101 protein-coding genes, 3 rRNA genes and 3 pseudogenes (1 of these 107 cut by a window edge) are annotated in these 115,033 nt (G+C 72.3%); 88 read left to right on the top strand and 19 right to left on the bottom strand.

Annotation, left to right across the window (positions count from 1 at the left end):
• Window positions 1-71 carry the 3' portion of a PAC2 family protein gene (locus ACWPXV_RS08205; protein WP_454084777.1) on the top strand. 880 nt of this gene lie to the left of the window's left edge, so only the last 71 of its 951 coding nucleotides appear in the window; its start codon lies beyond the left edge, outside the window; its stop codon occupies window positions 69-71.
• A gap of 206 nt (window positions 72-277) precedes the next feature.
• A complete protein-coding gene (locus ACWPXV_RS08200; protein WP_110852282.1) occupies window positions 278-481 on the top strand; it encodes a cold-shock protein in 204 nt (67 codons plus the stop codon).
• A gap of 55 nt (window positions 482-536) precedes the next feature.
• Here ACWPXV_RS08200 and ACWPXV_RS08195 read toward each other — a convergent pair whose 3' ends face one another.
• Window positions 537-1,415, bottom strand: coding sequence for a spermidine synthase (locus ACWPXV_RS08195; RefSeq protein WP_454084776.1), 879 nt, complete (start codon window positions 1,413-1,415; stop codon window positions 537-539).
• A gap of 27 nt (window positions 1,416-1,442) precedes the next feature.
• Between ACWPXV_RS08195 and dinB the strand changes: the two genes are divergently transcribed.
• The 25 genes from dinB (at window position 1,443) to dnaE (ending at window position 30,258) form a co-directional block, all read left to right on the top strand.
• Complete coding sequence (gene dinB / locus ACWPXV_RS08190) at window positions 1,443-2,717, top strand: DNA polymerase IV (protein ID WP_454084775.1); 1,275 nt, start codon at window positions 1,443-1,445, stop codon at window positions 2,715-2,717.
• Between the two features lie 100 nt (window positions 2,718-2,817).
• The gene (locus ACWPXV_RS08185; RefSeq protein ID WP_454084774.1) at window positions 2,818-3,198 is read left to right on the top strand and encodes a DUF3040 domain-containing protein; all 381 of its coding nucleotides are present in this window, start codon (window positions 2,818-2,820) and stop codon (window positions 3,196-3,198) included.
• A gap of 384 nt (window positions 3,199-3,582) precedes the next feature.
• Window positions 3,583-4,014 carry a division/cell wall cluster transcriptional repressor MraZ gene (gene mraZ, locus ACWPXV_RS08180; protein ID WP_454084773.1) on the top strand — a complete coding sequence of 144 codons (432 nt, stop codon included), beginning with the start codon at window positions 3,583-3,585 and terminating at the stop codon, window positions 4,012-4,014.
• Between the two features lie 159 nt (window positions 4,015-4,173).
• Complete coding sequence (rsmH, locus tag ACWPXV_RS08175) at window positions 4,174-5,175, top strand: 16S rRNA (cytosine(1402)-N(4))-methyltransferase RsmH (protein ID WP_454084772.1); 1,002 nt, start codon at window positions 4,174-4,176, stop codon at window positions 5,173-5,175.
• Window positions 5,172-5,555, top strand: a complete 384-nt coding sequence (locus tag ACWPXV_RS08170) for a hypothetical protein (protein WP_251305058.1) — start codon at window positions 5,172-5,174, stop codon at window positions 5,553-5,555. Before rsmH ends, ACWPXV_RS08170 begins: the two co-directional genes overlap by 4 nt.
• Window positions 5,552-7,303, top strand: coding sequence for a peptidoglycan D,D-transpeptidase FtsI family protein (locus tag ACWPXV_RS08165; RefSeq protein WP_454084771.1), 1,752 nt, complete (start codon window positions 5,552-5,554; stop codon window positions 7,301-7,303). The genes ACWPXV_RS08170 and ACWPXV_RS08165 overlap by 4 nt, the downstream gene beginning before the upstream one ends.
• A gap of 61 nt (window positions 7,304-7,364) precedes the next feature.
• Entirely contained in the window at window positions 7,365-8,762 is a 1,398-nt protein-coding gene (locus ACWPXV_RS08160; RefSeq protein WP_454084770.1) for a UDP-N-acetylmuramoyl-tripeptide--D-alanyl-D-alanine ligase, read from the top strand.
• Window positions 8,756-9,847, top strand: a complete 1,092-nt coding sequence (mraY, locus tag ACWPXV_RS08155) for a phospho-N-acetylmuramoyl-pentapeptide-transferase (protein ID WP_454084769.1) — start codon at window positions 8,756-8,758, stop codon at window positions 9,845-9,847. Before ACWPXV_RS08160 ends, mraY begins: the two co-directional genes overlap by 7 nt.
• Entirely contained in the window at window positions 9,844-11,301 is a 1,458-nt protein-coding gene (murD, locus tag ACWPXV_RS08150) for a UDP-N-acetylmuramoyl-L-alanine--D-glutamate ligase (protein WP_454084768.1), read from the top strand. The genes mraY and murD overlap by 4 nt, the downstream gene beginning before the upstream one ends.
• Window positions 11,298-12,566, top strand: coding sequence for a putative lipid II flippase FtsW (ftsW, locus tag ACWPXV_RS08145; protein ID WP_454084767.1), 1,269 nt, complete (start codon window positions 11,298-11,300; stop codon window positions 12,564-12,566). The genes murD and ftsW overlap by 4 nt, the downstream gene beginning before the upstream one ends.
• A 1-nt stretch (window position 12,567) precedes the next feature.
• The gene (gene murG / locus ACWPXV_RS08140; RefSeq protein ID WP_454084823.1) at window positions 12,568-13,674 is read left to right on the top strand and encodes an undecaprenyldiphospho-muramoylpentapeptide beta-N-acetylglucosaminyltransferase; all 1,107 of its coding nucleotides are present in this window, start codon (window positions 12,568-12,570) and stop codon (window positions 13,672-13,674) included.
• Between the two features lie 35 nt (window positions 13,675-13,709).
• Window positions 13,710-15,032: a UDP-N-acetylmuramate--L-alanine ligase gene (gene murC, locus ACWPXV_RS08135; RefSeq protein WP_454084822.1), complete on the top strand. Its 1,323-nt coding sequence runs from the start codon at window positions 13,710-13,712 to the stop codon at window positions 15,030-15,032.
• The gene (locus ACWPXV_RS08130; RefSeq protein WP_454084766.1) at window positions 15,029-15,823 is read left to right on the top strand and encodes a cell division protein FtsQ/DivIB; all 795 of its coding nucleotides are present in this window, start codon (window positions 15,029-15,031) and stop codon (window positions 15,821-15,823) included. Before murC ends, ACWPXV_RS08130 begins: the two co-directional genes overlap by 4 nt.
• 586 nt (window positions 15,824-16,409) lie before the next feature.
• Window positions 16,410-17,609 carry a cell division protein FtsZ gene (gene ftsZ, locus ACWPXV_RS08125; RefSeq protein ID WP_454084765.1) on the top strand — a complete coding sequence of 400 codons (1,200 nt, stop codon included), beginning with the start codon at window positions 16,410-16,412 and terminating at the stop codon, window positions 17,607-17,609.
• 6 nt (window positions 17,610-17,615) lie between these two features.
• Window positions 17,616-18,368 (top strand): polyphenol oxidase family protein, encoded by a 753-nt coding sequence (locus ACWPXV_RS08120; RefSeq protein WP_454084764.1) that lies wholly within the window; start codon window positions 17,616-17,618, stop codon window positions 18,366-18,368.
• A gap of 123 nt (window positions 18,369-18,491) precedes the next feature.
• Window positions 18,492-18,965 (top strand): cell division protein SepF, encoded by a 474-nt coding sequence (locus tag ACWPXV_RS08115; protein ID WP_251305123.1) that lies wholly within the window; start codon window positions 18,492-18,494, stop codon window positions 18,963-18,965.
• Between the two features lie 3 nt (window positions 18,966-18,968).
• Complete coding sequence (locus ACWPXV_RS08110) at window positions 18,969-19,262, top strand: YggT family protein (protein ID WP_454084763.1); 294 nt, start codon at window positions 18,969-18,971, stop codon at window positions 19,260-19,262.
• A 107-nt stretch (window positions 19,263-19,369) separates the two neighbouring features.
• Complete coding sequence (locus tag ACWPXV_RS08105) at window positions 19,370-20,071, top strand: DivIVA domain-containing protein (RefSeq protein ID WP_454084762.1); 702 nt, start codon at window positions 19,370-19,372, stop codon at window positions 20,069-20,071.
• A 64-nt stretch (window positions 20,072-20,135) separates the two neighbouring features.
• The gene (lspA, locus tag ACWPXV_RS08100; RefSeq protein WP_454084761.1) at window positions 20,136-20,996 is read left to right on the top strand and encodes a signal peptidase II; all 861 of its coding nucleotides are present in this window, start codon (window positions 20,136-20,138) and stop codon (window positions 20,994-20,996) included.
• Window positions 20,989-21,915, top strand: a complete 927-nt coding sequence (locus ACWPXV_RS08095) for an RluA family pseudouridine synthase (RefSeq protein WP_454084760.1) — start codon at window positions 20,989-20,991, stop codon at window positions 21,913-21,915. Before lspA ends, ACWPXV_RS08095 begins: the two co-directional genes overlap by 8 nt.
• On the top strand, window positions 21,912-22,385 hold the full coding sequence (locus tag ACWPXV_RS08090) for a GNAT family N-acetyltransferase (protein ID WP_454084759.1): 474 nt from the start codon (window positions 21,912-21,914) through the stop codon (window positions 22,383-22,385). The genes ACWPXV_RS08095 and ACWPXV_RS08090 overlap by 4 nt, the downstream gene beginning before the upstream one ends.
• A 41-nt stretch (window positions 22,386-22,426) precedes the next feature.
• A complete protein-coding gene (locus ACWPXV_RS08085) occupies window positions 22,427-24,025 on the top strand; it encodes a LuxR C-terminal-related transcriptional regulator (RefSeq protein ID WP_454084758.1) in 1,599 nt (532 codons plus the stop codon).
• A gap of 127 nt (window positions 24,026-24,152) precedes the next feature.
• Entirely contained in the window at window positions 24,153-25,235 is a 1,083-nt protein-coding gene (locus ACWPXV_RS08080) for a flavin-containing monooxygenase (RefSeq protein ID WP_454084757.1), read from the top strand.
• A 122-nt stretch (window positions 25,236-25,357) separates the two neighbouring features.
• A complete protein-coding gene (locus ACWPXV_RS08075; RefSeq protein WP_454084756.1) occupies window positions 25,358-26,539 on the top strand; it encodes an FAD-dependent monooxygenase in 1,182 nt (393 codons plus the stop codon).
• Window positions 26,540-26,691: 152 nt separating this feature from the next.
• Window positions 26,692-30,258, top strand: a complete 3,567-nt coding sequence (gene dnaE, locus ACWPXV_RS08070; protein WP_454084755.1) for a DNA polymerase III subunit alpha — start codon at window positions 26,692-26,694, stop codon at window positions 30,256-30,258.
• A gap of 17 nt (window positions 30,259-30,275) precedes the next feature.
• On the opposite strand, the gene ACWPXV_RS08065 is transcribed toward dnaE, so the two are convergent.
• The 4 genes from ACWPXV_RS08065 to ACWPXV_RS08050 form a co-directional block, all read right to left on the bottom strand.
• Window positions 30,276-31,136: an amino acid-binding protein gene (locus tag ACWPXV_RS08065; protein WP_454084754.1), complete on the bottom strand. Its 861-nt coding sequence runs from the start codon at window positions 31,134-31,136 to the stop codon at window positions 30,276-30,278.
• An 83-nt stretch (window positions 31,137-31,219) separates the two neighbouring features.
• Window positions 31,220-31,891, bottom strand: coding sequence for a hypothetical protein (locus ACWPXV_RS08060; protein WP_454084753.1), 672 nt, complete (start codon window positions 31,889-31,891; stop codon window positions 31,220-31,222).
• 16 nt (window positions 31,892-31,907) lie between these two features.
• Entirely contained in the window at window positions 31,908-32,480 is a 573-nt protein-coding gene (locus ACWPXV_RS08055) for a biotin transporter BioY (protein WP_454084752.1), read from the bottom strand.
• Between the two features lie 98 nt (window positions 32,481-32,578).
• Window positions 32,579-32,803 (bottom strand): RNA-binding S4 domain-containing protein, encoded by a 225-nt coding sequence (locus tag ACWPXV_RS08050; protein WP_454084751.1) that lies wholly within the window; start codon window positions 32,801-32,803, stop codon window positions 32,579-32,581.
• A gap of 71 nt (window positions 32,804-32,874) precedes the next feature.
• Between ACWPXV_RS08050 and hisD the strand changes: the two genes are divergently transcribed.
• Both hisD and ACWPXV_RS08040 read left to right on the top strand, forming a co-directional pair.
• Window positions 32,875-34,203 carry a histidinol dehydrogenase gene (gene hisD / locus ACWPXV_RS08045; RefSeq protein WP_454084750.1) on the top strand — a complete coding sequence of 443 codons (1,329 nt, stop codon included), beginning with the start codon at window positions 32,875-32,877 and terminating at the stop codon, window positions 34,201-34,203.
• Window positions 34,204-34,358: 155 nt separating this feature from the next.
• On the top strand, window positions 34,359-35,105 hold the full coding sequence (locus ACWPXV_RS08040) for a SurA N-terminal domain-containing protein (protein ID WP_454084749.1): 747 nt from the start codon (window positions 34,359-34,361) through the stop codon (window positions 35,103-35,105).
• Between the two features lie 4 nt (window positions 35,106-35,109).
• On the opposite strand, the gene ACWPXV_RS08035 is transcribed toward ACWPXV_RS08040, so the two are convergent.
• Both ACWPXV_RS08035 and ACWPXV_RS08030 read right to left on the bottom strand, forming a co-directional pair.
• Window positions 35,110-36,579 (bottom strand): gluconokinase, encoded by a 1,470-nt coding sequence (locus ACWPXV_RS08035; RefSeq protein ID WP_454084748.1) that lies wholly within the window; start codon window positions 36,577-36,579, stop codon window positions 35,110-35,112.
• 44 nt (window positions 36,580-36,623) lie between these two features.
• The gene (locus tag ACWPXV_RS08030; protein WP_454084747.1) at window positions 36,624-38,810 is read right to left on the bottom strand and encodes a RecQ family ATP-dependent DNA helicase; all 2,187 of its coding nucleotides are present in this window, start codon (window positions 38,808-38,810) and stop codon (window positions 36,624-36,626) included.
• Between the two features lie 443 nt (window positions 38,811-39,253).
• On the opposite strand from ACWPXV_RS08030, the gene ACWPXV_RS08025 reads away from it, so the two are divergent.
• From ACWPXV_RS08025 to ACWPXV_RS07975, 11 genes are all read left to right on the top strand, one after another.
• Complete coding sequence (locus tag ACWPXV_RS08025; RefSeq protein WP_454084746.1) at window positions 39,254-40,261, top strand: siderophore ABC transporter substrate-binding protein; 1,008 nt, start codon at window positions 39,254-39,256, stop codon at window positions 40,259-40,261.
• 50 nt (window positions 40,262-40,311) lie between these two features.
• Window positions 40,312-41,304, top strand: coding sequence for an ABC transporter permease (locus ACWPXV_RS08020; RefSeq protein WP_454084745.1), 993 nt, complete (start codon window positions 40,312-40,314; stop codon window positions 41,302-41,304).
• On the top strand, window positions 41,297-42,382 hold the full coding sequence (locus ACWPXV_RS08015) for an iron chelate uptake ABC transporter family permease subunit (protein ID WP_454084744.1): 1,086 nt from the start codon (window positions 41,297-41,299) through the stop codon (window positions 42,380-42,382). Before ACWPXV_RS08020 ends, ACWPXV_RS08015 begins: the two co-directional genes overlap by 8 nt.
• Window positions 42,379-43,134, top strand: a complete 756-nt coding sequence (locus tag ACWPXV_RS08010; protein WP_454084743.1) for an iron ABC transporter ATP-binding protein — start codon at window positions 42,379-42,381, stop codon at window positions 43,132-43,134. The genes ACWPXV_RS08015 and ACWPXV_RS08010 overlap by 4 nt, the downstream gene beginning before the upstream one ends.
• Before the next feature lie 62 nt (window positions 43,135-43,196).
• The gene (locus ACWPXV_RS08005) at window positions 43,197-44,327 is read left to right on the top strand and encodes a histidinol-phosphate transaminase (RefSeq protein WP_454084742.1); all 1,131 of its coding nucleotides are present in this window, start codon (window positions 43,197-43,199) and stop codon (window positions 44,325-44,327) included.
• Window positions 44,324-44,929, top strand: coding sequence for an imidazoleglycerol-phosphate dehydratase HisB (gene hisB, locus ACWPXV_RS08000; protein WP_454084741.1), 606 nt, complete (start codon window positions 44,324-44,326; stop codon window positions 44,927-44,929). Before ACWPXV_RS08005 ends, hisB begins: the two co-directional genes overlap by 4 nt.
• Window positions 44,926-45,462, top strand: a complete 537-nt coding sequence (locus ACWPXV_RS07995) for a hypothetical protein (RefSeq protein WP_454084740.1) — start codon at window positions 44,926-44,928, stop codon at window positions 45,460-45,462. Before hisB ends, ACWPXV_RS07995 begins: the two co-directional genes overlap by 4 nt.
• Window positions 45,463-45,479: 17 nt before the next feature.
• Window positions 45,480-46,127, top strand: a complete 648-nt coding sequence (hisH, locus tag ACWPXV_RS07990) for an imidazole glycerol phosphate synthase subunit HisH (protein ID WP_251840929.1) — start codon at window positions 45,480-45,482, stop codon at window positions 46,125-46,127.
• A 35-nt stretch (window positions 46,128-46,162) separates the two neighbouring features.
• Window positions 46,163-46,894, top strand: coding sequence for a bifunctional 1-(5-phosphoribosyl)-5-((5-phosphoribosylamino)methylideneamino)imidazole-4-carboxamide isomerase/phosphoribosylanthranilate isomerase PriA (priA, locus tag ACWPXV_RS07985; RefSeq protein ID WP_454084739.1), 732 nt, complete (start codon window positions 46,163-46,165; stop codon window positions 46,892-46,894).
• The gene (locus ACWPXV_RS07980; RefSeq protein ID WP_454084738.1) at window positions 46,891-47,691 is read left to right on the top strand and encodes an SseB family protein; all 801 of its coding nucleotides are present in this window, start codon (window positions 46,891-46,893) and stop codon (window positions 47,689-47,691) included. The genes priA and ACWPXV_RS07980 overlap by 4 nt, the downstream gene beginning before the upstream one ends.
• A 38-nt stretch (window positions 47,692-47,729) precedes the next feature.
• Window positions 47,730-48,299, top strand: coding sequence for a carboxymuconolactone decarboxylase family protein (locus ACWPXV_RS07975; RefSeq protein ID WP_454084737.1), 570 nt, complete (start codon window positions 47,730-47,732; stop codon window positions 48,297-48,299).
• A 3-nt stretch (window positions 48,300-48,302) separates the two neighbouring features.
• On the opposite strand, the gene ACWPXV_RS07970 is transcribed toward ACWPXV_RS07975, so the two are convergent.
• A complete protein-coding gene (locus ACWPXV_RS07970; protein ID WP_454084736.1) occupies window positions 48,303-49,040 on the bottom strand; it encodes a trypsin-like peptidase domain-containing protein in 738 nt (245 codons plus the stop codon).
• A complete protein-coding gene (locus tag ACWPXV_RS07965; RefSeq protein ID WP_454084735.1) occupies window positions 49,037-49,657 on the bottom strand; it encodes a hypothetical protein in 621 nt (206 codons plus the stop codon). The genes ACWPXV_RS07970 and ACWPXV_RS07965 overlap by 4 nt, the downstream gene beginning before the upstream one ends.
• A gap of 310 nt (window positions 49,658-49,967) precedes the next feature.
• On the opposite strand from ACWPXV_RS07965, the gene infC reads away from it, so the two are divergent.
• From infC to ACWPXV_RS07925, 8 genes and pseudogenes are all read left to right on the top strand, one after another.
• A complete protein-coding gene (gene infC, locus ACWPXV_RS07960) occupies window positions 49,968-50,630 on the top strand; it encodes a translation initiation factor IF-3 (RefSeq protein ID WP_454084821.1) in 663 nt (220 codons plus the stop codon).
• A gap of 80 nt (window positions 50,631-50,710) precedes the next feature.
• Window positions 50,711-50,905 (top strand): 50S ribosomal protein L35, encoded by a 195-nt coding sequence (rpmI, locus tag ACWPXV_RS07955; protein ID WP_454084734.1) that lies wholly within the window; start codon window positions 50,711-50,713, stop codon window positions 50,903-50,905.
• Between the two features lie 30 nt (window positions 50,906-50,935).
• Window positions 50,936-51,316 (top strand): 50S ribosomal protein L20, encoded by a 381-nt coding sequence (gene rplT, locus ACWPXV_RS07950; RefSeq protein WP_251305092.1) that lies wholly within the window; start codon window positions 50,936-50,938, stop codon window positions 51,314-51,316.
• Window positions 51,317-51,324: 8 nt separating this feature from the next.
• Window positions 51,325-52,273: pseudogene (locus ACWPXV_RS07945) on the top strand (TrmH family RNA methyltransferase).
• Window positions 52,274-52,309: 36 nt separating this feature from the next.
• Window positions 52,310-52,945, top strand: coding sequence for an RNA 2',3'-cyclic phosphodiesterase (gene thpR / locus ACWPXV_RS07940; RefSeq protein WP_454084733.1), 636 nt, complete (start codon window positions 52,310-52,312; stop codon window positions 52,943-52,945).
• A 305-nt stretch (window positions 52,946-53,250) separates the two neighbouring features.
• Window positions 53,251-54,318, top strand: a complete 1,068-nt coding sequence (gene pheS / locus ACWPXV_RS07935) for a phenylalanine--tRNA ligase subunit alpha (RefSeq protein ID WP_454084732.1) — start codon at window positions 53,251-53,253, stop codon at window positions 54,316-54,318.
• Window position 54,319: 1 nt separating this feature from the next.
• Window positions 54,320-56,905 (top strand): phenylalanine--tRNA ligase subunit beta, encoded by a 2,586-nt coding sequence (gene pheT, locus ACWPXV_RS07930; RefSeq protein ID WP_454084731.1) that lies wholly within the window; start codon window positions 54,320-54,322, stop codon window positions 56,903-56,905.
• Window positions 56,898-57,683, top strand: coding sequence for an SDR family NAD(P)-dependent oxidoreductase (locus tag ACWPXV_RS07925; RefSeq protein WP_454084730.1), 786 nt, complete (start codon window positions 56,898-56,900; stop codon window positions 57,681-57,683). The genes pheT and ACWPXV_RS07925 overlap by 8 nt, the downstream gene beginning before the upstream one ends.
• A 67-nt stretch (window positions 57,684-57,750) precedes the next feature.
• On the opposite strand, the gene ACWPXV_RS07920 is transcribed toward ACWPXV_RS07925, so the two are convergent.
• The gene (locus tag ACWPXV_RS07920; protein WP_454084729.1) at window positions 57,751-58,206 is read right to left on the bottom strand and encodes a hypothetical protein; all 456 of its coding nucleotides are present in this window, start codon (window positions 58,204-58,206) and stop codon (window positions 57,751-57,753) included.
• 254 nt (window positions 58,207-58,460) lie between these two features.
• Here ACWPXV_RS07920 and ACWPXV_RS07915 point away from each other — a divergent pair, with 254 nt between their 5' ends.
• From ACWPXV_RS07915 to ACWPXV_RS07860, 12 genes are all read left to right on the top strand, one after another.
• Window positions 58,461-59,723, top strand: coding sequence for a sensor histidine kinase (locus tag ACWPXV_RS07915; protein ID WP_454084728.1), 1,263 nt, complete (start codon window positions 58,461-58,463; stop codon window positions 59,721-59,723).
• Window positions 59,724-59,733: 10 nt separating this feature from the next.
• Window positions 59,734-60,387 (top strand): response regulator transcription factor, encoded by a 654-nt coding sequence (locus ACWPXV_RS07910; protein WP_454084727.1) that lies wholly within the window; start codon window positions 59,734-59,736, stop codon window positions 60,385-60,387.
• Between the two features lie 25 nt (window positions 60,388-60,412).
• Window positions 60,413-61,489, top strand: coding sequence for a DNA glycosylase AlkZ-like family protein (locus tag ACWPXV_RS07905; RefSeq protein ID WP_454084726.1), 1,077 nt, complete (start codon window positions 60,413-60,415; stop codon window positions 61,487-61,489).
• 52 nt (window positions 61,490-61,541) lie between these two features.
• Window positions 61,542-62,039 (top strand): flavodoxin domain-containing protein, encoded by a 498-nt coding sequence (locus ACWPXV_RS07900; RefSeq protein WP_454084725.1) that lies wholly within the window; start codon window positions 61,542-61,544, stop codon window positions 62,037-62,039.
• 155 nt (window positions 62,040-62,194) lie between these two features.
• Window positions 62,195-63,610, top strand: coding sequence for an MFS transporter (locus tag ACWPXV_RS07895; protein WP_454084724.1), 1,416 nt, complete (start codon window positions 62,195-62,197; stop codon window positions 63,608-63,610).
• A gap of 13 nt (window positions 63,611-63,623) precedes the next feature.
• Window positions 63,624-65,873, top strand: coding sequence for a molybdopterin oxidoreductase family protein (locus ACWPXV_RS07890; RefSeq protein ID WP_454084723.1), 2,250 nt, complete (start codon window positions 63,624-63,626; stop codon window positions 65,871-65,873).
• A complete protein-coding gene (locus ACWPXV_RS07885; RefSeq protein ID WP_454084722.1) occupies window positions 65,870-67,594 on the top strand; it encodes an FAD-dependent oxidoreductase in 1,725 nt (574 codons plus the stop codon). The genes ACWPXV_RS07890 and ACWPXV_RS07885 overlap by 4 nt, the downstream gene beginning before the upstream one ends.
• A 292-nt stretch (window positions 67,595-67,886) precedes the next feature.
• Entirely contained in the window at window positions 67,887-70,457 is a 2,571-nt protein-coding gene (gene nirB / locus ACWPXV_RS07880) for a nitrite reductase large subunit NirB (protein ID WP_454084820.1), read from the top strand.
• The gene (gene nirD, locus ACWPXV_RS07875) at window positions 70,454-70,870 is read left to right on the top strand and encodes a nitrite reductase small subunit NirD (RefSeq protein WP_454084721.1); all 417 of its coding nucleotides are present in this window, start codon (window positions 70,454-70,456) and stop codon (window positions 70,868-70,870) included. The genes nirB and nirD overlap by 4 nt, the downstream gene beginning before the upstream one ends.
• Window positions 70,870-72,003, top strand: coding sequence for a uroporphyrinogen-III C-methyltransferase (gene cobA, locus ACWPXV_RS07870; protein ID WP_454084720.1), 1,134 nt, complete (start codon window positions 70,870-70,872; stop codon window positions 72,001-72,003). Before nirD ends, cobA begins: the two co-directional genes overlap by 1 nt.
• A complete protein-coding gene (locus ACWPXV_RS07865; protein WP_454084719.1) occupies window positions 72,000-73,148 on the top strand; it encodes a uroporphyrinogen-III synthase in 1,149 nt (382 codons plus the stop codon). Before cobA ends, ACWPXV_RS07865 begins: the two co-directional genes overlap by 4 nt.
• Window positions 73,145-73,954 (top strand): sirohydrochlorin chelatase, encoded by an 810-nt coding sequence (locus tag ACWPXV_RS07860; protein WP_454084718.1) that lies wholly within the window; start codon window positions 73,145-73,147, stop codon window positions 73,952-73,954. Before ACWPXV_RS07865 ends, ACWPXV_RS07860 begins: the two co-directional genes overlap by 4 nt.
• A gap of 290 nt (window positions 73,955-74,244) precedes the next feature.
• Here the strand turns inward: ACWPXV_RS07860 and trxB are convergent, their stop codons facing one another.
• The 5 genes from trxB to ACWPXV_RS07835 all read right to left on the bottom strand — a co-directional run bounded on the left by trxB (window position 74,245) and on the right by ACWPXV_RS07835 (window position 79,440).
• Entirely contained in the window at window positions 74,245-75,273 is a 1,029-nt protein-coding gene (gene trxB, locus ACWPXV_RS07855) for a thioredoxin-disulfide reductase (protein ID WP_454084819.1), read from the bottom strand.
• Window positions 75,274-75,288: 15 nt separating this feature from the next.
• Complete coding sequence (locus ACWPXV_RS07850) at window positions 75,289-75,699, bottom strand: arsenate reductase ArsC (RefSeq protein WP_454084717.1); 411 nt, start codon at window positions 75,697-75,699, stop codon at window positions 75,289-75,291.
• Window positions 75,700-75,725: 26 nt separating this feature from the next.
• Window positions 75,726-76,385 carry an arsenate reductase/protein-tyrosine-phosphatase family protein gene (locus ACWPXV_RS07845; RefSeq protein ID WP_454084716.1) on the bottom strand — a complete coding sequence of 220 codons (660 nt, stop codon included), beginning with the start codon at window positions 76,383-76,385 and terminating at the stop codon, window positions 75,726-75,728.
• A gap of 49 nt (window positions 76,386-76,434) precedes the next feature.
• The gene (locus tag ACWPXV_RS07840; RefSeq protein ID WP_454084715.1) at window positions 76,435-77,892 is read right to left on the bottom strand and encodes an arsenic transporter; all 1,458 of its coding nucleotides are present in this window, start codon (window positions 77,890-77,892) and stop codon (window positions 76,435-76,437) included.
• A 159-nt stretch (window positions 77,893-78,051) separates the two neighbouring features.
• Window positions 78,052-79,440 (bottom strand): NAD(P)-binding domain-containing protein, encoded by a 1,389-nt coding sequence (locus ACWPXV_RS07835; protein WP_454084714.1) that lies wholly within the window; start codon window positions 79,438-79,440, stop codon window positions 78,052-78,054.
• Window positions 79,441-79,557: 117 nt separating this feature from the next.
• Between ACWPXV_RS07835 and ACWPXV_RS07830 the strand changes: the two genes are divergently transcribed.
• Together ACWPXV_RS07830 and ACWPXV_RS07825 are read left to right on the top strand one after the other, a co-directional pair.
• Window positions 79,558-79,935 carry an ArsR/SmtB family transcription factor gene (locus tag ACWPXV_RS07830; RefSeq protein WP_251303696.1) on the top strand — a complete coding sequence of 126 codons (378 nt, stop codon included), beginning with the start codon at window positions 79,558-79,560 and terminating at the stop codon, window positions 79,933-79,935.
• 63 nt (window positions 79,936-79,998) lie between these two features.
• Window positions 79,999-80,346 (top strand): hypothetical protein, encoded by a 348-nt coding sequence (locus ACWPXV_RS07825; protein ID WP_454084713.1) that lies wholly within the window; start codon window positions 79,999-80,001, stop codon window positions 80,344-80,346.
• A gap of 435 nt (window positions 80,347-80,781) precedes the next feature.
• Here the strand turns inward: ACWPXV_RS07825 and ACWPXV_RS07820 are convergent, their stop codons facing one another.
• A complete protein-coding gene (locus ACWPXV_RS07820) occupies window positions 80,782-81,567 on the bottom strand; it encodes a hypothetical protein (RefSeq protein ID WP_454084712.1) in 786 nt (261 codons plus the stop codon).
• Window positions 81,568-81,757: 190 nt separating this feature from the next.
• On the opposite strand from ACWPXV_RS07820, the pseudogene ACWPXV_RS07815 reads away from it, so the two are divergent.
• The 6 genes and pseudogenes from ACWPXV_RS07815 to ACWPXV_RS07790 all read left to right on the top strand — a co-directional run.
• A pseudogene (locus ACWPXV_RS07815) lies at window positions 81,758-82,258 on the top strand (IS1634 family transposase); the annotation flags it as partial.
• 438 nt (window positions 82,259-82,696) lie between these two features.
• The gene (locus ACWPXV_RS07810; protein WP_454084711.1) at window positions 82,697-83,320 is read left to right on the top strand and encodes a hypothetical protein; all 624 of its coding nucleotides are present in this window, start codon (window positions 82,697-82,699) and stop codon (window positions 83,318-83,320) included.
• A 2,532-nt stretch (window positions 83,321-85,852) separates the two neighbouring features.
• On the top strand, window positions 85,853-87,019 hold the full coding sequence (locus tag ACWPXV_RS07805) for a glutathione-independent formaldehyde dehydrogenase (RefSeq protein ID WP_191830360.1): 1,167 nt from the start codon (window positions 85,853-85,855) through the stop codon (window positions 87,017-87,019).
• Window position 87,020: 1 nt separating this feature from the next.
• Entirely contained in the window at window positions 87,021-87,590 is a 570-nt protein-coding gene (locus ACWPXV_RS07800; protein WP_191830359.1) for a type 1 glutamine amidotransferase domain-containing protein, read from the top strand.
• On the top strand, window positions 87,587-87,889 hold the full coding sequence (locus ACWPXV_RS07795; RefSeq protein ID WP_094450912.1) for a putative quinol monooxygenase: 303 nt from the start codon (window positions 87,587-87,589) through the stop codon (window positions 87,887-87,889). Before ACWPXV_RS07800 ends, ACWPXV_RS07795 begins: the two co-directional genes overlap by 4 nt.
• 141 nt (window positions 87,890-88,030) lie before the next feature.
• Window positions 88,031-89,161 carry an NAD(P)/FAD-dependent oxidoreductase gene (locus tag ACWPXV_RS07790; RefSeq protein ID WP_454084710.1) on the top strand — a complete coding sequence of 377 codons (1,131 nt, stop codon included), beginning with the start codon at window positions 88,031-88,033 and terminating at the stop codon, window positions 89,159-89,161.
• A 237-nt stretch (window positions 89,162-89,398) separates the two neighbouring features.
• Here ACWPXV_RS07790 and ACWPXV_RS07785 read toward each other — a convergent pair whose 3' ends face one another.
• Complete coding sequence (locus tag ACWPXV_RS07785; protein ID WP_454083636.1) at window positions 89,399-89,845, bottom strand: AAA family ATPase; 447 nt, start codon at window positions 89,843-89,845, stop codon at window positions 89,399-89,401.
• Window positions 89,846-90,036: 191 nt separating this feature from the next.
• Between ACWPXV_RS07785 and ACWPXV_RS07780 the strand changes: the two genes are divergently transcribed.
• Window positions 90,037-90,597 (top strand): hypothetical protein, encoded by a 561-nt coding sequence (locus ACWPXV_RS07780; protein WP_454084709.1) that lies wholly within the window; start codon window positions 90,037-90,039, stop codon window positions 90,595-90,597.
• 77 nt (window positions 90,598-90,674) lie between these two features.
• On the opposite strand, the gene ACWPXV_RS07775 is transcribed toward ACWPXV_RS07780, so the two are convergent.
• Window positions 90,675-90,968, bottom strand: coding sequence for a hypothetical protein (locus tag ACWPXV_RS07775; protein ID WP_454084708.1), 294 nt, complete (start codon window positions 90,966-90,968; stop codon window positions 90,675-90,677).
• A 313-nt stretch (window positions 90,969-91,281) separates the two neighbouring features.
• Between ACWPXV_RS07775 and ACWPXV_RS07770 the strand changes: the two are divergent.
• From ACWPXV_RS07770 to rrf, 15 genes and pseudogenes are all read left to right on the top strand, one after another.
• Window positions 91,282-92,277, top strand: a pseudogene (locus ACWPXV_RS07770) (DUF222 domain-containing protein); the annotation flags it as partial.
• A 440-nt stretch (window positions 92,278-92,717) separates the two neighbouring features.
• On the top strand, window positions 92,718-93,371 hold the full coding sequence (locus tag ACWPXV_RS07765) for an HNH endonuclease signature motif containing protein (RefSeq protein WP_454084707.1): 654 nt from the start codon (window positions 92,718-92,720) through the stop codon (window positions 93,369-93,371).
• A 170-nt stretch (window positions 93,372-93,541) separates the two neighbouring features.
• On the top strand, window positions 93,542-94,618 hold the full coding sequence (argC, locus tag ACWPXV_RS07760; RefSeq protein ID WP_454084706.1) for an N-acetyl-gamma-glutamyl-phosphate reductase: 1,077 nt from the start codon (window positions 93,542-93,544) through the stop codon (window positions 94,616-94,618).
• On the top strand, window positions 94,615-95,781 hold the full coding sequence (gene argJ, locus ACWPXV_RS07755) for a bifunctional glutamate N-acetyltransferase/amino-acid acetyltransferase ArgJ (RefSeq protein WP_454084705.1): 1,167 nt from the start codon (window positions 94,615-94,617) through the stop codon (window positions 95,779-95,781). Before argC ends, argJ begins: the two co-directional genes overlap by 4 nt.
• On the top strand, window positions 95,778-96,704 hold the full coding sequence (gene argB / locus ACWPXV_RS07750) for an acetylglutamate kinase (protein WP_454084704.1): 927 nt from the start codon (window positions 95,778-95,780) through the stop codon (window positions 96,702-96,704). The genes argJ and argB overlap by 4 nt, the downstream gene beginning before the upstream one ends.
• Window positions 96,701-97,948 (top strand): acetylornithine transaminase, encoded by a 1,248-nt coding sequence (locus tag ACWPXV_RS07745; protein WP_454084703.1) that lies wholly within the window; start codon window positions 96,701-96,703, stop codon window positions 97,946-97,948. The genes argB and ACWPXV_RS07745 overlap by 4 nt, the downstream gene beginning before the upstream one ends.
• A complete protein-coding gene (argF, locus tag ACWPXV_RS07740) occupies window positions 97,945-98,886 on the top strand; it encodes an ornithine carbamoyltransferase (protein WP_454084702.1) in 942 nt (313 codons plus the stop codon). Before ACWPXV_RS07745 ends, argF begins: the two co-directional genes overlap by 4 nt.
• Before the next feature lie 2 nt (window positions 98,887-98,888).
• Window positions 98,889-99,455, top strand: a complete 567-nt coding sequence (gene argR, locus ACWPXV_RS07735; protein WP_454084818.1) for an arginine repressor — start codon at window positions 98,889-98,891, stop codon at window positions 99,453-99,455.
• A complete protein-coding gene (locus ACWPXV_RS07730; RefSeq protein WP_454084701.1) occupies window positions 99,452-100,735 on the top strand; it encodes an argininosuccinate synthase in 1,284 nt (427 codons plus the stop codon). Before argR ends, ACWPXV_RS07730 begins: the two co-directional genes overlap by 4 nt.
• Window positions 100,728-102,149: an argininosuccinate lyase gene (gene argH / locus ACWPXV_RS07725; RefSeq protein ID WP_454084700.1), complete on the top strand. Its 1,422-nt coding sequence runs from the start codon at window positions 100,728-100,730 to the stop codon at window positions 102,147-102,149. The genes ACWPXV_RS07730 and argH overlap by 8 nt, the downstream gene beginning before the upstream one ends.
• Window positions 102,149-102,796 (top strand): DNA-3-methyladenine glycosylase, encoded by a 648-nt coding sequence (locus tag ACWPXV_RS07720; RefSeq protein WP_454084699.1) that lies wholly within the window; start codon window positions 102,149-102,151, stop codon window positions 102,794-102,796. Before argH ends, ACWPXV_RS07720 begins: the two co-directional genes overlap by 1 nt.
• 45 nt (window positions 102,797-102,841) lie before the next feature.
• Window positions 102,842-104,110, top strand: coding sequence for a tyrosine--tRNA ligase (tyrS, locus tag ACWPXV_RS07715; RefSeq protein WP_454084698.1), 1,269 nt, complete (start codon window positions 102,842-102,844; stop codon window positions 104,108-104,110).
• Window positions 104,111-104,847: 737 nt separating this feature from the next.
• A 16S ribosomal RNA gene (locus tag ACWPXV_RS07710) occupies window positions 104,848-106,371 on the top strand.
• A 296-nt stretch (window positions 106,372-106,667) separates the two neighbouring features.
• Window positions 106,668-109,795 (top strand): 23S ribosomal RNA (locus ACWPXV_RS07705).
• 99 nt (window positions 109,796-109,894) lie between these two features.
• A 5S ribosomal RNA gene (rrf, locus tag ACWPXV_RS07700) occupies window positions 109,895-110,011 on the top strand.
• Together the 16S, 23S and 5S rRNA genes form the textbook arrangement of a ribosomal RNA operon.
• Window positions 110,012-110,120: 109 nt before the next feature.
• Here the strand turns inward: rrf and ACWPXV_RS07695 are convergent.
• Window positions 110,121-111,860 carry a hypothetical protein gene (locus ACWPXV_RS07695; RefSeq protein WP_454084697.1) on the bottom strand — a complete coding sequence of 580 codons (1,740 nt, stop codon included), beginning with the start codon at window positions 111,858-111,860 and terminating at the stop codon, window positions 110,121-110,123.
• Here ACWPXV_RS07695 and ACWPXV_RS07690 point away from each other — a divergent pair.
• Genes ACWPXV_RS07690 through ACWPXV_RS07675 form a run of 4 tightly spaced genes read left to right on the top strand, consistent with a single transcriptional unit; the run spans window position 111,801 to window position 114,946 of the window.
• Window positions 111,801-112,847, top strand: a complete 1,047-nt coding sequence (locus ACWPXV_RS07690) for a hypothetical protein (protein ID WP_454084696.1) — start codon at window positions 111,801-111,803, stop codon at window positions 112,845-112,847. The genes ACWPXV_RS07695 and ACWPXV_RS07690 overlap by 60 nt on opposite strands.
• A complete protein-coding gene (locus ACWPXV_RS07685; protein ID WP_454084695.1) occupies window positions 112,844-113,911 on the top strand; it encodes an HAD-IIA family hydrolase in 1,068 nt (355 codons plus the stop codon). The genes ACWPXV_RS07690 and ACWPXV_RS07685 overlap by 4 nt, the downstream gene beginning before the upstream one ends.
• 11 nt (window positions 113,912-113,922) lie before the next feature.
• A complete protein-coding gene (locus ACWPXV_RS07680; RefSeq protein WP_454084694.1) occupies window positions 113,923-114,633 on the top strand; it encodes an AzlC family ABC transporter permease in 711 nt (236 codons plus the stop codon).
• The gene (locus ACWPXV_RS07675; protein WP_454084693.1) at window positions 114,626-114,946 is read left to right on the top strand and encodes an AzlD domain-containing protein; all 321 of its coding nucleotides are present in this window, start codon (window positions 114,626-114,628) and stop codon (window positions 114,944-114,946) included. Before ACWPXV_RS07680 ends, ACWPXV_RS07675 begins: the two co-directional genes overlap by 8 nt.
• The last annotated feature ends 87 nt before the right edge of the window (window positions 114,947-115,033 follow it).

Raw genomic sequence — 115,033 nt, 5'->3', positions numbered from 1 at the left:
ACCAGGACCTCGCGGGGGACCCCGACGACGCCGCTGGTGAGGACCTCCCGGAGCCGTCCGGGGACGTGTAGCGGGCGCCTCCGCGACACCCGGACGGGCGTCCTCGGATCGCTAGTCACGACGGCGGGGACGTGCCACACTTGTCCGCGTTGCAGTTGCAGTTCGCTTACGTATGACCCTGGCCATGGCTGGGCCTAGCACGACGTGGGACGAGGCATTGCGGCACGGCGGAGCCGGCACACGGCCGGCTCCACAACGTCCCCGGAAGGACACTCACATGGCACAGGGAACCGTGAAGTGGTTCAACGCTGAGAAGGGCTACGGCTTCATCGCCCAGGACGGCGGCGGCGCCGACGTCTTCGTCCACTACTCCGCGATCGAGTCCGACGGCTACCGCTCCCTCGAGGAGGCGCAGCGCGTCGAGTTCGAGATCACGCAGGGCCCCAAGGGCCCGCAGGCGGAGAGCGTCCGCCCGCTCTGACACCCGTGAAGGGGCCCGCACCGGTGACGGTGCGGGCCCCTTCGTCGTCCCCGGCTCAGGACTCGCCGGGTGACGCGACCGGGACGTCGTCGTGGCGGGGGGCGTGGGAGCCGGCGAAGTCGACAAGCTCCTCCCCGGCCACCAGCCGCACCGGCAACGGGAGCCCGCGCAGCGCCCGGGCCAGGCCCGGCGTCGCGACCGGGTGCGCCGAGCCGACGAGCACGACGTTGCCGTAGCGGCGGCCGCGGAGGATCGCGGGGTCGGCGATGAGCGCGACGTGCGGGAAGACCTCCCGCAGCGTGGCGACCTCGGTGCGGGCCACGGTGAGCGGCGGCCGGTCGGTGAGGTTGACGAGGTACAGCCCGTCCTCGGTGAGTGCGCTGCGCGCCTCCGCGGCGGCCTCCACGGTGCGCACGTGGTTCGGGACGACGACGCCGGCGAAGACGTCCCGCACGACGACGTCCCAGGACCCGGGCGTGAGCGTCCCGAGGGCGGCGCGCGCGTCCGCCACCCGCACCCGCAGGCGGGGGGCGCGGGGCAGGTCGAACCACAGCCGCGACAGCCGGGCGAGCTCCGCGTCGATCTCGACGACGAGCTGGGTCGACCCGGGGCGGGCCGCCTCCAACGCCCGGGGCAGCGCGCAGCCGGCACCGCCGAGGTGGACGGCGCGGAGCGGCTCCGGCGCCGGGGCTCCCGCCTCCTCCAGGACGACCGTCATCTGCTGCATGTACTCGAACTCGAGGTGGGCAGGGTCGGCGAGGTCGACGTAGGAGCTCTCGGCGTCGTTGATGAAGACGGTGACGGCCGACGGCCGGGAGGGGTCGCGCAGCAGCTCGACCACCCCGGTGGAGGTCCGGACCGGGCCCTCGGGCAGGTCGGGGAGGGGCAGTCGCCTGCTGCGGCCGCGCCGTCGGAGGGCTGGGCGCTCGGGCATGCGCCCCAGGCTAGCCTTGAACACGAGATGAGCAGAGGCGAGCGCAGCGCCGCGGCCCGGCGCGACTGGGGCAGCGACGACACGGGCACGAGCGTGCTCCACGTCGACATGGACGCCTTCTTCGCCGCCGTCGAGCTCCTCGACCGTCCCGACCTCCTCGGCCGGCCGGTCATCGTCGGTGGCGAGCAGCGCGGCGTCGTCCTGTCCGCCACCTACGAGGCCCGGCGCTTCGGCGTGCACTCGGCGATGCCGATGTCGCGTGCCCGGGCGCTGTGCCCGCAGGCCGTCGTCCTCCCGCCCCACCACGACACCTACACCCGCGTCTCCCGGCAGGTCATGGCGATCCTTGCCGACGTCACGCCCGTCATGGAGAAGGTGAGCATCGACGAGGCCTTCCTCGACGTGTCCGGTGCCCGGCGGCGGCTCGGCCCCCCGGTGGCCATCGCCCGCGCCCTGCGCGAGCGCATCCACCGCGAGCTGGGCGTCCCCGCGTCCGTGGGGGTGGCGGCGACCAAGTTCGTCGCCAAGCTCGCCTCCAGCCACGCGAAGCCCGACGGGCTGCTCCTCGTCCCGCGCGAGGCGACCGTCCCCTTCCTCCACTCCCTGCCCGTGGGAGCGCTGTGGGGCGTGGGGGAGCGCACCCGTGAGCGGCTCCACGTCCACGGCATCGACACCGTGGAGGCGCTCGCCGCCCAGCCGGTGCGCACGCTCCACAAGATCCTCGGGGTGGCCGCCGGGCAGCGGCTGCACGACCTCGCCAACGGCCGCGACCCGCGCGCCGTGGAGCCGGAGCGGGCGGAGAAGTCCGTCGGCACCGAGACGACCTTCGCCGCGGACGTCACCGACCGGGCGACCCTCGAGGCGGTCCTCCTCGACCAGGCGCACCGCACCGCGGCGCGGCTGCGCGCCGCCGGCATGGTGGGCCGCACCGTGGCGCTCAAGGTGCGCTTCTCGGACTTCCGGACGATCAGCCGCTCGCGTGCCACCGAGGCGACGGACGTCGCGCACGACGTCTTCGCCGTCACCCGATCGCTCCTCGACGACGTCGCCCTGCCCCCGGGCGGTGTGCGCCTCATCGGGGTGCGGGTCGAGCAGCTGCAGCAGGCCGGTGAGGGCGTCCAGCTGCGCCTCGACGAGGACGACAACCGGCGCGAGGCGGAGACGGCGATGGACACGATCCGACGGCGTTTCGGGCCCGCGGCGCTGCGCCCGGCGTCCCTCCTCGAGCGTTCCGCGCAGGCGGGAGCAGGCCCGGCCGAGGGGCCCGAGCCGACGGCGGGTGGCGGCCGGGAGCGCCGCTGAGGAGAGTCGGGCTCCAGTCGGCTTTCCCCCGGCGCTCCGGGGACCTAAACTTGGGTCAGTCGCCCTCGTGGAGGGCACCTCGACCAGGATCGGAGGACCGATGCCTCTTTCTGAGTATGAGCAGCGGGTGCTCAGCCAGATGGAGCAGCAGCTCCGTTCCGACCCCCGCCTGGTGAGTACCTTCACCTCCGAGCAGCGCTACTCGGGCCGTCGCCTCGCGCTCGGGACGCTGGCGGTCCTCGCCGGCCTCGCGATGCTCGTCGGAGGCGTCGCCGCCTCCCTCGTGTGGCTCGGGGTCCTCGGCTTCGTCGCGATGCTCGGCGGGGTCATGCTCGCCATCTCCAAGCCGCGGGGCGCCGCGCCCAAGGCACCGTCGTCCCGGCCGCGGGCCGGAGGGCCCGCCGCCGCGCCGCGTCACGGCGGCTTCATGCAGCGTCTCGAGGAGCGCTGGGACCGCCGCCGCGACGACCGCGGCCGCTGACCCACTCTTCCTCCCGCGAGAGCCGGACCCCTCACCTGAGGAGTCCGGCTCTCGGCGTGTGAGGGGCCGTTCCATCTCCCTCCCCGGCTCGCCCCACATCGCTCCACCGGCCGCGCCCCACATCGCTCCACCGGCGCGGCCCACCGCGCTCCACCGTGCTCCCCGGCGGGCGGGACGGGCGGAGTTCCGCCCGGAAGGGCGACGCGACGACGCGCCGACGCCATCACCCGTGACAATCTCCTCCACTTCTCCCCACCCCCGCTGACCTGCGGTGATGCGCTCGAAAGGGGGCGACGTGACGCGTCTTTCCATTGACGGGGGAGGGAAGTGGAGTAATGTGGGGCGCAATGGCGGCGAGTGGTTCGGTGAAGGGTGGTGGACTGCGTGTTCCTCGGCACCTACCACCCGCGCCTGGACGACAAGGGCCGCCTCATCCTTCCCGCCAAGTTCCGCGACCAGCTCGCCGGGGGCCTGGTCCTCACCAAGGGCCAGGAGCGCTGCCTGGCGGCCTACCCGATGCGGGAGTTCGAGGAGATCCACGAGCAGCTGCGCAAGGCGCCGATCACCGACCGGCGCGTGCGTGACTACTCCCGCGTCCTGCTCGCCGGAGCCACCGACGAGCAGCCCGACAAGCAGGGCCGCATCACCATCCCGCCCCACCTGCGCCAGTACGCCGGCCTCGAGCGCGAGCTCGCCGTCATCGGCACGGGTTCGCGGGTGGAGATCTGGTCCGCCTCCGCCTGGGACGACTACCTGGCGGCCTCCGAGGACGCCTTCGCCGACACGGCAGAGGAGGTGGTCCCCGGACTCTTCTGACGCACCCGACCTCCGCACGACGAGGTCTCTCACCGCGACTCTGACGCACTTCCCCGGCGCCAGAGCCCGGCGGCGGGAGTCCTGGTCGGGTGGTGGAGGGCCCCCGACCGCCCCAGTGGCACGACCGAGCAGCACCAGACCGAGACAGGGAGGAGGGCCATGACCGAGGACCGCAGCGCCGCCGAGCGTCATGTCCCCGTGCTCGCCGCACGCTGCCTCGACCTCCTCGCCCCGGCCCTCGAGCGGCCGGGCGCCGTGCTCATCGACACGACCCTCGGCATGGGCGGGCACAGCGAGCTCGCGCTGCAGCGCTTCCCCGAGACCCGGGTCGTCGGCATCGACCGCGACCCGCAGGCCATCGCGCTGGCCGGTGGCCGGCTCGCCCCCTTCGGGGAGCGCTTCACCGCCGTCCACGCCGTCTACGACGACATCGACCGGGTGGCCGCCGAGTACGCGCCCGGGGGAGTGGACGGGATCCTCATGGACCTCGGTGTCTCCTCCCTCCAGCTCGACGAGGCCGACCGCGGCTTCGCCTACGCCCAGGACGCCCCGCTCGACATGCGGATGGACCCCACGCGCGGCATGAGCGCCGCGGAGCTCCTCGCCACGGCGTCGGTCGGTGAGCTGATCCGGATCCTGCGCGACTACGGGGAGGAGCGCTTCGCCAAGCGCGTCGCCTCCTCCATCGTCCGCCGCCGCGAGCAGCAGCCGATCCTGCGGACGGGCGAGCTCGTCGACCTCGTCCGCGCCGCCATCCCCGCCGCCACCCGCCGCACCGGTGGCAACCCTGCCAAGCGGACCTTCCAGGCGCTGCGCATCGCCGTCAACGACGAGCTCGCCGTCCTCGAGCGGACCCTGCCGCGCGCGCTGGAGTCGCTCGCCGTCGGCGGCCGGATCGTCGTCATGGCCTACCACTCCCTGGAGGACCGGGCCGTCAAGCGGGCCCTGGCCCGCGGGGCGACGTCCTCGGCGCCGCCGGACTTCCCGGTCGAGCCCGAGACCCACAAGCCCTACCTCAAGCTGCTCACGCGTGGCGCGGAGGAGGCCGACGACGCCGAGCGCGCCGCCAACCCCCGGGCCACCTCCGTCCGCCTGCGCGCCGCCGAGCGCACCCGCCCCACCCCCGACCACATGCGTCCACGATCAAGGAGCGCCGCATGAGTGCGATGCCCGCCCGTACCGCCGCCGTCGAGCCGCGCCGGTCCTGGCGCCCGCGGCTCCAGGTCGTGCGCAGCCCCGCGCCGGCCCGGTCCCTCGTGCCCTACCTCCTGCTGTGCGCGACGATCCTCCTCGGCTCGCTCGTCGCCGCGCTGCTCATCAACACCCAGATGGCCGTGGACGCCTACGCCATCCACGACGCCACGCAGAACCTCAACCGGCTCGAGGAGGCCCAGACCGCGCTCGTCCAGCAGGTCGAGGAGGCCGGCTCGCCCGCCAGCCTCCAGCGCCGCGCCGAGGAGCTCGGCATGGAGCCCGCCGAGCGGGTCGACTTCATCTCCCTGCGGGAGGGCACGATCCTCGGCGGGAGTGACGCGGAGTGAGTGGCCGCACCCTCGTCCGGCGCCACAACGCCGTCCTCGCCGTCGTTCTTGCGATCGTCATCGTCTTCGCCGGCCGCCTCGTCTACGTCCAGGCACTCGAGGGCCCGCGCCTGGCGGAGGACGCGCTCAACAGCCGCCTGTCGCACTCCACGATCCAGGCGATGCGCGGCGACATCCTCGACGCCAACGGCGAGGTGCTCGCCACCTCCGTCCAGCGCTACAACGTCGGCGTCAACCAGCTGAAGATCCGCGAGTTCCGGGCCGAGATCGACGGCGAGGAGAAGGAGGGCGCCGTCGCCGCGGCCGCCCTCCTGGCCCCGATCCTCGACCGTGACCCCGCCGAGCTCGGCGCGGACATGGTCGGGGACTCGACCTTCGCCTACATCGCCCGCGGCCTCACCCCCGAGGAGTGGCGCGAGGTCCAGGCGCTGAAGATCCCCGGCATCGAGCCCGAGCAGACCTCCGAGCGGCTCTACCCCAACGGCAACACCGCCGGCAACGTCCTCGGCTACGTCGGGCGCGACAACGAGGGGCTGGCCGGCCTCGAGCTCACCTTCGAGGAGCAGCTGCGCGGCGTGCCCGGCAGCAGCGTCGTCGAGATCGGCCGCACCGGTCAGTCCATCCCCACCGGTCTGCGCGAGACGGTTCCCGCCGAGCCCGGCGACACCGTCCACACGACGATCGACCGGGACGTCCAGTTCCGGGCCCAGCAGATCATCGACGAGACGAACGACACCTACAAGGCCTCGTGGAGCGCGATGGTCGTCCAGGAGATCGGCACCGGCCGGGTCCTGGCCATCGCCGACTCCGACGCCGTGGACCCCAGCAACTACCAGGCCAGCCCCCCGGAGAACCGTGGCTCGCGCGCCGTCCAGGCCGCCTACGAGAACGGCTCGACCGGCAAGCTGCCGACCTTCGCCGCCGCCATCGACACCGGCGCCGTCACCCCGACGACGACCTTCACCACCCCCGACCGCTTCACCACGCCCTCGGGCCAGACCTTCTCCGACGCCGACCCGCACGCGACCGAGGAGATGACGGTCGCGGGGATCCTCGCGACGTCGTCGAACACCGGCACGGTGATGATCGGTGACCGGATGAGCGACGAGGAGCGCTACGACTACTTCCGCGCCTTCGGCATGGGTGAGCGCACGGGCATCGAGCTCCCCGGCGAGACCCCCGGCATCCTCGCCACGCCCGAGGCCTGGGACGGCCGCCAGCGCTACACGACGATGTTCGGCCAGGGCCTGGCCGTCAACCTCGTCCAGAACACCGCCATCGCCGCCGCGCTCGGCAACGACGGCGTCTACCACGCCCCCCGGCTGGTGGACGGCACGACCGACGAGACGGGCCGCTTCCACGCCGCCGAGGTGCCCGAGGGCCGCCAGGTGGTGAGCGAGGAGACCGCCGAGCAGATGGTGACGATGATGGAGGGGGTCGTCACCCAGGAGGGCACCGGTGTCCTCGGCCAGCTCGAGGGCTACCGCCTCGCCGGCAAGACCGGGACCGCCCAGGTCCCGGACGAGAACGGCAACCTCACCCGCACGGTGGCGAACTTCGTCGGCGTCGCCCCGGCGGACGACCCGCAGTTCGCCGTCGGCATCGTCGTCTACCACCCGCGCCACCAGGTGCCGTCCTCGATCATCGCCGCACCGGCGTTCAAGGAGATCGCCGGCTACACCCTGCAGCACCTCGGCATCCCGCCGTCAACGACGCCAGCGTCACTCTTCCCGATGCGGGCAGAGTGAGCCTGCTGCGGATAGATTGTCGAGACGTGACTCCAGACGACCAGCTCCGGTGGGGGCAGCCGTGATCCAGCTCACCGTCGCCCAGCTCGCCCAGGCCGTCGGCGGACGCCCGGTGGGTGTGGACCCCCAGCTCCTCCTCACCGGAGGGGTCGTCACCGACTCCCGGCTGGCCGGTCCCGGCTCGGTCTTCGTCGCCGTGCGGGGGGAGCGCACCGACGGGCACGAGCACGCCGCCGCGGCCCACGCCGCCGGCGCGGCCGTCGTCGTCGCGGAGCACGCCGTCGACGCCCCGCACGTCCTCGTCGAGGACTCCGTCGCCGCCCTCGGGGAGCTCGCCCGCGACGTCCTCGCGCGCCTGCGCGCCGAGGGCTCCCTGCGCGTCGTCGGCCTCACCGGCTCCGTCGGCAAGACGACGACGAAGGACTTGCTGGCCCAGGTGCTCGCCCACGCCGGGCCCACCGTCGCGCCGCGCGAGTCCTTCAACAACGAGATCGGCCTGCCGCTCACCGTCCTGTCGGCCACCCGCGAGACCCGCTACCTCGTCCTCGAGATGGGGGCCAGCGGCCCCGGGCACATCGACTACCTCACCCGGATCGCGCCGCTCGACGTCGCCGTCGTCCTCGTCGTCGGGCACGCCCACATGGGTGGCTTCGGCACGATCGACGCCGTCGCCCGCGCCAAGGCCGAGATCGTCGCCGGCCTCCTCCCGGGCGGCGCCGCCGTCCTCAACGCCGACGACGCGCGCGTGGCCGCCATGGCCGCCGCCGCTCCTGGGCCGGTCACCTTCTTCGGCCGCGGCGAGGGCGCCGACGTCCGCGCCTCCGACGTCACCCTCGACGAGCAGGCCCGGCCCTCCTTCGTCCTCCACACCGACGCCTCCGGCGTCCGCACGAGCCACCCGGTGAGCCTCGCGCTCCTCGGTGAGCACCAGGTCTCCAACGCCCTCGCCGTCGCCGGCGCCGCGCTCGCCCTCGGGCTGGACGCCGGCGCCGTCGCCCACGCGCTGAGCACCGCCGAGCGCGTCAGCGCCCACCGCATGGCGATCACCCAGCGGCCCGACGGCGTCGTCGTCCTCGACGACGCCTACAACGCCAACCCCGACTCCATGGCTGCCGCCCTGCGGGCCACCGCGGCGATGCCCGCCCGCCGCAGGATCGCCGTCGTCGGGGAGATGCTCGAGCTCGGCCAGGAGGCCGAGCGCGCCCACGAGGACGTCGGTCGCCTCGCCGCGGAGCTGGGGGTCGACGTCGTCATCGCCCTCGGCCCGGCGGGCGAGCCGGTGTGCCGTGGGGCGGGCGAGGGCCCGCAGACCCACTGTCCCGCCGACGCCGATGCCGCCGCGGCCCTTCTCGACGAGCTCCTCCAGGAGGGTGACCTCGTGCTGCTCAAGGGGTCCAACGGCTCAGGCGTGTGGCGCCTGGCGGAACGGCTGACGCAGGGGGGTGGCGCCGCGTGGTGACCGTCCTCGTGGCGGGGGCCACCGCCCTCGTCGTCGCCCTCTTCGGCACGCCGCTGTTCATCCGCTTCCTCACGAAGCGCAACTACGGCCAGTTCATCCGCCAGGACGGACCCACCGCGCACTACACCAAGCGCGGCACGCCGACGATGGGCGGCGTCGTCATCATCCTCGCCACCGTCATCGGCTACGCGGTCGCCAACCTCACGGCCGGGCGCCCGCCCAACGCCTCGGGGCTGCTGCTCCTCTTCCTCATCGTCGGCCTCGGCGTCATCGGCTTCGCCGACGACTACATCAAGATCAGCCGGCAGCGCTCGCTCGGTCTGCGCGCCCGCTGGAAGATCGTCGGCCAGGCCTTCGTCGGCATCACCTTCGCGGTCCTCGCCCTCCAGTTCCCCAACGAGAACTTCCGCACCCCCGGCTCGACCCACATCTCCGGCGTGCGCGACACCTCGATCGACCTCGCCTTCGCCGGCGCGTTCCTCGGGCTCATCCTCTTCATCCTCTGGGCGAACTTCCTCATCACCGCGTGGTCCAACGCCGTCAACCTCACCGACGGCCTGGACGGCCTGGCCACCGGTGCCTCCGCGATGGTCTTCGCGGCCTACACGGTCATCGCGATGTGGCAGTCCAACCAGAACTGCCAGTTCCTCTCCGACCCGAGCGCCGCGTGGTCCGCCTGCTACGAGGTCCGCGACCCGCGTGACCTCTCGCTCATCGGTGCCGCCCTCATCGGCGCCTGCCTCGGCTTCCTGTGGTGGAACGCCTCCCCGGCGCAGATCTTCATGGGTGACACCGGCTCCCTCGCCCTCGGCGGCGCGATCGCCGGCTTCTCGATCCTCACCCACACCCAGTTCCTCGCCATCGTCATCGGTGGCCTCTTCGTCATCATCGTCATGAGCGACGTCATCCAGATCGGCTTCTTCAAGGCGACCGGGAAACGCGTCTTCCGCATGGCCCCGCTCCACCACCACTTCGAGCTCGGTGGCTGGGGAGAGGTGACGATCGTCATCCGCTTCTGGCTCGTCGCCGCCCTGTGCGTGGCCCTGGGCCTGGGCATCTTCTACGCGGAGTGGGTGACGGCGTGAGCGGGCTCGGCGACGCGCACGTCGTCGTCGTCGGCCTCGGGACCTCCGGGCGGGCCGCCGTCGACGTCCTCACCACCCTCGGCGCCCGCGTCACCGGCGTCGACCGCAGCGAGGCCGCCGTCGAGGCGGCCCGCGCGGCGCTCGGCCCCCGTGCGGAGCTCCTCGCCGCCGCCGACGACGAAGCCCTCGCCGACGCCGTGCTCGCCGCCGGGGCGGACCTCGCCGTCGTGTCCCCGGGTGTCCCCGCGACCTCCCCGCTCCTCACCCGCGCGCAGGCCGCCGGCCTGCCGTGCTGGAGCGAGGTCGAGCTCGCCTGGCAGGTGCAGCAGACGGCGACGACGACGGCGCCCGCGTGGCTCACGCTCACCGGCACCAACGGCAAGACGACGACGGTCGGCATGCTCAGCTCCATCCTCACCGCCGCGGGCCTGCGGGCCCCCGCGGTCGGGAACGTCGGCACCCCGGTGGTGCAGGTCGTGGCCGACGGCGGGGTGGACGCCCTGGCCGTCGAGCTGTCGAGCTTCCAGCTCCACCTCACCCACAGCGTGGCGCCCGAGGCCTCCGTCTGCCTCAACGTCGCCCCCGACCACCTCGACTGGCACGGCTCCTTCGCGGCCTACCGCGACGCCAAGGCCCGCGTCTACGAGCGCACCCGCAAGGCCTGCGTCTACACCGATGCCACCACCCGCGTGATGGTCGAGCAGGCCGACGTCGCGGAGGGGGCCCGCGCCGTCGGGACGGTGCTCGGCACCCCGGCGGTCGGCGAGCTCGGGATCGTCGAGGACGTCCTGTGCGACCGCGCCTTCGAGCCGCGCCGGCAGACGACGGCGGCCTCCCTCGCCACGCTCGCCGACCTCGCGCACCTCGCGCCGCTGCCGGGCGGGCAGGTGCCGGGGCACGTCGTCGCCGACGCTCTCGCCGCCGCCGCGCTGGCCCGCGCCCACGGGGTGCCCGCCGCCGCGGTGACCGCCGGCCTGCGCGCCTACGACGGCGGACGCCACCGCATCGAGCTCGTCGCCACCCGCGGGGACGTCACGTGGATCGACGACTCCAAGGCGACCAACGCCCACGCCGCCCGCGCGAGCCTCGCGGCGCTGCCCGCCGGGCGCGGGGTGTGGGTGGCCGGGGGACTGGCCAAGGGCGCCACCTTCGACGAGCTCGTCCGCGAGGTCGCCGACCGCCTGCACGCCGTCGTCCTCATCGGCGTGGACCGCGCCCCGCTCCGCGAGGCACTTGCACGACACGCACCGGATGTGCCCGTCACCGAGGTCGAGGCTGGTGACACTGGGCAGGTGATGACCCACGCCGTCTCCGCGGCCGCGCGGCTCGCCCGCCCGGGCGACACCGTGCTGCTCGCCCCGGCGTGCGCGTCCATGGACCAGTTCGCGAGCTACGGCGCCCGCGGGGACGCCTTCGCCGCCGCGGTCCGCGCACTTCCCGGGGAGCAGGCGTGACCGCCGTGCAGCCGGGCCGCCTGCCGCGAACCTCCGCCACGGTCAGCGGCTCGCTGCGCACCGGCGCGCGGGACACCAGCCAGTCGGCCGTCCAGGGCCCGGCGGTCCTCAGCTACTACCTCGTCGGCGGGGCCACCCTCCTGCTCCTCGCCATCGGCGTCGTCATGGTGCTCTCCGCCTCCTCGATCACCTCGATCCGGGAGACCGGCAGCCCCTTCGGCTTCTTCCTCGACCAGGCGGTCTTCGCGCTCGTCGGCGTGCCGCTCATGATCATCGCCAGCCGCATCCCGGTGGCCTGGTACCGCAAGCTCGCGTGGCCCGCGCTCGGCCTGGGGCTGCTCCTCCAGGCGCTGATCTTCACGCCGCTCGCTCGCGGGCTGAAGGGCAACACGAACTGGGTGTACATCCCCGGCGCCGGGCAGACCATCCAGCCCTCGGAGTTCCTCAAGCTCGCGCTCGCCGTGTGGCTCGGGCTCGTCCTCGCCCGCAAGGCGCACCTCCTGCACCGCTGGCAGCACGTCCTCGTGCCCGGCATCGCCGTGTCCGCGATCGCGATCGGGCTCGTCCTCGGCGGCCGTGACCTCGGCACCGCGATGGTCGTCGCGCTCGTCGTCGCCGGCGCCATGTTCGTCGCGGGCGTCCCGCTCAGGTGGTTCGGGGCCGCGCTGGTCGGCGCCGCCGCCGTCGTCTCCTTCCTCGTCATCTCCTCGCCCAACCGGATGCAGCGGATCACCGCGGTCTTCGGCGGTGAGTGCGACGAGAGCGCCGCGTGCTACCAGACCCTCCACGGGCTCTACGGCCTGGGCACCGGGGGCATCTCCGGCCTCGGGCTCGGCGCCTCCCGCGAGAAGTGGGCCTACCTGCCCGAGGCCCACAACGACTACATCTTCGCGATCCTCGGCGAGGAGCTCGGCCTGTGGGGCACGCTCCTCGTCCTCGGCCTGTTCGCCGCCCTCGCCACCGGCATGTTCCGGATCGTGCGGCGCCACCCCGACCCCTTCGTCAAGATCACCACCGGCGCGATCGCGGCGTGGATCCTGGGCCAGGCGCTCATCAACATCGGGGTCGTCATCGGCTTCCTCCCCGTCATCGGCGTCCCGCTGCCGCTCGTGTCGGCCGGTGGCTCCGCGCTCATCGCCATCCTGCTCGCCATGGGGGTCGTACTCGCCTTCGCGCGCGACGAGCCCGGTGCGGGAGCCGCGCTGCGCGCGCGCCGGGGCGTCGTGCGCCGCTCGCTGGCGGTCGTGGGGCGCGGCCGTGGCTGAGCTGCGTGCCCTCCTCGCCGGCGGTGGGACCGCCGGCCACGTCAATCCCCTCCTGGCGACGGCCACCGCGCTCCAGGCGCTGCCGGGCGGTGCGGAGATCACCGTGCTCGGCACCGAGGCGGGCCTCGAGGCCCGCCTCGTGCCCGACGCCGGGCTGCCCCTGCGCCACGTGCCCCGGGTGCCGCTGCCGCGCCGCCCCTCGCCCGACCTCCTTCGCCTGCCGGGCCGGCTCGGCTCCGCCGTCCGCGCGGCGGCCGAGGCGATCACCGACTCCCGCGCGCAGGTGGTCGTCGGCTTCGGGGGCTACGTCGCGACCCCTGCCTACCTCGCCGCGCGGCGGCTGGGGGTGCCCGTCGTCGTCCACGAGCAGAACGCCCGTCCGGGGCTGGCCAACCGCCTCGGCGCCCGGTGGGCCCGGCACGTCGCCGTCTCCTTCCCCGGCACGCCGCTGCCGCGTGCGGTGCTCACCGGCCTGCCGCTGCGCGCCGCGATCGCCGCGCTCGTCGCCGAGCGGGAGAGCGACGCTGCGGCCCGCCGGACCGCCGGCGCGGCCGCCCTGGGGCTCGACCCGGAGCGCACCACCCTCCTCGTCACCGGGGGCTCCCTCGGCGCCCAGCGCGTCAACGAGGCGGTCTCCGCCGGGGCCCGCGCCCTCACCGACGCCGGGGTCCAGGTCCTCCACCTCACCGGGCAGGGCAAGGACGAGCCGGTCCGTGCCGCCACCGCCGGGCTCGCGGGCTACCACGTGCGCCCCTACCTCGACGACATGGCCAGCGCCTACGCCGTCGCCGACCTCGTCCTCGCACGCTCGGGTGCCGGCACGGTGAGCGAGCTCGCCGCCCTCGGCATCGGTGCGGTGTACGTGCCCCTGCCCATCGGCAACGGCGAGCAGCGGCGCAACGCCGCCGACGTCGTCGCCGCCGGCGGGGGGACGATCGTCGCCGACGCCGAGCTCACGCCCGCCTACGTCACCGGCCCGCTCCGCGAGCTGCTCGCCGACCCCGACCGCCTCGCCGCGATGGGCCGCGCCGCGGCGGGTGCGGGCATCCGCGACGGCGCCGCACGGCTCGCCGAGCTCGTCGTCGGCGCCGCCCGGGTGACGCCGTGAGCCGCTACCACCTCATCGGCATCGGCGGCGCGGGCATGGCTCCCGTCGCCGAGCTGCTCGCCGCCCGCGGCCTGGAGGTCTCGGGCTCGGACGCGCGCGACAGCGCCACTCTCGCGCGCCTGCGCGGCCTCGGCGTCAGTGCCCACTCCGGGCACGACGCCGCCCAGGTGCCCGACGGCGCCACCGTCGTCGTGTCCACCGCGGTCCGCGCGGACAACCCCGAGCTCGTCCGCGCCCGCGAGCTCGGCCTGCCGGTGGTCCACCGCTCCGAGGCGCTCGTCGTCGCCGCGGGGGACCAGGACTTCGTCGCCGTCGCCGGCGCGCACGGGAAGACGACGACGTCCGCGATGCTCGCCGTCGCCCTCACCGAGGCCGGCGCGGACCCGAGCTACGCCATCGGCGGGCAGGTCGCCGGGCTCGGCACCGGGGCGCACCTGGGGGCCGGCCGCGCCTTCGTCGCCGAGGCCGACGAGTCCGACGGCTCCTTCCTCAACTACCGTCCCGCCGTCGCCGTCGTGACGAACGTCGAGCCCGACCACCTCGACCACTACGGCTCGCGGGAGGCCTTCGAGCAGGCCTTCGTCGACTTCGCCGCGCGGGTCACCGGCCTCCTCGTCGCGTGCGCGGACGACGACGGCGCCCTGCGCCTGGCACGCCACGCACCCGGACGGGTGCTCACCTACGGCACCGGCGCGGCGCCGGGCGTGGGGGAGGGGCACGTGCGGATCACCGGCCTCGCCGTCGGCGCGGCCGGCGCCTCCGCCACCCTCGAGCGAGCCGGCGAGCCGCCCGTGCACCTGGAGCTCGCCGTCACCGGCGCCCACAACGTCCGCAACGCGACCGCAGCCTGGTGCGCGGGCGTCGCCCTCGGCGCCGCCCCGCAGGCCCTGGCCACCGCGCTCGGCGCCTTCCGGGGCACCGGACGCCGTTTCGAGGCGCGCGGGGAGGCCGCCGGCGTGCGCGTCGTCGACGACTACGCCCACCACCCCACCGAGGTCGCCGCCACGCTCGCCGCGGCACGGCTCGCCGCCGGCGAGGGGCGCGTCGTCGTCCTCTTCCAGCCCCACCTGTACTCGCGCACGCAGACCTTCGCCGCGGAGTTCGCCGCCGCGCTCGGTGCCGCGGACGAGGTCGTCGTCACCGACGTCTACGCCGCCCGGGAGGACCCGGTCGAGGGCGTGGACGGCTCGCTCATCACCGACCTCGCCGACGGCGCACGGTACGTGGCCGACCGCGAGGAGGCCGCGGCCGCCATCGCCTCCCTCGCGCGCCCCGGCGACCTCGTCCTCACCATGGGCGCCGGGGACGTCACCGAGCTCGGACCTCGTGTCCTGGCGCTCCTGGCGGAGCGGGCGTGAGGCCGCCGGCAGCGCCGCGCCAGCCGCGCCGCGGGCCGGACGCGGACCAGCCGGACCAGCCGGCCGACGCGCCCCGCGAGGTCGCCCGGGCGCCCGGAGCCCCCGAGCGAGCGAGGCCGGCCACCGGTGAGCCGGCCGAGCGCCGGCGCTGGCGGCCGGTGCGCCAGCCGCCGGACCCGGCCCTGCCCCCGCGCCCGGGCTTCCTCGAGCGCCTCGCCGAGCAGGCCCGCGCCCGGCGCCGCCTCGCCTGGCGCAAGGTGCTCCTCGCCGTCGGCGTGCTCGCGCTCGTGGGTGGGCTCGCGTGGGCGCTGCTCGCCTCGCCCCTGCTCGCCCTCGACGTCGCCCAGGTGACCGTCTCCGGCGTCGGGGAGGGCACGACCGTGCCGCGCGAGGAGGTGATGACGCTCGTCGAGGACCGGGCGGGCACGCCGCTCACCCGGCTCGACACCGGCGCCCTCGCCGAGGACGTCCGCGCGATCACCACGGTGCGCTCGGTGACCGTGACGCGCGAGTGGCCGCGGGGCCTCGCCGTCGACGTCGTCCCGCGCGAACCCGTCGCGGCGGCCACCGCGGAGGACGGCCTCGTCCTGCTCGACGTCGACGGCGTCGTCGTCGGCACGGCGCAGGAGGCGCCGGAGGGCCTGCCCAGAGTCACCGTGCCGCTGGAGGGGGAGCGGGCGGGGGAGACGCTGAGCGCGGTCCTCACCGTGCTCGCCGAGCTGCCCGAGGACCTGCGCGCCGAGGTCGACACCGCCGGGGCGGCCAACCCGGCTTCGATCTCCTCAAGCTGACCGACGGCGCCGACGTCCGGTGGGGGAGCGTGGAGGAGTCCGAGCTCAAGGCGGCGGTCCTCGCCGTCCTGCGCGAGCGGGAGGCGTCCGTGTACGACGTCACGGTCCCCCGCGCCCCGACCGTCTCCGACTGACCGCCCGCCCACCCCCTTCTCGCCGAGCGCTGAGCTGTTACTGCCGGGGCGACGCCCCAGCGCTTCCGTGCCACTGCGCCGACAGCCGGATTCCGCCTGGGTCCCGCTGGCGGCGCGTCCGGGGCGGGCTGGGCGGGGGCGTCCCGCCGCCACCCTCGCGAGGGCGGGAGACGTGAGCATGTGCCACAAAGGCCGCGGGGCGGGAGCCGGCTCGACCTCCGATCAAGGTCGCAGGCCGGATCAGCGCCCGCTGCCCGACGTCCGGAGCGCCTTTGTGGCACATGCCCGGACGGCAGCCCGACATCCGGGCGCGACACACCCACGGTGGTCGTTGCCGGGGCAGCACCGGGGACCTAGCGTTCCGGGTGCGCAAGAATGACATAAGTCTAACGCTCAACTAGAGGTTGAGGGTTGGCCGAGGACCAGCAGCAGACTCAAGTGAGGGGGCCGACGTGGCGGCACCGCAGAACTACCTAGCAGTGATCAAGGTGGTGGGCATCGGGGGCGGCGGTGTCAACGCCGTCAACCGGATGATCGAGGTCGGGTTGAAGGGCGTGGAGTTCATCGCCGTCAACACCGACGCACAGGCGCTGCTCATGAGCGACGCCGACGTCAAGCTCGACGTCGGCCGGGAACTCACGCGTGGGCTCGGCGCCGGCGCTGACCCCGAGGTCGGCAAGAAGGCCGCCGAGGACCACGCCGAGGAGATCGAGGAGGTCATCCGCGGCGCGGACATGGTCTTCGTCACCGCCGGCGAGGGTGGTGGCACCGGTACCGGTGGCGCACCCGTGGTCGCGCGGATCGCGCGCTCGCTCGGCGCGCTGACCATCGGCGTCGTCACGCGGCCCTTCACCTTCGAGGGGCGCCGTCGCTCGACCCAGGCCGAGGCCGGCATCGAGGCGCTGCGCGCCGAGGTCGACACGCTCATCGTCATCCCCAACGACCGCCTGCTGTCGATCTCCGACCGCAACGTGTCGGTGCTCGACGCCTTCAAGAGCGCCGACCAGGTCCTCCTGTCCGGTGTCCAGGGCATCACCGACCTCATCACCACCCCGGGCCTCATCAACCTGGACTTCGCCGACGTCAAGTCCGTCATGCAGGGCGCCGGCAGCGCGCTCATGGGCATCGGCTCGGCGCGCGGTGAGGACCGGGCGGTCCAGGCCGCCGAGCTGGCGATCTCCTCCCCGCTCCTCGAGGCGAGCATCGACGGCGCCTACGGCGTCCTGCTCTCCATCCAGGGTGGCAGCGACCTCGGGCTCTTCGAGATCCACGAGGCCGCCCGCCTTGTCCAGGAGGCCGCCCACCCCGAGGCGAACATCATCTTCGGAAACGTCATCGACGACGCCCTCGGCGACGAGGTGCGCGTCACCGTCATCGCGGCGGGCTTCGACGACCCGGGCACCAAGGCCCCGGCGCCGCTCCCCCCGGCGCGCCGCGCCGCCGCCCCGGTCACGCTCCCGAGCGCGCCCAGCGCCCCGGAGCCGCCCGTCGCCGCCAGCCCCGAGCCGGTCCAGCAGCCCGCCCAGCCGGTGCCCGCCTACGCGGGCAGCGAGGGCGAGCGTCGCGGCCTGGAGGTGCCCCGCGTCTTCGACGAGGAGCCGGTGCGCAGCCGCCGCGAGGAGGACCTCGACATCCCCGACTTCCTGCGCTGACCAGCGGTGCTCGAGCCCGCTGACCTCGGTCCCGGCGCGCGTGGTGGTTTCACCACGCGCGCCGGTGGCGTCTCCGCTGGCCCCTACGCGGCCGCCGGCGGAAGCGGCGGCCTCAACCTCGGCCTGCACGTCGGTGACGACGAGGAGCGGGTCCTCGCGAACCGTGCGCTCCTCGACCGGGAGCTGGGCTCCCGCGTCGCGTGGATGACCCAGCGGCACACCCCGCTGGTGCAGGTCGTCACCGGCGAGCCCGGCCGCGGCCGCACCACCGAGGGGGAGTGTGACGCCCTTGTGGGGCGGCGCAGCGGCCCCGGCACGCCCGCCGTCGCCGTCATGGTCGCCGACTGCGTCCCGCTGCTCCTCGCCACGCCCGACGGCGCGCTCGTCGCCGCCGTCCACGTCGGCCGCCAGGGACTGGCCGACGGCGTCGTCCCCGCGACGCTCGCGGCCCTCGCCGCCGAGGGGGCCGCGCTGCCCGAGCTCCACGCCTCCCTCGGCCCGAGCATCTGCGGCCGCTGCTACGAGGTCCCGGCCGCGCTGCGGGCGGAGGTGGCCGCCGTCGTCCCCGCCGCGTCAGGCACGACGGCGTGGGGCACCCCCTCCCTCGACATCCCCGCCGGCGTGCTCGCCCAGCTCGCCGCGGGCGGCGTCCGGCGCGTGCAGCACGTGGACGCGTGCACCCGCGAGGACGAGCGCTTCTACTCCTTCCGGCGCGACGGCGTCACCGGCCGCTTCGTCGGCGTCGTCCGTCCCGCCTGAGAGCGCGCGAAACCCGGCGACGACACGCCGCACCTCGGTGCGCGGAGTGTGCTCCGCCCTGGTCTAGCGTCACGACAAGGAGCGGCACGAGGTGTGATCGCAGAACTCGAGACGGGAGCAGTCATGGCCGGAGCACTGCGCAAGACGATGGCGTACCTCGGACTGTCCGAGGACGAGGGGGACTACGTCGACGAGCTCGACGTCCCCCGCCACGAGGAGCCGGCGGCCCCCGAGGCCCGCCCCGAGCGCGAGGAGCCGCGGGCCCAGGTCACGCCCATGCGCGTGGTGCCCGCCCCCGAGCCCGTCGAGCACGACCTGCGCCGGATCAGCACGGTGCACCCCACGACCTACAACGAGGCGCGGGTCATCGGCGAGGCCTTCCGCGACGGCACGCCCGTCATCATGAACCTCACCGGCATGAGCGAGACCGAGGCCAAGCGCATGGTGGACTTCTCCGCCGGCCTCGTCTTCGGCCTGCACGGCTCGATCGAGCGGGTGACCAACCGCGTGTTCCTGCTCTCCCCGGCCAGCGTCGAGGTCGCCACCGACTCGGGCCAGCCCGAGACCGGCCCCGGCCGCCTGTTCAACCAGAGCTGAGACGTGCAACTCGTCTTCTCGATCGTCTACTTCCTGCTCCTGCTCTACCTGGTCGTCCTCATCGGGCGGCTGGTCCTGGACTGGGTGCAGGTGTTCTCGCGCGACTGGCGGCCACGGGGCGTTCTCCTCGTGCTGGCAGAGCTCGTGTACACGCTGACCGACCCGCCGCTGAACTGGCTGCGCCGCTACATCCCGCCGCTCCGACTGGGTCCGGTGGCGCTCGATCTGGGCTTCATCATCCTGTTCCTGGGTGTGAGCATCGCGATGCGCGTGGCAGCTTCCCTGTCACTCCCGTGACGCATGTGAACCCCGTGACGTGCTGGCTCTAGTAACGTTCCGCTAACGTGGACCCGTGAGACGCGCGACGCTCACGACCGAACGACTGACTTACTGAGGTGACGACTATGGCGCTGCTCACAGCAGACGACGTGCTGAACAAGAAGTTTCAGCCGACGAAGTTCCGGGAGGGCTACGACCAGGACGAGGTCGACGACTTCCTGGACGAGGTCGTCAACACGCTGAGCACGCTCAGCGGTGAGAACGAGGAGCTCAAGGCGAAGCTCGCCGCGGCGGAACGCCGCGTGGCCGAGCTGAGCAGCGGCGAGCAGCCCACGGCGGTCGCCGTGGCGCCGGAGCCGCAGCCGGAGCCGGAGCCCGAGCCGGCGCCGGAGCCCGAGCCGGAGCCCGAGCCCGAGCCGCAGCCCTCCTTTGCGCCGCCCGCCGCGGCCGCCGCACCTGCGCCGGCCGAGAGCGTCACCGAGAACGCCGACGAGCCGACCTCGGCCACCGGCATGCTCGCCCTGGCGCAGCGCGTGCACGACGAGTACGTCAACAACGGCAAGCAGGAGGGTGAGCGCATCCTTCACGAGGCGCGCACCGAGGCGGAGCGCATCGTGCGCGAGGCCGAGGACACCCACAACCGCACGCTCGCCCAGCTCGAGCAGGAGCGTTCGCTCCTCGAGCGCAAGATCGACGAGCTGCGGGTCTTCGAGCGCGACTACCGCACGCGTCTGAAGAGCTACCTCGAGTCGCTCCTCTCCGACGTCGAGGGTCGCGGCAACGTCTCCGGGCGTGGTGACTCCGGCTCGGCACAGTTCGGTCGCTGAGCGTGACACGACGGCGGCGGCCCACGGGGCCGCCGCCGTCGTCGCACGTCTAGGAAGGGAACGCATGACCCAGCAGCAGCGGGGCCGACGCGGGATGGTCATCCTCCTCGTCGCCCTGGCCCTCGGCATCGCCGGCATCGACCAGGTGACGAAGTACCTCGCCGAGGAGCGGCTGACCCAGGGCGTGTACGTCCCCCTCGTCGGCGACCTCCTCGGCTGGCAGCTCATCTACAACCCCGGGGCGGCGTTCTCCCTCGGGACCGGCATGACGTGGGTCTTCACGATCATCATGGTCGTCGTCATCGTCGTCGTGCTGCGGGTCTCCCGTCGTCTCCGCTCGGGAGCCTGGGCACTGGCGCTGGGCATGCTCCTCGGTGGGGCGGTCGGCAACCTCTACGACCGGCTGCTGCGTGAGCCCGGCTTCGCGCGCGGCCACGTCGTCGACTTCATCAACTACAACGGCTGGTTCGTCGGCAACGTGGCCGACATCGCCATCGTGCTCGCTGCCATCCTCATCGCCCTCCTCGCGCTGCTCGGCATCGAGGTCGACGGCACCCGCACCGTCAGCCACCGGGAGGACGACGACGTCGCACCCGACGACGACGACGCCGAGCCGGTGAGCGAGGAGCCGCTCGGCGAGGAGGGCGACTTCTCCCCGGAGGTGCCGCGCGCCACCGACGACGACGGCGTCGATGTCGCCACCTGGGTGAGCGGGGCGGGCTCCGCCCCCACCAGTCCCGCGCCGCGCGGTGACGTACCGGCTCCCGCCCCGGTGACGCCCACGTGGTCCGCGGTGCGGCCGGCCGAGGAGACGCAGCCGGCCGACGAGGACGAGACGTCCGGGGAGGCCTCCGGCCCCAGCTCCCGGCGCCGCCCGCGCAGCCGCCGCGAGATCCGCCTCGCCACCTCCGACGACGATGCCTGAGACGCGCTCCCTGCCCGTCCCCGACGGCCTCGCCGGCGAGCGGGTCGACGCCGCCCTGTCACGGCTGCTGGGCCTGTCCCGCACCCGCGCCGCGGAGCTGGCCACCGAGGGCGGGGTCGTGCTCGACGGCCGCACCCTGGCCAAGTCCGACCGGCTCGTGGCCGGGGGGTGGCTCGAGGTCACCCTGCCCGACGCGCCGTCGGCACCGCCGCCCGAGCCGGTCGCCGGCCTGAGGATCGCCTACGAGGACGACGACGTCGTCGTCGTCGACAAGCCCGTCGGGGTGGCCGCCCACGGCAGCCCGGGCTGGCAGGGCCCCACCGTCGTCGGCAGCCTCCACGCCGCCGGTTACCGCGTCTCGACGTCCGGGGCGGCCGAGCGGCAGGGCATCGTCCACCGGCTCGACGTCGGCACGTCCGGCCTCATGGTCGTGGCCAAGTCCGAGCTCGCGTACACCGTCCTCAAGCGCGCCTTCAAGGAGCGGACGGTCGAGAAGGTCTACCACGCCCTGGTCCAGGGCCACATGGACCCCTTCGCCGGGACGATCGACGCGCCCGTGGGCCGCGACCCGCGGCACGACTACCGCTTCGCCGTCGTCGCCGACGGCAAGCCCGCCGTCACCCACTACGAGACGCTCGAGGCGATGTCCGGGGCGTCCCTGCTCGAGATCCACCTCGAGACCGGGCGCACCCACCAGATCCGGGTCCACACCTCCGCGGTCCGTCACCCCTGCCTGGGGGACACGACCTACGGCGCCGACCCCGTCCTCGCCCAGCGGCTGGGACTGACGAGGCAGTGGCTGCACGCCGTGCGCCTCGGCTTCGCCCACCCGCGCGACGGCCGCCCGCTCGTCGTCACGAGCGAGTACCCGCAGGACCTCGCCGCGGCGCTGGAGATGGTGCGCGAGGGACGCCGGTGAGCGTCGAGGTCCGCACCGTCACCACCCGCGCCGAGCTCGAGGCCGCGTGGGCGGTGCGCTTCGCCGTCTTCGTCGACGAGCAGGGCGTGCCGGCGGACATCGAGGTCGACGAGCTCGACGAGGCCCCCACGACCACCCACGTGCTCGCCGTCGACGGGACCACCGGCGAGGTGCTCGGTACCGGGCGCCTGCTCCTCGACGCCCCCGGCCACGTCCACCTCGGACGCCTGGCCGTGCACGCCGCCGCACGCGGCCGCGGGGTGGGCGCACGGCTCGTCACCGCACTGGTCGACCTCGCCCTCGAGCGGCACGCCGCGGGCGAGCCGCCCGCCGTCGAGGTCGTCCTCAGCGCCCAGGAGTCGGCGATGGGCTTCTACGAGCGGCTCGGCTTCTCCGTCGTGTCCGGCGAGCGGTACCTCGACGCCGCGATTTGGCACCAGGACATGGCCCGCACGCTCACGCGCGGCTGACGCGGCGCCGCGCCTGCCCTTCTGCGCGCCATACTGGGCAGGTGAGCAGCGACGCCCTCACCCGCGCCCGGTCGGCGCACACCGACCGGCGGTGGGCCACGGCCTTCGCCGCGTTCCGCGAGGCCGAGCGCACCGGGCCCCTCCACCCGCGGGACCTGGACCAGATGGCGGAGTGCGCCCACCTGCTCCACCGGATGGACGAGTACTTCGCCGCGCGGGAGCTGGCTTACCAGCGGCACCTCGACAGCGGCGACCACGGCGCAGCGGCGCTGAGCTCGTTCTGGATCGCGGCACAGCACCTCCACGACGGGGAGCTCGCCCACGGCACGGGCTGGCTGCAGCGGCTCGAACGGCTCGCGGCGGGAGGAGGCGACGAGCGGCTCGCGGGATACCTGTCGCTCGCGCGCTCGTTCCCCGCCGCGGGCGGCGGCGACCTCGAGGGCGCCGCCCACCTGGCCGTCGCTGCCGTACGCGCGGCGCACGAGTCCGCCGACCCCGACCTCGCCGCCCTGGCCCTCCACCAGGCCGGGCTCGTCCGCCTCGCCGCGGGCCTCGTGCAGGAGGGCTGCGCCCTGCTCGACGAGGCCATGGTCGTCGTCACCGCCGACCGCGCGTCCTCCATGGTCACCGGGATCGTCTACTGCGGGGTCGTCTCCGGGTGCTGGGAGGTCTACGACATCGACCGCGCGCACGAGTGGACCGACGCCATGGCGGGGTGGTGCGCCACCCAGCCGGAGATGGCGGGCTTCGTCGGGGAGTGTCGGGTGCGCCGCGCCGAGCTCCGCCAGCTCGTGGGGGACTGGGCCGGAGCCGACGCCCTGCTCGTCGGCCTGGACGACGACGTCGACCGCACGTCCGCGGCGCTCGCGGCATCCGTGCGCGGTGACCTGGCCCGGCTCCAGGGCCGGTGGCGGGACGCCGACGCGGCGTACGCGGCCGCTGCTCGCGGCGGGTGGGAGCCCCAGCCCGGCCTCGCCCTGCTCCGCCTCGCCCGGGGCAGCACCCAGGCGGCGGCGGCCATGGTGCGCCGTGCCCTGGTCGAGCCGAGCGCGGTGGCGCGCCGGGTGCCGCTGCTCGCGGGGGCGGTGGAGGTCCTGCTCGCCGTGCGGGACGAGCCCGGGGCGGGCGCCGCAGTCGAGGAGCTGCTGGTGCTCGCCGAGCGGCAGGACAGTGACCTCGTCCGCGCGGTCGCCGCGCAGGCGCAGGCGCGCCTCGCCCTGGTGGCCGGCAGGCCCGCGGAGGCCGGGGCTGGGGCGCGCCGTGCCCTCACCACCTGGCTGCGCACCGCGGTGCCCTACGAGGAGGCGCGTGCCCGGGCGCTCATGGCGGCGGCCTGCCACGCCCTCGGTGACGTCGAGTCCGCCGACCGCGAGCGGGACACCGCCCGGGAGATCTTCACGAGCCTCGGTGCCGGGCCGGACGTCGAGGCGCTGGACCGGGGAGCCCGTCAGCTGCTCACCGCACGAGAGGTCGAGGTGCTGCGGCTCGTCTCCACCGGGGCCACCAACCGGATCATCGCCGAGCGCCTGGTCCTCAGCGAGCGCACGGTCGACCGGCACGTGAGCAACATCCTCACCAAGCTCGACGTCACCAGCCGGGCTGCCGCCACGGCGCGCGCCGCCGCGTGGCAGCTGCTCTGATCCCGACGCGCGACCCGGCGGCGGTACCCACTCCCGCCGTCGTCCCAGGTTGGGTGGTTCCACCGATGTGGCCGGCCCCTGTCCCTCCGTAACGTTCGAGCCGTCGGAGCGACCCAGGGAGCAGGCCATGGACCACACGATCGTCATCGGTGCCGGACAGGCGGGACTCGTCGCCGGCTACCACCTCGCCCGACGCGGGCTGCCGTTCACGATCCTCGAGGGCGACGACCGCGTCGGCGGAGGGTGGAACCACCGCTGGGACACGATGCGGATGTTCACCCCCGCGGGCAGCCTCGGGCTGCCCGGCATGCCCTTCCCGCGCGACGAGCTCTTCCCCTCGGGCGCGCAGATGGCCGCCTACCTCAGCACCTACGCCGGGCGCGTCGGCATGGACGTGAGGACGGGGGTGGCCGTCGACGGGCTCTTCCGGGACGGCGACCGGTTCCAGGTGACCGCCGGCGCGGCCACCTTCACCGCCGCCAACGTCGTCCTGGCGACCGGCGCCGAGCGCGTCCCGAACGTTCCCGCCCTCGCCCGGCGGCTCTCCTCCGGGATCGTGCAGCTGCACTCGGTCGACTACCGCAACCCCGCCCAGCTGCAGCCGGGCGGCGTCGCCGTCGTCGGTGCGGCGAACTCCGGGGCGGACATCGCCCTCGAGCTCGCCGCCACCCACGACGTCGTGCTGTGCGGACGCCACCCGGGCCATGTCCCGCTCCGTATCGAGTCCAAGGCGATGCTCACCGTCTTCCCCCTCATCGTCTTCGCCTGGAACCACGTGCTCACGCGGGACACCCCGCCCGGCCGCAGGTCGAGGGAGAAGCTGTTGTCGGGCCACGGCACGCCCCTCATCCGGGTCAAGCCCCAGGACCTCGCCGGTGCGGACGTGCGGCGAGCCGGACGCGTCACGGACGTCGTCGATGGCCTGCCCGTCACGGCCGACGGTGAGGTGCTCGACGTGACGAACGTCGTGTGGGCCACCGGCTTCCTTCCCGGCCACGACTGGATCGAGCTGCCCGGGCTGGACTCCTCCGGCTTCCTCGACAACGACCGCGGCGCCGTCGCCGGCCAGCCCGGGCTCTACGTCCTCGGGCAGCTCTTCCAGCACCGGTTCTCCTCGCACAACTCCCTCGGCGTCGTCCCGGACGCCGAGCTCGTGGCGGGCGACATCGCGCGCAGAGCCGTCGGTGCCGGGGCGTCCGTCCGCCCGTGACCGGGCGCGGTCGGTCGCCCGCCGCCACGACAGGGAGATCCCGTCCGACGCCACCCGGCTGCGGCATGATGTCGCTCACCGGTGGTGAGCCCGCCGGGCGCTGAACGCCGAGAGGAGTCGTCGTGGTCGACCGTGGACGCACCGGGGTCGTCGTCGGCGGCGGCATCGGCGGGCTCGCCGCGGCGATCGCGCTGGGTCAGGCTGGCTGGGACGTCACCGTGCTGGAACGCTCCGCCGAGGGCGGGGAGATCGGCGCGGGACTCACCATCATGGCGAACGGGCAGCGGGCGCTGCGCGAGCTCGGCCTCGCCGACGCCGTCCGCGCCGCCGCCGCGCCGCAGGGCGGGGGCGGGCTGCGGGACCCCTCAGGACGCTGGCTCGCGCGGGTCGACGGCGCCGCCCTGGAGCGGGAGCTCGGCCCCTCGGTCGTCGGGATCCACCGGGAGCAGCTGCACCGGGTGCTCCGTGACGCGCTGCCCGCCGGCGCGCTCGTCACGGGGGCCGAGGTCCTCGACGTCACCGCCGGACCGCCCGCGACGGTGAGCTTCGTCCGTGGCGGGGAGCGGCACACGCTCACGGCGGACGTCGTCGTCGGGGCCGACGGCATCAGGTCGGCCGTGCGTCGCACGCTCTGGCCCGACCACCCGGGTCCCGCCCACACGGGCGTGACGGCCTGGCGCTCGGTGACCGCAGACAGGTGGCCGCTCGACCTCGTCGGTCCCGTCACCTGGGGCCCGGGCACGGAGTTCGGCACGGTGCCCCTGGTGGACGGGCGGGTCTACTGGTTCGCGGCCGTCGCCGGCGCCCCCGTCGGGCACCGGTTCGCTGACGAGGTCGGCCACCTGCGCAGGCGCTTCGCAGGCTGGCACGCCCCGATCCCCGAGCTGCTCGCCGCCGCCGAGCCGGGCGCCGTGCTGCGCCACGACCTGCAGCACCTCGCCGTGCCACTGCCGAGCTACGTCACCGGCGCTGCGGCTCTCCTCGGGGACGCCGCCCACGCCATGACACCGAACCTCGGGCAGGGCGCGGCGCAGGCACTGGAGGACGCCGTCGTGCTCGGGCGGGCGGTGGCCCGGTACGAGGGCGACGTCCCCGCCGCGCTCCGCGTCTACGACCGCACCCGGCGGCCGCGGTCGCAGGCGGTGGCGAGGGCCTCCCGCTGGAGCGGCCGCTTCGGGCACGAGCTGCGGTCCGCGCCGCTCGTCGCCGTGCGTGACCTGATGGTGCGCGCCACGCCCGCCACCGCTGCGCTGTCGTCGCTCGCGCGGTTCGCCCACTGGGAGCCGGAGCTGGTCGAGTCCTGACCGGCCCGGCGGGGCAGCGGAGACGTCTCGCGCCGCCGCCGCGGACGTCGTCGTGGCCGCCTCACGCAGACGGCGGCGGCGACACGCCGAGCGACCTGGATCTCGCCCCGAGGTGGCCGGTCGTGTCGGTCCCGCGACCTAGACTGGCGAGCATGGCTGCTGGAGGATCTGACAACTTCACCCACCTCCACGTGCACACCGAGTACTCGATGCTCGACGGTGCCTCCAAGGTCGACGAGCTGCTGGGCGAGGCCGCCCGGATGGGCCAGCCCGCCCTGGCGATCACCGACCACGGCTACCTCTTCGGGGCCTTCGACTTCTGGTCCAGTGCCCAGAAGCACGGTGTCAAGCCCATCATCGGGCTCGAGGCCTACGTGACGCCCGGCACCTCGCGCTTCGACAAGTCCCGGGTGCGCTGGGGCGAGGAGCACCAGGCCAAGGACGACGTCTCCGCCCGCGGCTCCTACACGCACATGACCCTGCTGGCGAAGAACAACCGGGGGATGAACAACCTCTTCCGGCTCGGCTCGCGCGCCTCCATCGAGGGCCAGATGGGCAAGTGGCCGCGGATGGACCGCGAGCTCATCGAGACCCACGCCGAGGGCCTCATCGCCACCACCGGCTGCCCGTCGGGCGAGGTGCAGACCCGCATCCGCCTCGGCCAGTACGACGAGGCGCTGCGCGCCGCCCGCGAGCTGCAGGACATCTTCGGCCGCGAGAACTACTACGTCGAGCTCATGGACCACGGCCTGGACATCGAGCGCCGAGTCACGGGCGACCTCCTGCGCCTGGCCAAGGACATCGGCGCGCCGCTCCTGGCCACCAACGACTCCCACTACACGCGCCCGGACGACGCACGCACCCACGAGGTCATGCTCGCCCTGCAGTCGGGTAGCAAGCTCACCGAGCCGAGCTACGACCAGGGCGGCAGCCGCTTCGCCTTCACCGGGGACACTTACTACCTGCGCCCGGCCGCCGAGATGCGCGAGGTCTTCCGCGACCTGCCCGAGGCCTGCGACAACACCCTGCTCGTCGCCGAGCAGTGCGACGTCACCTTCCGCACCTCCGCCGACGGCGCCAACTACATGCCGCGCTTCCCCGTGCCCGCGGGGGAGGACGAGCACTCGTGGTTCGTCAAGGAGGTCGAGAAGGGGCTGAAGTACCGCTACCCCGACGGCGTGCCCGACCACGTCGAGAAGCAGGCGCGGTACGAGGTCGAGGTCATCACCCAGATGGGCTTCCCCGGCTACTTCCTCGTCGTCGCCGACTTCATCAACTGGGCCAAGTCCCAGGGCATCCGCGTGGGCCCGGGGCGTGGCTCCGGCGCCGGCTCGATGGTCGCCTACGCGCTGCGCATCACCGACCTCGACCCCCTCGTCCACGGCCTCATCTTCGAGCGCTTCCTCAACCCCGACCGCGTCTCGATGCCCGACTTCGACGTCGACTTCGACGAGCGCCGGCGCGGTGAGGTCATCCGCTACGTCACCGAGAAGTACGGCGACGACCGCGTCGCCCAGGTCGTCACCTACGGCACCATCAAGGCCAAGCAGGCCCTCAAGGACTCCGCGCGCGTCCTGGACTTCCCCTTCCAGATGGGGGAGAAGCTCACCAAGGCCATGCCGCCGTCGGTCATGGGCAAGGACATCACCCTCGCCGGCATCTTCGACCCGCGTGACAAGCGCTACGCCGAGGCCGAGGAGTTCCGCCAAGTCCACGCCGCGGACCCGGACGCGCAAGCCGTCGTCGAGACCGCCCAGGGCCTGGAGGGCATCAAGCGGCAGTGGGGCGTGCACGCCTGCGCCGTCATCATGTCCAGCGAGCCGCTGCAGGACATCATCCCGGTCATGCTGCGCCCGCAGGACGGCGCGATCATCACGCAGTTCGACTACCCGCAGTGCGAGAACCTCGGGCTGCTCAAGATGGACTTCCTCGGGCTGCGCAACCTCACCGTCATCGACGACGCGCTGGAGAACATCGAGCGCAACGGCAAGGAGGTCCCGGACCTCGAGCGTCTGCCGCTGGACGACCCCCTCACCTACGCCATGCTCGGCCGCGGGGACACCCTGGGCGTGTTCCAGCTCGACGGCGCCGGCATGCGCACGCTGCTGCGCCTCATGCGCCCCGACAACTTCGAGGACATCTCCGCCGTCGGCGCGCTGTACCGGCCCGGTCCGATGGGCGCGAACTCCCACACGAACTACGCGCTGCGCAAGACCGGCCAGCAGGCGATCGAGCCGATCCACCCCGAGCTCGAGGAGCCGCTCGCCGAGATCCTCGGCACCACCTACGGCCTGATCGTCTACCAGGAGCAGGTGATGGCGATCGCGCAGAAGGTCGCCGGGTACACGCTCGGCCAGGCCGACCTGCTGCGGCGCGCCATGGGCAAGAAGAAGAAGGCCGAGCTGGACAAGCAGTTCGCCAGCTTCGAGGCCGGCATGCTCGAGCGCGGCTACTCCCCGGCGGCGGTCAAGACGCTGTGGGACATCCTCCTGCCCTTCTCCGACTACGCCTTCAACAAGGCCCACTCGGCGGCGTACGGGATCATCTCCTACTGGACCGCGTACCTGAAGGCGAACTTCCCCACGGAGTTCATGGCCGCCCTGCTCACCTCCACGCAGGTGAACAAGGACCGCCTGGGGCTGTACCTCGGCGAGGCCCGCCACATGGGCATCAGCGTGCTGTCGCCCGACGTCAACACCTCCGTGGGCTCCTTCGCGGCCGTCGGGGAGGAGATCCGCTTCGGCCTCGCCGCGGTCCGCAACGTCGGGGTGAACGTCGTCGAGGCGATCATCGCCACCCGCGAGGAGAAGGGGGAGTACACCTCCTTCCAGGACTTCCTCGACAAGGTGCCCGCGGTCGTGTGCAACAAGCGCACCATCGAGTCGCTCATCAAGGCCGGGGCCTTCGACTCCCTGGGCCACACCCGCCGCGCTCTCCTCGCCCGCCACGAGGAGGCCATCGACATGGTCATCGACGTCAAGCGCAACGAGGCGGTCGGCCAGTTCGACCTCTTCGCGGGCCTGGGCGGCGACGGCGGGGCGGGCGGCGCCGGCTTCACCATCGACATCCCCGACCTGCCCGAGTGGGACAAGCCGGAGAAGCTCGCCTTCGAGCGCCAGATGCTCGGCCTGTACGTCTCGGACCACCCGCTGTTCGGGCTCGAGCACGTGCTCCAGCGCGCCGCCGACGTCTCGATCGCCACGCTGCTCACCGACGAGACCCGCCCCGACGGCTCCAACGTCACGATCGCCGGCCTCGTCACCTCCCTGCAGCGGAAGATGACGAAGAACGGCAACCCGTGGGCGATCGCCACCGTCGAGGACCTCGAGGGCGCGATCGAGGTGCTCTTCTTCCCGCAGACCTACTCGACGGTCTCGACGATGCTCGCCGACGACTCGATCATCACGGTGCGTGGCCGCCTCAACCGGCGCGACGACATCCCGACGATCTACGCCGCGGAGATGACCCTGCCGGACGTCTCCCAGGCCACCGACGGGCCGGTCCAGCTCACGCTCGCCGCCAACCGGTGCACGGCGCCGCTCGTCGAGCGGCTCAAGGGCATCCTCACCGACCACCCGGGCAGCTCGGAGGTGCGGCTGCGGCTCACCAGCCCCGGCCGGTCGACGACGATGCGCCTGGAGGACACCTTCCGCGTCGAGCCCTCCACCGCGCTGTTCGGGGACCTCAAGACGCTCCTCGGCCCCGGCTGCCTCGTCTAGCAGACCCGGCTCGGGGCTCAGCCCTCGGCGTGAGCGGTGGCCCCGCCCAGGCCGGTGAGCCGGACACCGTCGACGAGCTCGGCGAGCTCGGCGAGGCGGTGCGCACGGGCCGACTCGGCGAGCGTGAACGGCTGACCCGGCCGGGCGAGCACGACCGCGCCGCGCCAGCCGGCGTGGATCTTGATCCGTGTGGCGTCGCCGGACAGGTGGGAGGCCGGGTCACCGGGCCCGCCGTCGACCACCTCGGCACCGAGCAGGTCGGCGACCGCCTCGGGAAGCTCGTGCGGCGCCTCCGCGACGCGCAGGGCGGTGCACAGTGCCCGGGTCGGGTTGTCGACCAGGGCCAGCGCAGTGGTCGGCCACACCTGGACGGTGCGGCCCCCGCCGTCCTCGACGGCCTCGACGAGGTCCCGCGCGGTGATCCACTCCGGGACGTCGACGACGAACTCGTCGACCGCCCCGTCGGTCCCGGGCTGGACCTGCACGCCGAGGATGTTGCCGTCGAGCAGGCGCAGCTGCCGGGTGATGGCCTCGAGGCTGCCGGGGGTGTCCCGCACCGTGGTCCGCAGCCGCCACAGCGACCCGGCGGCGTCGAGGCGCCGACGCTCGCGCAGGATCGGCCCGTGCAGCCAGCGCCGCAGCAGCCGGGTCACCGAGGGCTCGGCGACCCACACGGCCAGGGCGGTGGCCGTCACCGTGAGCACGAGCACCTTGGTGAGGAGCGGGAGGTCGCTGGCCACGACGGCCGCGTGCACCGCCAGCTCGAGCGGGAGCAAGGCCACGACGGTCGCGGCCGTCCGACGTGCCTTGCGCGGCTCGGGCAGCCGCCCGCACACCTCGCAGGCCAGCGCGTCCGTCGGGTCCCCGTGCTTGTCCATGCCCCCAGGCTGGCCGACCCGCGTTCCGGGGACGTTACGTCCGGGAGACAGCCGTGTGAAAAGTTCGGCCCGGCCCGGCGGGCTCAGCCGGTCGCCGTCGCCAGCTCGTGAACGGCGCGTCCGACCTCCGCCGGGTCCGTGAGGAAGCCGAGGTGGTGCAGCGGCAGGGTGCGCACAGGCCAGCCCAGCCGCCGGCCGCGGTCCCGCTCGGCCGCGTAGGTGTCCCCGAAGGTGAGGCAGGCACCGCGCAGGGCCGCGCTCCACCCCGCGGGGACGGGGACGCTGCCGCGGAGGTAGGCCGCGGGCACGCGCGGCGTCACCGCGTGGACGCCGGCCCGGGTGCGCGCGTCGGGGAAGAGCTCGCGGGCGTCCTCCTCCGGCCACCAGTCGGTCCAGCGGGGGAGCAGCCCGTCCTCCTCGACGGCACCGAGCGCCTCGCGGAGCGCTGCGGGTGCGACATCGTGGGCGCCGCCGGCGGGCGCGGGCAGCACGGCGTCCATGAACACGGCCCGCTCGACTCCCGCCGTCCCGGTGAGGGCGGGGACGTAGAGACCGGCGTTGGAGTGGGCGACGACGACGTCCCAGCGCCGGGCCCCGAGCGCGGCGGTGTACGCGGCGAGGACCTGCTCGGGATCCGCAGCCGGCTCCGCCCCGACGACGGTGGCCGGCGACCCGAGACGCTCGAGCTCATCGGCGAGCGGCTCGAGGACGGAGGCGGGCAGGAAGACGCTCTCGAGGAGCGCGAGCCGGGTCACCGCGGCCGGCGGCGGCTCAGTCCCGGCGGCCGAGCAGGCGCCAGGCGGCGGGCAGCAGCCCGGCGGCGGCCGCGGCCTTGAGGACGTCACCGAGGAGGAAGGGCAGCACGCCGAGGACGAGCGCCTCCCCGAGGCCGACGCCAAGGCTCACCATGAGCCACGGCACGCCACCGGCGTAGACGGCGAGGGTAGCGAGGACGGCGGCGCCGGCCATCGACAGGGGGCTGCGGTCCGCGCGGCGCCGGGCGAGGGCACCGACGATGCCGGCAGCCGCGACGTAGCCGATGACGTAGCCGAAGGAGGCGGTGTGCCACCCCGCCGACTGCTCGGCGAACCACGGCACGCCCGCCACGCCGGCGGCGAGGTAGAGCAGCATGCTCAGGGTCCCGCGCACCGGTCCGAGCGAGGCTCCGACGAGGAGGACGGCGAAGGTGCCGAGCGACAGCGGCACCGGGGTGAAGGGCAGCGGCACGACCACCTGGGACAGCACGCCGGTGACGAGGGCGGCGCCGGCGACGAGGGACGCGTCGCGGACGAGCCCGGCGGGCAGCGAGTCGGCGAGGACGGCAGCGGGGGTGGTCGTGGTCATGGAATACCTCTCGTGGGGAACACCGGCCACGCTAACGAGTGGCGGGCGGGCGGCGGGGTGTGGACCCGCACAGATTCGGGGCGGTGGGTCTGTAGCGGTCAGCCGACGACGGCGACGAGCACCCCGCCGGGCGTGCTCACCTCGACGCGTGCGCCGGCGGCCAGCTGGCGGCCGCGGCGGGTCTCCACGACGCCGTCGACGCTCACCTCGCCGTCGGCGATGAGCTCGCGGGCGTGGGCCCCCGACTCGGCGAGCGAGGCGCGCTTGAGGAACTGGCCGAGCCGGATCTCCCCCTCGACGGGCACGACGTGCTGCGCTTCCATGGCACCGATCATGCCCTGTCGTGGGCTGGACGGCCCCCGCCGCGCCCTGCCGCGCGGCATACGATCGGTCCATGCTCAGGCGAATCGACCTCCGCGCCAGCGACCTGGCCCCCGCCGCCCTCGTCGACGTGCTCCCGCGCGCCACGCTCGACGTCGAGGCCGCCATGGCCCAGGTGCTCCCCATCATCGACGACGTCCGCGCCCGCGGCGGTGCCGCCCTGCGTGACCTCGCCGAGCGTTTCGACGGCGTGCGGCCCGAGCACCTGCGGGTGCCGGCCCAGGCCCTGGCCGAGGCGCTCGAGGCTCTCGACCCGCAGGTGCGCGAGGCCCTGGAGCTGTCGATCGCCCACAACCGCGCCGGACACACCGCGCAGCTGCCCGCCGAGCGGGACACCGAGATCCTGCCCGGCGGCCACGTCCGCCAGCGCTGGGTGCCGGTGAGCCGGGTGGGGCTCTACGTGCCCGGCGGCCTCGCGGTCTACCCCTCGAGCGTCGTCATGAACGTCGTCGCCGCGCAGGTGGCCGGCGTGCGCTCGCTCGCCGTCGCCAGCCCGCCCCAGCAGGCCTTCGGCGGCCTGCCCCACCCGACGATCCTCGCCGCCTGCGCGCTGCTCGGCGTCGAGGAGGTCTACGCCGTCGGCGGCGCCCAGGCCGTGGGCATGCTCGCCTACGGGGCCGCGGGCGAAGACGGCACGCCCGACGGCGCGCAGCTGTGCGCGCCCGTCGACGTCGTCACCGGGCCCGGCAACATCTTCGTCGCCGCCGCCAAGCGGGCCGTCATGGGCCGGGTGGGCATCGACGCCGAGGCGGGCACGACGGAGATCGCCGTCCTCGCCGACGCCGGCGCGGACCCCCGCTACGTGGCCGCCGACCTCATCTCCCAGGCCGAGCACGACCCCGCCGCCGCCTCCGTCCTCGTCACCGACAGCCCCGAGCTGGCCGACGCCGTCGACGTCGAGATCGAGCGCCAGGCCGCCGCGACGACGCACGCCGAGCGTGTCCGCACCGCCCTGTCCGGCCCGCAGTCCGGCACGGTGCTCGTCACCGACCTCGAGCAGGGGATCGCCGTGTGCGACGCCTACGGCGCCGAGCACCTCGAGATCCAGACCGCCGACGCCGCCGCGGTGGCCGAGCGCATCCGCAACGCGGGCGCGATCTTCGTCGGGCCCTACAGCCCGGTGCCGCTGGGGGACTACCTCGCCGGCTCCAACCACGTGCTGCCCACCGGTGGCACGGCCCGCTTCGCGTCCGGCCTGAGCGTCATGGCCTTCCTCAAGCCGGTCCAGGTCATCGAGTACGACGACGCCGCGCTGCGGAAGGTCGCCGGGCCGCTGCGCGCGCTCGCCGTCTCCGAGGACCTGCCCGCCCACGCCGACGCCGTCGACCTCCGGCTCGGCTGACTCGTTCGCCCAGGGCGCACACGCCCCGCCGTCGGCGGTAAGTCGGCCGTCGGCGGGCGGTGGGCTGCGGGCGGCGCGGACGCGTGGGCGGCAGGGACTTGCGTGGTGGGCGGTGCGGCGCGCACGCTGGAACCTCGTCTTCGAGAGGAATCCCCATGCGAACCAAGGTTGCCGTGGCGACCGCTGCCCTCCTGCTGGCCCTGACGGCCTGCGGATCGGGCGACGACGACGCCGAACCGACCGCGGAGACGAGCACGCCCGCCGCCGAGGAGAGCGCAGCACCGGAGGCCCCCACGCCTCCCGCGGCCGACCTCGAGGGCCTGCCGGACGTCGTCGCCGAGGTCAACGGCACCGAGGTCACCCTGGAGGAGTTCACCCAGGTGTACGAGGGCCAGCTCCAGCAGGCGTTCATGCAGTCGCAGATGACGGGCGAGGAGGTCGACCAGGAGGCCCTCAAGCAGACGACCGCCGAGGGCCTGGTGGACACCGAGCTGCTCCTCGCCGAGGCCGGGGCCCGCGACATCGCCCCTACCCAGGAGGAGATCGACGCCGCCACCGAGGAGATCGCCGCCTCCAGCGGGCTGGGCTCGGCCGACGAGCTCTTCACCGCCCTCGAGGAGCAGGGGCTGAGCCGCGAGGAGGCCGTCGCGCAGATCGAGGAGCAGACGGCCCTCGAGCAGCTCTTCGCCGACGAGGCCGGGGAGTTCACCCCCTCGGAGGAGGACGCGCGCGAGCTCTACGACTCCGCCGCAGAGCAGGGCGGGGCCGAGGGCGAGCTGCCCCCGTTCGAGGAGGTCCGCCCCCAGATCGAGGCGCAGCTCCAGCAGGAGCACGAGGGGGCGGCCGTCCAGGTCCTCCTCGAGCAGCTCCGCAGCGACGCGGACATCACCTACCACCTGTGAGCGGTCAGCCCACCACGGCGGAGTAGAGCGCGGCGAAGCGCTCGGCGCGCTCGGCGTAGTAGTCGGCGCGCCCGGCCACCGGTTCGACGGTGGCCGCCGTGGTGGGCGCCGCCCGCTCCACCTCCGGCGCCAGGGACTCCAGCGCGAGCAGCGCCGTCCCGTGCAGGGTGGAGCGCTTGATGGTCACCGGCGTCACCGGCACCCCGGTGACGTCGGCGAGGAGCTGGAGCAGGTGCGGCAGCGACTGACTCATCCGGCCACTCGCGAGGATCTGCTCGGGCCGCGGGGCGACCCGCGTGAGCTCGGCGACGACCCGGCCGTAGCTGAGGGCCACGCCCTCGAGCAGGCCGCGGGCGATCGCCGCGGGCGTGCTGGCCGCTGACAGGCCGGCGACGACGGCGCGTGCGTCGGCCGCCCAGCCGGTGCTGCGCTCCCCGGTGAGGAAGGGCAGCGCCAGTGGCGTCGTCGGGTCGGGGTCGGCGGCGAGCGCGCCGTCGAGGTCGACGTCGTCCAGCCTGAGCGTGGCCTCCAGCCAGCTCACGCCGCGCCCGACGTCGTTGAGCGCGCCACCGAGCAGCGCGTGCTCGGCGTCCACCCGGTAGGCCCACAGCCCCGAGGGCAGCTCGGGCACCTCGGCCGGGACGCGGACCCGCACGGCACCGCTCGTGGCGAAGGACGCGACGACGGTCCGCGCGTCGGTCGCACCCGTCCCGATGTTCGCGGCCAGGCCGTCGGTGACGACCGGGAACCACGCCGCCCCCGCCAGCGCGGGCCAGCGGGTGGTGAGCCCGGTGAGCGGCTGGTCGGGGTGGTGGACGGGGGAGAGGGTCTCGGCGGAGATGCCCGCGACGGCGAGCATGCCCTCGTCCCAGGTGCCGGTGAGTCGGTCGAGGAGCCCGGACCACGCCGCCGCGGACGTGCCGACGGCAGTGGTCCCGGTGAGGCGGAGGACGACGAGCTCGCCGAGGGTCATCCACCGCGTCACGCGCGCGACGACGTCGGGGTGGGTCTCCCGCAGCCAGCGCAGCCGCGCGGGCAGGTAGCTGGAGTGCAGCCGGGTGCCCGTGCGCTGCTGGACCTGCGCCTCGTCGAGCTCGGCGCGCAGCGCGTTCACCTGCGGTGCGCAGCGGGAGTCGGCGTAGGTGTAGCACGGGGTGAGCGGCTCGCCCGCGGCGTCCAGGCCGACGAGGGAGGAGGCGAAGGTGTCGAGCGCGACCCCGGCGATGCGGCCGGCCAGCTCGGGGCGCGCGAGGGCGTCGATGATCGCCGCGACCTCGTCGACCACCTGGAGCGGGTCGATGATGGAGGTGCCGTCGGTAGCGGTGGTGAAGGCGTGCGGGACCTTGTGCTTCATCCGGTCGACGGGCAGGCCGCGGGCGTCGTAGAGGCCGCCACGGCTCGCGGTCGAGCCGACGTCCACGGCCAGCACGAGGGGGTCGACGGCGTCCTTGAGGTCAACGGTGAACGAGGGCATGGTTCCTCCGGTCGGCTGCGCCCGATCGTACGGCGGGGCGCCGGTCAGCGCTGGGCGAGGACGAAGGGGTGCACGGCCGCGGCCCCCGCCTGCCGCAGCAGCCGGGCCGCCACGGTGAGGGTCCAGCCGGAGTCGGTGAGGTCGTCGACGAGGAGGACCGAGCGGCCCGGCAGGCCCGTGAGCGCCGCCTCCGGCAGGTCGAGCCGCAGCCGCTGGTGGACGCCGGCCAGCCGGGTGGCGGAGTTGACGTCGTGCCGGCCCGGCGGGCGTGCCGGGTCCGGCGCCACGGCCCCGACGAGCGGCACCTGGGCCAGGTGCGCGACACCCCGCGCGAGGTGGTCGAGGAGCTGCGGCCGGGTGGCCGAGGAGATGACGACGACGCCCTCGACCTGCCCGCCGGTCTCGCGGATCGCGGCGAGCTGGTCGGTGAGCACCCGCTCGACGGCGCCGCGCAGGCCCGTGGGCAGCTCGCCGTCGTGGCCGCCGCGCGCCTCACGGCCGGCGGGCCGGTCCGGGGAGGGCTCGAGCATCTCGCGCAGCGCGGCGGACCAGCCCAGGCCGTCGAGCCGCGCGACCGCGCGCCCCGGGGCCGCCTGCTCCTCGGCCGGGATCCGGCCCTGGAGGGGCACGCCGACGGCGGACATCCCGGTGGGCCACTGCTTGCGGGGCGCGACGTCGGCGCCGGGCCGGTCGAGGACGGCACGCGCCTGCTCGAGCCGGGCCTCGTCGACCGTGGCGTCCAGGTCCAGGCCGCCGCACAGGTCGCAGCGCCCGCAGCGCCAGCCCTCCTCCAGCTCCGGGTCGGACAGCTGGGCGCGCAGGAAGGCCATCCGGCACTGCCCGGCCCCGAGACCGACGTAGGCGACCATCGCCTGCTGCTCGCGCTCGCGGGCGGCGTCGACGCGGGCGTAGCGCTCGGCGTCGTACTCCCAGGGCGCCCCGGTGGTCCGCCAGCCGCCGGCGACGCGCTCGACCGCGCCGTCGACGTCGAGGACCTTGAGCATCGTCTCGAGGCGGGTGCGGCGCAGGTCGACGAGCGGTTCCAGACGGACGGTGGACAGCGGCTCGTCGCCGAGGGCGGCGAGCACCTCGCGCACCGCGTGCTCCGGCGGGAAGGCGAGGGAGCCGAAGTACGCCCAGATGTCGCGGTCCTCCGGGCCGGGCAGGAGCACGACGTCGGCACGGTCGACGCCGCGCCCCGCACGGCCCACCTGCTGGTAGTAGGCGATGGGGGAGGAGGGCGCGCCGAGGTGGACGACGAAGGCGAGGTCGGGCTTGTCGAAGCCCATGCCGAGGGCGGAGGTGGCGACGAGCGCCCGGAGCCGGTTGGCGCGCAGGTCCTCCTCGAGCTGCTCGCGGCGCGCCGGCTCGGTGCGCCCGGTGTAGGACTCGACGTCCAGGCCGGCGGCCCGCAGCTGCTCGGCGACCTGCTCGGCCTGCGCGACGGTGAGCGTGTAGACGATGCCCGAGCCCTGCCAGGCGGCCATGCGCTCGGCGAGCCATGCCACCCGCTGCGCCTGGTCCGGCAGGCTGAGCACGCCCAGCCGGAGCGACTCGCGGTCCAGCGAGCCCCGCAGGACGAGGACGTCGTCGTCGTCACCGGTGCCGAGCTGCTCGGCGACGTCCGCGCTCACCCGGTCGTTGGCGGTGGCGGTGGTCGCGAGCACCGGCACGCCGGCCGGGAGGTCCTCCAGAAGGGTGCGGATGCGGCGGTAGTCGGGGCGGAAGTCGTGGCCCCAGTCGGAGATGCAGTGCGCCTCGTCGACGACGACGAGCCCGGCGGTGGCCGCCAGCTGCGGCAGCACCTCGCTGCGGAAGCCGGGGTTGTTGAGCCGCTCGGGGGAGCACAGGACGACGTCGACCTCTCCCGCGGCGATGGCGGCGTGCACCGACTCCCACTCGGTGACGTTCGCGGAGTTGACGGTGACGGCGCGGATCCCCGCCCGTGCGGCCGCGCCGATCTGGTCGCGCATGAGGGCGAGCAGCGGGGAGACGATGACGGTGGGCCCCGCCGGCGGGCGGCCCTCGACCCCGGCGCGGAGGAGCGCGGTGGCCACGAAGTACACGGCCGACTTTCCCCAGCCGGTGCGCTGGACCACGAGGGCGCGGCGGCGGTGGACGACGAGCGCCTCGATCGCCCGCCACTGGTCCGCCCGCAGCCGGGCGTCGGGCCGTCCTACGAGGGCCTGGAGCGCCGCCTGCGCCCGGGCCTCTGTCGTCACTGCGTCCATGTCGCCTCCCGGTCCCTACGCTCCCACGTCCCTCCGACACGCGCGGTCACGGCCCCAGCGGAGCTCGGCGCGCGGGTTCCAGGAACAACTCAGCGCTCGACGTGAGGGGTGGGGCGTGGGCGGCGCGCGGGTTGAGGAACAACTCAGCGCTCGACGTGAGGGGTGGGGGCGTGGGCGGCGCGAGGGAGGGGCGCGCTCGGCGCGAGGGGCGGGGCGGCCCCGGGCGGTGAGGTGCCTCACACTCCGGTTCATTTCGGCAAGCGGGCGGTGCCGGGCCGATCGGCAGCGCGGCGCGGACTTCTCTCCTCCCTTGGCATGAATTACGCAACGACTCCGGTACCAAATAGGTCGAAGGGCTTGTAGGTAAGGCTCACCTAACCGTTAGATTGGCCTCGGCCGGTCCGGCGCCACCGGCCGCCACAGCCCACGAGTGAAGGACACCCATGAGCATCGCTTCCCCCCTTCGTCGCCCGGTGCGCCTCGCCGGCGCGGCCGTCGTCGCGGCCCTGGCGCTGGCCGCCTGCGGCCAGGCCGGCGGCGCCACCGAGGCCGACGCCGCCGATGACGCGAGCACGGCGACGGTCGAGGTCGTGGACAACAACGGCACGCAGACGATCCCCACGCCGCCGCAGTCGGTCGTCGCGACCGACAACCGCACCTTCGAGACCCTCGCCGCGTGGGACGTCGAGCTGAGCGCCGCCGCGGTGGCCCTCATGCCCGACACCCTCTCCTACGTCCAGGACGAGTCGATCATCGACCTCGGCAACCACCGCGAGCCGAACCTCGAGGCCGTCGTCGCCGCCGAGCCGGACCTCATCATCAACGGCCAGCGCTTCGCCGACTACCACGACGACTTCGTCTCCCTCGCCCCCGAGGCCGTCGTCCTCGAGCTCGACCCGCGCGAGGGCGAGCCCTTCACCGACGAGCTCAAGCGCCAGACCACCGTGCTCGGTGAGATCTTCGGCAAGCAGGCCGAGGCCGAGCAGCTGAACGCCGACCTCGACGCCGCGATCGAGCGGGCCCGCGAGGCCTACGACTCCGCCGACACCGTCATGGCCGTCATCACCTCCGGCGGGGAGATCGGCTACTCCGCCCCCGGCACCGGCCGCACCCTGGGCCCGGTCTTCGACGTCCTGGGCCTCACCCCGGCCCTCGAGGTCCCCGAGGCCAGCGAGGACCACCAGGGCGACGACATCTCCGTCGAGGCCATCGCCGACTCCAACCCCGACTGGATCCTCGTCATGGACCGTGACGCGGCCGTCGCCGCGGACGACCCGGAGTACTCGCCGGCCGCCGAGGTCCTCGAGGCCTCCGAGGCTCTCACCGGCGTCACCGCGGTCCAGGAGGACCAGCTCGTCTACATGCCCGCGGACACCTACACCAACGAGGGCATCCAGACGTACACGGAGTTCTTCACCACCCTGGCCGACGCCTTCGAGGCCGGACGCTGAGACCCCCCGGTGGGGCCGGCGCGAGCCGGCCCCACCACCCCACGACGAGGATGACGATGACGACCACTGCCGCCGGGCCCCGCACCCGGCCCGAGGGCCGCCTGCTCGACTGGCGGCTCCTCGTCGGCGTCGCCGTCGTCGGCGCGCTCCTCGTCGTCTCCCTGTTCACCGGCGTCTACGACGTCGTCGGCGCCGAGGACGGCGCGGAGATGTTCGCCATCACGCGTGTCCCGCGGACCATCGCCCTCGTCCTCGCCGGTGCCGCGATGGCGATGTCGGGCTTGGTCATGCAGCTCCTCACCCAGAACCGCTTCGTCGAGCCGACGACGACGGGCACCACCGAGTGGGCGGGCCTCGGTCTGCTCGCGGTCACCATCCTCGTCCCGGGCGCGAGCATCGCCGCCCGCATGGGCGGGGCCATCGTCGCCTCCTTCATCGGCACGATGCTCTTCTTCCTCTTCCTCAGCCGCGTCTCGCTGCGGTCCTCGCTCATCGTGCCGATCGTCGGGATCATGCTCGGCGCCGTCGTCGGCTCGGTGTCGACCTTCATCGCGCTGCAGACCGACATGCTCCAGAACCTCGGCGTGTGGTTCGCGGGCAGCTTCACCTCGGTCCTGCGCGGCCAGTACGAGCCGCTGTGGATCGTCGCGGTGGTGGTCGTCGTCGTCTTCATCGCCGCCGACCGCTTCACCGTCGCGGGCCTCGGCAAGGAGGTCGCCACCAACGTCGGCCTCGACTACAACAAGGTCATCCTGCTCGGCACCGGCCTCATCGCCGTCGCCACGGGCGTGGTGACCGTCGTCGTCGGCAACCTGCCCTTCCTCGGCCTCATCGTCCCCAACATCGTCTCGCTCGTCCGCGGCGACGACCTGCGCAGCAACCTGCCGTGGGTCTGCCTGCTCGGCATCGGCATCGTCGCCGCCTGCGACCTCGTCGGCCGGACGATCATCATGCCCTTCGAGGTGCCCGTGTCCCTCATCCTCGGCGTCCTCGGTGCCGCCGTCTTCGTCCTCCTCATCCTCCGGCAGCGTCGTCGTGGTTAGCCTCCTGCCCGCGACGTCGCGGACCACGCCCCCCGCCGCGCGGACCACGCCGCCGCTGCCCGCCGTCGCCCCGCGCCGCCGCGCCTCCGGACCGCTGCCCACCACCCGCTCCCGACGGCGCTACGCGGCCGTCGTCGTCACCCTCGCCGTCCTCGCGCTCGCGCTGGCGGCCGGGCTGGTCGTGTGGGACAACCCCATGCCCGCCGGCTCCGACGGCTTCTGGCGCATCGCCCAGCTGCGGCTGAAGAACGTCCTCGTCATGGCGATCGTCGCCTTCTGCCAGTCGATCGCGACCGTGAGCTTCCAGACGGTGACGAACAACCGCATCATCACGCCCTCGATCATGGGCTTCGAGTCCCTCTACGTCGCGGTGCAGACCGCCGCCGTCTACTTCCTCGGCGCCGCCGGCATCGTCTCGCTCACCGGCCTGCCGCAGTTCGTCCTCCAGGTCGGGCTCATGGTGGGCCTGGCCGTGGCCCTGTACGGCTGGCTGCTGTCCGGCAAGCACGGCAACCTCCACGTGATGCTCCTCATCGGGATCGTCATCGGCGGGGGACTGGGGTCGGTGTCGACCTTCATGCAGCGGCTGCTCACCCCGAGCGAGTTCGACGTCCTCACCGCGCGCCTCTTCGGCTCGGTGACCAAGGCCGACGCCTCCTACCTGCCCGTCGCCGTCCCGCTCGTCCTCGTGGCCGGCGGCCTCCTGTGGGCGCGGGCCCGGCGGCTCAACGTGCTGGCGCTGGGCAAGGACGCGACGACGTCGTTGGGCCTGAGCCACCGGGGCGAGCTCGTCAAGGTGCTGCTCCTCGTCGCCGTCCTCATGGCCGTCTCGACCGCCCTCGTCGGGCCGATGACCTTCTTCGGCTTCCTCGTGGCGACCCTCGCCTACCAGTTCGCCGACACCCACGACCACCGCCACGTCTTCCCGGTGGCCGTGCTCGTCGGCTTCGTCGTCCTGGCCGGCGCGTACTTCGTCATGAACCACGTCTTCTACGCCCAGGGCGTCGTCTCGATCATCATCGAGCTCGTCGGCGGCACCGTCTTCCTCGTCGTCATCCTGCGAAAGGGACGCCTGTGATCACCCTGAGCGACGTCCGCAAGGACTACAGCAGCGAGGTCGTCATCGGCCCCGTCGACCTCACCATCCCGGCGGGCGGCATCACCGCCCTCATCGGCCCCAACGGGGCGGGCAAGTCGACGCTCCTCACGATGATCGGGCGGCTGCTCGGCCTGGACGCCGGCACCATCGAGATCGCCGGCTACGACGTGACGAGCACCGCCTCCAAGGACCTCGCCAAGATCGTCTCGGTGCTGCGCCAGGAGAACCACTTCATCACCCGGCTCACCGTGCGCCAGCTCGTCGCCTTCGGCCGCTTCCCCTACTCCAAGGGACGCCTCACCGCCGTCGACGAGGAGCTCGTCAGCCAGGCCATCGACTTCCTCGAGCTGGGGGACCTGGAGGACCGCTACCTCGACCAGCTCTCCGGCGGGCAGCGCCAGCGCGCCTACGTCGCCATGGTGCTGTGCCAGGACACCGAGTTCGTCCTCCTCGACGAGCCGCTCAACAACCTCGACATGCGCCACTCCGTGCAGATGATGAAGCACCTGCGCCGGGCCGCTGCCGAGCTGGGGCGCACGATCGTCGTCGTCCTCCACGACATCAACTTCGCCAGCCACTACGCGGACTACATCTGCGCGGTCAAGGACGGGAAGGTCGCCGAGTTCGGCACCTGCGAGTCGATCATGACCGACGTCGTCCTCACGCGGGTCTTCGACACCCCCGTCCAGGTCATCGAGGGGCCGAACGGCGCGCTGGCCGTCTACTACTGACGGCGGCTCCCGGCTCGCGAGACCCCCGGCCGGTGCGGCGGCGCCCGCCGTAGACTGCTCCGGTGCCTCCGACCTCTCTCCCGGTGCGCCCGGACCTGGCGGGCCTGACCCCCTACGGGGCCCCGCAGCTCGACGTCCCGGTGCTCCTCAACGTCAACGAGAACCCCCACCCGCCGTCGGCGGAGGTGGTCGCCGACCTCGCCGCCGCCGTCGCGGAGGTGGGCCCCGGGCTCAACCGCTACCCGGACCGCGACTTCCTCGCGCTGCGCGCGGACCTCGCCGACTACCTCGGTGTCGAGTCCGGCGCCACCGGCCTGGCCGCCGAGAACGTGTGGGCAGCCAACGGCTCCAACGAGGTCATGCTCCACCTCCTCCAGGCCTTCGGTGGCCCGGGCCGCACCGCGCTGTCCTTCGCGCCCACGTACTCGATGTACCCCGAGTACGCCCGCGACACGATGACGGCGTGGGTGACCGGCCGCCGCGAGGAGGACTTCACCCTCGACCCGGAGCACGCCGTCGCCCAGCTGCGCGAGCACCGCCCCGCCGTCGTGCTCCTCGCCAGCCCCAACAACCCGACCGGCACCGCGCTGCCGCTCGCGACGATCGAGGCCGTCGCCGAGGCGGCGCTCACGACCGGGCCGGCAGGCCCCGACGGCGCCCCCACGGCGAGCGTCGTCGTCGTCGACGAGGCCTACGCCGAGTTCCGTCGCGAGGGCACGCCCAGCGCCATGGCGCTGCTCGGCCGCTACCCGCACCTGGCCGTGAGCCGGACGATGTCCAAGGCCTTCGGTCTCGCCGGCGCCCGCGTGGGCTACCTCGCGGCGGCGCCCGCGCTCGTCGACGTCCTGCGGGTCGTGCGCCTGCCGTACCACCTGTCCGCCGTCACCCAGGCGGTCGCGCGGGCCGCGCTGCGCCACCGCGGCGCGCTCATGGCGCAGATCGCCGAGCTGCGCGCCGAGCGGGACCGCACGGTGACGTGGCTGCGCGAGCAGGGCTTCACGGTCGCGGACTCGGACGCGAACTTCGTCCTCTTCGGACACCTCGAGGACCGTGAGAGGGTGTGGCAGGGGCTGCTGGACCGGGGAGTTCTCATCAGGGTCGTCGGTCCGCCAGGATGGTTGCGGGTATCGATCGGTACCGCTGCGGAGATGGCCGCCTTCCGGGCGGCCCTACAGGAGGTGCTCGGGCTGTGACTGGGACGCGAACCGCGCGACTGGAGCGCACGACCTCGGAGTCGAGCGTCGTCGTCGAGCTCGACCTGGACGGCACCGGCCGGACCGACATCTCGACGACGGTGCCCTTCTACGACCACATGCTCACCGCGCTGGGCAAGCACTCGCTCATCGACCTCACCGTCCGCGCGACGGGCGACACCCACATCGACGCCCACCACACCGTCGAGGACGTCGCCATCACCCTGGGCGAGGCGCTCAAGGTGGCGCTGGGGGACAAGCGGGGCATCTCCCGCTTCGGTGACGCCCTCGTGCCCCTGGACGAGGCACTGGCGCAGGCCGTCGTCGACGTCTCCGGGCGGCCCTACCTCGTCCACAGCGGGGAGCCCGCCGGGCAGGAGTACCACCTCATCGGCGGCCACTTCACCGGCTCGCTCACCCGCCACGTCTTCGAGTCGATCGCCCACCACGCGGCCATCGCCATGCACGTGCGCGTCCTCGCCGGGCGCGACCCGCACCACATCGTCGAGGCGCAGTTCAAGGCCGTGGCGCGGGCCCTGCGCCTCGCCGTCGCACCGGACCCGCGCGTCGAGGGGATCCCCTCGACCAAGGGTGCGCTGTGAGCGAGATCCCGGCGGTCGCCGTCGTCCTCACGCCCGTCGCGTCCGCGTCGGCGCTCGCGGGGCTGTGCGCCATGCAGGACGTCGACGTCCATGTCGTGCCCTCGCGCTCCGGTGCCGTCGCCGTCGTCGAGCTCGAGCCGGCCCCGGAGACCGCGCCCACGGACGAGTGGGACATCAGCGAGCTGCTCGGCACCCCCGGTGAGGAGGTGCCGGCCGCGGCCGACGAGGTGGCGCGCACGCTCTCCCGTCTCACCAAGGCCGGTGTCGTCCTCATCACCGCCTCCCTGGCCCAGGACGCCGGCTTCGAGCGCGGCCTGTCCGGGCAGCTCACCGCCCGCCGGTACGCCGGCGGGGAGCGCGGGGAGGACGTCGCCGTGGGGCTCGTCCTCGCCGGCGCCGACGACGTCGTGGAGGACCTGGTCCTGGGCCGCGTCCGGGTGACCGACGTGCCCGGCCACGCGCGCTCGGGCGACCTCCCGCGCTGGAAGGCAGCGCGGATGTTCGCCAAGGGCCTGCGCAAGCCCCGCCCCTGAGCGCGTAGACTCCTGCGGTGACCAGCCAGCCGAACGTCGTCGTCCTCGACCACGGCTCGGGCAACGTCCGCTCGGCAGTCCGGGCGATCGAGCGTGCCGGGGCCCACGTCGAGCTCACCTCGGACCCCGACGTCGTCGCCGAGGCGGACGGTCTCGTCGTCCCCGGTGTCGGGGCCTTCGCCGCCGTCATGCGCCAGCTGCGCGAGGTCGGCGGACCCCGCATGATCGAGCGCCGCCTCGCCGGTGGGCGCCCCGTGCTGGGCATCTGCGTCGGCATGCAGGTGATGTTCGCCGCAGGTAAGGAGCACGGGGAGCACGCGTCCGGCCTGGACCAGTGGCCCGGCACCGTCGACCGGCTCGCCGCCCCGATCGTCCCCCACATGGGCTGGTCGCCCGTCCGCGCGCCCGAGGGCTCCACCCTGTTCGACGGGCTGGAGGACGAGCGCTTCTACTTCGTCCACTCCTACGCCGTCCAGGAGGACCCGACGTCGGACTTCGAGTCCGGCTCGCCGCTCGAGCGCCCCCTCGTCACGTGGGCCGAGCACGGCACCCCCTTCGTCGCCGCCGTCGAGAACGGCGCGCTGTCGGCCACCCAGTTCCACCCCGAGAAGTCCGGCGAGGCCGGCATCCAGCTGCTCCGCAACTGGCTGAGCACCCTGCGCTGACGCGCCGCGCGTCGCGCCGACCGAGGAGAATGTGCATGTCCCGCCGCCTTGAGCTGCTCCCTGCCGTCGACGTCGTCGACGGCCAGGCCGTCCGCCTCGTCCAGGGCGAGGCCGGCTCCGAGACCTCCTACGGCGACCCGGGGGAGGCGGCCCGCGCGTGGGCCGAGCAGGGCGCGGAGTGGATCCACCTCGTCGACCTCGACGCCGCCTTCGGGCGCGGCTCCAACGCCGAGCTGCTCGCCCGGATGGTCGACGAGCTCGACGTCGCCGTCGAGCTCTCCGGCGGCATCCGCGACGACGAGAGCCTCGCCCGCGCCCTGGACACCGGCGCCCGCCGCGTCAACCTCGGCACCGCCGCCCTCGAGAACCCCGAGTGGACCGCCAAGGCCATCGCCCGCCACGGGGACCGCATCGCCGTCGGGCTGGACGTGCGCGGCACGACCCTCGCCGCGCGCGGCTGGACCCGCGAGGGCGGGGACCTGTGGGACGTGCTCGCGCGCCTGGACGCCGACGGCTGCGCCCGCTACGTCGTCACCGACGTCAAGAAGGACGGCATGCTCACCGGCCCGAACCTCGACCTCCTGCGTGAGGTGTGCGAGCGGACCGAGGCGCCCGTCGTCGCCTCCGGCGGCGTCTCCTCCCTCGAGGACATCGCGGCGCTGCGCACGCTCGTCGACGCGGGCGTCGAGGGCGCCATCGTCGGCAAGGCTCTGTACGCCGGCGCCTTCACCCTTCCCGAGGCGCTGGACGTCGCGGGGCGTCCGTGAGCCCGCTGCCCCCCGCGATGATGCCCGGCGGCCAGGCGGACTCCGCCGGCCAGCCGTGGGCCGGCCGCACCCTCAAGGCCAACCCCTTCTCGGGTGACGACGGCACCGCGCCCGCCCAGCTCGTCGCGGCGCTCGCCACCGCCGACGAGGCGGAGCGGCTCGTCGCCGTCGCCGACGTCCTGCGCACGGCGCGGGTCATCGTGCCCGTCGTCGCCCACGCCCACCCCGGGCGCGAGGAGGACGGCTCCGTCGCCGGGCACACGAAGCACGGCTCGGGGGACCCGCAGACCGACGCCTGCGCCTCCGCCGCCATGGTCTCCGTGCGCACCCCCGACGGGCGCGCCGCGCTGCCCGTCTTCAGCTCGGTCGAGGCGATGCAGGCGTGGGACGCGACCGCCCGGCCCGTCCCGGTCGAGGGGGTGCGCGCCGCCCTGGCGGCCGTGTCCGACGCCGACTCGATGCTCGTCCTGGACGCCGCCGGACCGGTGACGGTGCTCCTCGGGCGGCCCGCCGTGTGGTCGATCGTCCACAACGAGCCGTGGCTGCCGTCGTGGCGCGACCCCGAGCTCACCCAGGTGGCCGTCGACGCGCTGCGCGGGATCACCGAGCTCACCGCCGTCCGCCTCGAGCGGGGGGAGCGCAGCGAGCTGCGGGCGCTCCTCGCCCTGGCGCCCGGCCTGAGCCGGGACCAGATGATGGACGCCGTCACCCGTGCCCAGGAGGCGCTGAGCGCCGACCCGGTCTTCACCGACCGGGTCGACTCCCTCGAGCTCTACCCGATGTCCGTCGCCGGCTGACGCTGGTGTGCTGACCGGCGCCGGAGCACACTGGGACGGTGTTCATCGAGCGCCCGTCCGCCGTTGGTGAGGACCTCGCCGCCTACGAGGCCGAGGAGGAGGCGGTCTGGGGCTTCGTGCCGAACTACGCCGGGTGCTTCGCACCCCGACCGGAGGTCGCGCGTGCCTGGCGCGCGCTCAACGTGACGATCCGGGCGGGGATGGACCGGCGCCGCTACGAGATCGCGTCGATCAGGGCCGCACGTGCGGTCCGGTCGACGTACTGCACCGCCGCGCACGCCAAGGCCCTGCGCGACGTCTGCGGTGACGAGGACACCGTCCGCGCCATCGCCACGGGGGAGCGGCTGGAGCCGGTCGACGCGGCCGTGCTCCGCCTCGCGGCGAAGGTGGCGGCCGCAGCCTCCGTCGAGCAGTCCGACGTCGCGGAGCTGCGGGCGCTGGGGCTGAGCGACGCGGAGGTGGCGGACGTCGTCTACGCCGCGGCGGCACGTGCCTTCTTCACCGCCGTCCTCGACGGGCTGGGCGCCCGGCTCGACCCGCAGACCGCGGCAGCCTTCGACCCCGAGCTGCGCCGGGCCATGGTCGTCGGGCGGGAGCCCGCCGGCTGACCGTCAGTTCCCCGCGGCGTCCCGGCACGAGGTGATCGGCTCGAAGGCCTCCTCGGCGAGGAGGTCGTGGAGCGTGCTCACCGGCACCAGGTAGCTGTTGCCCCACACGTCCATCGCGTAGACGACCCCGACGACCTGACCGTCGCTGCCGAGAACCGCGCTGCCCGAGGACCCGTGGTCCACGCGCGCGTTGGACCGGCCGACCATGCCGAGGTCCGAGCCGAGGGTGTCGAGCTCGTAGCCCAGCACCGAGCCGGCCGCCGTCGTCAGCTGGCCACCGCGCGGGTAGCCGACGACGGTGATCTCGTCCCCGACGGCGGCGTCGACCTCCGCGAGACCCGGCACCGTGGTGAGGGGCTCGGCGGTGCGCAGGAGGGCGAGGTCGGCGACGTCGGCGACGCCTGCGGAGACCGCGTCGATCTCCCGGCCGTCGTAGGTCGTCACCTGGAGCCGGTCGGCGTCGTCGACGACGTGCCGGTTGGTGATGACGGTGCGCTCGTCGAGCGCGAAGCCGGACCCGGTCGTCAGCTCCCCGCACCCGACGTTGCGGATACGGACCGCCATCCGCTCGGCCGCGTCCACGCCGTCGGGGGACAGGGCGCCGGGGTCGGCGAGCTGGGGCGCCTCGACGTCGGGGACGAAGTCGTCGGGCAGGTCGCCGGGCATCGCGGGCACGACGCCGCAGCCCGCGAGGACGGCGAGCGTGGCGAGGCCGAGGGCGGCGCGGCGTGCGGTCCTCACTGGTCGTCCAGCCTCTCCTGCAGGCTCGTGTGAGCCTCGTCCGCGAGGGCGCAGCGGCCCGCGACCTCCTCGCGCAGCGCGGCGAGGTCGACCTTTGGCTCCGCGGGCTCCTCGTCGTCGGCGTCCTCGTCGTCCGAGGCCGACGCCGAGGGGGACGGCGTGGGCGACGGCGTGGGCCGGGCCGCCTCCTCCAGGTGCGTGATGAGGTCCTCCTGGCCGGCGATGCACTCGTCCATCGTTCCCGCGACGGCGGCCGCGTTCGCCGAGAGCTGGGCTTGGTACTCGGCCACCTGCCGCTGCACCTCGCGGTCGTCGCCCGTCTGGGCGACGGCGTCGGCGAGCTCGTGGATCTGCTCCTGGGCGACCTCGAGCTGGCTCTCCACGAGCGCGAGGGTGCTGCGCGACTCCTCGAGGTCGGCCCGTACCTGGCCGAGCTCCCCGCCCAGCTCCCGGGAGGTCTCCTCGAGCGTCACCGCCCGGTCCTCCCAGGCGCGTGCGAGGGCAAGCAGGTAACCGGCCGCGGCGACGGCGAGGACGAGCGCGACGGCCAGGACGGGCACGACCCACCGCCGGCGCCGGTGATCTCGCGCACCGTCCCGCTCCTCCTGGTCCGCCACGACCGGGAACTCCGCGGGTACGCTGGGGATAGGGGCTGTCTCGGGGCCCTGGTCCCTGTGCGTCCGGCTGCTCATGCGTGCTAGTCTCTCAGACTGACCGACCGGAACGCGTGTTCCGGTGTGCAAGCGGAGATTCTCCCACCTTGTCTCGACAGTCTCGCAAGAGCGACAGAGTCCGGGTCCAAAGGTCGCTGAGGGGTAACCCTCAGCACGGGTGACACCGTGCAGCGACCCCTGTGAGGCCTCCGTGCGCACCTGTGGACGGAGGCCTTCTTCGTTCGCAGACAGCGACGAGCAGGAGGAGCAGCACATCAGCGAGCCCCGTATCAACGACCGCATCCGTGTGCCGGAGGTCCGCCTTGTCGGACCCGGCGGCGAGCAGGTGGGCGTTGTCCGTGTGGAGGACGCCCTGCGTCTGGCCCAGGAGGCCGATCTCGACCTCGTGGAGGTCGCACCCGATGCGCGCCCGCCCGTGGCCAAGCTCATGGACTACGGCAAGTTCAAGTACGAGTCGGCCCAGAAGGCGCGCGACGCCCGTCGCAACCAGGTCAACACCGCGCTCAAGGAGATCCGGTTCCGCCTCAAGATCGACCCGCACGACTACGCGACCAAGAAGGGTCACGTCGTGCGGTTCCTCGAGGGCGGCGACAAGGTCAAGGTCATGATCATGTTCCGTGGCCGCGAGCAGTCGCGCCCGGAGATGGGGATGCGCCTGCTGCAGCGCCTCGCCGAGGACGTCAGCGACCTCGGCTCCATCGAGAGCTCGCCCCGTCTGGACGGGCGCAACATGACGATGGTCATCGGCCCGCACAAGAAGAAGCAGGGCGGCCGCAGCGACCAGCGCCGTGCCCGCGACAAGCGGGAGGCCGACGAGGCTGCCCAGGCCTCGGGCGACGCCCCGGAGGTCGCCGAGAACACCCCGGCCAGCGACGAGGCCACCCAGGCCCCGGACGAGGCCACGCAGGAGGCGTAGCAGCCGCTACGTCAAAGCCAGGTACCGGCGCGAGCCGGCAGACACGGCCGTGCCCCGGCGCGGCCCGAATGAGGAAGACGATGCCGAAGAACAAGACGCACTCCGGTGCCAAGAAGCGCTTCCGGGTCACCGGTAGCGGCAAGCTCATGCGTGAGCAGGCGAACCGCCGGCACCTCCTCGAGGGCAAGTCCAGCCAGCGGACCCGCCGCCTGGCCATGGACAAGGCCGTCTCCCCGGCGGACGCCCCCGGGATCAAGAAGCTTCTCGGCAAGTAACAAGCCGCCCCATACTGAAGGAGAAACGACGTGGCACGCGTCAAGCGGGCGGTCAACGCCCATAAGAAGCGCCGGACGACACTCGAGCGCGCCAGCGGTTACCGCGGCCAGCGCTCGCGTCTGTACCGCAAGGCCAAGGAGCAGGTCACTCACTCCCTGACCTACAACTACCGCGACCGCAAGGCCCGCAAGGGTGACTTCCGGCGGCTGTGGATCCAGCGCATCAACGCTGCGGTCCGCTCCGAGGGCATGACCTACAACCGCTTCATCCAGGGTCTCAAGGCCGCGGGTGTCGAGGTGGACCGTCGCATGCTCGCCGAGCTCGCGGTGAACGACGCGGCGGCTTTCGCGCAGCTCGTCGTGGTGGCCAAGGCCAACCTGCCCGAGGACGTCAACGCGCCTGCCGCCTGACGTTCCTCATGACCGAACGCCCGGACCTGCTGACCAATCCCCGATCCGATCGGGTGCGGATGGTCAAGCGGCTGTCCGGGCGTTCGGCGCGTCTGCGCCACGGCCAGTTCCTCGTCGAGGGGCCGCAGGGCGTGCGGGAGGCCGTGCGCCACGCGCCTGAGCGGGTGCGCGACCTCTACCTCACCGAGGACGCCGCCGAGCGGCACCCGGAGATCCTCGCCGCGGCCGACGGGGCCGTGGCCCACATCCACCTCGCCACCCCCGAGGTGCTGGCGGCGATGAGCGGGGACGCCCAGGGCATCCTCGCCGTCGTCCGCGCCGAGCCGGCGTCGCTGCCCGACGGCGGGCTGCGACTCGTGGCGGTCCTGCCCTGGGCGGCCGACCCGGGCAACCTCGGCACCATCGTCCGCGCCGCCGACGCGGCGGGGGCCGACGCCGTCGTGCTCGGCCCAGGCAGCGTGGAGCCGCTCAACCCCAAGGCGGTGCGCTCGACCGCGGGCTCGTTGTTCCACCTGCCGGTCGTGCCCGTCGAGGACCTCGCGGCGACGGTCCGCGCGCTGCGGGCCGACGGCGTCAGGTGCTCGCCGCCGCCGCGGACGGCGAGTGGGACATCGACACCCCGCCGACGCCGCCCTCCGCGCCGCCCCTCCCCGCCGCCCCCTCCCCGCGGACCCCGCTCTTCCCGCCGACAGCCGGACTTCTCCGGCCACCCGGGTCCCGGACTCCGCTCTTCCCGCCGACAGCCGGATTTCTCCAGCCACGGGGTCCCGGCCATGCCCGACCTGCGCCGCCCGACGGCCTGGCTCTCGGCAACGAGGCCCACGGGCTACGTCCCGAGGAGCGGAGCTGGCCGACGCCGTGGTCGGCGTGCCGATCCACGGCCTGGCCGAGTCGCTCAACGTCGCCACGGCGGCGACCCTCTGCCTCTACGCCTCCGCCCGCGCCCAGCGCCGCTGAGGCGCCCCGCCCGGGCGCCCGTGGCACGATGCCGAGATGCGCCTCTTCGCCGCGCTGCGCCCGCCGCTCGACGTCCTCGACCACCTCGAGCAGGCGCTGCAGACCGTCTCACCGCCGTGGCTGGGTGCCGGCCCGCCGCCGCTGCGGTGGGTCGCGCCCGAGCAGCGGCACGTGACGCTCGCCTTCTACGGCGAGGTTCCCGACGGCGCGCTGGAGGACCTTGCGGGCGCGCTCACCGCCGTCGGGAGCGAGTACGGGCCGCTGCGGCTCCAGCTCGCCGGGGCGGGCATCTTCTCCCGCGCGACCCTGTGGGTGGGGGTGCGCGCCCTCGACGACGACGCCGCGCTCGTCCGGCTCATGGCCGACTGTGGCGCCGCCGCCGAGGGCGTCTCGCACCTCGAGCCGCGCGACCGCCACCGCGCCCACCTCACGGTGGCCCGGCTCAGTGCCCGCCAGCACCGGGAGGAGGCGGACCGGCGACGACGGTCGCGGCGGGGTGAGGCACCGCGTGCACCGTCGATCGACCTGCCCGCGCTCGCCCACGCGCTGTCCCTCTACCGGGGCCCGGAATGGGAGGCGGGGGAGATCGAGCTCGTCCAGTCCCACCTCGGAGCTCGTCGCGGTGGTGGGCCCCACCACGAGGTCGTGGCCACGCTCCCGCTCGGCCGATAGCGCGGCCGTCGGCGCACGGGTTGGGGGCGGTGTGTCGGCGCAGGAATCCGGCTGTCGGCGGAGGGGGCGGCGGAGGAATCCGGCTGTCGGCGGAGGGGGCGCGGAGGAATCCGGCTGTCGGCGTAAGGGGCGGCGGGGGAGGCGGGACGGGCGTTGGGGCTTGTGGGAGGATGCACCTATGCGCGGCGATCGTCGATTTAGCGGGCCCGTTCGGGTCCTGCGCTGACGCGCGCAGCCCGAGCGGGCACGACGACTACAGTCCTGTGCTGGATGCCGACAGGCACGACGACGCTCGGAAGGTTCGCATGACCACCCCACCCCTGTCCCCGCTCGACGCCGACGGCGTCGCAGCAGCCGTCGAGGAGGCGCTGTCCGCCGTCGCGGCGGCGACCACGCTGGAGGAGCTCAAGGCCGCGCGCCTGGCCCACACCGGTGACCACGCCCCCCTCACCCTCGCCAACCGCGAGATCGGCCGGCTGGAGCCCAAGGACAAGGCCACCGCCGGCAAGCTCCTCGGCCAGGCCCGTGGCCGCCTCCAGAAGGCGATCGCCGCCCGCCAGGCCGAGCTCGAGGTCGTGGAGGAGGAGCGGCGGCTGCGCGAGGAGCGCGTCGACGTCACCCTCCCGGTCGAGCGCCGCCCCCGCGGGGCGCGCCACCCCCTGGAGACCATCCAGGAGGAGATCGGCGACTTCTTCACCGCCATGGGCTGGGACATCGCCGAGGGACCTGAGGTCGAGCACGAGTGGCTGAACTTCGACGCCCTCAACCACGGCCCGGACCACCCGGCGCGGCAGATGGCCGACACCTTCTACGTCCAGGGCACCGCCGAGCAGGACACCCCCGGGCTCGTGCTGCGCACCCACACCTCCCCGGTGCAGGCGCGCACCCTGCTCAGCCGCGAGCTGCCCATCTACATCGCCTGCCCCGGCAAGGTGTTCCGCAACGACGCCCTCGACGCCACCCACACCCCGGTCTTCCACCAGGTCGAGGGTCTGGCCGTGGACAAGGGCCTGACGATGGCGCACCTCAAGGGCACCCTCGACCACTTCGCCCGCGCGATGTTCGGCCCCGAGGCCCGGACCCGTCTGCGTCCGAGCTTCTTCCCCTTCACCGAGCCCAGCGCCGAGATGGACCTGTGGTTCCCGCAGAAGAAGGGCGGCCCGGGCTGGATCGAGTGGGGCGGCTGCGGGATGGTCAACCCGCAGGTGCTCATCGCCGCGGGCATCGACCCGGACGTCTACACCGGCTTCGCCTTCGGCGTGGGCACCGAGCGCGCGCTCATGCTGCGCCACGGCATCGCCGACATGCACGACATCGTCGAGGGTGACATGCGCTTCTCCCTCCAGTTCGGCACCACCGGAAAGGGGAACTGACATGCCCTACGTCCCGCTGACCTGGCTCGCCGAGCACGTCGCCGTGCCCGAGGGCACCACCGCCGCCGACCTCGCCGCCGACCTCGTGCGCGTCGGCCTGGAGGAGGAGGCGGTCATCCCCCCGGCCGTCACCGGCCCGCTCGTCATCGGTCGCGTCCTGTCGGTCGAGACCGAGGAGCACAAGAACGGCAAGGCGATCAACTACTGCCGCGTCGACGTCGGCCCCGAGCACAACGACGCCCCCGGCGAGGGCAAGGAGCCCGCGGACGTGCCGTCCCGCGGCATCGTCTGCGGCGCCCACAACTTCTCCGTCGGTGACGACGTCGTCGTCGCCCTGCCCGGCACCACGCTGCCCGGCGACTTCCACATCGCCGCCCGCAAGACCTACGGGCACACCTCCGACGGCATGATCTGCTCGGCCCGCGAGCTCGGCCTGGGCGAGGACCACGACGGCATCATCGTGCTGAGCGAGTTCCTCCCCGACGTCCCGACGCCGCAGCCCGGCGCCGACGCGATCGCGCTCCTCGGCCTGGGTGCGGAGATCCTCGAGATCAACGTGACGCCCGACCGCGGCTACTGCTTCGCCATGCGCGGCGTCGCCCGCGAGTACTCCCACGCGACCGGGGCGGCCTTCACCGACCCCGGCCTGCCCGAGAACCTCCCCGCCGGCCCGCCGCCGGCCGCCACCGAGGACGGCTTCGCCGTCGAGGTCGACGACGCCGCGCCCGTGAACGGCAACGTCGGCTGCGACCGCTTCGTCACCCGCATCGTCCGGGGGATCGACCCGTCCGCGCCGTCGCCGTCGTGGCTCACCGAGCGGCTCGTCCAGGCGGGCATGCGCCCGATCTCCCTGGCCGTGGACGTCACCAACTACGTCATGCTCGACCTCGGCCAGCCGCTGCACGCCTACGACCTCGCGACGCTGAGCGCGCCGGTCGTCGTGCGGCGCGCCGCGGCGGGGGAGGAGCTCACCACCCTCGACGACGTGCGCCGCACCCTGCATTCCGAGGACCTCCTCATCACCGACTCCCCGGACGGCGCGCGGGGCGCCCGCATCCTCGGCCTCGCCGGCGTCATGGGCGGGGCGGAGACCGAGGTCGGTCCCGGCACCACCGACGTCCTCATCGAGGCCGCGCACTTCGACCCCGTGTCCGTCGCGCGCACCGCGCGCCGGCACAAGCTGCCCAGCGAGGCCGCCAAGCGCTTCGAGCGCGGCGTGGACCCGCAGCTGCAGGCCGTGGCCGCCCAGCGCGCCGTCGACCTCCTCGTCGAGCACGGCGGCGGCACCGCCGACCCGGCCGTCAGCGACCTCGACACGACGTCCCGTCCCGCCCCCGTCCGGCTGCGCCTGGACGAGCCGCGCCGGCTCACCGGCGTCGACTACCCGGCGGAGCAGGTCGTCGAGCTCCTCACCACGATCGGCGCGACGGTGAGCGAGGCGGACGCCGACGGCGTCGTCACCGTGACCCCGCCGAGCTGGCGTCCGGACCTCGTGGGCCCGGCCCACCTCGTCGAGGAGGTCGCGCGCCTCGCCGGCTACGACACGATCCCCTCGATCCTGCCGGCCGCGCCGGCGGGCCGAGGGCTCACGCCGGGCCAGCGCCACCGCCGCGACGTCGCCCGCGCCCTGGCCGACTTCGGCCTCGTCGAGGTGCTGTCCTACCCCTTCGTCGGGGACACCCACGACCGTCAGCAGCTGCCCGCGGACGACGAGCGCCGCCTCGCCCTGCGCCTGGCCAACCCGATGGCCGAGGACGCGCCGGCGATGCGGACCTCCCTGCTCGACTCGCTCCTCGACACCGCGCGCCGCAACGTCAGCCGCGGCCTGGAGGACACCCGGGTCTTCGAGCTCGGGCTCGTCACCCGCCCCGCCGGGGTGGGCGCCGCGTCCTCACCGGGAGTGGACCGCCGTCCCTCCGAGGAGGAGATCGCCGCCCTGCACGCCGCCGTCCCGCACCAGCCGCGACACGTCGCCGGCGTCCTCACCGGCAAGGTCGTCCCCGACGGCGCGCGCGGCCCCGGCCGCAGCGCCGACTGGGCCGACGCCGTCGACGCCGTCCACGCGGTGGCCGGCGCGGTGGGCGTGAGCGTCGAGCTCGCCGCCGCCGAGCGCGCCCCCTGGCACCCCGGCCAGTGCGCCGCGGTGTCCGCGGGCGGGCGGGTGGTCGGGTACGCCGGCCAGCTGCACCCGCGGGTCGTCGCCGCCTTCGACCTGCCCGCGGGCGCGGTCGCCTTCGAGCTCGACCTCGACGCGCTCACCGCGGCCGCCGGCGACCAGCCGGTCCAGCCGACGCCCGTGTCCACCTACCCGCCGGGCAAGGAGGACATCGCGCTCGTCGTCGACGACGCGGTGCCCGCCGCCGAGGTGCTCGCCGTCGTCCGCGAGGGCGCCGCGGAGCTCGGTGAGGAGGTGCGCCTCTTCGACGTCTACACCGGCGAGCAGCTCGGTGAGGGGAAGAAGTCGCTGGCCTTCGCGCTGCGGCTGCGTGCCGCGGACCGGACGCTGACGGCGGAGGAGACGGCCGCCGTCCGCGAGCGGATCGTCACGCTCGCCGCCGAGCGGGTCGGGGCGGTGCTCCGTGGCTGAGGTCGCCGCCGCCCAGACGGCGCTCGTCACCGGGGCCTCCCGCGGCATCGGCCGCGAGCTCGCCATCGGCCTGTCCCGCGCCGGCCTCGACGTCGCCCTCCTCGCCCGCGACGAGCGGCTCCTCGAGGCGACGGCGGAGGAGGTCCGGGCGGCCGGCCGCCGCGCCGTCGTCCTCACCGCCGACGTCACCGACGCCGACGCCGTCCGGGCCGCCGTCCGGCGCGCCGAGGACGAGCTCGGGTCGGTCGACCTCCTCGTCAACAACGCCGGCGTCATCGACGCCGAGGTGCCGCTGTGGGAGACCGACCCGGAGCGCTGGTGGTCGGTCGTCGAGACCAACGTGCGCGGACCCTTCCTCCTCAGCCACGCCGTCGTGCCGGGGATGCTCGCCCGCGGCGGGGGCCGGGTCATCGACGTCAACTCCGGCTCCGGCACCCGCGACTTCGCCGAGGCGACGGCCTACACGGTCTCCAAGACGGCGCTGTTCCGGATCGGCGGCGCGCTCCACGAGGCCGGCTTCGAGCAGGGCCTGCGGGCCTTCGAGCTCGCGCCGGGCGTCGTGCGCACCGACATGACCGACTCGATGCGCCTCCACGAGGGGCGCACCGACTGGACCGACCCGGCCGACGTCGTCGCGCTCGTCGTGACGATCGCCCGCGGCGAGATCGACGCGCTGTCCGGCTGCTACGTGCGGGCCGGCACCGACACGCCGGACTCGTTGCGCGAGCTGGTCGCCCGCGGGCTGTCCGGTGACGAGCGCCGCCTGCGCATCGTCTAGCGGCTCCGGACGAGCGTGAGGGGTTCGGGTCCGTCACGGACCCGAACCCCTCACGTCTGTGCCACCGTCAGCGCGGCGTCGTGTCCCCGTCCGCGGCGTGCCTGCCGTGGGTCGGGTCCTCGTCCGGGTGGGGCAAGTCGGCCGTGTCCCGGGTGAGGTCACCGTCCGCGGAGAGGTCGGGGTCGAGGGCGTCGGCGTCGGCGCGCTCGCGCTCCACCTGGTGACGTGCCTCCTCGGCGGCCTCGGTGCGCTTGCGGGCCTCCTGCTCCAGGCGGTCCGCCTCGACGCGGGCGCGCTGCGCGTCGGCCTGCTGCTGGAGGGCAGCGGCCTCCCGTTCCCGCGCGGCGATGTCCTGCTCCTCCGCGTGCGCCCGCAGGTCGCGCGCGTGCTCGCGGTTCTCGCGCTCCTGACGGGCGCGCTCCTCGTGCTGCCGCTGCTTGCGCTTCTTGGAGGCCGAGAGCACGACGGCGATGACGATCGCCAGCACCACGACCCCGATGACGATCCAGACCCAGGGTTCCATCACACACTCCTGTTCGTAGAGGTCCGCCCATCGAACTGGAGAAGTGGCCCGGCCGCGACCGGGGCGGTCCCGACACGCGAGGTAGGGCCTGCCCCACCACGAGGACGCCGGGACGCCCTCCTGACTGCGCCGGCGCCGCCGGGAAGGCTGGAGCCATGACCACCACACCGCGTCCCACCGCCACCGCAGACCACCCCGGCCACCCCCTAGGATCGACCGGTGGCCCCGGCCGGCCGCACCGAGAAGAGGCAGACATGACCGCGAGCTCGCGCCCGCGCCGGCTCCTGCGGCGCACCGCCCGGGAGAGCCGCTACCTCCTGCTGTCCTTCCCGCTCGCCGTCGTCGGCTTCGTCCTCGTCGTCACGACCGTCACGGTCGGCGTCACCGCGCTCGCCGCCTTCCTCCTCGGCCTGCTGGTCCTCGCCGCGGGTCTGGCCGCGGCCAGGGCGGTGGGCGGTCTCGAGCGCCGCCGCCTCGCCGAGGTCGGGTTCCCGCTGCCCGCCGTGCTGCCGTACCGAGGTGGCCGGCGGGGGACCGCGTGGGTCCGGGGACGCCTCACCGACGGGCAGGCCTGGCTCGACCTGCTCTTCCAGGTCCTCAACTTCCCGATCTCGATCGCGTCCTTCGTCCTCACGATCACGTGGTGGGCGGTGGGCCTCGGCGGCCTCACCTACCCGCTGTACTCGTGGGCGCTGCCTGAGGGCGACATCGGCCTGGCCGACCTGCTCGGCGCGTCCGGCCCGGTGCTCGACAACGCGATCACCGTGCTCACCGGCGTCCTCTTCCTCGCCTCCGCACCGTGGGTGGTGCGCGGCCTGGTGCACGTACACCACGCCTGGGCGCGGCTCACGCTCGCCGGCACCAGCCACGCCGCCCTCGAGCAGCGGGTCAGCACGCTCACCGAGAGCCGGGCCGCCGTCGTCGGCGCCGAGGCGGAGACCCTGCGGCGCATCGAGCGCGACCTCCACGACGGCCCCCAGCAGCGTCTCGTCCGCCTGTCGATGGACCTGCAGGCCGCCCAGCGCCGCCTCGCCGACGGGGACCGCGAGGCCACCAGCGCCCTGCTCACCGAGAGCCTCGAGCACGTCCAGGGCAGCCTCGCCGAGCTCCGGACCCTCTCGCGGGGCATCGCGCCGCCGATCCTCGTCGACCGCGGCCTCGCCGCCGCCGTCGTCTCCGCCGCCGGGCAGAGCCCCATCCCCGTCCAGACCGACATCGCCCTCGCCCCGGGCCAGCGCCTGGCCCCCGCGCGCGAGTCCGCCGCCTACTTCGTCGTCACCGAGGCGCTGACCAACGCGGCCAAGCACTCCGCCGCCACCCGGGTGGCCGTGCGCGTGGGCGTCGACGACGACGGCGTGCTCCGCGTCGTCGTCGCCGACGACGGAGTGGGCGGGGCGCACCCGGGCAAGGGCCACGGGCTGGCCGGGCTGCGGGACCGGCTCGCCGGCGTCGATGGCGAGCTCCACGTCGAGAGCGCGGACGGACGCGGCACCGTGGTGAGCGCGGCGATCCCGTAGCATCCGCCGCGTGCGCGTCGTGCTGGCCGAGGACTCGGTCCTGCTGCGCGAGGGCCTCGTCCGCCTCCTCGAGGAGGCGGGGTGCGAGGTCCTCGCGGCCGTCGGCGACGGCGAGCAGCTCGTCGCCGCCGCGCGCGAGCACCGGCCCGACGTCGCTGTCGTCGACGTCCGGATGCCGCCGTCGTTCACCGACGAGGGCCTGCGCGCGGCGCTCGCCGTCCGTGAGGAGCTGCCCGGGACGGCGGTGCTCGTCCTGTCCCAGTACGTCGAGGAGTCCTACGCGGGTGACCTGCTCGCCACCGGCGGGGGAGTGGGCTACCTCCTCAAGGACCGCGTGTCCGCGCTCGCGGAGCTCTCCCAGGCACTCGAGCGGCTCGTCGCCGGCGGCACAGTGCTCGACCCGACCGTCGTCTCCCAGCTCTTCGCCGCGCGGCGGGCCCGCCCGCTGGACCGGCTCACCCCGCGCGAGCGGGAGGTCCTCGCCCTCATGGCCGAGGGCCGGACGAACCCCGCGATCGCCCGGGCGCTGGTCGTCACGCCCAAGGCGGTGGAGAAGCACGTCTCGGCGATCTTCGACAAGCTCGACCTGCCGCCCTCGACCGACGACCACCGTCGCGTTCTCGCGGTGCTCGAGTGGTTGCGGGGACATGAGGACGGAACCTGACCGCATCCGGACGTAGCGTCGCGTCATGGTGACGGACCACGACATCGCCCGGTGGCGGCTGCGCACCCAGCACCTCACGGAGCCCGCGCCGGACGCCGATGCCGTCGTCCGCGGCCTGCTCGCGGTCCAGGGGGAGAACCGGCAGCAGGCGGGGTGGGCGGTCGCGTGCCGGACCGTCCGGCCCCGGGCCGCGGAGCTCGACGCGCTCCTCGCGGCCGGGGACGTCGTGCGCACCCACGTGCTGCGTCCCACGTGGCACCTCGTCGCGGCGGAGGACATCGGGTGGCTCCTGGAGCTCACCGCGCCGCGGGTGCGTCCGGTGGTGCTCCGCCAGCTCACCGAGCTGCACGGGTGGGGCCCGGCCGAGCTCGAGCGCGCGGCCACCGTTGTGTGCGAGGCGCTGGCGGCGCAGCCCGACCAGGACCGCGGGCAGCTCGGCGCGGCGCTCGCCGAGCGGGGGCTCGCCGCGTCCGGCCAGGTCCTCATGCTCCTGCTCGGCCTCCTCGAGCTCGACCGGCTCGTGTGCAGCGGCCGGGAGCGCGAGGGCACCCACACCTACGCGCTGTTCGGTGACCGGGTGACCGCCTCGCGGCGGCTGGACCGGGAGGAGGCGCTCGCCGAGCTCGCCTGGCGCTACGTCGCCGGGCACGGGCCGGCGACCGCGCGCGACCTCGCCTACTGGGCGACCCTCACGCTCACCGACGTGCGGCGCGGCCTCGACCTCTGCCGCGACCGGCTCGAGACCTTCACCCACGACGGCCGCACGTACTGGCACACGCCGGGCTCGGCGCCGTCCGGCCCGGGGACGCCCGCCGGGCACCTCCTCCAGCTGCTCGACGAGACGTACCGGGGCTACCAGGACAGCCGGATGGTGCTCGACGCCGCGGGCGTGGTGCCCCGCGGACGGGAGGCGGCGATCGGGATGGCGCTCGTCGACGCCCAGCTGGTGGGGAGCATGCGGCGCACGGTCGGCGCGCGGGTCCGCTTCGACGTCGTGCCCTACCGGCTCCTCTCCACCGCCGAGGAGGCCGCGCTCGAGGAGGCGGCCGGGCGCTACGGGAGCTTCCTCGACCGTGAGCACGAGCTGCGCGTCCACCGGTAGAACCGGACGAAAGTCCCTCGCGACCGGTGCGCCGGGCGGCGACAGTGGACGTATGCGCATCCTCGTCGTCGCCGCGTCCAAGCACTCCTCGACCGCCGAGGTCGCCGACACGATCGCCGCGGAGCTCGAGTCCCGCGGCCACGTCGTGCGACGGGAGCCGGTGGAGACCGCCGAGGCCGGTGACGCCGAGGCGGTGGTCCTCGGCTCCGCGGTCTACATGTCGCGGTGGATGGCCCCGGCACGCGACTTCGCCGAGCGGAACGCCGCGGCGCTCGCGGCCCTGCCCACGTGGGTGTTCTCCGTCGGCCTGGCCGGCGCCGAGGCCGACGACCCGCTGCGGATCGAGACGGCCGTGCTCTCGGGGGTCGACCCCGTCGGCGCGGCGACCTTCGACGGCCGCCTCGACCCGGCGGTGCTCAACCTGCGCGAGCGCTCCGTCACGCGCCTGACGAGGGCGCCCCAGGGCGACCAGCGCGACTGGACGGCGATCCGCGCGTGGGCGCGCACGATCGACCGGGAGCTGCGCGAGCACCTCGCCCCGACGCCGTGAGCCGACGGCGGTAGGCGGCTCCCTTCGGCTTCTCACACCGGCCCGCGCGAGGGTGTGCGTTCTTCCTAACGCACGGTTCACCGCGGGAACGACCCGACGAAACACGGCACTCCTAGCGTCCCTGGTACCGACCGGGACCTACTGGAGGAGCCGCCATGACCGCGACCACGAGAACACCCCACGGTGACGAGCTCGCGCCGCACCCGTCCGGCGCCGCACCGGCCGGCACCGCCTCCGACGCTCCCGGGCACCGGCGCCCCGGCCGGTGGATCGACCACTGGGATCCCGAGGACGCCACCTTTTGGCACGACGGCGGGCGGCGGGTCGCGTCCCGCAACCTGCGGATCTCGATCTTCGCCGAGTTCGTCGGCTTCGCCGTGTGGGCGCTGTGGTCCATCGTCGTCCCGCAGCTCCCGGCCGCCGGCTTCGCCCTGACTATCGACCAGCAGTTCTGGCTCGTCGCCGTGCCGAGCCTCGTCGGCGCGACGCTGCGCATCCCGTACACCTTCGCCGTGCCACTGTTCGGGGGCCGCAACTGGACGGTGGTTTCCGCGCTCCTCCTCCTGCTCCCTACGGTGGCGCTCGCCCTCGTCGTCCAGCGCCCGGGCACCTCCTTCGGCGTCCTGCTCGCCGTGGCGGCGCTCGCCGGCTTCGGCGGTGGAAACTTCGCCTCCTCGATGGCGAACATCTCCTTCTTCTACCCCGAGCGGGAGAAGGGCAAGGCGCTGGGGCTCAACGCGGCCGGCGGCAACCTCGGGACGGCCGCGGTCCAGCTCGCGGTGCCCCTGGTCATCACCGTCGGGGCCGGCGTCGCGCTGGAGCGGGCGGGGCTCATGATGGTGCCGTTCATCGTGCTCGGGGCCGTCCTCGCGTGGCGCTGCATGGACAACCTCTCGGCGGCGCGGGCCGACCCCCGGTCCTTCGCCGCGGCCGCGCGGAACAAGCACACGTGGATCATCTCCTTCCTCTACATCGGCACCTTCGGCTCGTTCATCGGCTACGCCGGGGCGTTCCCGATGCTGCTGGGAGCCCAGTTCCCCGGGGTCGGGGTGTCGATCGCCTTCCTCGGCGCGCTCGTCGGCTCGCTGACCCGCCCGCTCGGCGGCGTCATCGCCGACCGGGTGGGCGGGACTCCCGTGACGATCGCCGCGTACGGCACCATGGCGCTCGGGGCCCTCGGCGCGATCCAGGCCCTCGAGCGGGACAGCTTCGGCCTGTTCTTCGGCTCCTTCCTCCTCCTCTTCGTCGCCACCGGCGTGGGCAACGGCTCGACGTACCGGATGATCCCCGCGGTCTTCCAGGCCAGCGCGGCCGCCGCGACCGGCGACGGCGCGACCGGCGACGTCCGCGCCCGCGCCCGGCAGGCCGCGGCGGGCTGCATCGGCATCGCCGGGGCCGTCGGGGCGTTCGGCGGCTTCCTCATCCCGCGCGGGTTCGCGGCGTCGACCAGCATGACCGGCTCCCTCGTCCCGGCGCTGTGGGCCTTCATCGGCATGTACGCCGTCATGGCGGTCGTCGCGTGGGCCGTGTACCGGCGTCCCGGTGCGGCGCTCGCGGGCGCGAGGATCTGAGCGGGTGCGGAGCATGACGCCGACGCCCGCCGTGCGCACGATCGCGGAGCCGACCACGGCCGACACCCACTGCCCCTACTGCGCGCTCCAGTGCGCCATGTCGCTCACGGCCGAGCCGGACCGCACCGTCACCGTCGCCCCGCGCCAGTTCCCCACGAACCGGGGCGGCCTGTGCCAGAAGGGCTGGACCAGCGCCGCCGTGCTCGGCGCCCCCGACCGGCTCACCACCCCGCTGCTGCGCGGGGACGACGGCGAGCTGCACCCGGCGAGCTGGGACGAGGCGCTCGACGTCGTCGCCGGCTCGATCAGCCGGATCCAGCAGGAGCACGGCCCAGACGCCGTCGCGGTGTTCGGCGGCGGTGGCCTGACGAACGAGAAGGCGTACGCGCTCGGCAAGTTCGCCCGGACCGTGCTGCGCACCGCGAACATCGACTACAACGGCCGGTTCTGCATGGCCTCCGCCGCCGCCGGTGCGAACCGGGCGTTTGGCGTCGACCGGGGGCTGCCCTTCCCGCTCACCGACCTCGCCGGTGCCGACGCCGTCCTCCTGCTGGGCTCCAACCTCGCCGAGACGATGCCCCCGTCGGTGCAGCACCTCGCCGGTGTGCGCTCGCGCGGCGGGCTCGTCGTCGTGGACCCCCGCCGCAGCGCGACGGCGGCACTCACCGGCGAGCCCGTCCCGGCGACCGGTGGTGCCGGGCCGGTGGGCGACCAGGGCGTGCACGTGCAGCCCGTCCCCGGCACGGACCTCGTCGTGCTGCTCGCGCTGCTGCACGTCGTCATCGCCGAGGGGCTCCTCGACATGGAGTACGTGACGGCGCGCACCACCGGATTCGGCGACGTGCGGCGCTCCGTGGCCGCGTGGTGGCCCGAGCGGGCGGAGACGGTGTGCGGGGTGCCCGCCGGTCGCCTACGCCACGTCGCCCGGCTCCTCGCCGCGGCGTCGCCCGCCCGCGGCGGGGCGGGCGCGTACGTGCTCACTGGGCGCGGTGTCGAGCAGTCGACCCAGGGCACGGCGACCGTGACCGCCGCGATCAACCTCGCCCTCGCGCTCGGGCTCCCGGGCCGCCGGGGCTCCGGCTACGGGGCCGTGACCGGTCAGGGCAACGGGCAGGGAGGGCGCGAGCACGGGCAGAAGGCCGACCAGCTCCCCGGCTACCGCTCGATCAGCGACCCGGTGGCACGCGCCCACGTCGCCGCGGTGTGGGGCGTCGACCCCGTCTCGATCCCCGGCCCCGGGCGCCCGGCCGTCGAGCTGCTCCGGTCGCTCGGCGCCCGCGGCACCGGCACGTATACCGAGGACGGGCGCCCGCGCGCGCTGCTCGTCCACGGCTCCAACGTCGTCGTCAGCGCCCCCGACGCCCGGCAGGTCGAGGCGAACCTTCGCGCCCTGGACCTTCTCGTCGTGTGCGACGTCGTGCCCTCCGAGACGGCGCTGCTCGCCGACGTCGTCCTGCCCGTCACGCAGTGGGCGGAGGAGGAGGGCACGATGACCTCGCTCGAGGGCCGCGTCATCCGCCGGCGCCGGGTCCTGCCGGTGCCCGGCGACGCGCGCTCCGAGCTGTGGGTCCTCGCCGAGCTCGCCCGCCGCCTCGGCTCGGCGGTCCCGTTCCCCGCCGAGCCCGCCGCCGTCTTCGCCGAGCTCGCGCGCGCGTCGGCGGGCGGCGTCGCCGACTACTCCGGGCTCAGCCACGCACGCCTCGACGCGGACGAGGCAGCCGGCGGCCCGGGCCTGTTCTGGCCGGTCCCCGCCACCGACGACGCCGCAGCGCCCCATCCCGGCACACCCCGCCTGTTCCTCGACCGCTTCGGCACGCCGGACGGGCGGGCGCGGATGGTCGCCGTCGACCACGTCGGCCCGAGCGACGACGTCCGCGCCGACGCCCCGGTGTACCTCGTCACGGGTCGCGTCCTGCAGCACTACCAGTCGGGCGCGCAGACGCGCCGCGTCCCCGAGCTCGTGCGCGCCGCGGCGGCACCGTTCGTCGAGATGCACCCGGTGCTCGGCGCACGCCTCGGGATCGCCGACGGCGAGCAGGTGCGGCTCACCTCGAGCCGCGGCCACGTCGAGGCCGCGGCGCGGTGGACCGACCGTATCCGCCCCGACACGGTGTTCATGCCCTTCCACTGGGGTGGCACCAGCAGCGTCAACCGGGTGACGACCGACGCGACCGACCCCGTCTCCGGCATGCCCGAGTTCAAGGTGTGCGCGGTGGACGTGCGCCGCGCGGAGCGCGCCGACGACACGGAGGTGGTCGCATGAGCCCCGTCGACGCCCCGAGGAGGCGCGTCGTCGTCGTCGGCAACGGCATGGTCGGCTCCCGGTTCGCGAGCGACCTCGTCGCGCACCTGAGCGACGACGAGGCGGGCGCCGTCGAGATCACGGTGCTCGGCGCCGAGGAGTACGAGCCCTACAACCGCGTCCTGCTCAGCGAGGTCGTCGCCGGGAAGGTCGACCTTGCGGCGATGGGCCTGCCCGGCGCGGACGACGACCGCGTGGCGGTGCGCCGCGGTACCGAGGCCATCGCCATCGACCGCTCCGCGCGCCGCGTCATCACCGCCGACGGCGCCTACCCCTACGACGCCGTCGTCCTCGCGACCGGCGCCGCGGCCCGTGTCCCGGACATCGCGGGGATCACCGATGAGGCAGCGGGCCTCCCGCGTGGCGTGCACGCCCTGCGCACCTTGGACGACGCGCGCGGGATCGTCGCCGCGTCGGTCAACGCGCGGCACGCCGTCGTCATCGGGGCGGGCGTGCTCGGCCTCGAGGTGGCGTGCGGCCTGGCGTACCGGGGAGTGCCGGTGAGCGTCGTGCACGGCGGCGCGAGCCCGATGGACCGTCAGCTCGGCCCCGACGCCGGGCGCGTCGTCGAGGCGAGCCTGGCCCGCCTCGGGGTGCACACGTGGACGAACGCGCTGACCGAGACCGTCCGCACCGACCGGCACGGGCGCGTCTGCGGGGTCGAGCTCCGCACGCCCGACGACGCAGGGGCTGCGCCGTCGTCCGGCGCGGCGGGAGGAACGAGCCTCGTGGACATCGGAGCGGACCTCGTCGTGCTCGCATGCGGCACCACGCCCGAGACTGGCCTGGCGCGAGCCGCGGGCCTGACGGTGGGCAGGGGCGTGGTCGTGGGCGAGGACCTCGCCAGCCCGGATGACCCGCGCGTCTTCGCGATCGGGGACTGTGCAGAGCCGCCCGAGGGCTCCACCGGCCTCATCGCGCAGGGGTGGGACCAGTCGCGGCGCCTCGCCGCCGCTCTCGCCTCGGAAGTCCGGCCACGTGAGGACGCGCCCTCCGGCGGGTCCCCGGCCGCCGACCGCCTCCCCGGCCACCGGCCGCGGGCAGGCACCGGCGACGGGGACCGACCCAGCATGGCGCTGCGGCTGGCGACGAGCGCCGTCGTGCGTCCGGTCGCGCCCGAGACCGGCGGGCCCGCCGGAGCGGCCGCCACCGGCGTCGACGTCGTCCGCGTCAAGGCCGCCGGCCTCGAGATCGTCACGATGGGGGTGTCCGGTGCAGGTCGCGCGCCCGAGCACCGGACGCTGACGCTGAGCGACCCGGCGGCTGGGCGACACGTCGAGGTCGTGGTCGCCGACGGGCTGCTCGTCGGCGCGACGTGCGTCGGTGCGGCGGACGTCGGCGCCGACCTCACCGCCACGTACACCCGGCGTGTCCCCGTCCCGGCGGACCCGGCCCACCTGCTGCTCCGGCCGGTGGGACCCCCTCCGGTCCAGGCGACGACTCCCACTCAGATGCCCGACCAGACCACCGTCTGCCAGTGCAACGGCGTGACGAAGGGTGACCTCGTGGCGTGCTGGCACGACGGGGCACGCAGCGCGGACGACCTCGCCCGGGGGACCCGCGCCACGACCGGGTGCGGCGGGTGCACGGACGTCGTCTGCGGCATCGCGGACTGGCTCGCGGCCGCGGAGCCGCCCGACGGCACGGTCCGCCACGCCGTGGCAGAGAGCACCGGGCGATGACCGGTCCCGGTGCGGGCGGGCGGTACCGCCGTCCCGCCCACGCCCCCCGTTCTCACACGGGCCTCACGTCCTTCGAGAGACACGATTTACGTCGTGGCAACACTCGCGGAACGGCCGGGAAACCGTGGCTCCGTAGCGTCGTGAGCAACGTCCCCGGACCACACACCCGTACTGGACGGGAGCGAGGCCCCCTCGCCCCACCACATGTCAGGAGCTCGCTGTGACCGGACCCCAGACCGATCCCGTCCCGCAGGGGCAACCCACCCGCCACCTCGTCGTCGTCGGCGGTGGCATGGTCGCCCAGCGCCTCGTCGAGGCGGTGCGCGACCGTGACCACGCCGGTACCTGGCGCATCACGGTGTTCGCCGAGGAGCCCCGCGCACCGTACGACCGTGTCGCGCTCACGAGCTACTTCTCGGCACGCAACCCCGAGGAGCTGACGCTGGGGGACCCGGCACTGTGGGACGACGAGCTCGTCACGCTGCACCACGACTGTGCCGTCACCGCGATCGACCGGGAGGCGCGCACGGTCACCGACCGCTTCGGCCGGGTCCACGGCTACGACGAGCTCGTGCTCGCCACCGGCTCCTTCGCGGCCAGGCCGCCGGTCCGCGGGACCGACCTGCCCGGCGTCTTCGTCTACCGCACCATCGACGACCTCGCTGCCCTCAGCTCCTGGGTCGAGCGCAAGCGGGTCACCACCGCAGCCGGGTGGGAGCGCCCCGTGCGAGGTGCCGTCATCGGTGGGGGGCTCCTCGGTCTCGAGGCGGCGGGCGCGCTCAAGGCGCTGGGTGCGCAGGCCACGGTCATCCAGTTCGGCACGCACCTCATGGACGCGCAGATCGACCTCGGCGGTGGGCAGGCGCTCAAGCGGCTCATCAACGACATGGGCATCGCGGTCCGCTGCGAGACCGCGACCAGTGCGATGGTGGCCTCCCGGCGCACCGGGGACGTCGGACGGCTCGACTTCGCCGACGGCGGGCGCCTGGACGTCGACGTCGTCGTCCTCGCCACGGGCGTGCGGCCGCGCGACGAGCTCGTCCGCGCCAGCGGCCTGCCCGTGGGGGAGCGGGGCGGCGCCGTCGTCGACCTCGCGTGCCGGACCGCCGACGAGCACGTGTGGGCGATCGGGGAGGTGGCGTGCATCGAGGGCCGGTGCATCGGCCTCGTCGCACCGGGCTACGCCATGGCGGAGGTCATCGCCGACCGCCTCCTCGGCGGGGAGGCAACCTTCCCCGGTGCCGACACCGCCACCAAGCTCAAGCTGCAGGGCGTGGACGTCGCGAGCTTCGGTGACGTCTTCGCGCGCACCGAGGGCGCGATGGAGCTCGTCCACGCCGACCCCGTCGCCGGCATCTACAAGAAGCTCGTCCTGTCCGACGACGCGCGCACCCTGCTCGGCGGCGTGTTCGTCGGCGACGCCAGCGCCTACGCGACGCTGCGCCCCATGCTCGGCGCGGAGCTGCCCGGCGACCCGGGCCTGTTCCTGCTGCCTCAGGGTGCCGGATCCGCCCCGACGCTCGAGCTGCCCGACGACGCCACCGTCTGCTCGTGCAACAACGTCAGCGCCGGCACCGTCCGCGGCGCCGTCACCGAGCACGGGTGCACCGACCTCGCGGGCGTCAAGGCCTGCACCAGAGCCGGCACCTCCTGCGGCTCGTGCCTCCCGCTCGTCAAGAAGATCACCACGACCGAGCTCCAGCGGGCCGGCGTCGAGGTCTCGACCGCGCTGTGCGAGCACTTCGAGCTCTCCCGCGCCCAGCTCTTCGACGCCGTCCGGGTCGCCGACCTGCACACCTTCAGCGAGATCATCGGGCGCTTCGGCGACGGCGGACGCGGCTGCGACATCTGCAAGCCCGTCGTCGCCTCGATCCTCGCCTCGCTCGGCAACGGCCACATCCTCGACGGCGAGCAGGCGGCACTGCAGGACACCAACGACCACGTGCTGGCGAACATCCAGAAGGACGGCACCTACTCGGTGGTCCCCCGCATCCCCGGCGGCGAGATCACCCCGGACGGGCTGCTCGTCATCGGCCAGGTGGCCAAGGACTTCGGCCTGTACACGAAGATCACCGGCGGCCAGCGGATCGACATGTTCGGCGCACGGATCGAGCAGCTGCCCGACATCTGGCGCCGGCTGGTCGACAACGGCTTCGAGTCCGGCCACGCGTACGGCAAGTCGCTGCGCACGGTGAAGTCGTGCGTCGGGTCGACGTGGTGCCGGTTCGGCGTCCAGGACGCCGTGGGCATGGCGGTCGAGCTCGAGCTGCGCTACCGCGGTCTGCGCTCGCCGCACAAGCTCAAGCTCGGGGTGTCGGGCTGCGCGCGCGAGTGCGCCGAGGCACGCGGCAAGGACGTCGGCGTCATCGCGACCGACAAGGGCTGGAACGTGTACGTCGGCGGCAACGGCGGCTTCACCCCGCGGCACGCGCAGCTGGTCGCGGAGGACCTCACCTCCGAGGAGCTCCTCCGGACCATCGACCGCTTCCTCATGTACTACATCCGCACCGCCGACCGGCTGCAGCGCACCGCCGCCTGGGTCGCGGACTACGAGGGCGGGCTCGAGGCCATCCGCGAGGTGATCATCGAGGACTCCCTCGGGATCGGCGCCGACCTCGACGCCGCCATGGCACGGCACGTCGACGCCTACGAGGACGAGTGGAAGGCGGTGCTCGAGGACCCCGACAAGCTGCGCCGCTTCGGCTCCTTCGTCAACGCGCCGTCGGAGCCCGACCCCGACCTCGCCTACGTCGTCGAGCGCGGCCAGATCCGTCCGGCGACGGCCACCGAGAGGGCGGTCGCCCGCGAGGACGACGCCGCACCCACCCTGATCGCCGGTACCACCCTGGAGGTGCGTCGATGAGCGCCCTGTCCCACGCCCCGCAGCCCGGCCTGGACGACGACGTGGAGACGTGGGAGGCCGTCTGCCTGCTCGACGACCTCCTCATCGAGCGCGGCGCCGCCGCCCTCGTGCACGGCACCCAGGTCGCCCTGTTCCGGCTGCCGGACGACACGGTCCGCGCGGTCCAGCAGCGAGACCCGTTCTGCGGCGCGAACGTCATGTCCCGCGGGATCGTCGGGACGCGCGGCGGCCGCCCGACGGTCGCGAGCCCCATGTACAAGCAGGTCTTCGATCTCGCGACCGGCCGGTGCCTGGACAGGGCCGGCTTCGAGCCGGTGGACGCGGTCGAGGACCTGCGCACCTGGCCGGTCACGGTGCGCGACGGCGTCGTGCACGTGGCCGTGCCGTCCGCGCCCGGACGCGAGGTGGCGTGATGACCACCCTCCTCGGGCTCGAGCTGGCGGGCCGGACCGTGCTCGTCGCCGGTGGCGGCCGTGTCGCCGCCCGCAGCGTCCGCGCGATGCTCGACGACGGCGCGCTCGTCCGCGTCGTCGCGCCCGGCCTGTGCGCGGACCTCCGACTGCTCGTCGACGACCCTGCGTCCGGTCGGTCCCTCACCTGGCTGGCGCGCGAGGTGCAGGAGACCGACCTCGACGGCGTCTGGCTGGCGCTCGCGGCGACGGACGACCCGGCGGTGGACCGGGCGGTGGCCCGGTGGGCCGAGGAGCGGCAGACGTGGTGCGTCGACGCTGGGGCCGTGCGCGACCGCACCGCCCCCACGCCCACGAGCACGTCGGGCGGCGGTCGGCGCGGACGCCGTCGCGCGTCCGGTGGAGTGGGTTCGGTCGTGCTCGTCGGGGGCGGGCCCGGGGCGGTCGACCTGCTCACCGTGCGCGGACGCCGGGCCCTCGCCGAGGCGGACGTCGTCGTCACCGACCGGCTCGGCCCGGTCGACGTGCTCGACGAGCTCGCGCCCGGGGTCGAGGTCGTCGACGTCGGCAAGACCCCGGGCCACCACCCCGTCCCGCAGGAGGAGATCAACGCGATCCTCATCGCCCAGGCCCGCCGCGGCCGGCGCGTCGTGCGGCTCAAGGGCGGGGACCCGTTCGTCTACGGCAGGGGAGGTGAGGAGGTCGCGGCGTGCCAGGCCGCCGGGATCCCCGTCGAGGTCGTGCCCGGCGTCTCGAGCGCGCTGAGCGTCCCCGCGCTGGCCGGCATCCCGCTGACCCACCGCGGGACCGTCGCCGCGTTCCACGTCACCAGCGGGCACGACACCCTCGACGAGGCGGCGCTGGTCTCCGCACGAGACCGGACGGCGACCCTGGTGATCCTCATGGGCGTCTCGCAGCTGCCCCGCCTCATGGCCCAGCTGCTCACCGCCGGGGCCGACCCGGGGCTGCCGGTCGCCCTCGTCGAGAACGGCTCGACGCCGCGACAGCGCGTCACGCGCGCGGTGCTGGGCGACGTCGTGAGGCGCGCGGCCGAGGTCGGTGTCCGCTCCCCGGCGGTCATCGTCGTCGGGGACGTCGCCGCCGAGGGCCGGCTCGCCCAGGTGCTCGTCGCATGAGCGGGGTGGCCGTCGAGCCGGCACCCGCGCCGGACGAGCGCATGCTGCGGCAGGTCATGGCGGGCTGCACGGTGCTCGTCACGGCGGATCGGCGCAAGGAGGAGCTCGGCGCGGCGCTGCGCCGCCGCGGCGCGCAGGTTCGCTACGCGCCGGCACTGAGCATGGTCCCGCACGTCGACGACGACCGGCTGCACGCCGCGACGCTCGCCCTCCTCGACGACCCGCCCGACGTCGTCGTCGTGACGACGGGGATCGGGTTCCGCTCGTGGATCGAGGCGGCCGACGCCCACGGCATCGCCGACCCGCTCCTGGCGGTCCTCGCCGGCGCGCGGATCGTCGCGCGCGGCCCCAAGGCGCGCGGCGCGATCCAGGCCGCGGGCCTCACGGCCGACTGGGTGGCGGAGTCGGAGAGCTCCGCGGAGATCGCCGACCTCCTCCTCGGAGAGGGTGTCGCGGGCCTGCGCATCGCCATCCAGCACCACGGCGCGGGCGCCGACGGGCTGGACGTCGTGCTCGCCGAGGCGGGAGCGGCCGTCGCGAGCCTCGTCGTCTACCGGTGGGGCCCGCCACCGGACCCCGACGCCCTGCACGCCTCGGTGCTGGCGGCGGCGACCGGCGAGATCGACGCCGTCGTGTTCACCTCCGCGCCGGGCGCCGAGGCGTGGCTGAGTGCGGCCGAGGAGCAGGGTCTCGGTGCGCCTGTCGTCGACCGGTTCCGGAACGGGATGGTGGCGGCGGCGGTCGGCCCGGTGACGGCCCGTCCACTCGAGCGCCGAGGCGTGACCCCGCTCCAGCCCGACCGGGGCCGCCTCGGCGCGCTCGTGCGCTGCCTCGTCGCCCACTACGAGCACGCGGAGACGGTGGCGCTCGCGACCGTCGCCGGTCCCCTGCAGATCCGGTCGCGCCTCGCCGTCCTCGACGGTGAGGTCCTGCCGCTGTCGCCGAGCTCCCTGGAGGTGCTCCGCGTCCTCGCCTCCCGCCGCGGCGAGGTCGTGTCCCGCGACGAGCTCCTCGCGGCCCTGCCCGGCGACTCGTGCGACCCTCACGCGGCGGAGGTCGCCGTCGCGCGGCTGCGGGAGGCCGCCGGCCGCCGCGACCTGGTGAAGACCGTGGTGAAACGCGGCTACAGACTGGAGCTCACATGACCACGCAGACCTCGGTCCGGCCGACACCGGAGCGCTCGGGGGCCGCGGCCCCCGTCCTCGTCGGCTGCTCGCACGGGACCAACGACCACGTCGGCCGACAGGTGGTCCGCAGCATCCTCGACGACGTCCGCGCCGCCCGGCCAGGGCTGGAGGTTCGGGAGGCCTTCGTGGACGTGCAGCAGCCGGAGGTGGCCGACGTCGTGACGTCGGTGGTGACGGCCGACGGCGGCGGGAGAGGTGCGGTCGTCGTGCCGCTCCTGCTCTCGGGTGGGTACCACGTCGAGGTGGACATCGCCGAGGCGGTCGCGGCCCGTGACGGATCGCCCGGCCGGGCGGTGGCGACCCCGGCGCTCGGACCGGACCACCGCCTCGTCGACCTCCTCGCGCAACGGCTCACCGAGGCCGGGGTGCGACCGCACGACGCCGTCGTGGTGGCCGCTGCGGGATCGAGCCGCAGCGGCGCCGCCCGCGACGTCGAGAGGGTCGCCGCCGGGCTTCGCGAGTGGCACCCCGGGCCGGTGGCCGTGGGCTACGGGGCCAAGGCACAGCCCTCGGTGCCAGAGGCCGTCGCAGCCGCGCGTGCCGCGCTCGCCGACGCGGCGGGCCCGGAGCAGCGGGACGGGGACGCCGTCACGCCCCAGGTCGTAGTCGCCGCGTACCTGCTCGCGCCGGGGTACTTCTACGACCGGGTGCTGGAGGCCGGCGCCGACGTCGTCACGGCACCGCTGGGCGCGAACCCCCGACTCACCTCGATTGTGCTCGACCGCTACGACGCCGCAGCCGCCACCATCGACACGGGGAAGTGAGTGCGCCCGCGTCGGACAGTTCCGCTGCCGGCGTCGGACGATCCTGCAGACTAAGCCGCTGTTGCCGGCCGTGGTTGCACTGGCCGAACGTACCTGTGCCGCACAGCGCGACGACCGTACCCGCTCGCCGGAGGCCAACGTGAGCGTCTCGGATAGCGCCCCCTGTCCGGCTACATGGCCGGACGGGGCTTGCGGGACGGTCCGAGAGTGAGCGGGTGCGTCAGGGCAGGTCAGCGGCGGGGGTCGCCGTTGGTGGTTCCTCTTACGGGAAGTCTTCAACGCGTCTCGCGTCAGAACGCGACGACCGCTCCTTGTGGGGTCTGGGAGGCGTCGGTGTCCGGCTCGGCGGCCTGGCCGAGGGCGGCGAGGTAGCGCTCGGCGTCCAGTGCGGCCGCGCACCCGGTGCCGGCGGCGGTGATGGCCTGGCGGTAGGTGTGGTCCACGGCGTCCCCGCACGCGAACACCCCCGGGAGGGTCGTGGCCGTGGATGGCGAGGTGACGACGATGTAGCCGTTCTCGTCGAGGTCGACCTGCCCGGCGAGCATGTTCGTGCGCGGCATGTGCCCGATGGCGACGAACACCCCGGTGGCGTCCAGCTGGCGCTCCTGGCCGGTGAGGGTGTCGCGCAGGGTGATTCCGGTGACCTTGTCGGTGCCGTGGATCGCGGTGACCTCGCTGTTCCAGGCGAAGTCGATCTTCGGGTTGGCCATGGCGCGGTCGGCCATGATCTTGGAGGCGCGCAGTTCCTCGCGGCGGTGGACGACGGTGACCTTGGAGGCGAATTTGGTGAGGAAGGTGGCCTCCTCCATCGCGGAGTCACCGCCGCCGACGACGACGATGTGCTGCTCGCGGAAGAAGAACCCGTCGCAGGTGGCGCAGTAGGACACTCCGCGGCCGGTCATCTCGCTCTCGCCGTCCAGGCCGAGCTCCTTGTAGGCCGAGCCGTTGGCCAGGATCACCGCCCGGGCCCGGTAGATGTGACCCTCGGCGGTGGTCACGGTCTTGACATGGGCGGCGAGGTCGACGGAGGTGGCGTCGTCGTAGATGACGGTGGCGCCGAACTTCTCGGCCTGGGCCTGCATCTTGTCCATGAGCTCGGGGCCCATGACGCCCTCGGGGAACCCTGGGAAGTTCTCTACCTCGGTCGTGTTCATCAGCGCTCCACCGGCCGTGACGGCGCCGGCGATGATGACCGGGGCGAGGTTCGCGCGGGCGGCGTAGATCGCGGCGGTGTAGCCCGCCGGACCGGAACCGACGATGACCACTTCGTGCACGCGGCCGGAGTCGATCGCCTGGGCGGCGGGGGTGAGGCTGCTCAGCTCGATCACGGGGCTTCAGGCCTTCGCGGGGAGGAGCTCGGCCAGCAGGCCCTCGATCCGGCCGCGGATGTCGTCGCGGACCTGGCGGACGGTTTCGATGCCTTGGCCGGCGGGGTCGGTCAGCTCCCAGTCCTCGTAGCGCACACCGGGGAAGTAGGGACAGACGTCCCCGCAGCCCATGGTGATGACGACGTCGGAGGCTTCCACGGCGTCGGGGGTGAGGATCTTGGGCTTGTTGGCGGTGATGTCGATGCCGACTTCCTTCATCGCCTCGACAGCGACGGGGTTGATCTGGTCGGCCGGGGAGGAGCCAGCGGAGCGGACCTCGACCTGGCCATCGGACAGGGCGGTCATGAAGCCGGCGGCCATCTGGGAACGGCCGGCGTTGTGGACGCAGACGAACATGACGCTGGGACGGTCAGACATGGAGGGTCTCCTTCAGTGGGTGGGGGTCAGGCGGGGGCCAGGGTGGTGACCCGGCGGGTGAGGTCGGCCAGCGCCTCGTCAAAGGCCGCGGCGTTGCCGGCGGCCACCGGGTCGGGCACCGACCAGTGGATGTCGATCGGGGTGGTGAGCTCCTCGTGGGCGCTGTCGCAGACACTGATGACCAGGTCACCCGCGCCCAGCACGTCGCTCACGTGCTGAGGTGCCACCCGGGGCAGGGCCAGGCGGTGGCGCCGGGCCACCTCGAGGGCGACCGGGTGGATCGTCTCGGCGGGGTGGGTGCCGGCCGAGGTGACCGGCACCGCACTTGCGCGGCGCCACAGCGCCGCGGCCAGGTGGGAGCGGGCGGAGTTGCGGGTGCACACGAACACCACGCGGGCCACCGCGCGCTGGTCGCGCGGGATGATGTGGTCCAGCGCCCCGGGGACGAGCTGGACGTAGTTGCGGCGCCGGTCAGCCTCGGACTTCTTGCGGCTGATGATGCCCTCGCGCTGCAGGACTCCCAGGTGGTGGGCCACCAGATTCGAGGGCGCGGTGAGGATCTCGGCGAGCTCGGAGGGGGAGGCGTCCCCCAGGCTCAGCACATCGACGATCCGCAGCCGGGCGGGGTCGGCCAGCGCGGCGTGCAGCCGCGCCCGCCCCTCCACGTCACTCCAGTCAGCGTTCATTGACTCAATGATGACTGACTGATTCGCGATTGTCTAGCCCCAGTGCGGCTCAGGGGCCGAGGAGGGTGAGCCAGCCGGCCAGGGCGAGCAGCGTGACCGCGAGGACGGGGATGGTGAGGACGATGCCGACCTTGAAGTAGGTGCCCCAGCCGATGTGCATGCCCTTGCGGTCCAGGACCGAGAGCCACAGGAGGGTGGCGAGTGACCCTATGGGGGTGATCTTGGGGCCGAGGTCGGCGCCGATGACGGCGGCGTAGGCCATCATCTGCTCGGTGAGCCCGCTGGTTGCGGCGGCCTCGATGCCCAGGGCGGCGATGAGGGTGGTGGGCATGTTGTTCATCACCGAGGACATCCCCGCCACCAGGAAGCCGGTGCCGGCCGCGGTGGCCAGGCCCCCGTGCTCGGCGATGCCCGCGAGGACCTGGCCGAGGTAGTCGGTCAGGCCCTCGTTGCGCAGGCCGTAGACCACCAGGTACATGCCCAGGCTGAACATCACGATCTGCCACGGCGCGGACCTGACCACCGACCACACCGCGATCGTCGGCTCCGAGGTGGTGATGGTCCCCGCCGGTGCGGGGGTGGTCCTGCCGCCAGGAGCAGAGGTGGTGCCGGGCGAGGGCCGGCCACCACCACCGCGCACCGGGACCGTCACCAGGTCGTCGTCGGTGGCGGCGGGACGGATCGGGGCGCGCCGGAAGAGCGGGCGCGGGCGGCGGGCGGCGATGAGCGCCAGGACGACGGCACACAGGGCGGCCACGGCGGCCACGGGGATCCCGATGGCGTCGGCGGCGAAGTAGCCGACCAGCAGCGCGCCCAGGACGACGACGCCCGCGCGGAACGTCGTCGGGTCGGTCACCGCCTCGGGCGGGCGACGCAGCGCCGTCACGTCGTAGCGGCCGGGGATGGACTTGCGGAAGAACAGCCGCAGCACCACCAGGCTCGCGCCCAACGAGACCAGCGCCACGGGCACCATGACCAGGGCGTAGCGGGCGAAGCCGATGCCGAAGAAGTCGGCGATGACGATGTTGACGAGGTTGGACACCACGAACGGCAGGCTGGTGGTGTCGGCGATGAAGCCGGTGGCGATGACCAGCCCGAAGGCCACCGCCGGGGAGAACCGCAGCGCCAGGATCATCTGGAAGACGATCGGGGTCATCACCAGGGCCGCGCCGTCGTTGGCGAACAGCGCCGCCACCGCCGCCCCGAGGACGACGATGAGGTTGAACAGGGCGCTGCCGTTGCCGCGCGCCCAGCGTGCCACGTGCAGGGCGGCCCACTCGAAGAAGCCGGCCTCGTCCAGGATCGAGCAGATGATGATGACCGCGACGAAGGTCAGCGTCGCGTTCCACACGATGTCCCACACCACCGGGATGTCACCGAGCTGGACCACCCCGGCGATGAGCGCGACCGCCGCGCCGCCCAGCGCGCTCCACCCGATACCGAGGCCCTTGGGCTGCCAGATCACCAGGACCAGGGTGGCGAGGAAGATCCCCACGGCTAGCAGCACGGCGCACCCCCGACCGCAAAGCGGGAGGTCCCGGCCGGCTGGGCGCCGGGTGCCTCATGTCGAGAGTCGAGTGCGGGTGTCACCGTCTGGTGTCCTTCCGTCGCGCGGTCGAGCCCTGCCCTCAGGGGAGGGCAGGGCTCAACCTGGGGGTGTGGTGGGTCAGAGGGCGGTGCGGCCGTGGGCGAAGCCGGTGGGGAAGCCGATGAGCGCGGGCTCGGCCGTCGTCCCGCAGCAGCCGCCGGCCGTCTCCGGGGCGATGCTCAGGCTGCCGTCGGCCTCGAGGACCGGGGTCGCGGTGGAGCACACCCCGGTCTCGGGCAGCTCGAGCTCGAGCGTCGTCGCGGCGGCCGTGTCGCCGGCGAGCTGGGCGACGATCGAGCGGACCTGCTCATACCCGGTGGCCAGGAGGAACGTGGGGGCGCGGCCGTAGGACTTCATGCCGGCGATGTAGAAGTCGGGCTCCGGGTGGGCCAGCACGTCCGCGCCGTGCGCGGGAACCGTCCCGCAGGAGTGGAACTCCGGGTCGATGAGCGGGGCGAGCCGGCTCGGTGCCTCGACTCCCGGGTCCAGGTCCAGCCGCAGCTCACGCAGCATCGCCAGGTCCGGGCGGAAACCCGTCGCGCCCGCGACGGCGTCCACCGCCAGTCGGCGCTCACCCTCGCGCGTGGCGAGCGTCAGGTCCAGCCGGTCCCCGACCGGCCGCATCGCGGTGATCGTGGCCGACGCCATGAGCTCGACCTCACCGGCCTCCACCGCCCGCCGCAGCTGGGAGCCGAGCATGCCGCGGGTCGGCAGCCCATCGGCGTCACCGCCGCCGTAGGCGCGCTCGACCGAGGAGCCCCGCACCAGCCAGGTCACCCGGGTGGCCGGCTCGGCGCGACGCAGCTGGGCCAGGGACAGCAGCGTGTTCGCCGCCGAGTGCCCGGCGCCCACGACCACGACGTGCTTGCCGGCCGCCCTCTCCCGGTCCCGCCCGAGCACGTCGGGCAGTGGACCGAGGAGGAAGGAGGCGGCGTCGGTCTCGCCCGGTGCTGGCAGTCCGGCCGTGCCCAGCGGGTTGGTCTGGGACCAGGTGCCCGAGGCGTCGATCACGGCCCGGGCCCGGTAGTCCACCACCTCGCCGTCGACCGTGGCGCGCACAAGGAACGGGCGCTCGGCGCGGCCGCGGCCGTGGGTCTTGTCCAGGCCATCGCGGCTCACCGCCACCACCCGTGCCCCTGTCACGATCCGCCCCTGCAGGGCGGCCGTTCGGGCCAGCGGCTCGAGGTAGTCACTGACCAGCTCACCACCGGTGGGCAGGCGCTTGGGGGCCGGCTCCTGCCAGCCCTCCTCCTCCAGCAGGCCGCGCGCGGCGGCGTCGACGTTAAACTGCCACGGCGAGAACAGCCGAACGTGGGCCCACTGCCGCACCGCCGCGGCCACCGAGTCCCCGGCCTCCAGCACCAGCGGCTCCAGGCCCCGCTCGACCAGATGGGCGGCGGACGCCAGGCCCACCGGGCCGGCGCCGATCACGATCACAGGCAGCGACGTCGTTGTAGTCGAGGACATGGCTGGTCCTTCCCCAGAGGGCACGACCCGCGCCCTCACATTGATGGTTCTCGATGAGACCAGCGCAGCATGGCAGATCGTATCGACAGACGTCAATGTGTAGGGAATGATGGTGTCATGACGGCGATCCAGGGCACACCCGAGCTTGAGGCAGCCTGCTGCGCCCCGCTCATCCGCGAACCCCTCGCGGATGCTGAGGCCCGCGATCTCGCGACGATGTTCAAGGCGCTGGCCGACCCTGCTCGCCTGCGTCTGCTCTCCCTCATCGCCTCTCACCAGGGGGGCGAGGCGTGCGTATGCGACCTCACCGAGCCGGTCGATCTGTCCCAGCCGACCGTCTCTCACCATCTGAAAATCCTCACCGACGCCGGGCTACTCACTCGCGACAAGCGCGGCAAGTGGGCCTACTACGCCGTCGTCCCCGACGCCCTCGACGCCCTCGGCGAGATCCTTCGGGTCGAACACCAAGGCAACCGTCCCACCAGCTGCTGCTAACGACGCTCCGTCCCGGTGAAGGATCCCCTTGTAGAACGGGACCAGACACCAGACGATGGCCTGGTGACCGAGCCTGCTGAACGGCCGACCGTGGTGCTGGTGATGTCCGAGTGGAGCGTCGAGTATCCGCTGTGGGACCGCTCTCCTGGCGGACTCGGTCTCGTGGACCCGGAGGCGCTCGGTGTGTCGCCGAGCCTCGCCCAGCGACTCCGCGCTTGGAACGGCGAGCACAACGACGCCCCAGACGGTCCTGAGAACTTCACGTGGCCGAGTCCGCAGGCCGGTGTCGAGTGGCGGCGGCGAGGGCTCGACCTGGCCTACGCGCTGCAGGACGAGCTGGGGCCGGACGTCGAGGTTCTCTACTTCGAAGACGGCAACGACAGACCTGTCCGCGGACGCCGAGGCGCATAACCGTTCGATGTTCCTCCTGCGGGACGTCTGAGGAGCGCTAACCCCACGCGATAGGTGCGAGCCGCGAGCGATGCACGTCTCGTACCACCAGGTGCACCTGGCACCCCTGGACGTCTCGCCAACATTCGGACCCGAGGCGCTAGGTGGTTTCGCGGTGCGGCTCGCTATCGGCACCAAGAGTTAGGCGTCCTCCGGCCAGAGCTCCACGAGGTACCACTCTGCCAGCTCGCGGACGGTCGAGTCATGTTGGACCCGCGTCCTAGCGCGCTGACTCGGACACGGTACCGACCAGGTGCCGCTTCGGTGAGGACCGGGTCGTGGAACTCGAAGGTCGTCGGAGCGGACGGGATGAGCGGCTCGCGGACCACCATGCTGAGCTCCTCATGCTCCTCCCACTCAGCATCGGTGGCCGCGCATTGGCAAGCGAATCGGCGGTCATTTTCTCGGAGGTGGACTCGGAGGCTTGTAGTCCGGGTGCCCCGGCGTATTCCTCGCGCCCTGGAAGTCGACGAGGAGCGCGTTGTAGTCGGCCACGTCGGCCGCGTGGAGCTCGTGGAACAGATTATAGAGCCAGCTGTACAGTTCCTCGAGATCTTGCGAATAGTCCCTAACTAAGGGTGCTAGTGGGATCTCTGCTGGTTGCTCCCTGAGGAATTCTTTCGCAATAGCAGGCCAGTCACGGAACTCGAGTGCCGCTTCACGGTCAAGGTGGACCGTAAACTCGGGCTGGCCAACAAGTTTCATCGTCATGCCAAATGGCGGAATCCGGTAGTGTACGAGATAGTCTCGCAACTTCTGCAGGAAGGGGCCACGGCCGCGGCTCGCCAAGTAGGTGACCTTGCTCCTGAACTCTTCGACGAAGGGCTGGCCTGGGTATTGCTTCACAAGATTCCGCGTGTGATCTACGAGCATCTTCACCGCCGAAAGATAGTTGTGCATTCTCCTCAATAGTTCGTCGAAGTAGAGTTCCCGCGCTTCCTGACGCCCGTCACCATGACTAATAATCTCCAGTGCAACTTCCGGGTTGGTTTCGAACGAGGCGATGAGCGTGAGCAGCTCGGCTTCATTCGCACTCAGCACTTTGTGCACGCGCTGCAGCGAGTCCCACCGATTACTCGCGATACGTCCTGCGTGGTTCTGCAGACGCGCGTACTGCGCGGCACGGTCGGCTGCCCATGCTTCGTCGGTCTGGATACTCTCGGGGACTTGCTCGTCAGTCACGTTGGCAATACTGCTATCTGCGCACGGGTCACGGTGGACGGCACGCCGCTCGCACCTTCCTGTCCGACCGTCAGTCAGGTGGCTCTCCGATTCGGATCTCGAGAGTGATTCCGCTCTATGCGCTGGATGGCGTGGCCCAGGGGAGGGATGACGGTGCCCCACCCTGCGTCGACCACGTCACAACAGGTTCACCGCGCAGGAGAACCGCGCCAAGGCGGCCATTGCTGGAGAGAAGTTCGCCCGCAAGCCACGGTTCCCAGAGACCACCGCCGACAAACCCGTCCTGGATAAGCGTCACTGGCTCGCGCCCGCCGGTTGGTCGGGCTCAAGGACTACGTCACCAACACTCCCGCCGCGTTGATGCCCGCCGGGTAGGTGATCTGCTCCGACCACGACTGTGGCAGGTGGATCAGTCCTTCCGGATGAGCAAGACCGACCTGCGCGCCCCGCCCATGCTCCACCGCCCACGCGACTCGATTGAGGCCCACCTGACCATCGTCTTCACCGCCCTCGCGGTCTCCCGCGAGGTCCAGGGGCCGCACCGGCCTGACGCTCCGCAACGTGGTGCGCCAGTAGCGCCCGCTCGCCGACCATCGCGATCAACGGTGCTACCCAGACCCTCCCGTTCACCCTCCCCGCCGAACAGCAAGCCCTCCTCGACGCAAGCCATGGGCCCCGCACTCCGCACTAAGCGAATGAGCCCATAGGCTTGATCTTGCTCGACTGCTTGAAGCGCTACAGGCGCGTCGGGAGCTGGCGCGCCCTCGCGCCTGGCCAACGACGTCAAGGCTGCAACTGCGGGCGCTATCCTCGGCGAGTGACAAGCCACATAGGCGACCAAGAGTGGCAGCACCCCGTGGGTGCGGATCACAGCGCGGCTTTAGCCCACCCCCAAGGAGCTGTTGAGGGCCGAGATTTTCTGGGCAGCGTTCAGTCGGCTCAAGCCGACGTGCGCTCCGCGGAGAATGCGCTAACTCGTGCCGTCCAGCGACGCGATCAGTTGGTACTAGCTGGCCTTGACAGTGGGCTCTCAGTCAGAGCCCTCGCACGGGCGCTTGGGACGGATCGGCGTGTAATCGTGGGCATTAAGGCACGCGCGGCAACCGCAATTAGTGAGGCGCACAGCCGGGTGGAGACGGACGCCGGCCTAGCGCGCAAGCAGGCGGAGGCGGCCACCTCTTGGTTGAGCATCGCCGTCGAGCAGGTTGAGCGCGCGGAAGCCGCCGAGGTCGACGGCATGACAGACGGCATGCTGGCTGTCTTGGCTGCGCATGTTGCCACTGCGTGCGCTATCGGCGCGTTGGGGAGCTCGCACCCCGCCGTCGCTGACTATCTCGGCGATGGACAGTCTGGAAACGACGCACTGAAGAACAGCCGGGATCTCATGGCACACTTTGACAAGTACGTCGAAGGTGACGGCAATATGCAGAGGGCGAAGGTCGACGGCGTAAGGATCCCGAATCCGATCGACGCTCGACCTCCGCTGCTCCCGATGTGGGGTGGGGGGCCGAGCCAACAACTTGTATTCATCACCAAGACGTGGGTGAGAGACGACAGAGGCGAGTACTTGTTGCGGGATGGGGAACCCCTTCGTAGCGGCGACGGCACGCCGTGCATGGAGACCCTCGAAATCGCTCTTGACTTGCGGGGCGCGTTGAGCGCGACCGCCGCGTTGGTTGCGGTGGCCCGGAAGGCCGTCCAACTTACAGAAAACGAGGCGGTAGGCGCGCTATTGAGCAGGGCAAAACGCTGACACATATGGAGCGATGCCCTCGCTTTCTGCGCGGGTGTCGGTGAGTCTCGTCACGGCAGCCGGTCAGTGCCACAGGGACTGTGGGACCCTCGCCACTTTCCCTCGCCGGCCCCGGCCGACCTCATCGACTCGGCCTGGCCGCGCTCACAGTGCTCATTATTCGGCGGGACCTAGCCGCGGGTTACATGCGCGAAGGCAGCGCAGGTTCGCCGACGGATGACAACGCGGCTTTCACTCACGCCACTGCCAGCGGTTCGTGCCAGTCACGGATCCGCCATCGGCGCGTATCTCCCTCCGATTTGCGGCGACATCGAAGCTTGAGGCGTAGGCCTCGTGGTGAGATGTGTGCATGAGGGATACGTGGTTTCCGGGTCAGGCGGCGGGCCGCCTGGAGGAGGCGACGCTCATTGCCCTGCGCGGGATCTGTGCCGCAAGCGGGTTGCAGGGCGCACGACGAGAAGACACCACGGCGTCGACACCCGAAGGCTGGCCACTAGTGCTATCCGTGCGAATCCCCGAGCTCCGCGCGGCTCCAGGCGACCCTCATCTACAGGTGGGAGTGGTCTTCTCCGATGACGAGGTTGAGGTCCTCGGCGGCTGGGAGACCTTTGAATGGGTGCTCGATAGTGGGGTCGACCTGTTGCATCTTGCTCCTGAGCCTCAGCCTGGACCCGTCGCGTCAGCGGTCCACGCCTGGATCGAGGATCAGCTCGCCCGACCGGTCCTACAGGACGAATGGACAACCTTCACTGGCAGGATCCGCCGATCATGGCACTTCGGTGACACCGGAAGCGAAATCATGGGTGACCTCGGGACTAGATGGCTAGCGGCTCGCCGCAATCCTGATCGAGTCGTGCGATTGCGGTGAGCGGCCGGACTGTCGCAGCACCATAGTCGCGCCGATATCCCTCGAGAGGCACGTGCCGGCCGCAGCGCCTAGATCGGCGTCGCGCGCGCGGATCCTTCATCGGAACGAGCCCAGCGCCCCTTCCATGTGCCCGGGAGCCCTACGGACAAGACGACTCGCGTTCGGGTGATGCGGTAGACGTTCCGAGACCCAACTCAATGGTGCGTTGTGATAAGCGTGGGGGTCCGCAGCCGTCCGCGTTCAGTGGTGAGAGTTAGAGGTGGCAGCCACGCCCGGGTAGGTCCCGTGCACCGCCACCAGACCCGTCCGGCCAGCCACACCCCGAGAGGTCATCCTGGAGCTAGTGGCCTAGCCAGCCTCACCGTCTCCGTGCAAGAATCACCCATCGAGCACGCGGAGGTGTTGACCCCATGGGCATGCGAATTGCGCGAGCCGTCCTAACGGCGTTCGTCGGCCTGTTTGCCATCACATCGCTCGCTAGTCCAGCGCCTGCGGCTGACTATGGCAACGGGATCGGCGGGAACCCCGTGAATTGCTCCGGCAACTGGAGTGTTGGGGCGAGGGTTCCTGTCAAAGCAAGAGATGGCCGAGTGGTCGGTTATTCCCAGATGTGGTGGTCCAACAGTTGTCGCGCCAACTGGACCCGTGGCTGGACCGTGAGCGGTCAGGCAACGACGCTTGAGAGCACTATATTCCAGGGGATTCCGCCTGGTCCCACGCGGAAATTTGCGATCGCGCATGACTACGCCAGCGCTCATTTTACAATGTTCGTCCGCGCGTCTCCCAGCGAGAAAATGTGCGGAAGCACGAAAATGTGGGACGTTCGCACCCGAGACTGGGCATATTCGGGAACTTATTGCCGGACCTGATCGGCAACCATGCTCTACGGGGCGCTGAAGATTGCGCTGGCCTCTCCGTGCGCAGCGGGGCGCGACCTCGCACCCCTGCTCGATGCCCTGGCACGCAAGTCAGACCCATCAAGTGACGGGACGTGCATGACCATGCTCGAGCACCAGCCGGAGATCTTCCTCGTCGATGCCGGAAGCCGGGCGGTGTGACCGCAGTGCCCCCGCCACTGGGTGCCGCCTTCTTCACCGAAGGAGCCGCCGAGACTCTTCGCCTGCTGACGGAAGGCCTCCTCCACCGTTCACTAGATCGACCAGTGCATCGGACGGTGCTCGACGGAGCACGACGAATGGCCGCCACGCCGGACTGGACGTTCAAATGAGTTGACGCGCACGGAGCGCGACCAAGGGTCGTGTCGGAAGCCGAACCCGAAGCGACGGCGCCAACGCTGGCCCGTGAGTGCGAAGACTCGTGTCCCGGTTGAGGATCCCCTCCCGGGACGGCCAGCTCGGCCGCGCAGCGCCCTCGACCGCACCGGATGTGGTTGCGGTACCGGCTCATCATCAGAACCGCTGTCAACGTCACGATGATAACGAGCACAAGGACGAATGGCGCGACCACCGCAAGCGTGTACAGAGCGTATGCCTTGGGATCGAGCAGCGGACCCGGGCACTATCCCGGCTCGATCGCTACACATCAACTCAAGGCGAGCCCCTTGACGCGTGGTTCCTGGGGGCGTTTGCTGTCTAGCGATGGGGCCGGCGTCGGAGAGGCCTTGCCAGAAAGACATCGAGCAACACAATCGGATCGAAGTAGACATGAAAGCAGTGGTGTACGAGGGACCCCGTCAGGTCAGCACGAAGGACGTCCCGGACGCGAAGATCGAGCGACCCACCGATGTCCTGGTCAGGGTAACGACGACGAACATCTGCGGCTCGGACCTCCACATGTACGAGGGGCGGACCTCCTTCGAAGTAGGCCGGACGTTCGGTCACGAGAACATGGGGGAGGTCATCGAAGTCGGTAGTGGCGTGGAGAAGGTCAGGGTCGGAGACCGGGTTGTGCTCCCGTTCAACATCTCGTGCGGATTCTGTAAGAACTGCGAACGCGGCCTGACCAACTACTGCCTCACCACCCAGCCTGACCCGTCTGCCGCCGGAGCGGCCTACGGATTTGCAGACATGGGCCCCTACGGCGGCGGCCAGGCCGAGCTGCTCCGGGTGCCCTTCGGCGACCACAACGCACTGCGCCTGGGCGAGGACGCCGAGGAGAAGGAGAACGACTACGTCATGCTCTCCGACATCTTCCCCACCGGCTACCACGCCACCGAGATGGCCGGCGTGATCCCGGGCGACAGCGTCGTGATCGCCGGGGCCGGACCGGTCGGGCTGATGGCCGCCCTGTCCGCGACGATCAAGGGCGCCGCGAAGGTCATGGTGGTCGATCGCCACCCCGACCGGCTCGCGCTGGCCGAGCAGATCGGAGCGATCGCCATCGACGACTCCAAGACCGACCCCGTGCAGGCCGTGCTGGACGAGACCATGGGGCTCGGAGCCGACCGTGGCTGCGAATGCGTGGGCTACCAGGCCCACGATCCCCAGGGCAACGAAGACACCGCCGCCACGCTGAACATGCTCATCAACTCGGTCCGCTTCACCGGAGGAATCGGCACCGTTGGCGTGTTCGTCCCCCAGGACCCGGGGGCCAAGGGCGAATTGGCCAAGCAGGGCAAGGCAGCCATCGACTTCGGCACCCACTGGTTCAAGGGACAGACCATGGGCAACGGTCAAGCCCCGGTCAAGAAGTACAACCGCCAGCTGCGAGACTTGATCGCGGCCGGCAAGGCGACCCCTTCCTGGATCGTCTCCCATGAAATCTCGCTGGACCAAGCCGCCGACGCCTACAAGAACTTCGACTCCAGGTCCAAGGGTTGGACCAAGGTCCTCATCAAGCCCGGCATGTCGACCGAGAAGAAGGCGAGCTGATATGGCCGCGGATCTGCAGGGCAAGAGAGTCGCGATCCTCGCCGCGGACGGGGTCGAGCGCGTCGAACTCGAGCAACCCCGCGAGGCTCTGGACAGGGCCGGCGCTCAGACCGAGGTCCTCTCGATCCACGACGGCGAGATCAAGGCCCGCGAGAACGACCTGGATCCGGCGGGGACGTTCGGCGTCGACGGGCTGGTGGCTGAGGCCTCGGTGGCCGACTACGACGCCTTGGTGCTTCCGGGCGGCACGGTGAACCCCGATAAGCTCCGGGTCGACGAGGACGCTGTCGCCTTCGTCCGGGACTTCGTCGAGAGCGGCAAGCCGGTGGCGGCGATCTGTCACGGACCGTGGACGTTGATCGAGGCCGGCGTGGCCACCGGTCGCACCCTGACGTCCTTCCCGAGCATCCGCACGGATCTGCGCAATGCCGGCGCGAACGTCGTTGACCAGGAGGTCGTGGTCGACAAGAATCTCATCACCAGCCGCTCGCCGGAGGACCTGCCGGCGTTCTCCGAGGCGATCGTGTCCCAACTCGCGGGCACCACGGCAAAGGAAGAGGAGAAGTCATGAGTGTGACCAAGGGATTGCTGGTCAGGTTTGACGCGTTGCCCGGCAAGGAGGACGACGTGAAGGAGTTCCTTGACAGCGGCCGTGCGCTTGTTGAGGAAGAGCCGGCGACCACCGCGTGGTTCGCGATCCGCCTCGGGCCCTCCTCCTTCGGGATCTTCGACGTGTTCCCCGATGACGCCGGACGTGACGCTCACCTGTCCGGCCCTGTTGCGGTAGCTCTCGGCGAGCAGACCGGTGCGTTGTTCTCCGAACCGACGATCGAGAAGCTCGACGTGTTGGGCTCCAAACTTCCCGCCTGACACCACAGACCGGGAGTACTGACCCCGACATGAGGGGTCGCTGCGCGCGGTGACTTCGGGCTGACACAGCCCGTTGACGTCGTGGCAGCGGCCCCTTCTCTTGCGGCCTATCGCACATCCCTAACAGATCGAGGAACCGCGATGACAGGAACTGACGACGACGTTGCCCCGACGCGTTCACCCGAGGTAGCAGTGATCGGGGGCGGGATCGTCGGTCTGTCGACGGCGTACGCGCTGCGGGAGCAGGGCGTGCCGGTGCGCTTGTACGAGGCCGGTCTGCCCGGAACGGGTCAGTCCGCAGGCGAGTCGCGGATCTTCCGGCATGCCCACGACGACCCGCGACTCGTCGCTTTCGCGCGCGAAAGCCGCGGCGTATGGGATGAGTGGGCCGAACACTTCGACGTCGAGCTGGTCTCATCAGACGGTGTCGTGGCGATCGGCGACAGCGCCCTGGCGCGGCTGCGGGTGCTCGACCAGGTCGGCGGCGTGGAAGCGCACGAGATCGATGCAGCCGAGCTCGCCCAGCGAATGCCGCTGCTCGCTGGGTACTCGGGGCCAGCGGTGCTCGACGAGTCGGGCGGCGCGATCCGCACCCGCACCGCGATCACGGCACTCGCGGGTGCCCTCGCAGATGCCGTCACCACCGCAGAGGTCATCTCCATCGATCCCCGCGCCGATGGGACGGTCGAGGTGCGCAGCGTCACCGACCGGGCTGTCTACTCCAAGGTGGTCGTGTGCGCCGGCCGCGAAACTGCCCGCCTGGCCCGCAGCGTCGGCCTGTCGCTGCCGGTTCGCCTTGCCGCACACGTCCGGCTGACCTTCGACGTGAAAGCCGCCGCCCCGGCACGAGTCGCGTGCCTGCAGGACAGCAGCGGCGTCTTCGGCGAAGTCGGCGTGTACGCGACGCCGCTACCGGGCAACAGCAGTTATTCGGTCGGACTCAGCGAAACCGTCGGCGTCCGCGACGACGGAACGTTCATCGACCCTGCGGCGATTCGATCGCTGGACGAACGCGCGCGCGAATACGTGACACGGGCGCTGCCCGGTCTCCACCCAGAGCCGCGCGACTTTCTTCACTGCTGGGTGACCGACCTCCCATGGAGCGAGGACGGCGTGGCCGTGTGGGAGGCAGGCTCTGTCATTTTTGTGGCCGGTCACAATCTGTTCAAGCAGGCACCTGCGCTGGGTCGCGCTCTTGCCCGGGCTGCGACCGGCGGCGGTCTCGCCGCCGACCTCACGCCCGCCGCTCGCCTCGGCGAAGCCCTGCGATAGTTCGCCTGACCCCAGAACGGACGCACTCAATGGGTAAACGTCTCCTCGTCGAGGACAACGGCAGCCCGCCCTGGGTCAACCCAAAAGTTGCGGCTGGACAGCAGTCACAGGCTCAACCACCTTGTCATGGGGTGTCTTCATCGTGAGGATCGGTACGCGGAGGTGCCGCAGCGGGATCCGTCACTGCGGGATCCCGCTGCGGGATCGATGTGCGGGACATGAACGCTCCGCTGGCCATCAGGGCGCCGAGAGGAGGCGCTGAACCGCATCTGCAAGCTCCGCCACTGAACGCTCACCATTCAGCTCGACTGTCGCACCTCGCCGCAGCAACGGCTCGACTGTCTCGACGTAGTTCGCTACCTCCCCCGCTTCCACTTCCGACTTGCCATAGGGGTTGTTCGTCCGAGACCTCAATCGCTGCAGCAGCACCTGGAGCGGTGCGCTGAGCAGGACCACATGATCGAACCGGTCATAGAACCGGCCTTGGTTATCCACGGTGCCGGACACGACGACATCACGATGATCGGCCAAGAGCTGAGAGATCCGGGGTTCATCCCACGTGCCATCCGGGAGCGTCCATCCGCCGTAGTCGGTGTCGACGACGACGTGGCCGCGCCGCTCCAGTTCTCCGAGCACGGTCGACTTCCCGGTGCCCGACATCCCCGTTACGAGAACTCTCGCCACCATCGCGACTGTAGTGCCGAGTTCTCGCACCGGCGAGTGTCTGGGTTCGCCGAATGCCTCCGGTTGACGATCGTCGATCGGTGAGTCGATGCGCCTGTAACGGGGTGGGCGACGGCGCCCCCTGCGCGACAGCGGCACAGCTCCGCGTCGACTAGGAGCCGACTGTCACACCGGGCTGGCAAACTCCTGAGATGGAGCCTCAGGAGATTGCGGCGCTTGCTACCAGCGCCGGCGTGCTGGTCGCACTCGGCGGAGTCATCGTCTCGAACGTCATCGCTATTCGAGGTCAGCGCCTACAAGAGCGCGTGGCGAGGGAGGCGGAAGCTCACAATCGGGCCACCGCGCAACGGTCCGAAGCCGCTGCACGCTTACAGATCGACCAGACTGCCCGAGTCGTCGACGCATTGGAGACCTTGGCAGCGAAGGGCCTTCACGCTCCGGCGATATTGGCTCAGGAGCGCGCCGTTCGGTGGCAACTCCGACTCCACGCTGGGGACACGTACGTGCTCGAAAACACCGGCGGTGCTCCCGCGTACGCGGTGTCTGTCACCGGACACGAATCACTCATAGGGCCCGACCACATCAAAGGCGGTCCTGAGGTTCAGCCAGGTGAGGTCATCACCTTCATGGCAGCTGTCGTCTTGGCTACGTCGGACACCACGATCACGGTGCGATGGCGTGACACCGATGACGAGTCGGCTGACGAAATGACTTGGCGCTATCCGCTCCCTGACCGCTCTGCGCCTAGGTAACCGCGGCGTATGCGGCTCGGAGCGGTGATGTGTCCCGCCAACCGATGGCCCGCGGGGAGGCCTGAGCCCCGGCCCTGTCAGCCCTCCACGGGGTTGACGCGGGCGGACTCCTCGCGGATCGCAATGTCCCGCATGACTCGCAGGTGGTCCTCGGTCGACACGGCAGCGATGGCGTTGACCTCGAAGTTCTTCGCGATCTTAGTGATGCCGGTGACGATCAGGCCGAGCCCGACGAGCGTGAGGATGCCTCCGATGAGCGTCGCCCCGTCGCTGTCGTAAGAACCAATGCTGCTGAGCCAGATTGCGCCTCCGACTACCTCGGCGACGATGCCTGCTCCGAGGTATGTCCCGGTGTTCGACTCAACGTCCATGACCGACTCACTTCCTGTTGCTGATGGTGCATAGCTTGCGGGGGACGGCCGGCGGCCGACCCGATAGGCGATCTCCTGCGTTCTGCGTGCGTCTACACACCGATCGGCACGTACCGGGACTTATCAAGCCTTTGGGCGCTGACGCGCCCCCTCGCATGCCGCTCCCGCCGTCGTCGTCGGATTGGGAAGCCTTGGTGAGGACCAGTGCGATGACGGCCGTGTGGATCGCGCTCAGCATCGCCGCCGCGGTGGACTTCTGCGGCCTGAGGAGATTGGACCTGGCCTGACCAGTGCGGACACGGCCCGGGCTCGAATGTCGGTGGTCGGTCATAGCCTTGGAGCAGGACGGCAGAGCAGTCGAAAGCCCGCAGAGGGGGTGGGGTCGGTGAGCACCATCGATGACTTCGACCCGCACGCTGCCTGGCTGGAGGACCCGAGCACCCGCGAGCCGGTCGGTGATCAGCGCCGGGACCGGCTCGAGGAGCTGTGGGAGCGCGAGGAGGACGCCGCCGACGTGTTCGTCGGCGGCGGGGACACGCCGCCGCCGTCGATGGTCACCACCGAGCAGCCGAGCGTCGAGTCGGTCCAGCCGGTGTCGGCCGAGGCCCTGGCGGGCATGGCCCCCGACGGTCAGCTCCTTTCGGAGCTGGAGGACATCGACCCCCGCGAGGTCGACGAGTACTACCTCGTGGAGATGGCCGCCGGCTACCAGCGCATCGCCGCGTGGGCCACCGCCAAGCTCACCCGGGTGGCCGGTGAGCTCTCCCGGCGCCCGCTCATGACCGGCAGCGGCGCCCTGCCCTCGCACGTGAGGGGCGGGAACATGGCCGCCGACGAGCTCGCTCCGCGCCTGGGGCTGAGCCGCTTTGCCGCGCAGCGGATCGTGAGCAACGCCCGCGCCTTCGAGGACGTCTTCGCCCTCACCGGTCAGGCGCTGGCCGTGGGACACCTCGACGCCCGCAAGGCCACGACGATCGTGTCGATGCTCGAGGACTACCCGGTCGAGATCGCCGTCCTGGTCCAGGACTGCGTCATCGACGACGCCGGGACCCAGACCCACAGCCAGCTCGTCGAGGCCATCAAGAAGGCCGTCATCGCCGTCAGCCACGACGACGCCGACCTCTTCCACGCCAAGGCCCGCGCCAAGCGACGGGTCGAGCACCCCCGCCCGCTGCCCGACGGCATGGCCTGCATCCGCGCCGTCCTGCCGGCCACCGACGCCGCCGCCATCGACCTCGCCCTCGAAGCCGCCGCCCGCTCCGCACAGGCCGGCGGCGATGACCGCACCCTCGACCAGCTCCGCGCAGACATCCTCTCCCTCATGGGCCACACCGCACTCGAGCTCGGGTACGTCGGACTGCCACCAGGATCAGTGGTGGGTGCCGACCAGCCACGTCCCGATTATCCGGCGGGTGACGAGCCCGATACCGGAACGGTGCACGATGCCGACGGTGGAGCGGCGCAGGCGCCTGAGGGACCTGCACCGCAGGAGCCGGACGCTGTCGACCAACAGGTGGCGTCGGACCCGCATGGCGAGCAGGGGGAGCCTGACTTACTTGCAGCCCCGGTCGCCGAGATTCCCGTTCCGGAGGCCGATCCGGCTGGCGCCGACCCACCCGATCAGCGGTCAGAGGGGACAGGTGCGCCCACAGTCGGGTCGGCCGCTCCCGAGGTGCCACCAGACCCGCCCCCGCCTCCCGACGGCGATCCGCCCCCCGACGGTCCGGGCACCGTCCCCGCCGCTGGCACATGCCCGTCGGCCACATCGGCGGGCAGCGCGCCCAGATCCGCGTCCTCGTGCCGCTCTCGGTCCTGCTCCCGCCCGACATCGCCAGACAGCTCGGCCTGCCGGCGACGAAGCTGGCCGATGGCACCGGGGCGGAGCTCGCCCCACTGCCCGACGAGGACGCCATGCTCGCCCTCCTCGACCGGGAGCCCGCCGAGGTCGCCACGCTCGAGGGCTACGGGCCCATCTCTCCCGCCGTCGCCCGGGCCGTGGCGCTGGGCGGGACGTGGCGCCGGATCGTCACCGACCCGCTCAGCGGCACCGTCCTGGACCACGGACGCACCCGCTACCGGCCACCCGCCGAGCTCGCCGAGCTCATCCGGCTACGGGACGGCACCTGCGTCCGCGCCGGCTGCACCCACTCCGCTCGCGGCTGCCAGCTGGACCACATCGTCCCGTGGAACGCCGGAGGAACCACCTCCATGCTCGGCCTGGAGGACCTCTGCACCCACGACCACATCCTCAAGACCAGCGGCCAGTTCCAGCTCCGCCGCCTGGGCAACGGCGCCTACGAGTGGGTAACCCCCAGCGGCCACATGTACCGCCGTCACCCCGGGGGCCGGGTGACCCGCGTGCGCCGCCGCCAGCAGCACTTCGCGGACACCCCGACGTTCTAGGAGCCAGAGCCGGGGGTCGCGGCTATCAGGAGACCCGAGACCACGGCGCTGGCTCTCTGCGAGCATTTCGCTTCGACGGCTGAGAGATGGCAAGCCTCGCTGAGTCTCGGTCCGGCCGCCGGGCGCGCCGGGGCGGCCATGTGGCGCCTCATTCACCCGTGTGTATAGTTATGCGGGTGACTGTATCTGTAGCCGTGGCCGGGGCCAGCGGGTATGCCGGGGGCGAGGTCCTGCGCCTGCTCCTCGCCCACCCCGAGGTCGAGATTGGCGCGCTCACCGCGAACGCCAGCGCCGGCGACCTCCTCGGGCAGCACCAGCCCCACCTCCTGCCGCTCGCCGACCGCCTCATCGAGCCCACCGACCCCACGCGCCTGGCCGGGCACGACGTCGTCGTCCTCGCGCTGCCGCACGGCGCCTCCGGTGAGCTGACCGACGCGCTCGCCGCGCTCGACGGGCCCACGCCGCTGCTCCTCGACTGCGGTGCCGACCACCGCCTCGAGCACGTCGCGGACTGGGACCAGTTCTACGGCGGCACCTTCGCCGGCGCCTGGCCCTACGGCATGCCCGAGCTGCGGCACGCGGGGGAGAGCGGCACCGCGTCCGCGCAGCGCCAGATCCTGCGCGAGGCCCGCACCGTGGCCGTGCCCGGCTGCAACGTCACCGCCGTCACCCTCGCTCTCCAGCCCGGCGTCAGCGCCGGCGTCGTCGACCCGGGCGACGTCGTCGCCGTCCTCGCGAACGGGTACTCGGGGGCAGGTAAGTCCCTCAAGCCGCACCTGCTCGCCTCCGAGGGGATGGGCACCGCCATGCCGTACGCCGTGGGCGGCGGCCACCGGCACGTGCCCGAGATCGAGCAGAACCTGCGCCGCGCCGGCGCGGCGGACATCCGCCTCTCCTTCACCCCCACCCTCGTGCCGATGGCGCGCGGCATCCTCGCCACCGTCACCGCCCCGCTCACGCCGGGCACGACGACGGCGCAGGTCCGGGCCGCGTGGGAGGACGCCTACGCGGGGGAGACCTTCGTCCGCCTCCTGCCCGAGGGGCAGTGGCCCACCACCGCGGCCACCCTCGGCGCGAACACCGCCCACGTGCAGGTGACCGTCGACGAGCGCGCCGGCCGCGTCGTCGCCGTCTGTGCGATCGACAACCTCGTCAAGGGCACCGCCGGTGCCGCCGTCCAGTCCATGAACCTCGCGCTCGGGCTGCCCGAGCAGCTGGGCCTGACCACCGTGGGAGTCGCCCCGTGAGCGTCACCGCCCCCCAGGGCTTCCGGGCCGCCGGCGTCCCCGCCGGCCTCAAGAGCTCCGGCGGCAAGGACGTCGCGCTCGTCGTCAACGACGGCCCCTCCGCCGTCGCCGCCGCCGTCTTCACGACCAACCGTGTCGTCGCGGCCCCGGTCGTGTGGTCGCGCACCGCCGTCGGCGACGGGATCGCCCGCGCCGTCGTCCTCAACTCCGGTGGCGCCAACGCGTGCACCGGCCCGGACGGCTTCGCCGACACCCACGCGACCGCCGAGCACGTCGCCGAGCGGCTCGACGTCTCCAGCGGTGACGTGGTCGTCTGCTCCACCGGCCTCATCGGCGAGCGGCTGAACATGCCCGCGCTCACCGCCGGCATCGACGCCGCGGCCGCAGCGCTCTCCGCGGACGGGGGCGCCGACGCCGCCGAGGCGATCATGACGACCGACTCCGTCGCCAAGACCGTCCACGTGCAGGGCGAGGGCTGGTCGGTGGGCGGCATGGCCAAGGGCGCCGGCATGCTCGCCCCCGCGCTCGCGACGATGCTCTGCGTCCTCACCACCGACGCTGAGCTCAACCCCGCCCAGGCCGACGCCATGCTCCGCGAGGCCACCCGGCTGAGCTTCGACCGCGTCGACTCCGACGGCGCGATGTCCACCAACGACACCGTCATCCTCCTCGCCTCCGGCGCCAGCGGCGTCCGCCCGGACCCTGCCGCCTTCCAGAAGGCGCTCACCGCCGCCACCCAGCAGCTGGCCCGCCAGCTCATCGCTGACGCCGAGGGAGCCAGCCACGACGTCGCCGTCACCGTGACCGGCGCGACGAGCGAGACGGCGGCGCTCGCCGTCGCCCGCGCCGTCACCCGCTCCAACCTCTTCAAGGCCGCGATGTTCGGCAACGACCCCAACTGGGGCCGCATCATCGCCGCCGCCGGCACCGTCCCCGAGGACGTCGCCCCCTACGACCCGCTGCTCCTCGACGTCACCATCAACGGTGTCCAGGTCTGCCGGGCCGGGGGCGTGGGGGAGGACCGCTCGCTCGTCGACCTCGCGGCGAGCCGCGAGGTGCACGTCGAGATCGCCCTCCACGCCGGGGACGCCCCGCCCGTCACCGTGTGGACCAACGACCTCACCCACGACTACGTCCACGAGAACAGCGCCTACTCGACATGACCGAGCTCCCCGACAGCCTGCGCCCGGACCAGAAGGCCGAGGTCCTCCTCCAGGCCCTGCCCTGGCTGCGCCGCTTCGCCGGCACGCGCGTCGTCATCAAGTACGGCGGCAACGCGATGGTCGACGAGAACCTCCAGCGCGCCTTCGCCGCGGACGTCCTCTTCCTCCACCAGGTCGGCATGCAGCCGGTCGTCGTCCACGGCGGTGGCCCGCAGATCTCCGCGATGCTCGACCGCCTCCAGATCGCCTCGGAGTTCCGCGGCGGGCTGCGCGTCACCACCCCCGAGGCGATGGCCGTCGTCCGGATGGTCCTCACCGGCCAGGTGCAGCGCGACCTCGTCTCCCTCCTCAACGTCGACACCGCCCACGCCGTCGGCATCTCCGGCGAGGACGGCGGGCTGCTGCGCGCCGAGCGCCGCACCGCCGTCGTCGACGGCGAGCCGGTCGACGTCGGCCTCGTCGGCGACGTCGTTGAGGTCCACCCCTCCGCCGTCGAGGACCTCCTCGCCGCCGGCCGAATCCCGGTGATCTCGACGATCGCCCCCGACGTCACCGACCCCTCCCAGGTCCTCAACGTCAACGCGGACACCGCCGCCGCGGCGCTCGCCGTCGCGCTCGGGGCCCGCAAGCTCCTCGTCCTCACCGACGTCGAGGGCCTGTACCGCTCCTGGCCCGACCGCTCCTCGATCGTGCGGCGCATCGCAGCGAGCGAGCTCAGCGTCATGCTCCCCGACCTCGAGTCCGGCATGGTCCCCAAGATGGAGGCCTGCCTGCGCGCGGTGCGCGGCGGGGTGCCGCAGGCGCACATCATCGACGGCCGTCAGCCGCACTCGATGCTGCTGGAGATCTTCACCGACGAGGGCGTGGGCACCCTCGTCCTGCCCGACTGGGCCAGCAGCTCCACCCACCCGGAGGCACCGTGAGCGACATCGTCCCCGAGACCCAGCAGCCGGCGGCGGTGTGGGCCGAGCGCTACACCGGCGCCCTGATGAACACCTTCGGCCCGCCCCAGCGCGTCCTCGTGCGCGGGGAGGGGGCGTGGGTGTGGGACGCCGACGGCGGCCGCTACCTCGACCTCCTCGCCGGCATCGCCGTCAACTCCCTGGGCCACGCCCACCCCACCCTCGTCTCCGCGGTGTCCGCGCAGCTCGGGACGCTGGGCCACGTGTCCAACTTCTTCGCCACGCCCACCCAGGTCCACCTCGCCGAGCGGCTGCTCGAGGTCGTCACGCCCGGTGGCGCGCCGGCCGGGTCACGCGTGTTCCTCGCCAACTCCGGCACAGAGGCGATGGAGGCCGCGTTCAAGCTGGCACGCCGCCACGGTGAGGGCACCCGCCCGCGGATCCTCGCCCTCGAGGGCGCCTTCCACGGCCGGACCATGGGCGCCCTCGCCCTCACCCACAAGGCCGCCTACCGCGAGCCGTTCATGCCGCTGCCCGGCGGCGTCGAGCACCTGCCCTTCGGTGACGTCGACGCGCTGGCCGCCGCTATGGACGACGACGTCGCCGCCCTGGTCCTCGAGCCGCTGCAGGGGGAGGCGGGCGTGCGTCCGCTGCCCCCGGGCTACCTCGCCGCCGCCCGCGAGCTCACGTCCCGGCACGGCGCGCTGCTCGTCCTCGACGAGGTGCAGACCGGGATGGGCCGCACCGGGCGGTGGATGGCCCACCACCACGACCACGTCGGCGGCGGGGTCGTGCCCGACGTCGTCGTCCTCGCCAAGGGGCTCGCGGGTGGGCTGCCGATCGGCGCCGTCGTCGCCCTCGGGGAGCACGCCGCCACCCTGCTCGGCCCCGGCCAGCACGGCAGCACCTTCGGCGGGAACCCGGTCGCCTCCGCCGCCGCGCTGGCGACCATGCACGTCATCGAGCGCGACGGCCTGCTCACCGCCGTCACCGAGCGTGGCGGCCAGCTGAGCGAGGGCGTCACGGCGCTCGGGCACCCGCTCGTCGCGGGCGTCCGCGGCGAGGGGCTGCTCCTGGCGATCATGCTCACCGAGGCCGTGGCGCCCCAGGTGGCGCAGGCGGCCCTCGCGGCCGGCTACATCGTCAACCCGGTCGCGCCCGACGCCGTCCGCCTCGCCCCGCCCTTCGTCCTCAGCCACGAGCAGGCCGCCGGCTTCCTCGCCGACCTGCCCGCCGTCCTCGACACCGCCGGAGGTGCCGCATGACCGCCCATTTCCTGCGCGACGACGACCTGTCCGTCGACGCCCAGCGCTCCGTCCTCCAGCTGGCGCTGGAGCTCAAGGCCGGCACGGTCGCCCCGCGCCCGTTCGAGGGCCGTTCGGTGGCGGTGCTCTTCGACAAGGCCTCGACCCGCACCCGGGTGTCCTTCTCCGTCGGGATCCACGAGCTCGGCGGCTTCCCGCTCGTCCTCGACTCCGCGTCCACCCAGGTGGGCCGCGGGGAGTCGGTGGAGGACACGGTCCGCGTCCTCGACCGGCAGGTCGCCGCCATCGTGTGGCGCACCTTCGCCCAGGCCGGGCTCGACCGGGCCGCCGCCGTGAGCGCGGTGCCCGTCGTCAACGCCCTCACCGACGAGTTCCACCCCTGCCAGATCCTCGCCGACCTCCAGACGATCGCCGAGCACCGCGGCGGCCTGGCGAGCGACGGTCCCGCCCTGGCCGGCCGCTCGCTCGCCTACCTCGGCGACGGCGCGAACAACATGGCCCATTCCTACCTGCTCGGCGGCGTCACCGCCGGCATGGACGTGCGGATCGGCGCACCGGCCGACTACGCGCCCGACCCCGCGGTCGTCGAGCGCGCCCGCGCCATCGCGGCCGAGACCGGCGGCAGCGTGCTCGTCACGACCGACGCCGACGAGGCCGTCGACGGCGTCACCGCCGTCGCCACCGACACGTGGGTGTCGATGGGCCAGGAGGGTGAGGCGGGGGAGCGCGAGTCGCCCTTCGTCCCCTACCGGGTCGACGAGCGCCTCATGGCGCGCGGTGAGGACGCGGTCTTCCTCCACTGCCTGCCCGTCTACCGCGGGATGGAGGCGACGGCGGAGGTCGTCGACGGGCCGCGGTCGGTCATCTGGGACGAGGCGGAGAACCGCCGCCACGCGCAGAAGGCCGTCCTCGTGCACCTCCTCGGGGCGACGCCGTGAGCATGCCCGTCACCCGGCCGGCACGCCACGCCCTCATCGCGCGGCTGCTCACCCACGAGCGCATCTCCTCCCAGAGCGAGCTCAGCGCCCAGCTGGCCTCCCACGGGGTCCAGGTGACGCAGGCGACGCTCTCGCGCGACCTCGTCGAGCTGCGCGCCGGGAAGATCACCGTGCCCGACGGCCGGCAGGTCTACGCCCTGCCGCAGGAGGGCGCGGCCGGGGCGATGGCCCCGCCCGTCGCCCCCGAGCAGGGGCACAGCGCCGCGCGCCTGGCGCGCTGGTGCGGCGAGCTCCTCGTCTCGGCGGACCGGGCCGGCGCACTCGTCGTGCTCCGCACCCCCGCCGGCGCCGCCCAGCTGCTCGCCTCCGCCGTCGACACCGCGGTCCTGCCCGGTGTCCTCGGCACCATCGCCGGGGACGACACCGTCCTCGTCATCGCCCGCGACGAGGAGAACGGCGCCGAGCTCGCCGACCGCCTCCTCGCCCTCGCGGCCCCGACCACCCCTGGCCCGGCCCGCACGGCGGCCGACCGTACTCCCGCACCATCCATGGAAAGAGACCACGCATGACTGACAGCACCACCCCCGCGACCACCCCGACCTCCGGCAAGGAGCGGGTGGTGCTCGCCTACTCCGGCGGGCTGGACACCTCGGTGGCCATCGGCTGGATCGGCGAGCAGACCGGCGCCGAGGTCATCGCCGTGGCCGTCGACGTCGGCCAGGGCGGGGAGGACCTCGACGTCATCCGCCAGCGCGCCCTCGACTGCGGCGCCGTCGAGGCCTACGTCGCCGACGCCCGTGACGAGTTCGCCGACGAGTACTGCATGCCGGCGCTGAAGGCCAACGCCCTCTACCAGGACCGCTACCCCGTGGTCTCGGCGCTCTCGCGCCCGGTCATCGTCAAGCACCTCGCCCGCGCCGCCCGCCAGTTCGGCGCCACGACCGTGGCCCACGGCTGCACCGGCAAGGGCAACGACCAGGTCCGCTTCGAGGTCGGCATCACCTCCCTCGCGCCCGACCTCAAGTGCCTCGCGCCGGTCCGCGACCTCGCCCTCACCCGCGACGTCGCCATCGGGTACGCCGAGAAGCACAACCTGCCGATCGAGACGACGAAGAACAACCCGTTCTCCATCGACCAGAACGTCTGGGGCCGGGCCATCGAGACCGGCTTCCTCGAGGACATCTGGAACGCGCCCACCAAGGACGTCTACAGCTACACCGACGACCCGGCCTTCCCGCCGGTGCCCGACGAGGTCGTCATCACCTTCAAGGAGGGCGTCCCGGTCGCCATCGACGGCGTGCCCGTCACCCCGCTGCAGGCGATCCAGGAGCTCAACCGCCGCGCCGGCGCCCAGGGCGTGGGCCGCATCGACATCGTCGAGGACCGCCTCGTCGGCATCAAGTCCCGCGAGGTCTACGAGGCCCCCGGCGCGATCGCGCTCATCACGGCCCACCAGGAGCTCGAGAACGTCACCGTCGAGCGCGAGCAGGCCCGCTTCAAGAAGGGCGTGGACCAGCGCTGGACCGAGCTCGTCTACGACGGCCAGTGGTTCTCCCCGCTCAAGCGCTCCCTCGACACCTTCATCGACGACACCCAGCGCTACGTCACCGGTGAGATCCGCCTACTCCTCCACGGGGGCCGCGCCGTCGTCACCGGCCGCCGCAGCGACACGAGCCTGTACGACTTCAACCTCGCCACCTACGACTCGGGCGACACCTTCGACCAGTCCAACGCCAAGGGCTTCATCGAGATCTACGGCCTTACCGCCAAGCTCGCCGCCGCCCGTGACGCCGCCTTCGGCAACGCCGTGGACCTCGGCTCCGGATCGCTGGAGACGAGCAATGGCTGAGGCACCGCTGAGCCTGTGGGGCGGGCGCTTCGCCGGCGGGCCGGCCGACGCCCTCACCGAGCTGTCCCGCTCGACGCAGTTCGACTGGCGCCTGGCCCGCCACGACATCGCCGGCTCCCGGGCCCACGCCCGGGCGCTGGCGGCGGCGGGCCTGCTCGACGACGCCGAGCTCACCGGGATGCTCGAGGCGCTGGACCGCCTCGAGGCCGACGTCGTCTCCGGCGCCTTCGGTCCCCAGCCCGACGACGAGGACGTTCACACCGCCCTCGAGCGCGGCCTCATCGAGCGGGCCGGTCCCGCGCTGGGCGGCAAGCTCCGCGCCGGGCGCTCGCGCAACGACCAGATCGCCACGCTCGTGCGCTCCTTCCTGCGCGAGCAGGCACGTCTGCTGGCCGGGGGAGTGCTCGACGTCGTCGGTGCGCTCGTCGACCAGGCGGCGGCACACCCGGGCGCGGTCATGCCCGGACGCACCCACCTCCAGCACGCCCAGCCGGTGCTGCTGGCCCACCACCTGCTCGCCCACGCGTGGCCGCTGCTGCGCGACGTCCAGCGCTGGGTGGACTGGGACCGGCGCGCGGCGGTCTCGCCCTACGGCTCCGGTGCGCTGGCCGGCTCGTCCCTCGGGCTGGACCCGCGGGCGGTGGCGGCGGACCTCGGCTTCACCGACTCGGTGGAGAACTCCATCGACGGCACCGCCTCGCGCGACGTCGTCGCCGAGTTCGCCTTCGTCGTCGCGATGGTGGGCGTGGACCTCTCGCGGATCAGCGAGGACGTCATCGTGTGGGCCACCAAGGAGTTCGGCTTCGTCCGCCTCGACGACGCCTTCTCCACCGGCTCCTCGATCATGCCGCAGAAGAAGAACCCCGACGTCGCCGAGCTCGCGCGCGGCAAGGCCGGGCGCCTCATCGGCAACCTCACCGGTCTGCTCGCCACGCTCAAGGGCCTGCCGCTCGCCTACAACCGGGACCTCCAGGAGGACAAGGAGCCCGTGTTCGACGGCGTCGACACCCTCTCGGTGCTCCTCCCGGCCGTCTCGGGCATGGTCGCCACGCTCACCTTCAACACCGACCGCATGGCCGAGCTCGCCCCGCAGGGCTTCTCGCTCGCCACCGACATCGCCGAGTGGCTGGTGCGGCAGGGCGTCGCGTTCCGCGACGCGCACGAGATCGCGGGCGCGTGCGTCCAGGCCTGCGAGAACGCCGGCACCGAGCTGTGGGACCTCACCGACGACGAGCTCGCGGCGATCTCCCCGCACCTCACCCCCGAGGTGCGTGCGGTGCTCAGCGTCGAGGGCTCCGTGGCCTCCCGCAACGGGCGCGGGGGCACCGCGCCGGACCGGATCGCCGAGCAGCTCGAGTCGGCGCGTGCCGCACTCGCGCAGCTGCGCGAGTGGACGGGCGACGAGAGCGCCTGATGCTCGACCTCACCCGGGGATCGCTGGACGTGGCACCGCTCCTGCTCGGCGCGCACGTCACGGTGCGTGACGACGCAGGGGCGGTGACCGTCCGGCTCACCGAGGTCGAGGCCTACGACGGCGGCAACGACCCGGGCTCCCACGCCTACCGGGGCCTCACCCCGCGCACCGAGGTGATGTTCGGCCCGCCCGGGCGGCTGTACGTGTACTTCACCTACGGCATGCACTGGTGCGCCAACGTCGTGTGCGGGGAGGACGGGCGCGCCAGCGCCGTGCTGCTGCGGGCCGGGGAGGTGGTCGACGGCGTCGAGCTGGCGCGCTCGCGCCGCCCGGCCGCGAAGAAGGACGTCGACCTCGCCCGCGGGCCGGCCCGCATGGCCCAGGCGCTGGGCCTGGCCCGCGACGACAACGGCGTGGTCCTCACGCCCGGCGGGAGGGCCGAGCTCGTCGCACCTGCCACGGTCGCGACCGAGGTGGCGACCGGGCCGCGGGTCGGCGTCTCCGGTCCGGGTGGTGACGGTGAGACCTACCCGTGGCGCTTCTGGCTCCCCGGCGACCCCACCGTCTCGACCTACCGGCCGGGGGTGCGCCGTCGTCGTCGTCCCACGGACGGCGGACGAGCCGGGACGGCGGACGGGGCACACTAGACCCGGGGCCGGACCGGTCCCGACCGACCAGGAAGGTACGCAGACGTGAGTGACATCCTCGAGGAGCTGGAGTGGCGCGGGCTCATCGCCCAGGCCACCGACCGCGACGCCATCGGCGCCGCCCTCGCCGCGGGACCGGTCACCTACTACTGCGGCTTCGACCCGACGGCGCCCAGCCTCCACCACGGGCACCTCGTCCAGCTCATCCTCCTGCGTCACCTCCAGCGCGCCGGCCACCGGCCCATCGCGCTCGTCGGCGGGGCGACCGGGCTCATCGGTGACCCGCGCATGTCGGGGGAGCGCACGCTCAACGACCGCGAGGTCGTGGGCGAGTGGACCGAGCGCCTGCGCCGGCAGATCGAGCCGTTCCTCGACTTCGAGGGCGAGAACGCCGCGCGGATGGTCAACAACCTCGACTGGACGAGCGAGCTGAGCGCGATCGACTTCCTCCGGGAGATCGGCAAGCACTACCGGCTGGGCACGATGCTCGCCAAGGACACCGTCGCCCGGCGGCTGGCCAGCGACGAGGGCATCTCCTTCACGGAGTTCAGCTACCAGATCCTCCAGGGCATGGACTTCCGGGAGCTGCACCGCCGCTACGGCTGCACCCTGCAGACGGGTGGCAACGACCAGTGGGGCAACCTGCTGTCCGGGGTCGAGCTCATCCGCAAGGCCGACGCCACCGGCGTCCAGGCGATGACGACCCCGCTCATCACCAAGGCCGACGGCACGAAGTTCGGCAAGAGCGAGGGCGGGGCGGTGTGGCTCGCCCCGGACATGATGAGCCCGTACGCCTTCTACCAGTTCTGGCTCAACACCGACGACGGCGACGTCGAGCGGTTCCTCAAGATCTTCACCTTCCGCAGCCGCGAGGAGATCGCCGAGCTCGTCACCGCGGTGGCCGAGCGGCCGCAGGCGCGGCAGGGGCAGCGGGCCCTTGCGCAGGACGTCACCACCCTGGTGCACGGGGCCGAGGCGACCGAGCGGGTGGAGCGGGCCTCGAGCGCCCTGTTCGGGAGGGGCGAGCTACGGGACCTGGACCCTGAGACGCTCGGGCACGCAGTTGCGGAGCTGCCGCGCGGTGAGGCGGTGGTGGGGGAGTCCAACCTCGTCGACCTCCTCGTGGCGACCGGCCTGGCGAACGGGCGGTCCGCCGCGCGCCGGACCATCGCCGAGGGCGGTGCCTACCTCAACAACGTCAAGCTCAGCGACGAGGACCACGTGCTCGCGCCGGAGGACCTGCTCGCGGGGCGGTTCGTGCTCCTGCGCCGGGGCCGACGGAACCTCGCGGTCGCCGAGGTTCCCGGCGCCTGACCGCCCGGTGCTCACGACGACGCCCGCCTGCCTCTCGGCCGGCGGGCGTCGTCGCGTCTCGGGCGCGCACGTATAGCGGTGCGCGGGACACCTGGCCCGGCGGCACGCCGTGTGAACGACCGCACAGGGCTGGTTTCCCGCTCCAGATCGGTGTCGATGGCCGCTCGCGGCGGCAAAACCGCAGGTCAGCCCCGGTAAACGGGGCCGGATCAGGGCCTGCGCCCGGTCGTTTGACGGCGGCCCGCCGGCCCCGTAATGTTTCACCTCGTTGCCCCCCAGGGAGGCACGGACGCTAGGCCGAGAGGCTGGGCGGCCGGTCCCGGGGATGGCGAGTCCACACCGAAGCGAGTGACTGTGTCACGCCCACGGGATGTGGAACTGAGAGACGAGGGCCACGGAAACGCAAGTTGACGGGCCGGAATCGATCAGGTAAGTTTAAGAGGTTGCCCCGGTCCGGGGTTCGGGTCAGATGACTCGGGTCTCGGCGGTGTGTGTCTGTTTCTTGAGAACTCAACAGTGTGCCAAGTTTTTGATGCCAATATGGTCCTGGCGTCGGCTGGTTTGTCCATCGTCTGGTGGATGGGTTGGTTGGTGTCTGGGGTCGTTAGTTTGTTTGGTTGATGCTCGTCCGTGGTTTCCTTTCTGCGGGTGGGTGTTTGCCTGGATCGCTCGCCGTCCTTTTGGGTGGTGGGTGTTTCTTCGTATGGTTGTTACCTCTTTGGGGGTGGCGATAAACATTTACGGAGAGTTTGATCCTGGCTCAGGACGAACGCTGGCGGCGTGCTTAACACATGCAAGTCGAACGATGAAGCCCAGCTTGCTGGGCGGATTAGTGGCGAACGGGTGAGTAACACGTGAGTAACCTGCCCCTGACTTCGGGATAACTTCGAGAAATCGTGGCTAATACCGGATATGACACGTGCCTGCATGGGTGTGTGTGGAAAGATTTATCGGTTGGGGATGGGCTCGCGGCCTATCAGCTTGTTGGTGGGGTGATGGCCTACCAAGGCGACGACGGGTAGCCGGCCTGAGAGGGTGACCGGCCACACTGGGACTGAGACACGGCCCAGACTCCTACGGGAGGCAGCAGTGGGGAATATTGCACAATGGGCGAAAGCCTGATGCAGCGACGCCGCGTGAGGGATGACGGCCTTCGGGTTGTAAACCTCTTTCAGTAGGGAAGAAGCCTTCGGGTGACGGTACCTGCAGAAGAAGCGCCGGCTAACTACGTGCCAGCAGCCGCGGTAATACGTAGGGCGCAAGCGTTGTCCGGAATTATTGGGCGTAAAGAGCTCGTAGGCGGTTTGTCGCGTCTGCTGTGAAAACGCAAGGCTTAACCTTGCGCCTGCAGTGGGTACGGGCAGACTAGAGTGCGGTAGGGGAGACTGGAATTCCTGGTGTAGCGGTGGAATGCGCAGATATCAGGAGGAACACCGATGGCGAAGGCAGGTCTCTGGGCCGTTACTGACGCTGAGGAGCGAAAGCATGGGGAGCGAACAGGATTAGATACCCTGGTAGTCCATGCCGTAAACGTTGGGCACTAGGTGTGGGATCCATTCCACGGGTTCCGTGCCGCAGCTAACGCATTAAGTGCCCCGCCTGGGGAGTACGGCCGCAAGGCTAAAACTCAAAGGAATTGACGGGGGCCCGCACAAGCGGCGGAGCATGCGGATTAATTCGATGCAACGCGAAGAACCTTACCAAGGCTTGACATACACCGGAAAAGTGCAGAGATGTGCTCCCCGTAAGGTCGGTGTACAGGTGGTGCATGGTTGTCGTCAGCTCGTGTCGTGAGATGTTGGGTTAAGTCCCGCAACGAGCGCAACCCTTGTCCTGTGTTGCCAGCACGTAATGGTGGGGACTCATAGGAGACTGCCGGGGTCAACTCGGAGGAAGGTGGGGATGACGTCAAATCATCATGCCCCTTATGTCTTGGGCTTCACGCATGCTACAATGGCCGGTACAAAGGGCTGCGATACCGCGAGGTGGAGCGAATCCCAAAAAGCCGGTCTCAGTTCGGATTGGGGTCTGCAACTCGACCCCATGAAGTCGGAGTCGCTAGTAATCGCAGATCAGCAACGCTGCGGTGAATACGTTCTCGGGCCTTGTACACACCGCCCGTCACGTCATGAAAGTCGGTAACACCCGAAGCCGGTGGCCCAACCCCTTGTGGGAGGGAGCTGTCGAAGGTGGGACTGGCGATTAGGACGAAGTCGTAACAAGGTAGCCGTACCGGAAGGTGCGGCTGGATCACCTCCTTTCTAAGGAGCTCACCACATCATCGCCCGCTTCGTCGGGGTTCATCGGTGGTGTCAGGTGGCCACGCAGACACCGTATGTGTGTCTGGTGGTTGCTCATGGGTGGAACATCGAGGCTTGGCATGCTGTTGGGTCCTGAGGACACAGGCCACAGCCACCCCGCTTGCGGGTGTGGTTGGGTGTGTTTCTTCTGGTGGCCGCCTTCTGCCGGTCCTCACGCCGAAGTGTGTGGGGGACGGGGTTGGTCGGTGGGTTGCTTGAGAACTGTACAGTGGACGCGAGCATCTTTGATCTTTTGTGGTCAAGTTTTTAAGAGCATTCGGTGGATGCCTTGGCACTAGGAGCCGAAGAAGGACGTGGTGGCCTGCGATAAGCCTCGGGGAGTTGGCTAACGAACCGTGATCCGAGGATGTCCGAATGGGGAAACCCAGCTGGGGTCATGCCCAGTTACCCGCGCCTGAATGTATAGGGCGTGTGGAGGGAACGTGGGGAAGTGAAACATCTCAGTACCCACAGGAAGAGATATTCCGTGAGTAGTGGCGAGCGAAAGCGGATGAGGCTAAACCGGGGGTGTGTTAAAGACGGCAGTCGTTGCACCTTCGGGGTTGTGGGACCCGCTCACTCAGCCTGCCGGCTGGGTAGGGAGTAAAAAAGTGTTGTCATAGTCGAACGGTCTGGGAAGGCCGGGCACAGTAGGTGAGACCCCTGTAGACGAAATGGCATCACCTCCCGGTGGGGATCCCGAGTAGCACGGGGCCCGTGAAATCCCGTGTGAATCTGGCAAGACCACTTGCTAAGCCTAAATACTACCTAGTGACCGATAGCGGACAAGTACCGTGAGGGAAAGGTGAAAAGTACCCCGGGAGGGGAGTGAAATAGTACCTGAAACCGGATGCTTACAACCCGTCGGAGCCTCCTTAGCTGGGGTGACGGCGTGCCTTTTGAAGAATGAGCCTGCGAGTTAGTGGTACGTGGCGAGGTTAACCCGTGTGGGGAAGCCGTAGCGAAAGCGAGTCCGAATAGGGCGATTCAGTCGCGTGCTCTAGACCCGAAGCGAAGTGATCTACCCATGGGCAGGTTGAAGCGCGGGTAAGACCGCGTGGAGGACCGAACCCACTTAGGTTGAAAACTGAGGGGATGACCTGTGGGTAGGGGTGAAAGGCCAATCAAACTTCGTGATAGCTGGTTCTCCCCGAAATGCATTTAGGTGCAGCGTTGCGTGTTTCTTGCCGGAGGTAGAGCTACTGGATGGCCGATGGGCCCCAACAGGTTACTGACGTCAGCCAAACTCCGAATGCCGGTAAGTGTAAGCGCAGCAGTGAGACTGCGGGGGATAAGCTTCGTAGTCGAGAGGGAAACAGCCCAGACCACCGGCTAAGGCCCCTAAGCGTGTGCTAAGTGGGAAAGGATGTGGAGTTGCACAGACAACCAGGAGGTTGGCTTAGAAGCAGCCACCCTTGAAAGAGTGCGTAATAGCTCACTGGTCAAGTGATTCTGCGCCGACAATTCAGCGGGGCTCAAGCACACCGCCGAAGCCGTGGCATCAGCACATGTCCCCAGCGCCTCCCTCGTGGAGTGTGTTCAGGGGTGTTGATGGGTAGGGGAGCGTCGTGTGGGAGGTGAAGCTGCGGGGTGACCCAGTGGTGGATCCCACACGAGTGAGAATGCAGGCATGAGTAGCGAAAGACGGGTGAGAAACCCGTCCGCCGAATGACCAAGGGTTCCAGGGCCAGGTTAATCCGCCCTGGGTAAGTCGGGACCTAAGGCGAGGCCGACAGGCGTAGTCGATGGACAACGGGTTGATATTCCCGTACCGGCGAAACACCGCCCATACCGAGCCCGGTGATGCTAACCGCCCAACGCCCACTCGTCACCCTTCGGGGTGCGTGTGGGCCGCGCGCGGAACCCGAACCGGTAGTAGGTAAGCGTATTAACAGGGGTGACGCAGACAGGTAGCCTCCGCGTGCTTAATGGCTATGCACGTCCAAGGGAGCAGGGCGAGGTCCAGGCAAATCCGGGCCTCACACAAGCCTCAGACCCGATGGTGACCGCGAACGCGGGAAGCAGGGTGATCCTATGCTGCCAAGAAAAGCCTCGACGCGAGGTGTTAGCCGCCCGTACCCTAAACCGACTCAGGTGGTCAGGTAGAGTATACCAAGGCGATCGAGATAATCATGGTTAAGGAACTCGGCAAAATGCCCCCGTAACTTCGGGAGAAGGGGGGCCTGAGGGGTGAAGCCACTTGCTGGCTAGCCTTTGAGGGCCGCAGAGACCAGGGAGAAGCGACTGTTTACTAAAAACACAGGTCCGTGCGAAGTCGCAAGACGATGTATACGGACTGACGCCTGCCCGGTGCTGGAAGGTTAAGAGGACGGGTCAGCTCAACTTCGGTTGGGCGAAGCTCAGAATTTAAGCCCCAGTAAACGGCGGTGGTAACTATAACCATCCTAAGGTAGCGAAATTCCTTGTCGGGTAAGTTCCGACCTGCACGAATGGCGTAACGACTTCTCCGCTGTCTCAACCGTGAACTCGGCGAAATTGCATTACGAGTAAAGATGCTCGTTACGCGCAGCAGGACGGAAAGACCCCGGGACCTTTACTATAGCTTGGTATTGGTGTTCGGGACGGCTTGTGTAGGATAGGTGGGAGACTGTGAAGCAGCCACGCCAGTGGTTGTGGAGTCATCGTTGAAATACCACTCTGGTCGTTCTGAACATCTAACCTCGGTCCGTAATCCGGATCAGGGACAGTGCCTGGTGGGTAGTTTAACTGGGGCGGTTGCCTCCCAAAATGTAACGGAGGCGCTCAAAGGTTCCCTCAGCCTGGTTGGCAATCAGGTGGCGAGTGTAAGTGCACAAGGGAGCTTGACTGTGAGACTGACAGGTCGAGCAGGGACGAAAGTCGGAACTAGTGATCCGGCGGTGGCTTGTGGAAGCGCCGTCGCTCAACGGATAAAAGGTACCCCGGGGATAACAGGCTGATCTTGCCCAAGAGTCCATATCGACGGCATGGTTTGGCACCTCGATGTCGGCTCGTCGCATCCTGGGGCTGGAGTAGGTCCCAAGGGTTGGGCTGTTCGCCCATTAAAGCGGTACGCGAGCTGGGTTTAGAACGTCGTGAGACAGTTCGGTCCCTATCCGCTGCGCGCGCAGGAAACTTGAGAAGGCCTGTCCCTAGTACGAGAGGACCGGGACGGACGAACCTCTGGTGTGCCAGTTGTTCCGCCAGGAGCACGGCTGGTTGGCTACGTTCGGAAGGGATAACCGCTGAAAGCATCTAAGCGGGAAGCCTGCTTCAAGATGAGGTTTCCACCACCCTCGAGGTGGGAAGGCCCCCAGCAGAACACTGGGTTGATAGGCCGGACGTGGAAGCGGGGACTAAAGACCCGTGGAGCTGACCGGTACTAATTGGCCAACAACTTCACCACAACACAAAGATCAATTGTTGACGCGTCCACTGTACGGTTCTGGAGCCACCCACCCCACACACCACGCGTGTGTGGAGCGGCTGGACAACTCCACAGAGTTACGGCGGTCATAGCGAGGGGGAAACGCCCGGTCCCATTCCGAACCCGGAAGCTAAGCCCCTCAGCGCCGATGGTACTGCGTGGGAGACTACGTGGGAGAGTAGGACACCGCCGAACACCCATTCCCGTAAGGGCCGCAACGATGCGTTGCGGCCCTTACGTGTTTCTACCCGGGTGTACGCCCAGATGAAGAGAGAGATCGATGGACGACCACAGGAACAGCTCATCACGTGGCGAGGATCGCTCCGGGCGGCCCGACAAGGGGCAGCGCGGCGCAGCCGGCGCCCCCCGCGGTGCAGGCCAGGGTGGACCGCGCCGCGACGGCGGGCAGCAGCGCCCGTACCGCAAGAACGACGGGCCGCGGAGCTCGGCCCCTCGCCGCGAGGGCGAGAACCGCGGTGCGCGCGGCGACTGGACGCCCCGCTCCTCGAACGAGGGTGGGCGCACGGGCGACCGTGAGCGCCCCTACCAGCCGCGCCGCGACAACGACGGCCCTCGTCGCGAGAGCGACCGCCGGCCCGGTTCCGCCGACAGCGGTGCGCGTTCGCGCGGTGAGTGGGGCTCGCGCCCGGCGCGCGCGCCGTACAGCCGTGACAGTGGCCCGAGCCGCGGCTCCGACGACCGCCGCAGCGGCCCGCGCGACGACCGCAAGCCTCGCGGCGAGTGGGGCTCGCGTCCCACGAGCGACCGTGGTCCCCGCCGTGAGGGAGACGACCGACGGACCGGCCCCCGGGCCGACGACCGTCGTCCCCGTGGTGACTGGGACTCCAGGTCCTCTCGCCCCGGCTCCGACCGCGATCGCGGCCGCGCAGCTGACGACCGCGGCTTCGGCGCGCGGCGTGACGACCGCGGTGGCGAGTTCCGTCGCGATGGTGACAACCGTGGTGGCCGTGACTTCGGTGCGAGCCGTGGTGGCGATGAGCGTCGTGGTGGCCGTGACTTCGCTCCCCGTCGTGATGGTGACAACCGTGGTGGCCGTGACTTCGGTGCGAGCCGTGGCGGCGACACCCGTGGCGGTAGCCGAGACTTCGGTCCGCGCCGTGATGGTGACAGCCGTGGTGGCCGTGACTCCGGCGGTCCGCGCCGCGATGGCGAGAACCGTGGCGGCCGTGACTTCGGTGCAAGCCGTGGCGGGGATGAGCGTCGTAGCTTCGGTCCCCGTCGTGATGGCGAGAACCGTGGCGGTCGTGACTTCGGTGCGAGCCGTGGCGGCGACCCCCGTGGTGGCCGCGACTTCGGTGCGAGCCGTGGCGGCGACCCCCGTGGTGGCCGCGACTTCGGTGCGAGCCGTGGCGGCGACACCCGTGGCGGTGGCCGTGACTTCGGTCCGAGCCGTGGCGCTGACAACAACCGTGGCGGTCGTGACTTCGGTCCCCGTCGCGATGGTGACAACCGTGGTGGTCGTGACTTCGGTCCGCGCCGCGATGGTGACAACCGTGGTGGTCGTGACTTCGGTCCGCGCCGCGATGGTGACAACCGTGGTGGTCGTGACTTCGGTCCGCGCCGCGATGGCGATAACCGTGGCGGCCGTGACTTCGGTGCCAGCCGTGGCGGCGACCAGCGCCGTGGTCCCCGTGACTCCGGCCCTCGGGGCGAGGACCGTCGTCCTGGCAGCGCCGACGAGCGCCGTGGCGAGTGGAGCTCCCGCCCGCACCGTGGGAGCGAGCAGCCCTCCCGTGGCCGGGAGGAGCGGGGCTTTCGGCCCCGCGGTGACGACGACCGTCGCGGCGGACCGCGTCGCGACGACCGTCGCGACGACCCGCGCGCTCCCCGACGCTTCAGCAAGGAGGGTGGCGATGCAGCGGCCAATGCGCGAAGTGGCCGCCCCAGCCGCCCCGGTGAGCTCGACCCGCGCCGCGTCGAGCGCGAGCCGGAGCCGATCATCGATGAGGACGTCACGCCCGACATGCTGGACCGCGCCGCGCGCGCCCGGCTGCGGACGCTGACGAAGTCGAACGCCGACCACGTCGCCTCCCACCTCATCATGGCCGGCAGGCTCGTCGACACCGAGCCGGAGCTTGCCTACGAGCACGCCCGGACGGCTGTGCGCAGCGCCGGACGCGTCGACGTCGTCCGCGAGGCTCTCGCGCTCACCGCCTACGCCACCGGCCGGTACGCGGAGGCGCTGCGTGAGGTCCGCACCGTGCGCCGCCTGAGCGGTATGGACGCCCACCCGGCGATCGAGGCGGACTGCGAGCGTGGCCTGGGCCGCCCGGAGCGGGCGCTCAGCGTCATCGCCGAGGCCAAGGGCCGGAAGCTGCCCGTCGCCGAGGCGGTCGAGCTCACTCTCGTCGAGAGCGGCGCACGCGCCGACCTCGGTGAGCACGAGGCGGCCCTGCTCGTCGTGGAGCGACTGCTCCCGGCGGTCAAGGACGCCGAGCCCAAGCGTCGCCTCCAGCTGGTGCGCGCCGACCGTCTCGAGACGCTCGGTCGCCACGAGGAGGCTGCCGCTGTCCGAGAGGCCGCGGGAGAGATGCAGCTCGAGGACGAGGAGCTCGTCGTGGTCGACCTCCTCGGGGACGAGGACGAGGACGACGCGCCGGATCACCCGGTAGCGACGCAGCCCGAGCCCGAGGACGACGAGGACGGCACCGAGACGGACGCAGCCGCTGAGGCTGAGATCGAGCCCGAGGTTGCTCCCGAGACTGAGGACGAGGCCGTGGTTGAGGCCGAGCCGGAGCCGGAGCCGGAGCCGGAGGTCGAGCCCGAGGTCGAGCCGGAGCCCGAGGTTGAGGTTGAGCCCGAGGCCGAGGCCGCGGTTGAGCCCGAGCCGGAGGTTGAGGCCGTGGTTGAGCCCGAGCCGGAGGTCGAGCCGGAGGCCGAGCCGGAGGCCGAAGCTGCTGTTGAGCCCGAGCCCGAGTCGGACGCGGAGCTCGAGCAGGATGACGATGCCGACGAGCCCGAGCAGGTCCAGCTCGACCTGTTCGCCGACACCGAGGAGGAGCGCCCGTGACGGCAACTCTCACCGGCTCTGCCGTACCCGCTGATACCTACGACGTCGCCCTGTACGACCTCGATGGCGTCGTCTACCTGGGCGACGAGCCCGTCAACCACGCGCCGGCCGCCATCCAGGCGGCCGCCGCGCGGGGCCTGCGTCCGCTGTACGTCACGAACAACTCCTCCCGGGAACCGGAGGACATCGCCGCGCAGATCACCGGCTTCGGCATCCCCTGCGAGCCGCAGGAGATCGTCACCTCCGCCCAGTCGGTGGCTCTCCTCCTGCAGGACGAGCTCGAGCCCGGCGCCCGGGTGCTCCCGGTCGGCGGCAAGGGCCTGCGTACCGCGTTGAGCGCCGCGGGCTTCGAGCTCGTGACGAGCGCCGCGGACGCCCCGGCGGCCGTCGTCCAGGGCTTCGCGCCGGACCTGGGATGGCGTGACCTCGCCGAGGCCGCCTACGCCGTCGGCGCCGGAGCTCGCCACGTGGCCACGAACCTCGACGGCTCCATCCCCAAGGAGCGCGGAGTGGCACCCGGGAACGGTGCGCTCGTGCGCGCCGTCGTCGAGGCGACGGGCATCGAGCCCCTCGCGTCCGGCAAGCCGCTCCCGGCGATCTACCACCAGGCCGCGGACCGGCTCGGAGCCTCGACGCCGATCGCCGTCGGCGACCGGCTCGACACCGACCTCGAGGGCGCACGAGCCGCCGGCATGCCCGGGCTCCTCGTCCTCACCGGCGTGACCACCGCGCGCGACACCGTCCTCGCCCCGGCGCACCAGCGCCCCTCCCTCCTCGCCATCGACCTGCGCGGGCTGTTCGTCCAGCACCCGTCGCCGGTCGAGGTCGAGGACGGCTGGTGGGGCTCCGGTGCCGCCCTCGCGCGCGTGCACGACGGCGCACTCGAGCTCCTCGACGACCCCACCGGCCCGCTCGGCCCGACCGACACGCAGCGGCTGGGCGGCAGCACCCGCGCACGCGTCAGCCTCGACGGCTGGCGGGCACTGTGCGTCGCCGCGTGGGACGCCGCCGACCGCGGCACCCCGCTCGCGCCGGAGGCCGTCCCGGCCCTGGTGGTCGGCTGACCTCGGTTCCCGTGTCACGACCGACCACCCACGAGGGCACCGGACGCCGCGCCGAGATCGGCGCGGGCGTCCGGGCCTCCCTGGCCGCCGGGCTGGGCCTCTACCCGCTCGGCGTGGCCTTCGGCCTCCTCGTCGTCCAGGCCGGACTGCCGTGGTGGCTCGCCCCGGCGCTGTCCGTCGCGGTCTTCGCCGGCTCCCTCGAGCTCCTCCTCGTCGGGATGATCAGCGGGGGAGCCTCGATCGCGGCGATCGCCCTCACCACCCTCGTCGTCAACTTCCGGCACGTCTTCTACGCCTTCTCCTTCCCCCTGCGCGCCGTGCGCCACCCGGTGGCTCGCGCCTACTCCGTCTACGCCCTCATCGACGAGGCCTACGCGATGACCGCCGTGCGCCCCCACGGCTGGACGGCGTGGCGCCTGGTCTCGATGCAGGTGTCCTTCCAGGCCTACTGGGTGGGCGGCGGCCTCACCGGCGTCGCGGTCGCCTCCCTCCTGCCCGGACCGGTCCAGGGCCTGGAGTTCGCCCTGTGCGCCCTGTTCCTCACCCTCACCCTCGACGCGGCGCGCAGCCGCCGGGAGGTCCCGTCGCTGCTGCTCGCCGGGCTCGCCTTCACCTGCGCCGTCGTCGTCGCCCCCGACTCCGTCCTCCTCGTCGGGCTCGTCCTGCTCGTGGGGCTCCTCCTCGGCCGGTACGCTCTCACGAGAGGAGGGTCGGGTGGTTGAGCCGGGTTACGTCGTCGCCGTCCTCGCGACCGTCTTCGTCATCACCCTCGCGCTGCGCGCGGTGCCCTTCGCGATCCTCGAGCCGCTGCGCGACTCGCGTCTCGTCACGACGATGGCGGCCTGGATGCCCGCCGGCATCCTCGCCGTGCTCGCGGCCGCCACCTTCCGCTCCTCCGCCACCGGCGGGCACCTGCTCCACGCCGCTCTGGCCGCCGCCGTCACCGTCGCCGTCCACCTCACCGGCGGGCGCCGCACCCTGCTGAGCGTGGGCGCCGGCACCCTCACCTACGTCGTGCTCGTCAACCTCACCTGAGGGCGGCGCCGCCGGTCACGGCCGCCACGGCGGTACATTGGCGGGGGACCGGACCCTGCAGGACGGACGTGAGAAGGAGACCCATGC

It is taken from the genome of Georgenia sp. Marseille-Q6866 (assembly GCF_965111665.1).
Note: the sequence above shows the minus strand (reverse complement) of the source record. Positions and strands in the feature narration are given on the sequence as shown.

Excerpts from the sequence above, each read along its gene's own strand:
- ACWPXV_RS08200 (WP_110852282.1), top strand. The coding sequence starts at position 278 with ATGGCACAGGGAACCGTGAAGTGGTTCAACGCTGAGAAGGGCTACGGC.
- ACWPXV_RS08195 (WP_454084776.1), bottom strand. The coding sequence starts at position 1,415 with ATGCCCGAGCGCCCAGCCCTCCGACGGCGCGGCCGCAGCAGGCGACTG.
- dinB (WP_454084775.1), top strand. The coding sequence starts at position 1,443 with ATGAGCAGAGGCGAGCGCAGCGCCGCGGCCCGGCGCGACTGGGGCAGC.
- ACWPXV_RS08185 (WP_454084774.1), top strand. The coding sequence starts at position 2,818 with ATGCCTCTTTCTGAGTATGAGCAGCGGGTGCTCAGCCAGATGGAGCAG.
- rsmH (WP_454084772.1), top strand. The coding sequence starts at position 4,174 with ATGACCGAGGACCGCAGCGCCGCCGAGCGTCATGTCCCCGTGCTCGCC.
- ACWPXV_RS08170 (WP_251305058.1), top strand. The coding sequence starts at position 5,172 with ATGAGTGCGATGCCCGCCCGTACCGCCGCCGTCGAGCCGCGCCGGTCC.
- murC (WP_454084822.1), top strand. The coding sequence starts at position 13,710 with ATGGCTCCCGTCGCCGAGCTGCTCGCCGCCCGCGGCCTGGAGGTCTCG.
- ACWPXV_RS08115 (WP_251305123.1), top strand. The coding sequence starts at position 18,492 with ATGGCCGGAGCACTGCGCAAGACGATGGCGTACCTCGGACTGTCCGAG.
- ACWPXV_RS08105 (WP_454084762.1), top strand. The coding sequence starts at position 19,370 with ATGGCGCTGCTCACAGCAGACGACGTGCTGAACAAGAAGTTTCAGCCG.
- lspA (WP_454084761.1), top strand. The coding sequence starts at position 20,136 with ATGACCCAGCAGCAGCGGGGCCGACGCGGGATGGTCATCCTCCTCGTC.
- ACWPXV_RS08095 (WP_454084760.1), top strand. The coding sequence starts at position 20,989 with ATGCCTGAGACGCGCTCCCTGCCCGTCCCCGACGGCCTCGCCGGCGAG.
- ACWPXV_RS08080 (WP_454084757.1), top strand. The coding sequence starts at position 24,153 with ATGGACCACACGATCGTCATCGGTGCCGGACAGGCGGGACTCGTCGCC.
- dnaE (WP_454084755.1), top strand. The coding sequence starts at position 26,692 with ATGGCTGCTGGAGGATCTGACAACTTCACCCACCTCCACGTGCACACC.
- ACWPXV_RS08065 (WP_454084754.1), bottom strand. The coding sequence starts at position 31,136 with ATGGACAAGCACGGGGACCCGACGGACGCGCTGGCCTGCGAGGTGTGC.
- ACWPXV_RS08055 (WP_454084752.1), bottom strand. The coding sequence starts at position 32,480 with ATGACCACGACCACCCCCGCTGCCGTCCTCGCCGACTCGCTGCCCGCC.
- ACWPXV_RS08050 (WP_454084751.1), bottom strand. The coding sequence starts at position 32,803 with ATGGAAGCGCAGCACGTCGTGCCCGTCGAGGGGGAGATCCGGCTCGGC.
- hisD (WP_454084750.1), top strand. The coding sequence starts at position 32,875 with ATGCTCAGGCGAATCGACCTCCGCGCCAGCGACCTGGCCCCCGCCGCC.
- ACWPXV_RS08040 (WP_454084749.1), top strand. The coding sequence starts at position 34,359 with ATGCGAACCAAGGTTGCCGTGGCGACCGCTGCCCTCCTGCTGGCCCTG.
- ACWPXV_RS08035 (WP_454084748.1), bottom strand. The coding sequence starts at position 36,579 with ATGCCCTCGTTCACCGTTGACCTCAAGGACGCCGTCGACCCCCTCGTG.
- ACWPXV_RS08030 (WP_454084747.1), bottom strand. The coding sequence starts at position 38,810 with ATGGACGCAGTGACGACAGAGGCCCGGGCGCAGGCGGCGCTCCAGGCC.
- ACWPXV_RS08025 (WP_454084746.1), top strand. The coding sequence starts at position 39,254 with ATGAGCATCGCTTCCCCCCTTCGTCGCCCGGTGCGCCTCGCCGGCGCG.
- ACWPXV_RS08020 (WP_454084745.1), top strand. The coding sequence starts at position 40,312 with ATGACGATGACGACCACTGCCGCCGGGCCCCGCACCCGGCCCGAGGGC.
- priA (WP_454084739.1), top strand. The coding sequence starts at position 46,163 with ATGTCCCGCCGCCTTGAGCTGCTCCCTGCCGTCGACGTCGTCGACGGC.
- rpmI (WP_454084734.1), top strand. The coding sequence starts at position 50,711 with ATGCCGAAGAACAAGACGCACTCCGGTGCCAAGAAGCGCTTCCGGGTC.
- thpR (WP_454084733.1), top strand. The coding sequence starts at position 52,310 with ATGCGCCTCTTCGCCGCGCTGCGCCCGCCGCTCGACGTCCTCGACCAC.
- pheS (WP_454084732.1), top strand. The coding sequence starts at position 53,251 with ATGACCACCCCACCCCTGTCCCCGCTCGACGCCGACGGCGTCGCAGCA.
- pheT (WP_454084731.1), top strand. The coding sequence starts at position 54,320 with ATGCCCTACGTCCCGCTGACCTGGCTCGCCGAGCACGTCGCCGTGCCC.
- ACWPXV_RS07920 (WP_454084729.1), bottom strand. The coding sequence starts at position 58,206 with ATGGAACCCTGGGTCTGGATCGTCATCGGGGTCGTGGTGCTGGCGATC.
- ACWPXV_RS07915 (WP_454084728.1), top strand. The coding sequence starts at position 58,461 with ATGACCGCGAGCTCGCGCCCGCGCCGGCTCCTGCGGCGCACCGCCCGG.
- ACWPXV_RS07905 (WP_454084726.1), top strand. The coding sequence starts at position 60,413 with ATGGTGACGGACCACGACATCGCCCGGTGGCGGCTGCGCACCCAGCAC.
- ACWPXV_RS07900 (WP_454084725.1), top strand. The coding sequence starts at position 61,542 with ATGCGCATCCTCGTCGTCGCCGCGTCCAAGCACTCCTCGACCGCCGAG.
- ACWPXV_RS07895 (WP_454084724.1), top strand. The coding sequence starts at position 62,195 with ATGACCGCGACCACGAGAACACCCCACGGTGACGAGCTCGCGCCGCAC.
- ACWPXV_RS07890 (WP_454084723.1), top strand. The coding sequence starts at position 63,624 with ATGACGCCGACGCCCGCCGTGCGCACGATCGCGGAGCCGACCACGGCC.
- ACWPXV_RS07885 (WP_454084722.1), top strand. The coding sequence starts at position 65,870 with ATGAGCCCCGTCGACGCCCCGAGGAGGCGCGTCGTCGTCGTCGGCAAC.
- nirB (WP_454084820.1), top strand. The coding sequence starts at position 67,887 with ATGGTCGCCCAGCGCCTCGTCGAGGCGGTGCGCGACCGTGACCACGCC.
- nirD (WP_454084721.1), top strand. The coding sequence starts at position 70,454 with ATGAGCGCCCTGTCCCACGCCCCGCAGCCCGGCCTGGACGACGACGTG.
- cobA (WP_454084720.1), top strand. The coding sequence starts at position 70,870 with ATGACCACCCTCCTCGGGCTCGAGCTGGCGGGCCGGACCGTGCTCGTC.
- ACWPXV_RS07865 (WP_454084719.1), top strand. The coding sequence starts at position 72,000 with ATGAGCGGGGTGGCCGTCGAGCCGGCACCCGCGCCGGACGAGCGCATG.
- ACWPXV_RS07860 (WP_454084718.1), top strand. The coding sequence starts at position 73,145 with ATGACCACGCAGACCTCGGTCCGGCCGACACCGGAGCGCTCGGGGGCC.
- ACWPXV_RS07850 (WP_454084717.1), bottom strand. The coding sequence starts at position 75,699 with ATGTCTGACCGTCCCAGCGTCATGTTCGTCTGCGTCCACAACGCCGGC.
- ACWPXV_RS07845 (WP_454084716.1), bottom strand. The coding sequence starts at position 76,385 with ATGAACGCTGACTGGAGTGACGTGGAGGGGCGGGCGCGGCTGCACGCC.
- ACWPXV_RS07835 (WP_454084714.1), bottom strand. The coding sequence starts at position 79,440 with ATGTCCTCGACTACAACGACGTCGCTGCCTGTGATCGTGATCGGCGCC.
- ACWPXV_RS07830 (WP_251303696.1), top strand. The coding sequence starts at position 79,558 with ATGACGGCGATCCAGGGCACACCCGAGCTTGAGGCAGCCTGCTGCGCC.
- ACWPXV_RS07805 (WP_191830360.1), top strand. The coding sequence starts at position 85,853 with ATGAAAGCAGTGGTGTACGAGGGACCCCGTCAGGTCAGCACGAAGGAC.
- ACWPXV_RS07800 (WP_191830359.1), top strand. The coding sequence starts at position 87,021 with ATGGCCGCGGATCTGCAGGGCAAGAGAGTCGCGATCCTCGCCGCGGAC.
- ACWPXV_RS07795 (WP_094450912.1), top strand. The coding sequence starts at position 87,587 with ATGAGTGTGACCAAGGGATTGCTGGTCAGGTTTGACGCGTTGCCCGGC.
- ACWPXV_RS07790 (WP_454084710.1), top strand. The coding sequence starts at position 88,031 with ATGACAGGAACTGACGACGACGTTGCCCCGACGCGTTCACCCGAGGTA.
- ACWPXV_RS07780 (WP_454084709.1), top strand. The coding sequence starts at position 90,037 with ATGGAGCCTCAGGAGATTGCGGCGCTTGCTACCAGCGCCGGCGTGCTG.
- ACWPXV_RS07775 (WP_454084708.1), bottom strand. The coding sequence starts at position 90,968 with ATGGACGTTGAGTCGAACACCGGGACATACCTCGGAGCAGGCATCGTC.
- ACWPXV_RS07765 (WP_454084707.1), top strand. The coding sequence starts at position 92,718 with ATGCCCGTCGGCCACATCGGCGGGCAGCGCGCCCAGATCCGCGTCCTC.
- argC (WP_454084706.1), top strand. The coding sequence starts at position 93,542 with ATGCGGGTGACTGTATCTGTAGCCGTGGCCGGGGCCAGCGGGTATGCC.
- argB (WP_454084704.1), top strand. The coding sequence starts at position 95,778 with ATGACCGAGCTCCCCGACAGCCTGCGCCCGGACCAGAAGGCCGAGGTC.
- argF (WP_454084702.1), top strand. The coding sequence starts at position 97,945 with ATGACCGCCCATTTCCTGCGCGACGACGACCTGTCCGTCGACGCCCAG.
- argR (WP_454084818.1), top strand. The coding sequence starts at position 98,889 with ATGCCCGTCACCCGGCCGGCACGCCACGCCCTCATCGCGCGGCTGCTC.
- ACWPXV_RS07730 (WP_454084701.1), top strand. The coding sequence starts at position 99,452 with ATGACTGACAGCACCACCCCCGCGACCACCCCGACCTCCGGCAAGGAG.
- argH (WP_454084700.1), top strand. The coding sequence starts at position 100,728 with ATGGCTGAGGCACCGCTGAGCCTGTGGGGCGGGCGCTTCGCCGGCGGG.
- ACWPXV_RS07720 (WP_454084699.1), top strand. The coding sequence starts at position 102,149 with ATGCTCGACCTCACCCGGGGATCGCTGGACGTGGCACCGCTCCTGCTC.
- ACWPXV_RS07690 (WP_454084696.1), top strand. The coding sequence starts at position 111,801 with ATGCTGGACCGCGCCGCGCGCGCCCGGCTGCGGACGCTGACGAAGTCG.